The sequence below is a fragment of the Alkalicoccobacillus gibsonii genome, assembly GCF_016798245.1.
Taxonomy (GTDB): domain Bacteria; phylum Bacillota; class Bacilli; order Bacillales; family Bacillaceae_D; genus Alkalicoccobacillus; species Alkalicoccobacillus gibsonii.
Genome location: NZ_JAEUZA010000003.1, coordinates 1 through 112682, shown reverse-complemented (window position 1 = coordinate 112682; position 112682 = coordinate 1). Strand labels below are relative to the sequence as shown.

General features: G+C 40.2%; 125 protein-coding genes, 7 tRNA genes, 1 pseudogene and 3 riboswitches (1 of these 136 running past the window's edge). Of the genes and pseudogenes, 42 read left to right on the top strand and 91 right to left on the bottom strand.

Going from position 1 to position 112682, the window contains the following annotated elements:
* Both JNO66_RS12175 and JNO66_RS12170 read right to left on the bottom strand, forming a co-directional pair.
* Window positions 1-635 carry the 5' portion of a methyl-accepting chemotaxis protein gene (locus tag JNO66_RS12175; protein ID WP_203088566.1) on the bottom strand. It extends 184 nt beyond the left edge of the window, so only the first 635 of its 819 coding nucleotides appear in the window; its start codon is at window positions 633-635; the stop codon falls past the left edge of the window.
* Between the two features lie 108 nt (window positions 636-743).
* Window positions 744-1124, bottom strand: a complete 381-nt coding sequence (locus tag JNO66_RS12170; protein WP_210340864.1) for a MerR family transcriptional regulator — start codon at window positions 1122-1124, stop codon at window positions 744-746.
* A gap of 92 nt (window positions 1125-1216) precedes the next feature.
* On the opposite strand from JNO66_RS12170, the gene JNO66_RS12165 reads away from it, so the two are divergent.
* On the top strand, window positions 1217-1900 hold the full coding sequence (locus JNO66_RS12165; RefSeq protein WP_203088564.1) for a type 1 glutamine amidotransferase domain-containing protein: 684 nt from the start codon (window positions 1217-1219) through the stop codon (window positions 1898-1900).
* A 44-nt stretch (window positions 1901-1944) separates the two neighbouring features.
* Here JNO66_RS12165 and JNO66_RS12160 read toward each other — a convergent pair whose 3' ends face one another.
* From JNO66_RS12160 to JNO66_RS12100, 13 genes are all read right to left on the bottom strand, one after another.
* Complete coding sequence (locus JNO66_RS12160; RefSeq protein ID WP_203088563.1) at window positions 1945-3102, bottom strand: GNAT family N-acetyltransferase; 1158 nt, start codon at window positions 3100-3102, stop codon at window positions 1945-1947.
* 120 nt (window positions 3103-3222) lie between these two features.
* A complete protein-coding gene (locus tag JNO66_RS12155; RefSeq protein WP_369874220.1) occupies window positions 3223-4521 on the bottom strand; it encodes an LLM class flavin-dependent oxidoreductase in 1299 nt (432 codons plus the stop codon).
* A 14-nt stretch (window positions 4522-4535) separates the two neighbouring features.
* Window positions 4536-5288 (bottom strand): 3-oxoacyl-ACP reductase, encoded by a 753-nt coding sequence (locus JNO66_RS12150; protein ID WP_203088561.1) that lies wholly within the window; start codon window positions 5286-5288, stop codon window positions 4536-4538.
* Between the two features lie 113 nt (window positions 5289-5401).
* A riboswitch (TPP riboswitch) is annotated at window positions 5402-5501 on the bottom strand.
* Window positions 5502-5588: 87 nt separating this feature from the next.
* Window positions 5589-6329: an AAA family ATPase gene (locus tag JNO66_RS12145; protein WP_203088560.1), complete on the bottom strand. Its 741-nt coding sequence runs from the start codon at window positions 6327-6329 to the stop codon at window positions 5589-5591.
* Window positions 6330-6571: 242 nt separating this feature from the next.
* On the bottom strand, window positions 6572-7192 hold the full coding sequence (locus JNO66_RS12140) for a YesL family protein (RefSeq protein ID WP_203088559.1): 621 nt from the start codon (window positions 7190-7192) through the stop codon (window positions 6572-6574).
* 28 nt (window positions 7193-7220) lie between these two features.
* On the bottom strand, window positions 7221-9545 hold the full coding sequence (locus tag JNO66_RS12135; protein WP_210340863.1) for a helix-turn-helix domain-containing protein: 2325 nt from the start codon (window positions 9543-9545) through the stop codon (window positions 7221-7223).
* Window positions 9521-11536: an alpha-amylase family protein gene (locus tag JNO66_RS12130; RefSeq protein ID WP_203088557.1), complete on the bottom strand. Its 2016-nt coding sequence runs from the start codon at window positions 11534-11536 to the stop codon at window positions 9521-9523. Before JNO66_RS12130 ends, JNO66_RS12135 begins: the two co-directional genes overlap by 25 nt.
* Window positions 11537-11614: 78 nt before the next feature.
* Complete coding sequence (locus tag JNO66_RS12125; RefSeq protein WP_203088556.1) at window positions 11615-13126, bottom strand: extracellular solute-binding protein; 1512 nt, start codon at window positions 13124-13126, stop codon at window positions 11615-11617.
* Between the two features lie 140 nt (window positions 13127-13266).
* Window positions 13267-14139 (bottom strand): carbohydrate ABC transporter permease, encoded by an 873-nt coding sequence (locus JNO66_RS12120; protein ID WP_203088555.1) that lies wholly within the window; start codon window positions 14137-14139, stop codon window positions 13267-13269.
* Window positions 14140-14169: 30 nt separating this feature from the next.
* Window positions 14170-15126 (bottom strand): ABC transporter permease, encoded by a 957-nt coding sequence (locus tag JNO66_RS12115; RefSeq protein ID WP_203089336.1) that lies wholly within the window; start codon window positions 15124-15126, stop codon window positions 14170-14172.
* A 39-nt stretch (window positions 15127-15165) separates the two neighbouring features.
* Complete coding sequence (locus JNO66_RS12110; protein ID WP_203088554.1) at window positions 15166-17238, bottom strand: alpha-amylase family protein; 2073 nt, start codon at window positions 17236-17238, stop codon at window positions 15166-15168.
* Between the two features lie 11 nt (window positions 17239-17249).
* Window positions 17250-19235, bottom strand: a complete 1986-nt coding sequence (locus JNO66_RS12105; RefSeq protein ID WP_203088553.1) for a family 10 glycosylhydrolase — start codon at window positions 19233-19235, stop codon at window positions 17250-17252.
* Window positions 19236-19286: 51 nt separating this feature from the next.
* Window positions 19287-20159: an NAD(P)-dependent oxidoreductase gene (locus JNO66_RS12100; protein WP_203088552.1), complete on the bottom strand. Its 873-nt coding sequence runs from the start codon at window positions 20157-20159 to the stop codon at window positions 19287-19289.
* Window positions 20160-20509: 350 nt separating this feature from the next.
* Between JNO66_RS12100 and JNO66_RS12095 the strand changes: the two genes are divergently transcribed.
* On the top strand, window positions 20510-21097 hold the full coding sequence (locus JNO66_RS12095; RefSeq protein ID WP_203088551.1) for a TetR/AcrR family transcriptional regulator: 588 nt from the start codon (window positions 20510-20512) through the stop codon (window positions 21095-21097).
* Complete coding sequence (locus JNO66_RS12090) at window positions 21094-22206, top strand: DUF418 domain-containing protein (RefSeq protein WP_203088550.1); 1113 nt, start codon at window positions 21094-21096, stop codon at window positions 22204-22206. Before JNO66_RS12095 ends, JNO66_RS12090 begins: the two co-directional genes overlap by 4 nt.
* A gap of 59 nt (window positions 22207-22265) precedes the next feature.
* Here JNO66_RS12090 and JNO66_RS12085 read toward each other — a convergent pair whose 3' ends face one another.
* Window positions 22266-23657: a phospholipase D-like domain-containing protein gene (locus tag JNO66_RS12085; RefSeq protein ID WP_210340862.1), complete on the bottom strand. Its 1392-nt coding sequence runs from the start codon at window positions 23655-23657 to the stop codon at window positions 22266-22268.
* A 219-nt stretch (window positions 23658-23876) separates the two neighbouring features.
* On the opposite strand from JNO66_RS12085, the gene JNO66_RS12080 reads away from it, so the two are divergent.
* Both JNO66_RS12080 and JNO66_RS12075 read left to right on the top strand, forming a co-directional pair.
* Window positions 23877-24839 (top strand): helix-turn-helix transcriptional regulator, encoded by a 963-nt coding sequence (locus JNO66_RS12080; RefSeq protein WP_203088548.1) that lies wholly within the window; start codon window positions 23877-23879, stop codon window positions 24837-24839.
* 74 nt (window positions 24840-24913) lie between these two features.
* The gene (locus JNO66_RS12075; RefSeq protein ID WP_203088547.1) at window positions 24914-25543 is read left to right on the top strand and encodes a type 1 glutamine amidotransferase family protein; all 630 of its coding nucleotides are present in this window, start codon (window positions 24914-24916) and stop codon (window positions 25541-25543) included.
* Window positions 25544-25547: 4 nt separating this feature from the next.
* Here JNO66_RS12075 and JNO66_RS12070 read toward each other — a convergent pair whose 3' ends face one another.
* Together JNO66_RS12070 and JNO66_RS12065 are read right to left on the bottom strand one after the other, a co-directional pair.
* Entirely contained in the window at window positions 25548-25997 is a 450-nt protein-coding gene (locus JNO66_RS12070; protein WP_203088546.1) for a GNAT family N-acetyltransferase, read from the bottom strand.
* Window positions 25998-26091: 94 nt separating this feature from the next.
* Window positions 26092-27459, bottom strand: coding sequence for a VWA domain-containing protein (locus JNO66_RS12065; protein WP_203088545.1), 1368 nt, complete (start codon window positions 27457-27459; stop codon window positions 26092-26094).
* Between the two features lie 182 nt (window positions 27460-27641).
* Between JNO66_RS12065 and JNO66_RS12060 the strand changes: the two genes are divergently transcribed.
* Both JNO66_RS12060 and JNO66_RS12055 read left to right on the top strand, forming a co-directional pair.
* Complete coding sequence (locus JNO66_RS12060) at window positions 27642-27992, top strand: DUF3139 domain-containing protein (RefSeq protein ID WP_203088544.1); 351 nt, start codon at window positions 27642-27644, stop codon at window positions 27990-27992.
* Window positions 27993-28016: 24 nt separating this feature from the next.
* Window positions 28017-28301, top strand: a complete 285-nt coding sequence (locus JNO66_RS12055; RefSeq protein ID WP_203088543.1) for a hypothetical protein — start codon at window positions 28017-28019, stop codon at window positions 28299-28301.
* On the opposite strand, the gene JNO66_RS12050 is transcribed toward JNO66_RS12055, so the two are convergent.
* Both JNO66_RS12050 and JNO66_RS12045 read right to left on the bottom strand, forming a co-directional pair.
* Window positions 28288-28701, bottom strand: a complete 414-nt coding sequence (locus tag JNO66_RS12050) for a VOC family protein (RefSeq protein ID WP_203088542.1) — start codon at window positions 28699-28701, stop codon at window positions 28288-28290. The two genes, JNO66_RS12055 and JNO66_RS12050, sit on opposite strands and share 14 nt — an antisense overlap.
* Before the next feature lie 4 nt (window positions 28702-28705).
* Window positions 28706-29053, bottom strand: coding sequence for a DUF3888 domain-containing protein (locus JNO66_RS12045; protein ID WP_203088541.1), 348 nt, complete (start codon window positions 29051-29053; stop codon window positions 28706-28708).
* A 190-nt stretch (window positions 29054-29243) separates the two neighbouring features.
* Here JNO66_RS12045 and JNO66_RS12040 point away from each other — a divergent pair, with 190 nt between their 5' ends.
* Window positions 29244-29687: a DUF4871 domain-containing protein gene (locus JNO66_RS12040; RefSeq protein WP_203088540.1), complete on the top strand. Its 444-nt coding sequence runs from the start codon at window positions 29244-29246 to the stop codon at window positions 29685-29687.
* Between the two features lie 67 nt (window positions 29688-29754).
* Here JNO66_RS12040 and JNO66_RS12035 read toward each other — a convergent pair whose 3' ends face one another.
* Window positions 29755-30636, bottom strand: a complete 882-nt coding sequence (locus tag JNO66_RS12035; protein ID WP_203088539.1) for an oxidoreductase — start codon at window positions 30634-30636, stop codon at window positions 29755-29757.
* A 99-nt stretch (window positions 30637-30735) separates the two neighbouring features.
* The gene (locus JNO66_RS12030) at window positions 30736-31071 is read right to left on the bottom strand and encodes a winged helix-turn-helix transcriptional regulator (protein WP_203088538.1); all 336 of its coding nucleotides are present in this window, start codon (window positions 31069-31071) and stop codon (window positions 30736-30738) included.
* A gap of 105 nt (window positions 31072-31176) precedes the next feature.
* Here JNO66_RS12030 and JNO66_RS12025 point away from each other — a divergent pair, with 105 nt between their 5' ends.
* Window positions 31177-32091: an arginase family protein gene (locus tag JNO66_RS12025; RefSeq protein ID WP_203088537.1), complete on the top strand. Its 915-nt coding sequence runs from the start codon at window positions 31177-31179 to the stop codon at window positions 32089-32091.
* 54 nt (window positions 32092-32145) lie between these two features.
* On the opposite strand, the gene glmS is transcribed toward JNO66_RS12025, so the two are convergent.
* Entirely contained in the window at window positions 32146-33948 is a 1803-nt protein-coding gene (gene glmS / locus JNO66_RS12020) for a glutamine--fructose-6-phosphate transaminase (isomerizing) (RefSeq protein WP_203088536.1), read from the bottom strand.
* 500 nt (window positions 33949-34448) lie between these two features.
* On the opposite strand from glmS, the gene JNO66_RS20910 reads away from it, so the two are divergent.
* Window positions 34449-35018 (top strand): sugar O-acetyltransferase, encoded by a 570-nt coding sequence (locus JNO66_RS20910; RefSeq protein WP_373367174.1) that lies wholly within the window; start codon window positions 34449-34451, stop codon window positions 35016-35018.
* Window positions 35019-35064: 46 nt separating this feature from the next.
* On the opposite strand, the gene JNO66_RS12010 is transcribed toward JNO66_RS20910, so the two are convergent.
* The gene (locus tag JNO66_RS12010) at window positions 35065-36105 is read right to left on the bottom strand and encodes an NAD(P)-dependent alcohol dehydrogenase (RefSeq protein WP_203088534.1); all 1041 of its coding nucleotides are present in this window, start codon (window positions 36103-36105) and stop codon (window positions 35065-35067) included.
* Between the two features lie 143 nt (window positions 36106-36248).
* Here JNO66_RS12010 and JNO66_RS12005 point away from each other — a divergent pair, with 143 nt between their 5' ends.
* Window positions 36249-36641: a MerR family transcriptional regulator gene (locus tag JNO66_RS12005; protein ID WP_203089334.1), complete on the top strand. Its 393-nt coding sequence runs from the start codon at window positions 36249-36251 to the stop codon at window positions 36639-36641.
* A gap of 12 nt (window positions 36642-36653) precedes the next feature.
* Here JNO66_RS12005 and JNO66_RS12000 read toward each other — a convergent pair whose 3' ends face one another.
* From JNO66_RS12000 to sigW, 6 genes are all read right to left on the bottom strand, one after another.
* Window positions 36654-37172 carry a DinB family protein gene (locus tag JNO66_RS12000; RefSeq protein WP_203088533.1) on the bottom strand — a complete coding sequence of 173 codons (519 nt, stop codon included), beginning with the start codon at window positions 37170-37172 and terminating at the stop codon, window positions 36654-36656.
* Between the two features lie 172 nt (window positions 37173-37344).
* Window positions 37345-38697: a phosphoglucosamine mutase gene (gene glmM / locus JNO66_RS11995; RefSeq protein WP_203088532.1), complete on the bottom strand. Its 1353-nt coding sequence runs from the start codon at window positions 38695-38697 to the stop codon at window positions 37345-37347.
* Window positions 38698-38719: 22 nt separating this feature from the next.
* A complete protein-coding gene (locus JNO66_RS11990; protein ID WP_203088531.1) occupies window positions 38720-39961 on the bottom strand; it encodes a CdaR family protein in 1242 nt (413 codons plus the stop codon).
* On the bottom strand, window positions 39954-40799 hold the full coding sequence (cdaA, locus tag JNO66_RS11985) for a diadenylate cyclase CdaA (RefSeq protein ID WP_373367173.1): 846 nt from the start codon (window positions 40797-40799) through the stop codon (window positions 39954-39956). The genes JNO66_RS11990 and cdaA overlap by 8 nt, the downstream gene beginning before the upstream one ends.
* Window positions 40800-41286: 487 nt before the next feature.
* Window positions 41287-41919: an anti-sigma factor family protein gene (locus JNO66_RS11980; protein WP_203088530.1), complete on the bottom strand. Its 633-nt coding sequence runs from the start codon at window positions 41917-41919 to the stop codon at window positions 41287-41289.
* 18 nt (window positions 41920-41937) lie between these two features.
* Window positions 41938-42501, bottom strand: coding sequence for an RNA polymerase sigma factor SigW (sigW, locus tag JNO66_RS11975; protein WP_203088529.1), 564 nt, complete (start codon window positions 42499-42501; stop codon window positions 41938-41940).
* Window positions 42502-42681: 180 nt separating this feature from the next.
* Here sigW and JNO66_RS20805 point away from each other — a divergent pair, with 180 nt between their 5' ends.
* On the top strand, window positions 42682-42843 hold the full coding sequence (locus JNO66_RS20805) for an aspartyl-phosphate phosphatase Spo0E family protein (protein WP_203088528.1): 162 nt from the start codon (window positions 42682-42684) through the stop codon (window positions 42841-42843).
* A 228-nt stretch (window positions 42844-43071) separates the two neighbouring features.
* Here JNO66_RS20805 and JNO66_RS11965 read toward each other — a convergent pair.
* From JNO66_RS11965 to JNO66_RS11945, 5 genes are all read right to left on the bottom strand, one after another.
* Window positions 43072-43144 (bottom strand) — tRNA-Lys (locus tag JNO66_RS11965).
* A 21-nt stretch (window positions 43145-43165) separates the two neighbouring features.
* A tRNA-Gln gene (locus tag JNO66_RS11960) sits at window positions 43166-43240 on the bottom strand.
* 7 nt (window positions 43241-43247) lie between these two features.
* Window positions 43248-43332, bottom strand: a tRNA-Tyr gene (locus tag JNO66_RS11955).
* 22 nt (window positions 43333-43354) lie between these two features.
* Window positions 43355-43430, bottom strand: a tRNA-Val gene (locus JNO66_RS11950).
* A 193-nt stretch (window positions 43431-43623) separates the two neighbouring features.
* A tRNA-Glu gene (locus JNO66_RS11945) sits at window positions 43624-43698 on the bottom strand.
* A 156-nt stretch (window positions 43699-43854) separates the two neighbouring features.
* Here JNO66_RS11945 and JNO66_RS11940 point away from each other — a divergent pair.
* The 3 genes from JNO66_RS11940 (at window position 43855) to JNO66_RS11930 (ending at window position 44837) form a co-directional block, all read left to right on the top strand.
* Window positions 43855-44037: a hypothetical protein gene (locus JNO66_RS11940; protein WP_203088527.1), complete on the top strand. Its 183-nt coding sequence runs from the start codon at window positions 43855-43857 to the stop codon at window positions 44035-44037.
* A gap of 113 nt (window positions 44038-44150) precedes the next feature.
* Entirely contained in the window at window positions 44151-44327 is a 177-nt protein-coding gene (locus JNO66_RS11935; protein ID WP_203088526.1) for a YjcZ family sporulation protein, read from the top strand.
* 168 nt (window positions 44328-44495) lie between these two features.
* Entirely contained in the window at window positions 44496-44837 is a 342-nt protein-coding gene (locus tag JNO66_RS11930) for a hypothetical protein (protein ID WP_203088525.1), read from the top strand.
* Here JNO66_RS11930 and JNO66_RS11925 read toward each other — a convergent pair.
* Window positions 44809-45471, bottom strand: coding sequence for a DUF421 domain-containing protein (locus JNO66_RS11925; protein WP_203088524.1), 663 nt, complete (start codon window positions 45469-45471; stop codon window positions 44809-44811). The genes JNO66_RS11930 and JNO66_RS11925 overlap by 29 nt on opposite strands.
* A 75-nt stretch (window positions 45472-45546) precedes the next feature.
* Entirely contained in the window at window positions 45547-46884 is a 1338-nt protein-coding gene (locus JNO66_RS11920; protein WP_203088523.1) for a 5'-deoxyadenosine deaminase, read from the bottom strand.
* A gap of 59 nt (window positions 46885-46943) precedes the next feature.
* A riboswitch (purine riboswitch) is annotated at window positions 46944-47044 on the bottom strand.
* Window positions 47045-47254: 210 nt separating this feature from the next.
* Between JNO66_RS11920 and JNO66_RS11915 the strand changes: the two genes are divergently transcribed.
* A complete protein-coding gene (locus tag JNO66_RS11915; RefSeq protein ID WP_203088522.1) occupies window positions 47255-48877 on the top strand; it encodes a copper resistance D family protein in 1623 nt (540 codons plus the stop codon).
* Between the two features lie 49 nt (window positions 48878-48926).
* Here JNO66_RS11915 and JNO66_RS11910 read toward each other — a convergent pair whose 3' ends face one another.
* The 6 genes from JNO66_RS11910 to JNO66_RS11885 form a co-directional block, all read right to left on the bottom strand.
* The gene (locus JNO66_RS11910; RefSeq protein ID WP_203088521.1) at window positions 48927-49871 is read right to left on the bottom strand and encodes an ATP-grasp domain-containing protein; all 945 of its coding nucleotides are present in this window, start codon (window positions 49869-49871) and stop codon (window positions 48927-48929) included.
* Window position 49872: 1 nt separating this feature from the next.
* Complete coding sequence (locus JNO66_RS11905; protein ID WP_203088520.1) at window positions 49873-50928, bottom strand: LLM class flavin-dependent oxidoreductase; 1056 nt, start codon at window positions 50926-50928, stop codon at window positions 49873-49875.
* 61 nt (window positions 50929-50989) lie between these two features.
* Window positions 50990-51094, bottom strand: a riboswitch (SAM riboswitch).
* 55 nt (window positions 51095-51149) lie between these two features.
* Window positions 51150-51362 (bottom strand): hypothetical protein, encoded by a 213-nt coding sequence (locus JNO66_RS11900; RefSeq protein ID WP_203088519.1) that lies wholly within the window; start codon window positions 51360-51362, stop codon window positions 51150-51152.
* Window positions 51363-51539: 177 nt separating this feature from the next.
* Window positions 51540-51971, bottom strand: a complete 432-nt coding sequence (locus tag JNO66_RS11895; protein ID WP_203088518.1) for a VOC family protein — start codon at window positions 51969-51971, stop codon at window positions 51540-51542.
* Window positions 51961-52233 (bottom strand): hypothetical protein, encoded by a 273-nt coding sequence (locus JNO66_RS11890; RefSeq protein ID WP_203088517.1) that lies wholly within the window; start codon window positions 52231-52233, stop codon window positions 51961-51963. The genes JNO66_RS11895 and JNO66_RS11890 overlap by 11 nt, the downstream gene beginning before the upstream one ends.
* The gene (locus JNO66_RS11885) at window positions 52226-52846 is read right to left on the bottom strand and encodes a sigma-70 family RNA polymerase sigma factor (protein WP_203088516.1); all 621 of its coding nucleotides are present in this window, start codon (window positions 52844-52846) and stop codon (window positions 52226-52228) included. The genes JNO66_RS11890 and JNO66_RS11885 overlap by 8 nt, the downstream gene beginning before the upstream one ends.
* A gap of 192 nt (window positions 52847-53038) precedes the next feature.
* Between JNO66_RS11885 and JNO66_RS11880 the strand changes: the two genes are divergently transcribed.
* Together JNO66_RS11880 and JNO66_RS11875 are read left to right on the top strand one after the other, a co-directional pair.
* On the top strand, window positions 53039-53203 hold the full coding sequence (locus JNO66_RS11880; protein WP_203088515.1) for a YvrJ family protein: 165 nt from the start codon (window positions 53039-53041) through the stop codon (window positions 53201-53203).
* Window position 53204: 1 nt separating this feature from the next.
* On the top strand, window positions 53205-53882 hold the full coding sequence (locus JNO66_RS11875) for an N-acetylmuramoyl-L-alanine amidase (RefSeq protein ID WP_203088514.1): 678 nt from the start codon (window positions 53205-53207) through the stop codon (window positions 53880-53882).
* Between the two features lie 45 nt (window positions 53883-53927).
* Here the strand turns inward: JNO66_RS11875 and JNO66_RS20990 are convergent, their stop codons facing one another.
* Together JNO66_RS20990 and JNO66_RS20985 are read right to left on the bottom strand one after the other, a co-directional pair.
* Window positions 53928-54674, bottom strand: coding sequence for a DUF2264 C-terminal domain-containing protein (locus JNO66_RS20990; protein ID WP_373367177.1), 747 nt, complete (start codon window positions 54672-54674; stop codon window positions 53928-53930).
* Between the two features lie 78 nt (window positions 54675-54752).
* A pseudogene (locus JNO66_RS20985) lies at window positions 54753-55676 on the bottom strand (DUF2264 domain-containing protein); the annotation flags it as partial.
* Window positions 55677-55843: 167 nt separating this feature from the next.
* Between JNO66_RS20985 and JNO66_RS11865 the strand changes: the two are divergent.
* Window positions 55844-57622 carry a heparinase II/III domain-containing protein gene (locus tag JNO66_RS11865; protein ID WP_203088512.1) on the top strand — a complete coding sequence of 593 codons (1779 nt, stop codon included), beginning with the start codon at window positions 55844-55846 and terminating at the stop codon, window positions 57620-57622.
* A 60-nt stretch (window positions 57623-57682) separates the two neighbouring features.
* On the opposite strand, the gene JNO66_RS11860 is transcribed toward JNO66_RS11865, so the two are convergent.
* The 4 genes from JNO66_RS11860 to JNO66_RS11845 all read right to left on the bottom strand — a co-directional run bounded on the left by JNO66_RS11860 (window position 57683) and on the right by JNO66_RS11845 (window position 60793).
* On the bottom strand, window positions 57683-57820 hold the full coding sequence (locus JNO66_RS11860) for a hypothetical protein (protein ID WP_203088511.1): 138 nt from the start codon (window positions 57818-57820) through the stop codon (window positions 57683-57685).
* Window positions 57821-57881: 61 nt separating this feature from the next.
* A complete protein-coding gene (locus JNO66_RS11855; protein ID WP_203088510.1) occupies window positions 57882-58451 on the bottom strand; it encodes a LemA family protein in 570 nt (189 codons plus the stop codon).
* Between the two features lie 16 nt (window positions 58452-58467).
* Window positions 58468-59622, bottom strand: coding sequence for a DUF3137 domain-containing protein (locus JNO66_RS11850; RefSeq protein WP_203088509.1), 1155 nt, complete (start codon window positions 59620-59622; stop codon window positions 58468-58470).
* A gap of 37 nt (window positions 59623-59659) precedes the next feature.
* A complete protein-coding gene (locus JNO66_RS11845) occupies window positions 59660-60793 on the bottom strand; it encodes a DUF3137 domain-containing protein (protein WP_203088508.1) in 1134 nt (377 codons plus the stop codon).
* A gap of 250 nt (window positions 60794-61043) precedes the next feature.
* Between JNO66_RS11845 and JNO66_RS11840 the strand changes: the two genes are divergently transcribed.
* Window positions 61044-61604, top strand: coding sequence for a GNAT family N-acetyltransferase (locus tag JNO66_RS11840; RefSeq protein WP_203088507.1), 561 nt, complete (start codon window positions 61044-61046; stop codon window positions 61602-61604).
* A 224-nt stretch (window positions 61605-61828) separates the two neighbouring features.
* On the opposite strand, the gene JNO66_RS11835 is transcribed toward JNO66_RS11840, so the two are convergent.
* The 5 genes from JNO66_RS11835 to JNO66_RS11820 form a co-directional block, all read right to left on the bottom strand.
* Window positions 61829-63112, bottom strand: coding sequence for an aspartate aminotransferase family protein (locus JNO66_RS11835; protein ID WP_203088506.1), 1284 nt, complete (start codon window positions 63110-63112; stop codon window positions 61829-61831).
* A 45-nt stretch (window positions 63113-63157) separates the two neighbouring features.
* Complete coding sequence (locus tag JNO66_RS11830) at window positions 63158-64516, bottom strand: YjiH family protein (protein WP_203088505.1); 1359 nt, start codon at window positions 64514-64516, stop codon at window positions 63158-63160.
* 148 nt (window positions 64517-64664) lie between these two features.
* A complete protein-coding gene (locus JNO66_RS20800; protein ID WP_273753379.1) occupies window positions 64665-64787 on the bottom strand; it encodes a hypothetical protein in 123 nt (40 codons plus the stop codon).
* On the bottom strand, window positions 64784-65872 hold the full coding sequence (locus JNO66_RS11825) for a response regulator aspartate phosphatase (protein ID WP_203088504.1): 1089 nt from the start codon (window positions 65870-65872) through the stop codon (window positions 64784-64786). Before JNO66_RS11825 ends, JNO66_RS20800 begins: the two co-directional genes overlap by 4 nt.
* 282 nt (window positions 65873-66154) lie before the next feature.
* Window positions 66155-67153, bottom strand: a complete 999-nt coding sequence (locus JNO66_RS11820) for a LacI family DNA-binding transcriptional regulator (protein ID WP_203088503.1) — start codon at window positions 67151-67153, stop codon at window positions 66155-66157.
* A gap of 87 nt (window positions 67154-67240) precedes the next feature.
* On the opposite strand from JNO66_RS11820, the gene JNO66_RS11815 reads away from it, so the two are divergent.
* Window positions 67241-68086, top strand: a complete 846-nt coding sequence (locus tag JNO66_RS11815; RefSeq protein WP_203088502.1) for an HAD-IIB family hydrolase — start codon at window positions 67241-67243, stop codon at window positions 68084-68086.
* A 52-nt stretch (window positions 68087-68138) separates the two neighbouring features.
* Here the strand turns inward: JNO66_RS11815 and JNO66_RS11810 are convergent, their stop codons facing one another.
* Window positions 68139-68579 carry an Lrp/AsnC family transcriptional regulator gene (locus JNO66_RS11810; RefSeq protein WP_203088501.1) on the bottom strand — a complete coding sequence of 147 codons (441 nt, stop codon included), beginning with the start codon at window positions 68577-68579 and terminating at the stop codon, window positions 68139-68141.
* Window positions 68580-68699: 120 nt separating this feature from the next.
* Here JNO66_RS11810 and JNO66_RS11805 point away from each other — a divergent pair, with 120 nt between their 5' ends.
* Both JNO66_RS11805 and JNO66_RS11800 read left to right on the top strand, forming a co-directional pair.
* The gene (locus JNO66_RS11805) at window positions 68700-69101 is read left to right on the top strand and encodes a carboxymuconolactone decarboxylase family protein (RefSeq protein WP_203088500.1); all 402 of its coding nucleotides are present in this window, start codon (window positions 68700-68702) and stop codon (window positions 69099-69101) included.
* A 417-nt stretch (window positions 69102-69518) separates the two neighbouring features.
* Window positions 69519-69665 carry a lmo0937 family membrane protein gene (locus JNO66_RS11800; protein WP_203088499.1) on the top strand — a complete coding sequence of 49 codons (147 nt, stop codon included), beginning with the start codon at window positions 69519-69521 and terminating at the stop codon, window positions 69663-69665.
* 208 nt (window positions 69666-69873) lie between these two features.
* On the opposite strand, the gene fabF is transcribed toward JNO66_RS11800, so the two are convergent.
* On the bottom strand, window positions 69874-71109 hold the full coding sequence (gene fabF / locus JNO66_RS11795; RefSeq protein ID WP_203088498.1) for a beta-ketoacyl-ACP synthase II: 1236 nt from the start codon (window positions 71107-71109) through the stop codon (window positions 69874-69876).
* Window positions 71110-71233: 124 nt separating this feature from the next.
* Here fabF and JNO66_RS11790 point away from each other — a divergent pair, with 124 nt between their 5' ends.
* Together JNO66_RS11790 and JNO66_RS11785 are read left to right on the top strand one after the other, a co-directional pair.
* Complete coding sequence (locus JNO66_RS11790; RefSeq protein WP_203088497.1) at window positions 71234-72085, top strand: helix-turn-helix transcriptional regulator; 852 nt, start codon at window positions 71234-71236, stop codon at window positions 72083-72085.
* A gap of 129 nt (window positions 72086-72214) precedes the next feature.
* Window positions 72215-73069, top strand: coding sequence for an SDR family oxidoreductase (locus JNO66_RS11785; protein ID WP_203088496.1), 855 nt, complete (start codon window positions 72215-72217; stop codon window positions 73067-73069).
* 64 nt (window positions 73070-73133) lie between these two features.
* Here the strand turns inward: JNO66_RS11785 and JNO66_RS11780 are convergent, their stop codons facing one another.
* Together JNO66_RS11780 and JNO66_RS11775 are read right to left on the bottom strand one after the other, a co-directional pair.
* Window positions 73134-73838 carry a GntR family transcriptional regulator gene (locus JNO66_RS11780; protein WP_203088495.1) on the bottom strand — a complete coding sequence of 235 codons (705 nt, stop codon included), beginning with the start codon at window positions 73836-73838 and terminating at the stop codon, window positions 73134-73136.
* A gap of 69 nt (window positions 73839-73907) precedes the next feature.
* On the bottom strand, window positions 73908-74288 hold the full coding sequence (locus tag JNO66_RS11775) for a VOC family protein (RefSeq protein ID WP_203088494.1): 381 nt from the start codon (window positions 74286-74288) through the stop codon (window positions 73908-73910).
* A gap of 132 nt (window positions 74289-74420) precedes the next feature.
* Between JNO66_RS11775 and JNO66_RS11770 the strand changes: the two genes are divergently transcribed.
* A complete protein-coding gene (locus tag JNO66_RS11770) occupies window positions 74421-75617 on the top strand; it encodes an MFS transporter (RefSeq protein WP_203088493.1) in 1197 nt (398 codons plus the stop codon).
* A gap of 174 nt (window positions 75618-75791) precedes the next feature.
* Here the strand turns inward: JNO66_RS11770 and JNO66_RS11765 are convergent, their stop codons facing one another.
* Together JNO66_RS11765 and JNO66_RS11760 are read right to left on the bottom strand one after the other, a co-directional pair.
* Window positions 75792-76124: a hypothetical protein gene (locus JNO66_RS11765; RefSeq protein WP_203088492.1), complete on the bottom strand. Its 333-nt coding sequence runs from the start codon at window positions 76122-76124 to the stop codon at window positions 75792-75794.
* A gap of 110 nt (window positions 76125-76234) precedes the next feature.
* On the bottom strand, window positions 76235-76420 hold the full coding sequence (locus JNO66_RS11760) for a YqaE/Pmp3 family membrane protein (RefSeq protein WP_203088491.1): 186 nt from the start codon (window positions 76418-76420) through the stop codon (window positions 76235-76237).
* 324 nt (window positions 76421-76744) lie between these two features.
* On the opposite strand from JNO66_RS11760, the gene JNO66_RS11755 reads away from it, so the two are divergent.
* Together JNO66_RS11755 and JNO66_RS11750 are read left to right on the top strand one after the other, a co-directional pair.
* Entirely contained in the window at window positions 76745-77167 is a 423-nt protein-coding gene (locus JNO66_RS11755; RefSeq protein ID WP_203089330.1) for a DUF2243 domain-containing protein, read from the top strand.
* On the top strand, window positions 77160-77933 hold the full coding sequence (locus JNO66_RS11750; RefSeq protein WP_203088490.1) for a cytochrome c oxidase assembly protein: 774 nt from the start codon (window positions 77160-77162) through the stop codon (window positions 77931-77933). The genes JNO66_RS11755 and JNO66_RS11750 overlap by 8 nt, the downstream gene beginning before the upstream one ends.
* A 42-nt stretch (window positions 77934-77975) precedes the next feature.
* On the opposite strand, the gene JNO66_RS20795 is transcribed toward JNO66_RS11750, so the two are convergent.
* The 8 genes from JNO66_RS20795 to JNO66_RS11710 all read right to left on the bottom strand — a co-directional run bounded on the left by JNO66_RS20795 (window position 77976) and on the right by JNO66_RS11710 (window position 83648).
* The gene (locus tag JNO66_RS20795; protein WP_203088489.1) at window positions 77976-78803 is read right to left on the bottom strand and encodes a methyl-accepting chemotaxis protein; all 828 of its coding nucleotides are present in this window, start codon (window positions 78801-78803) and stop codon (window positions 77976-77978) included.
* A gap of 13 nt (window positions 78804-78816) precedes the next feature.
* Window positions 78817-79653, bottom strand: coding sequence for a methyl-accepting chemotaxis protein (locus JNO66_RS11740; protein ID WP_203088488.1), 837 nt, complete (start codon window positions 79651-79653; stop codon window positions 78817-78819).
* Between the two features lie 383 nt (window positions 79654-80036).
* The gene (locus JNO66_RS11735) at window positions 80037-80585 is read right to left on the bottom strand and encodes a GNAT family N-acetyltransferase (RefSeq protein ID WP_203088487.1); all 549 of its coding nucleotides are present in this window, start codon (window positions 80583-80585) and stop codon (window positions 80037-80039) included.
* A gap of 23 nt (window positions 80586-80608) precedes the next feature.
* Window positions 80609-81250 (bottom strand): ABC-2 transporter permease, encoded by a 642-nt coding sequence (locus JNO66_RS11730; protein ID WP_203088486.1) that lies wholly within the window; start codon window positions 81248-81250, stop codon window positions 80609-80611.
* On the bottom strand, window positions 81247-82104 hold the full coding sequence (locus tag JNO66_RS11725; RefSeq protein WP_203088485.1) for an ABC transporter ATP-binding protein: 858 nt from the start codon (window positions 82102-82104) through the stop codon (window positions 81247-81249). The genes JNO66_RS11730 and JNO66_RS11725 overlap by 4 nt, the downstream gene beginning before the upstream one ends.
* Window positions 82101-82400, bottom strand: coding sequence for a hypothetical protein (locus JNO66_RS11720; RefSeq protein WP_203088484.1), 300 nt, complete (start codon window positions 82398-82400; stop codon window positions 82101-82103). The genes JNO66_RS11725 and JNO66_RS11720 overlap by 4 nt, the downstream gene beginning before the upstream one ends.
* A gap of 13 nt (window positions 82401-82413) precedes the next feature.
* A complete protein-coding gene (locus JNO66_RS11715; RefSeq protein ID WP_203088483.1) occupies window positions 82414-83271 on the bottom strand; it encodes an ABC transporter ATP-binding protein in 858 nt (285 codons plus the stop codon).
* Entirely contained in the window at window positions 83271-83648 is a 378-nt protein-coding gene (locus JNO66_RS11710) for a GntR family transcriptional regulator (RefSeq protein ID WP_203088482.1), read from the bottom strand. Before JNO66_RS11710 ends, JNO66_RS11715 begins: the two co-directional genes overlap by 1 nt.
* 369 nt (window positions 83649-84017) lie before the next feature.
* On the opposite strand from JNO66_RS11710, the gene JNO66_RS11705 reads away from it, so the two are divergent.
* A complete protein-coding gene (locus JNO66_RS11705; RefSeq protein ID WP_203088481.1) occupies window positions 84018-84200 on the top strand; it encodes a hypothetical protein in 183 nt (60 codons plus the stop codon).
* Window positions 84201-84297: 97 nt separating this feature from the next.
* On the opposite strand, the gene JNO66_RS11700 is transcribed toward JNO66_RS11705, so the two are convergent.
* From JNO66_RS11700 to JNO66_RS20790, 3 genes are all read right to left on the bottom strand, one after another.
* On the bottom strand, window positions 84298-85119 hold the full coding sequence (locus tag JNO66_RS11700) for an STAS domain-containing protein (protein WP_203088480.1): 822 nt from the start codon (window positions 85117-85119) through the stop codon (window positions 84298-84300).
* Window positions 85120-85277: 158 nt separating this feature from the next.
* A complete protein-coding gene (locus JNO66_RS11695) occupies window positions 85278-85502 on the bottom strand; it encodes a hypothetical protein (RefSeq protein WP_203088479.1) in 225 nt (74 codons plus the stop codon).
* 71 nt (window positions 85503-85573) lie between these two features.
* The gene (locus JNO66_RS20790; protein ID WP_273753382.1) at window positions 85574-85708 is read right to left on the bottom strand and encodes a hypothetical protein; all 135 of its coding nucleotides are present in this window, start codon (window positions 85706-85708) and stop codon (window positions 85574-85576) included.
* A gap of 280 nt (window positions 85709-85988) precedes the next feature.
* Here JNO66_RS20790 and JNO66_RS11690 point away from each other — a divergent pair, with 280 nt between their 5' ends.
* The gene (locus JNO66_RS11690) at window positions 85989-87581 is read left to right on the top strand and encodes a solute:sodium symporter family transporter (RefSeq protein ID WP_203088478.1); all 1593 of its coding nucleotides are present in this window, start codon (window positions 85989-85991) and stop codon (window positions 87579-87581) included.
* A 15-nt stretch (window positions 87582-87596) separates the two neighbouring features.
* Here the strand turns inward: JNO66_RS11690 and JNO66_RS11685 are convergent, their stop codons facing one another.
* Window positions 87597-88181 (bottom strand): hypothetical protein, encoded by a 585-nt coding sequence (locus tag JNO66_RS11685; RefSeq protein ID WP_203088477.1) that lies wholly within the window; start codon window positions 88179-88181, stop codon window positions 87597-87599.
* Window positions 88182-88309: 128 nt separating this feature from the next.
* Here JNO66_RS11685 and JNO66_RS11680 point away from each other — a divergent pair, with 128 nt between their 5' ends.
* The 3 genes from JNO66_RS11680 to JNO66_RS11670 all read left to right on the top strand — a co-directional run bounded on the left by JNO66_RS11680 (window position 88310) and on the right by JNO66_RS11670 (window position 92153).
* The gene (locus tag JNO66_RS11680; protein WP_203088476.1) at window positions 88310-89746 is read left to right on the top strand and encodes a glycoside hydrolase family 1 protein; all 1437 of its coding nucleotides are present in this window, start codon (window positions 88310-88312) and stop codon (window positions 89744-89746) included.
* A 152-nt stretch (window positions 89747-89898) separates the two neighbouring features.
* Window positions 89899-91398, top strand: a complete 1500-nt coding sequence (locus tag JNO66_RS11675) for a glycosyltransferase family 2 protein (RefSeq protein ID WP_203088475.1) — start codon at window positions 89899-89901, stop codon at window positions 91396-91398.
* An 83-nt stretch (window positions 91399-91481) separates the two neighbouring features.
* Complete coding sequence (locus JNO66_RS11670; RefSeq protein ID WP_203088474.1) at window positions 91482-92153, top strand: NIF family HAD-type phosphatase; 672 nt, start codon at window positions 91482-91484, stop codon at window positions 92151-92153.
* Between the two features lie 313 nt (window positions 92154-92466).
* Here the strand turns inward: JNO66_RS11670 and JNO66_RS11665 are convergent, their stop codons facing one another.
* The 7 genes from JNO66_RS11665 to JNO66_RS11635 form a co-directional block, all read right to left on the bottom strand.
* Complete coding sequence (locus JNO66_RS11665; protein WP_203088473.1) at window positions 92467-93699, bottom strand: aminopeptidase; 1233 nt, start codon at window positions 93697-93699, stop codon at window positions 92467-92469.
* Window position 93700: 1 nt separating this feature from the next.
* Complete coding sequence (locus JNO66_RS11660) at window positions 93701-94678, bottom strand: hypothetical protein (protein ID WP_203088472.1); 978 nt, start codon at window positions 94676-94678, stop codon at window positions 93701-93703.
* Window positions 94679-94776: 98 nt separating this feature from the next.
* Window positions 94777-95670, bottom strand: coding sequence for a DUF1932 domain-containing protein (locus JNO66_RS11655; protein WP_203088471.1), 894 nt, complete (start codon window positions 95668-95670; stop codon window positions 94777-94779).
* Window positions 95671-95692: 22 nt separating this feature from the next.
* Window positions 95693-96553, bottom strand: a complete 861-nt coding sequence (locus tag JNO66_RS11650) for a MurR/RpiR family transcriptional regulator (protein WP_203088470.1) — start codon at window positions 96551-96553, stop codon at window positions 95693-95695.
* A 120-nt stretch (window positions 96554-96673) separates the two neighbouring features.
* Window positions 96674-97309: an RraA family protein gene (locus tag JNO66_RS11645; protein WP_203088469.1), complete on the bottom strand. Its 636-nt coding sequence runs from the start codon at window positions 97307-97309 to the stop codon at window positions 96674-96676.
* Window position 97310: 1 nt separating this feature from the next.
* Window positions 97311-97544: a hypothetical protein gene (locus JNO66_RS11640; RefSeq protein WP_203088468.1), complete on the bottom strand. Its 234-nt coding sequence runs from the start codon at window positions 97542-97544 to the stop codon at window positions 97311-97313.
* A 14-nt stretch (window positions 97545-97558) separates the two neighbouring features.
* A complete protein-coding gene (locus JNO66_RS11635) occupies window positions 97559-98908 on the bottom strand; it encodes a TRAP transporter large permease subunit (RefSeq protein WP_203088467.1) in 1350 nt (449 codons plus the stop codon).
* A gap of 263 nt (window positions 98909-99171) precedes the next feature.
* Between JNO66_RS11635 and JNO66_RS11630 the strand changes: the two genes are divergently transcribed.
* Genes JNO66_RS11630 through JNO66_RS11620 form a run of 3 tightly spaced genes read left to right on the top strand, consistent with a single transcriptional unit; the run spans window position 99172 to window position 100995 of the window.
* Entirely contained in the window at window positions 99172-99636 is a 465-nt protein-coding gene (locus tag JNO66_RS11630) for an RNA polymerase sigma factor (RefSeq protein WP_246483267.1), read from the top strand.
* Window positions 99637-99638: 2 nt separating this feature from the next.
* Window positions 99639-100832: a hypothetical protein gene (locus JNO66_RS11625; RefSeq protein WP_203088466.1), complete on the top strand. Its 1194-nt coding sequence runs from the start codon at window positions 99639-99641 to the stop codon at window positions 100830-100832.
* Window positions 100833-100848: 16 nt separating this feature from the next.
* Window positions 100849-100995: a hypothetical protein gene (locus JNO66_RS11620; RefSeq protein WP_203088465.1), complete on the top strand. Its 147-nt coding sequence runs from the start codon at window positions 100849-100851 to the stop codon at window positions 100993-100995.
* A gap of 40 nt (window positions 100996-101035) precedes the next feature.
* Here the strand turns inward: JNO66_RS11620 and JNO66_RS11615 are convergent, their stop codons facing one another.
* On the bottom strand, window positions 101036-101179 hold the full coding sequence (locus JNO66_RS11615; protein ID WP_203088464.1) for a hypothetical protein: 144 nt from the start codon (window positions 101177-101179) through the stop codon (window positions 101036-101038).
* A gap of 69 nt (window positions 101180-101248) precedes the next feature.
* A complete protein-coding gene (locus tag JNO66_RS11610; RefSeq protein ID WP_203088463.1) occupies window positions 101249-102235 on the bottom strand; it encodes a YeiH family protein in 987 nt (328 codons plus the stop codon).
* Between the two features lie 109 nt (window positions 102236-102344).
* On the opposite strand from JNO66_RS11610, the gene JNO66_RS11605 reads away from it, so the two are divergent.
* Both JNO66_RS11605 and JNO66_RS11600 read left to right on the top strand, forming a co-directional pair.
* Window positions 102345-103202: a LysR substrate-binding domain-containing protein gene (locus JNO66_RS11605; protein ID WP_203088462.1), complete on the top strand. Its 858-nt coding sequence runs from the start codon at window positions 102345-102347 to the stop codon at window positions 103200-103202.
* A 61-nt stretch (window positions 103203-103263) separates the two neighbouring features.
* Window positions 103264-103737, top strand: coding sequence for a DinB family protein (locus JNO66_RS11600; RefSeq protein ID WP_203088461.1), 474 nt, complete (start codon window positions 103264-103266; stop codon window positions 103735-103737).
* Here the strand turns inward: JNO66_RS11600 and JNO66_RS11595 are convergent.
* Complete coding sequence (locus JNO66_RS11595) at window positions 103734-104198, bottom strand: DUF7878 domain-containing protein (RefSeq protein ID WP_203088460.1); 465 nt, start codon at window positions 104196-104198, stop codon at window positions 103734-103736. The two genes, JNO66_RS11600 and JNO66_RS11595, sit on opposite strands and share 4 nt — an antisense overlap.
* Window positions 104199-104264: 66 nt before the next feature.
* On the opposite strand from JNO66_RS11595, the gene JNO66_RS11590 reads away from it, so the two are divergent.
* Entirely contained in the window at window positions 104265-104855 is a 591-nt protein-coding gene (locus JNO66_RS11590; protein WP_203088459.1) for a hypothetical protein, read from the top strand.
* 8 nt (window positions 104856-104863) lie between these two features.
* Here JNO66_RS11590 and JNO66_RS11585 read toward each other — a convergent pair whose 3' ends face one another.
* A complete protein-coding gene (locus tag JNO66_RS11585; RefSeq protein WP_203088458.1) occupies window positions 104864-105646 on the bottom strand; it encodes an MBL fold metallo-hydrolase in 783 nt (260 codons plus the stop codon).
* A gap of 15 nt (window positions 105647-105661) precedes the next feature.
* On the bottom strand, window positions 105662-105808 hold the full coding sequence (locus JNO66_RS11580; protein ID WP_203089396.1) for a hypothetical protein: 147 nt from the start codon (window positions 105806-105808) through the stop codon (window positions 105662-105664).
* Window positions 105809-105901: 93 nt separating this feature from the next.
* Between JNO66_RS11580 and JNO66_RS11575 the strand changes: the two genes are divergently transcribed.
* On the top strand, window positions 105902-106291 hold the full coding sequence (locus JNO66_RS11575) for a RidA family protein (RefSeq protein ID WP_203088457.1): 390 nt from the start codon (window positions 105902-105904) through the stop codon (window positions 106289-106291).
* Between the two features lie 47 nt (window positions 106292-106338).
* Here the strand turns inward: JNO66_RS11575 and JNO66_RS11570 are convergent, their stop codons facing one another.
* The 4 genes from JNO66_RS11570 to JNO66_RS11555 form a co-directional block, all read right to left on the bottom strand.
* A complete protein-coding gene (locus JNO66_RS11570) occupies window positions 106339-107745 on the bottom strand; it encodes a hypothetical protein (protein WP_203088456.1) in 1407 nt (468 codons plus the stop codon).
* Window positions 107738-108244, bottom strand: a complete 507-nt coding sequence (locus JNO66_RS11565; protein ID WP_210340861.1) for an RNA polymerase sigma factor — start codon at window positions 108242-108244, stop codon at window positions 107738-107740. Before JNO66_RS11565 ends, JNO66_RS11570 begins: the two co-directional genes overlap by 8 nt.
* A gap of 321 nt (window positions 108245-108565) precedes the next feature.
* Window positions 108566-108937, bottom strand: a complete 372-nt coding sequence (locus JNO66_RS11560) for an iron chaperone (RefSeq protein ID WP_203088454.1) — start codon at window positions 108935-108937, stop codon at window positions 108566-108568.
* 22 nt (window positions 108938-108959) lie between these two features.
* A complete protein-coding gene (locus JNO66_RS11555) occupies window positions 108960-109817 on the bottom strand; it encodes a hypothetical protein (RefSeq protein WP_203088453.1) in 858 nt (285 codons plus the stop codon).
* 92 nt (window positions 109818-109909) lie between these two features.
* On the opposite strand from JNO66_RS11555, the gene JNO66_RS11550 reads away from it, so the two are divergent.
* Window positions 109910-110299: a tautomerase family protein gene (locus JNO66_RS11550; protein WP_203088452.1), complete on the top strand. Its 390-nt coding sequence runs from the start codon at window positions 109910-109912 to the stop codon at window positions 110297-110299.
* 253 nt (window positions 110300-110552) lie between these two features.
* On the opposite strand, the gene JNO66_RS11545 is transcribed toward JNO66_RS11550, so the two are convergent.
* Window positions 110553-111902: a hypothetical protein gene (locus JNO66_RS11545; protein WP_203088451.1), complete on the bottom strand. Its 1350-nt coding sequence runs from the start codon at window positions 111900-111902 to the stop codon at window positions 110553-110555.
* Between the two features lie 240 nt (window positions 111903-112142).
* Here JNO66_RS11545 and JNO66_RS11540 point away from each other — a divergent pair, with 240 nt between their 5' ends.
* Window positions 112143-112409, top strand: a complete 267-nt coding sequence (locus JNO66_RS11540) for a DUF3986 family protein (protein WP_203088450.1) — start codon at window positions 112143-112145, stop codon at window positions 112407-112409.
* 112 nt (window positions 112410-112521) lie between these two features.
* On the opposite strand, the gene JNO66_RS11535 is transcribed toward JNO66_RS11540, so the two are convergent.
* Together JNO66_RS11535 and JNO66_RS11530 are read right to left on the bottom strand one after the other, a co-directional pair.
* Window positions 112522-112594 (bottom strand) — tRNA-Thr (locus JNO66_RS11535).
* An 11-nt stretch (window positions 112595-112605) separates the two neighbouring features.
* Window positions 112606-112680 (bottom strand) — tRNA-Asn (locus JNO66_RS11530).
* Window positions 112681-112682 lie beyond the last annotated feature (2 nt).

The following is a 112682-nucleotide window of genomic DNA, read 5'->3' as shown; positions in this document are numbered from 1 at the left end:
TGAGTGGCTGCTTTTTTTGTTTCATCTGATAGCTTTCTTACTTCTTTCGCAACAACACCAAAACCAGCACCAGCCTGACCAACGCGTGCTGCTTCAATGGCAGCGTTTAGGCCAATCAAATTCGTTTGGCGAGAAATATCCCCAATGAAATTGGTCACATTGGATACGGCATTTGATTCATCGACCGTTTTTACAGCATTTCTTAATAATTGATCTGACGTGGCAGACAGCTCTTCCGAGTGAGCAGCCACTTGTTGAATCCCGCTAAGTAGATTCTCCGTGATCTCTGAAGTCTCGCCCATTAATTTTTCAATTTTCTCTAATTCGTTACCACTATTATTTACGCTTATCACAGCTAATATCTCATCTTGTTCATCTTTTATTGGCACGTATGTAATTGTATATTCATAACCGAAAACCTCCTTAGGAACGACAGCGTGAGTGACATCGTTATTTTGTAAAAAACTATAGTTTTCATAGCCTTTTTCAAGCGGGTCACCAGCCTTTAAGCCAATAGAGTCAGTGCCTTCCCAATACAATACGTGTGTATCATCAATTAATCCAACAGCTACATCACCTTTAAACAGTTGCTTTATAAATGGCATATTTTTCTTCAAAAAATCTAATGAATCCATATATCCAACATCCTCTCGATGAAAGCAAGTATATGAAATTTATATCGGCTGAAAGGACCAGAATATGTAGATTATATGTCAAGGCAGGAAACGTTATTTGCACTATCTTTACTTAAACGCCCTCTCACTCAACCTCTGCTTTCGTCGATCAATCGTATCGTAATACTTTACCTTTTTTTGGAGCACCTTAAGACTGGCTAGCTTCTGGTCAATCTCCTGCTGTACCTTTTCTGCGTGTGCTGCCATTAACTCTTTCCTTGCAGTGATCGTATCTGCCCCCTCTTGGAACATGGCCACATATTCTTTGATCATCCGAATTGGCATATCGGTATCACGTAATGTTTTGATAAAGGTAATCCATTCTAAGTCAGTATCTGTATACCTTCTATTTCCAGATGAATCTCTTGTAATTGCTGGAATCAATTGTTCTTTTTCATAATAACGCAACGTAGAAGCTGACAGACCCAGCTTTTCTTTGATTTCGTTCATGGAGTAATCGTTCAAGTAAGCAAGTCCTTTCCTTTGACTTAAAGTGCACTTTAAGTAGTAAGATACACTCATCATAGTTAAGGAGTGATTTGATGTCTAGTAAAATTCTTGTTGTTGTGAGTAGTTTTCCAAAATACCCGGATTTAGATAGAGCGACGGGCTTATGGTTACGCGAAGCTGTCCACTTTGTGAAAAAGGTAGAAGACGCAGGGTATGAGGTGGATTTTGTGAGTCCAAAAGGCGGATATACGCCAATTGATCCTCATAGTCTGGCTTCAGCTGAAGCAATTGACTGGGAGTTCTATCTAAACCCAGCGTTTATGAAAAAGCTTGGGAATACACTAACTCCTGAGGACGTGAATCCAGCTGATTATGCGGCCATTTATTATGCAGGTGGTCACGGAACAGTCTGGGACTTCCCTGAAAATGAAGGGCTTCAGAAGATTAGCCAAACGATTTACAAAAATGGCGGGATCGTCTCTTCTGTATGTCACGGCGCGGTTGGTTTATTAAACCTAAAAACGGCAGAAGGCAATTATCTCATTGCTGATAAAGTGGTCACAGGATTCACGAACGAAGAAGAGAAGCTAGTTGAACTTGATGAGTACCTGCCATACCTCACTGAAACCGAACTGGTTAAGCGTGGCGCGAAATTCCAAAAAGCGGACAAGCCGTTTGCTCCATACGCTGTTAAAGACGGACGCCTGGTAACAGGTCAAAACCCTGCTTCTGGTGGTCCAGTTGCAGATCTTGTGTTAAAACAACTTCAAAAGTAAGACAAATAGCGACCAGTCCTACGTAGGATTGGTCGCTTCTTCTATTAAAAGAAATCAATAAGAGCTGGTTCGTCTCCTGGAATAAGTGACACAAAGCGTTTAATCGCTTCATGATCCCCTTTAATCAAGCCTTGCTGTAGATAAAAGGAAGGTCTTCTGTAGCCTAGCATTAAGCTAGTTAATGTTTGGATACTCATTGATATGGTCGGTTCCTCAGATGATACTCCACAGCTTCCTTGCCCCTCTTTAATCGAAACAGCAAATGTCTGGTTATTCCATTCAGCGTAGGTGTCCTCAATTTGAAGTGTAAAGCTCCTGTCTGAACTCTTCGCAAACGGAAACTCTTTTAGAAATGCTTCTACATCAACAATTCTTGCCATGAAGTAAGGAACACTCTCTGCTTTGGTTTTAGGATCTGGCAGAAAATAATCTAAATGCTCGGAAGCCGTAGTCGTTATTTCAGCGGTCTTAATCATGGAGTCGTGCTGTCCAATAAAGGAAAGAAGCGCCTTTAATCCATCAGCATCCTTATAGACCATTTCCTCGGTTTCAAAGTGTCTGCCTTGAACCTTGTATACGATATACGCCACTGGATCTCCAGCTTCGTTTGTATATAGAGCCGATTGAGTACCTGAATATCTATGTTCAAGTCGTTCCCACCAACTATCCTTACGTACGAGCATTCCATGACTTGCGTTCTCATTATAGACATGACGAATACGCTGATCCGTAAAAGGAACTCGTTGCATTTGCCCTTCTATGGTCGGATCGGGCTTTGGAAACTGTGAGGGCTCAAACGTGTATGTGACTTCGTTAAAAGCGATCTCCCAGCCAAATTTACGATAAAATCCAACTGCAAATGGAGCAAGATAGGAAAGGATCTGTCCTTCTTGGCGCATTTCTTTAAGCGAATGCGTAATAAGCTGTTTAATTAAACCTCTTCTCCGTTGCTCCGGATAAGAAGCCACCCCAGCAATTCCGCCCATTCTCATGGTTGTTCCAAATACATTCACATGGAAAGGAATGACCTCTAGCTTTGCTAACAGCTCACCATTGTCCGTGACCTCACCATAGGTAACAGATTGCTCCCAGCCTTTCTTTGCACGTGTCCGAAGCTCTTCTGAATCCGACATCTGAAACGCAAAACAACTTAGTAGGACTGCCTGTTCAAATTGCTTATCTGTTAATCGCTGAATCGCCATGAAAACGCCTCCATATGTAGATTTACTAACAGTTTAGCACAGATTAAAAACAGAGTGACGAAACAAATAGGACTCCACACTAATAAGGAGTCCTATTTCTAATTTTTCCTTAAAACAGGTTCACATCAGACCCAGATGTTCACGAAAGCTATGGCCATTGTACGCCTCTCTAAACAAGCCTACCCGCTGTAATTCGGGAACCACCAACTCCACAAAGTCATCTAAACTTCCAGGTAAGGTTGGGGGCATTAAATTAAACCCATCAGCCACTCCCTCATCTATCCAGACTTGCATTTGATCGACAATCTCCTTTGGCGTTCCAATGAGTGTAAGGTGTCCACCACCTGCACTTAGGTATCCTATTAATTCTCTCACCGTCGGATCAGTATCTTGTATAATTTCTAAAACGGTTTCGTAGCGACCAACGGGACCGGTAAACTCTTCAACTGGTGGCAGGAAAGGTACTTTTTCATCAAGTTCCCAATTGGAGCAGTCCTGTTGTGTAAAGAAGCTGAGTTGTTTTAAAGCCGTCTCAATTGGCAGTCGTTCATCTAGAGCAGCTTTTTTCTCTAAGGCTTCTTCATATGTACGACCAACATACGTAACGAGTCCAGGTAGAACTTTTATCTTCTTAGTTGGGTTCTCACTTTGCTGAATCTGCTGATCCAGCTTAGCTCGGAACGTTTTCGCTTGCTTCAGATTCCAAGAGACAGAATAAACAGCATCCGCGTATTTTGTCGCTAAGGCAATGCCTTCTTTTGATGCTCCTGCTTGCATCGAGACTGGTTTCCCCTGGGGACTGCGTGGAGTCGTTGAAGGTCCATGCACATTGAAGTAGGTTCCTGCATGGTGAATAGGCTCAATCTCTGATGGATCAATAATACTCCCTGCGTCCCGGTCATGTAAAAACGCCTCTTCCTCCCATGAAAGAAACAACTTATCCATAACCGCTGCAAACTCATCTGCTTTTTTGTAACGCTCCACGCGTTGAGGTAACTCACTCATCCCATGATTTCGAGCTTCTTGATCTGTCATCGAAGTCACCAGATTCCAGCCTACCCGTCCCTTTGTCAGATGATCCAAGCTTAGAAGCTGCCTGGCCGCTGTAAATGGATTGGCAAACGTACTCGAAATAGTTGATACTAACCCAACATGCTTGGTCACTTGAGAGATAGCGGTTAAATTCACGATTGGGTCAAACCAAAAGGCTGGCATTTCACTTGAATCCATTCCTTTAAATGCTTGGTTGTCCGCAAAAAAGATCGCATCAAAGTACCCCTTCTCCGCAAGCTGGGCGAGTTTCTGATAATAGGAAATTTCTCCAACCTGCTCAATACTTGAATCAGGCATCAACCAAGCCGCTTGATGATGTCCACATCCATAGAGTAAAACGCCTAGATGTATTTGTTTCTTTACCACACCACTCACCTCACTTAATTCATCGTCAGTCCGCCATCTACTGTAATGTTCTGACCCGTCATCCCAGTTGAATGCTCAGAAGCCAGATACGCAACCAGATTCGCGACATCCTGAGTCTCTGTTACCTTTTTAAGAGGTGTAGATTGCGCAATCAGATCAAAGACCTCAGGCGTTGTCACTGCACTTGCATCTGTTGTTTTTAACAAACCGCCTGATACAACATTGGCTTTTATCCCGTGTACACCAAGTTCAGCCGCAATGTTACGAGTAAACCCAATCAAGCCTGCTTTCGCCGTTGTGTATTCATGGTAAGGGACAACCGGGTTCTGAAATAGATTGGTCCCGATACTAATAATCGTTCCCTCTTGTCTATCAATAAATTGAGGGACCACACTCTGAATCACATTAAAAGCAGCTTTCAACGTTCCATCCACCTGTTTTTGATAATCCTCCCATGACAGCTCAGTAAACGACTTCTGTTTCGTAGGGTCAAATTTAAAGTCTACTAATGCATTGTTCACAACTACATCAATCTTCCCAAAATAAGCCGTAGCTTGTTCGATTAATTGATTTACTTCTGCTCGATTCGTTACATCTGCTTGGATGGCACAAGCTTTGTCTTCTCCAATTTCAGACACTAATGCTTCTGCCGCTTCCTTGCTTTTATAATAATTAACGACAACCTGAAACCCCTGTTCTGCTAGTGTCTTTACAATCGTTGCTCCGAGTCCTCTGCTTCCGCCTGTTACAACTACTGTTCTTGTCATTCTGACCACTCCCCTTTTTTTTGTTAAATAAAAAAAGCGCAGCATTCCTGTAGGAACGCTGCGCAAACTAATTAATACATACTCAATAAAAACACAAACATGCGGTAATGATGTATCAGAGCTTGGCACTTTCCTACGCTAGTCTTACCTAGTTCAGGTTCAAAGGGTTCGAGTATAAACTCATCTCAGTTAAAAACACCCCTAGTGCATATGACTATTCAATTATCGTTGGTTATTTTAGGTAACGTTTTCACGTTGGCTTTACTATACATTAGATTGATTAGTGCGTAAAGGTTTTATTCACTCATCTTCATCCTTTAAGAGCTCTGATAGCATTCTTTCACGATTCTGTAGAAAATAGTGAGTGATCTGATAGTGATCTGTCATTTCATAATCAATGAAATCAATCTTCTCCTGATCAAAGCTAAAGATCTCCGCATCTGGGTAGCCTAGTAGGATAGGAGAATGAGTGGCAATAATAAATTGTGCGTTTTCCTTTGTGGCCAAATCATGAATCACCCTTAGAAAAACGAGTTGTCTGGCAGGAGAGAGCGCAGCCTCTGGTTCATCGAGTAGATAGAGAGCCTTCCCATCAAACCGATTTTTAAACAAAGAAAGAAATGATTCTCCATGTGATTGTTCGTGTAAGGATTGTCCACCATAACGACCATAATTATAGGAAGGATCATCTTCTTTTAATTGATCCAGATGTGAGGCAAATTGATAAAAGGATTCTGCTCTTAGAAAAAAGCCATTACCAGTCTTAGGCATCCACCCTAAACGAAGATAATCGCCTAATGCTGATTGGGAAGCATGCACATCATATACATTCCCTCTGCCTCCTCCCGCTGTATTAAAATCACACTTATCAGCAATTCCTTCTAACATCGTCGACTTTCCTGAGCCGTTTTCACCAACAAAAAAAGTAACGGATTTTGTTAGATTCAGTTCATCAAAATGCTTCATACATGGTATGGAGAAAGGATACTCATTATTATTTGAGATCTTTTCACGTAATAACTTGATCTTTTTTAAATACATTGTCCACCACCCCCTAAAAGAGTTTCAAGGAAGAATGAAGAGTTCTTGTAATCCATACGAAACTTCAAACGAAACGCATTCATTCCTTTTAGTTACCTCTAATGATACATGAAAACTATTTAAAAGTGATAAACAGACAAAACGACGAACGTTCTAGGATAGAACGTTCGTCGTTGACTTAATAGTTAGGGATGGAAAAGTCTGCGATGCAACCATTACATTTTAATTAATTTTTTTAATCATCACTTCACTAATACTCCTTTTACCTCTTTAACAGTGATGAAGAACGACCAGATTAAAACAATTGTTATTAGACTAACACCAAAGAAAGGAATGATACCGGGTAAGAGTGCGAATAAATACCACAGTCCAATCGTTCCCACTAGCATAGTAACTGTTGAAATTGGATGAATGATTATTCTAATGAATGATGTTCTAATTACTTGAAATGCTTTTAATTCGTAGTGAACATAGACCGGGAATGCGTTAAGACAAACTAATATGAAAATGAAAAATAATATCAGGATTGGATAATAAAGAAGCTGTAGGAATCCCTCTGAGAAATACAAGATGCGAAGATCAACATATAGAACAAACCCTATAAATAAAAGGATAAAACCCAGCTTATTACTTTTTATGAATTCACTTTTATAAAATGTCCAAAATGTTTTTAAAATTGGCAACTCGGTTTCACCTTTTTTCCACTTTCTAATCAACGCAAACGTTGATATTGTCGCTGGAAATAATCCTAGGATGACTCCACCTGCTAATGAGAACGCAATCCATAGAATGTTTACATAGGCGAGTCTAGTAATCCATGTGGACACCTTATAGATGACTCCAAATGGGCCGTTTAACTCCATTTTATCAACCTCCTCTATTTGCGTACGATTATCGATGTTCCGCTCTAAATTGACCTGGTGACATCCCGACTGCACTCTTAAAAACTCGACTGAGATTTCGCTCTGAGTAGCCTACTCTTTGAGCAATTTGTATGATGTTCATATCTTTTTCCTTTAGTAATTTCTTTGCTTCATCTATCTTACATTGCTTTACGTAATCAACAAATGAAATACCTGTTTCACGTCTAAAAAGTCTACTTAAATAAGACGGGCTCATCCCTACCAATTCAGCACATTCCGTCAAGGAAATGTTCATGCCAATGTTCTCTTTTACATGCTGCCAAACCTTTTGAACGGCAAGCCTTCCACCAAGGTTCTGACTTTCCTCAACAATGTCATCATACAAGGGGAATAACACCTCGATAAACCAATCAACGATTTCCTCTGACGTTTTCCTGCTCTTTAATTGGTCAAACCAATTGTTTTCCATGATTTCAAGTAAGCTGATTCCTTGTTGTTCAATTGAACGAATAATTGAGGACAGTAGTACATGATAGCTTTGATAGATGAGGTTATAGGACTCAGATGCCCTTACCACATCAGCAAACTTTTTTAAGGACTGTTTCGTTTGCTCTCGTTCCCCTTTATTAAGGTAATCTACAATCTCTATTTCAAGATCCCGTGGGTAGAAAAACATCGTTTGTTTTTTAGCATTTTCATTATGATCGTAATAATTGATAGGGGACGATGTTTTATACATACGATATTGTAAGGCTAATAGTGCTTCTTGATATGATTCTGAGGTCTTTGTGACCCCAGAATATTCGCTTCCAACCCCTACAGATACATCAAGAGACAAGCATTTTTTCACTTCTTCACAGGTATGTTCCGCAAAACGGTTTAAACGTTCTCGATTGATGACTCCATTCGCTCGCTGATCATTGTTATATACTAATGCGATGGTTTCTAATCCATCTCCACTCGATACATAGCCAGAAAGTCTATATTTCTGAAGAAGCTCTTTCATAATGTTCGCTATTGCAAAAGTGGTAAGCGACCATTCCTCTGGCAGGAACTTATATGCCTTTTCTGGTGTAACAACGATAACCGTGTACATTTGGTTTTCCTCTATCTGGAGAGCCTTGCACTCCGATTGTATTCGGTCTCTATCCCATATCTCCCCTTTAATTACTTTACCAATAAATTGTTCTCGTATATTAGGCTCCATGACTTTTAAATGCTTATTGAGCGATTCAGCTTGCTCGTGCATATAATGAAGACATTCTGTAATGTATTCAAACTCATTTGAAGACCCCTCCGGAATATGTTGCTTTTCCACAAGTTTCTTACCTTGTTGAATTAATCTTTCTACCGGATTGTAGACAAACCTGGAACAGATATAAGACAAAATCAAGCCGACAATGAGGAAAATGATCACGGTATAAAAGATGACGAATTTTATCCATCCTAACTGCTCGGCAATCGTCACTTCACTTAGAGACGTGATATAAACTCGATCTAATAATGTTTTACTAAATAGATGAAGCACGGCCTTTCCATTTACATCCTCCCCATAGATAATACCTGAATTAGATTCAATCTTAGATATTTGCTCATATATTGGGTCTGATGAGACATCCATGCCATACCCATCTACCTGACGAGAATTGAACAGTTCAACACCACTTGATTCCACAATTCGATACGTAAGATAATCGCTGTTCTCATAGTGCTTTTGAAACTCCTGAGTAAGTGTCTCTTCTTTTACATGAGTGATAATTGCGCCTTGCGCTTGGGTTGAGCCAACAACCGGAAGTAGTCGGATAAATGAAATCAATCCTCGACCACTCCCATCAGGTAAGTACATCCAACTTGCTTGTTTATCCAAAGAAAAGGCATGGATTATATCATCGTTATAAGCATAATGCTCTCCTTTTACAGAGCCATAATCCGTAGAGAGAATCATCTTAAACTCATCATTATAATAGATCATTTCTTGTATTGGTGGATGGACATTCTTACGAGTAAGCATAGAATCCAATATATCTCCTTGAAATACATAGTCTTCTTTAAAGTTTTCTCTAAGAAACGAATCACGTACCATTGAGCTATTTGAAAACTGTAAGGAATCATATTCAATGGTTGCCAGTCGATCCTCTGTGCTATCCATAAATGATGTTAATGATGTCATGTATTGAGATTTTAGCTCATCCGTGAGATGTGACACAGATAATTTGTAATAAATACTCCCAATTAAAACAACAGGAACACACACACATAAGAATACTAGCCAAATAATACGTCTAAAATAAGCCGTTCTATTTTTAGAGCTTCCAGTTAATTTGTGCCTCATGATATAGACAGAACCTCCCATATTCTTAATATAGGTAACTGGATTACTAGCATATCTCCCTCCTTCCCGACATGTAATTTTTCACCAGATATGATGGATTCAGCTTTAGTAAGCGCTTTCAAATCTTGTGAATATACATTGATTTTCACATCGTGGATGGGGAGGTTTCTACTTAAGGGACGTCTTCCAGCACCGTTTACTAAATGGATCAATAGCTGCCCACTTTCTTTTTTGAAGACTGAAACTTGAAGACCAGGAGCATGAGTTACCTCCACACGTAAGTTAGGACCCACTGCTTCATGCACAAGATTGTCTAACAAAGTATAGTGCTCATTTAATCGATATTCATTTATCAGCATACTGAGTGAGAATGTGAGGAATAGAATCCTTCCTTCTCCACTTTTTTTGTGTACAATGAGGGGGATATCGGTTCTTTCAACAGCAAGTGATGCTCGTTCTGGTGGCGCTCCAACACTTTCAAGAGGCGAGAATGGCGGAACTAAAGTAGCTAAAACCTCTGAATTTCCATCTGTCCGACAATACATTGTTGTCCCACGATGGGCAATAAGCTCGGTCTCTTCTAATCCCCTTTGAAGAGTACTCCCTCTTTTTTCAAAACGAAGGTATGATGCATTCAGTTCTTCACTATACTGAATGTCTGGCTCAATGCCTATAAATTCTTCAGCATTTACACCTTTAGGTAGTCCTTCTATTATGAGGCCTCCACCATTTGATGTATACAACCTTAATGCAGCGTATAATTCTTCTGTCCATTGAAGCGTCTCTGGAACAATAACGGCTCGATATTGACTAAGATCGCGTTTTATAACCTGTTCAGGCAGTAGTACATCAAATGAAATTTGTTTTTCCAACAAACCGTCTGCCCAACCTTCACCCGACGAGGCTGCATTCCAAATTAAGGCTACTTCGTTATAGCTTTGTGCACCCTCCATAAATGGAGCAACTTTTTTTACCATATTGTTATGCTGCGTCACTACGTTTAGAATCCGTTTATCATGTATCGTATCAGGGATACCTGTTAGTGAATGCCAGATCTGACCGCCATTCGCAGGAATTTGACAGAGCCAGAATTGGTATTCGGCCGGTGGAAGCCCTGTATGTCGCCAATCCATACCAGGACTAGAATGAACTATCCCAAACGGATTTGGATAATCAGTTAAGGATTGTCCTAGCTTAATACTAAGTGCTGGTTTCCAAAACTCTGGGATGTTTTTTGATCCTAACGAAAGAATATCCTGAGGCTCAGTACAAAGCATATCTGCCGTTTTAGCTCTATCATATAAACTGTCTCTGTACAGATTATAATAAAGAATTAGTGGCAAATCGGCATCTTTCTCTTTTATTTGGGAATATAGTTGATCAATATTGTCTTTCATACATTTGGTTGCCCATTCCGGATGAAATTTAGACTTATCATCTGGAAGCTCTTCGCCATACAAGGTTCGATATTTTCGTTTGCACGTCTGACAATAACAGGCTATAGGGCCAGGGTTATTAAGAAAAATGCCATCAATTGGGTACTTGGATAGCACTTCATTTATAACTGGTATAGCAACTTCGTGTGAACGATATGAACTATTAATACACGTTGACATTAAAAGCGACCAATTACCTGGCCTTTCCGTGCCAATCACTTGCGGTTGATTGCGCTGGTCTCTTACAAACCATTGTGGATTCTTTAGATAAATGGAATCCTCTGCCTTACTAAAATCAAACCTAGCAATAAATCTCATCTTCCGTTTGTGAAGTGCATCAATCATACTCGCTAACAAATCTTGACCAGTAGGCAAATAGTCATTTAACGTATGATTCTGGACCTGGGTCGGATACCAAGCATAAATCCCTCCTACATTAAACACCACAGTATTAGCACCCATTTCGTCAAGTTGCTCTGCTAATTTCTCAGGATCAATTTTGCTGGTATCCTTCACCTGTAAATTCGGCTGAATGACTCTGACGTTTTTCCTCCACCAACTACTACCTTCATTCATGTTAAACCTCCCATGCATTTGCTATGCTTAAGTTTTATTGCGAACCGAAGCCAAATTGACTCCGGTTCCAATTGCACATCAATCGTTAAACATTCTATATTCATCGCCTAATTCTGAGAACGCTTCCATCATTGCCGGAGAATTATTAATTGATTCAATATAATCTTCGTACTCTTCAATACTAATTTGGCCTACTATAACGCGTGTGACCATCGTTTCCCACTCATTTACATGCTTCGCCCATTCATTCAGCCACGCGTCTGAGTGAAGACCTGTCATCGGATCAATGGTTCCTATCTCATCAAAGTGCTCCACCTGTTCTTTTTTGGCATCGTTGTATTCCTTACTACCTGATGCACTTTCTACTTTTCCCCACATAGCATAAGCAAGAACGCCTGCTCCTTTAGCTGTTGTATTAATTTCCTGCTCTCCTAGCTCATTTAATACCTTTTGTCCGTCTATCACTTCATGATGAACGCCTTCTATTCCGTAATAGGATAAGTCTGTAATTTCTTCTGAAGCTGTATGCTCAAGGTAATCTAAAATCTTGATTACTTTTTCTTCAGGCACCTTTTTAGAGATAAAATAACCTCCAGAAACACCTGTTGCAAGGTTAACTCCTATTCCGCCAGGTCCCTCCAGTGCAAGATTTACAATTTCCGGATCGTCCTGCGTTCGCGAAATTGCATCCTCATACTCTTTATCCCACCAAATACTCCTTGCATAGGAGACAGCTCGCCCACTTTTGTATAATTCTTCGGCTTGGGTTAACTTCATGACCGAAAATTCTTGTGCTAATAATCCATCAGCATATAATTCACTAAACCACTCCACCATATCTGTGTACATTGGAGTCAATTGCTTTGGAACCAATCCACCGTCGTCTGTAAAGTAAGGCTCCATGGCACCGAATGCAGTAGCAAAGGCATCCGTTCCGTCTGCAACAATTGTTCCATGTCCAATAAGTCCAAGTGTGTCACTGCCTGCCGGGTCCTCATCAACGATTTTCTTTAAGGCATCCTGATATTCGTCGATGGTTGTTGGAACCGGAATATCTAATTGATCCAGCCAATCCTTCCTCATCTTAACTCCAATATCAATTCTTGACCGAGAACGAGGCAAACCATATAATTTCCCATCAACAGATAAGTATTTTTGCCAATCGTCAGCGAGGTTATTTTTCAAATTAGGATAGTCGCTATAATCCCCAAGGAATTCATCAAGCTCCCAGAAAGCGCCGTTTTTTATTGCATTTACTAGTGGAGGACGGACATTTGGAGATGAGAGCACTTCTGGGAGGTCACCTGATGCCAAGACTAAATCCATCTTTGTATCAAGGTCACCGGATGGTACCCATTCAATATCTAACTCCGTGTTCGTTTGTTTCTGCCACTCAGTCCAATACGCGTTATCCATTTCAGGTAATTCATTATATAAGCCTGCAAACATTTGAATGTACAATGGTTCATCCTCTTTGTTATCACTACTGTCAACTGGATCAGAGGCATTGTTATTGCACGCAGCTAGCAACGTAACCGTCAACAGTGAGCTAAAACCTACCATTGCTTTTTTCCCAAAAATCGCTCCCATATTAAAATCCTCCTTTTTCAAAATGATTGGTTATCATTACCTGCCTTGACTTAAGTTTAGTCGAATGCTCATAAGATCAGGACAGACAATAATTGACTGGCGACCCCTTGTAAAGAAATGTCCGGTTGGTACCTTCTAGATCAGCCTTTTACCGACCCAAGCATCACTCCTTTAGCAAAATATTTCTGTAAGAACGGGTAAACTACAAGGATAGGAAGCATTGATAAGACAATAGATGCCATTCGAATCGTTTCCTGTGGAACCACGCTTTCGTCCCCTCCCGTATTTATACCGTTGGAGTCTGAATCAATAACGAGGGTTTTGACCAATACCTGCAAGGTCCACTTTGATGAATCCGTTAAGTAAACTAACGCATTAAAGTACGTGTTCCAATGAGCAACAGCAAAGAATAATGTAAAAGCTGCGATGGCTGGCATAGATAATGGAATGATAATTCTTAGGAAGACACCCATATCATTTGCCCCGTCTATTTTTGCTGCTTCCTCCAATTCAGGTGGAAGCGAATCCATAAAACTTTTAATAACGATAATACTCCAACCGTTTGTCAATGCCATTAAAATAAGTGCCCAGTAACTATTAATTAGCCCAAGTTCCCTTATTAGCAAATAGTTAGGCACAATCCCCGCATTAAAAACGAGAGTAAAAATCACGATTCCTAAAATATATTTTCGTCCAGGCATCGACTTCTTCGTCAGTGCATAAGCCATAGAAAAGGAAACAATGACATTTAATATGGTTCCTACCACCGTTACATACAAGGTACTTTTCAGTGCATTAATGAAGCTATTTGTTTGTAAAATATAAAAATAGGCATCGAGAGACCACTTTTCAGGAAACAAGTAAAAACCAAGCGGCACGTACACTTCAGGATCAGTAAACGATACACTAAAGACATAAATAAAAGGGAATATACTGATCGCTGAGATCAACACTAGGAAAACATAATTTAACCAGTCCCCAACTGTCATCCGTTTTGACGTGACAAAACTCAAATGAGACCCCTCCTTACTTTAATATTTTTATTAATAGATCCCCTCGTGACCCATCCGTTTAACGATATAGTTCGCACTCAAGACAAGCACAAGACCTACTACACCTTTAAACATTCCAACCGTTACTCCAATGCTTACTTGGCCCTGCAAAATTCCGTGTGTATAGGCATACGTATCAAACACCTCCGCAGTAGACATAACTAGCGGATTCATCATTAATAGAATTTGTTCAAATCCTACATCCGCCATATTCCCTAAGCGTAGAATGAGGAGGATAATAATCGTTGGTCGAATGGCCGGAAGAGTAATGTGCCAAATTTGACGAAATCGACTAGCTCCATCAATGACTGCAGCTTCATACCTTGAAGGATCAACTCCTGCAATAGCAGCGAGGAAGATGATCGTTCCCCAACCAAGCTCTTTCCAGATATTTTGGACCGTGATAATTCCCCAGAAGTAATTGGCGTTTGATAAAAATGAAATTCGTTCAAATCCTAATGAATGAATGAGCTTATTTAGTACACCAATATCAGTTGAAAGCATAAACGCAGTTAAGCTAGCTACAACAACCCATGAGAGAAAATGGGGTAAATAAACAATTGATTGATTGACACGTTTAAATAGATCGTGGCGCACTTCATTTAACATAATTGAGAGAACGATCGGTAATGGAAAAAAGAATATTAAGCTAAGTAAGTTAATCACAAATGTGTTACGTAGCATAATATAAAAATTTGTACTTCCGAATAACTCTCGAAAATGTTGTAGCCCTACCCAATCACTAGCCCAAAAGCCAACGTAGGCATTGTATTCTTTAAACGCAATCAGTAGCCCCCACATTGGACCGATTCTAAAGATGAGGAAATAGAGCAATCCAGGTAATAAAAGAAGGTAAATCCATTTATGCGCAAGAATGCGATTCCACAAATTCCGATTGTAGGTTGATATTCCTACACCCTTTGTCTTAAGCGTTCGCTCCAATATCATCACTCCAAACTCGTTAAGTTCTTTGTTCATTGAATACATTTACTCCACTACAATGGCCTCAAATAATTCTAAGTGATCAACTACTAAGATGGAGTATTCATCTTCACGATTGATGGGGTACATATTACCCGTTGTCAGTGATCGAGCTGACTCAAATGTCCCCTTCACCATAAGTTGAATGTTACTCACAGTAACCGTCTCGGTGAGAGGCTTGCCTTGAGTACCAACAGCATTTATTAAGTGAACGATGTATCCACCTGAATCTCTACTAGCGATTAAACATTCTACCCCACTAGGAGCAAGACATTTGATCGTTAAAGAGCCACAATATTGTTTGACTAAACCCGTTATGAGCGATTTATATTCATGAATACCCAACAAATGGTAGAGTTTATCCGGGCTCCAAGGTAGGTATGCGACAGAACCTTCTCCATAGGAATGAAGGGTTAATCCAGGAAATGTCGAAACCTCTTCCCAATAGGCAAATTCCGGCGTAGTATTACGTACACTTGGTATGCCATATAAATCTTCACCCACTTGCTTGGAAGCACCTTTTCGTTCCTTAGTATTTAGAAAATCGCCTGTACACATAAGTACATCTGTCTCTGGATACTCCTCTAATAAAAATGAATCCTCAACCTTAAGATAAGAGTAAGAATCTTGAACGACTTCTCCCATTTCCCTGCCGATGCATTCTAGCACTTGTTTTGATCTTCGTAGCCCTTCGCCATCATATAAACCTGTTTCAAAGGTTGCGATGATGTGGCCACCTGATTCAACATACTTATCAATCACGGCAGCCTCTTCATCACTAAGTGCAGCAATATTTGGTAGAAGAAGGCAGGAATAGGATTGGAGCCTCTCATTCGATAGACATCCCTCATGAAGGACTGTAAATGGAATGTGACTTTCTACCATCATTTCGTACATACCACGGTAATGGGCTTGCCATCGCTCTGAGGGATTTTCTCTTCCGTAATAATCTGCGGAACGCTGAGAATATAAAATGGCGACATCTGCCTTCGGCTTCATAGTCTGGTATTCCTGTTCGAATGTTTTTAAATAGTTGAAAATCTTTTTTATAATCGGTAAAGATTGCTTATCGTCCTGATCGAAGGCTCCACTAAGTGCGACAAATGGTGCCCCTCCATTTGCTGCAATTTGCATAAGATCATAGCCAAACTGTACCGCAGGTTGAGCAGAGCGACGACTATATATGGATTTTGAGTAACTTAAAATGATGGATGTTTGTTTTAGATGGTTGCCTATTTTTACTTCTTCTCCAGCCCAATACAACCACTTCGGATACGGACGATCCACAAAATGAAAAGCCTCACTTGTAATACATCCATTGCCCTTAGAAAATGATGAGGTGTACCAACCACTTTCTCGAATACCTTTGTATGAATCAGAGGTAATATTTGTATCGATGGTTAGTACCGTTCCAGGTGAGACTTCGTCTATGAACTCAGCAAGTCGTTCATTATAATCTGCATGGTGCTCATACCGATATTGAACATACGCTCGCCAGCTGGGGCTTTCCCAATCCTCATGCAGAGGTAGATCAAACCCTGTTTTAACCTTGAACAAACTTTGACAACGCTTACAAAAACACTTCAAATAGTTAAAGGCATTATAGAAGATACCATCTGCTTGATACTTCTTTAACAATTCCTCTACCACTCGAAAGTTATAATTCTCCCAATAAGGTCCTGTTGGGCAAGTTGTTAGCATCTCCCAATGCTTTATAACACGCCCTTCTGCATCTCTCCGGAACCAATCTGGGTATGTTTCTAATAAATGAGGGTAGCTTTTACTAACATCCATCCTCACAAGCACCTTGATTCCTGCTTGGTGAGCAGCTTCTATGGCCTCGCCTAAAAAGTCTCCTTGCATGAACTCATTCGTTTTTTGATAAGCGTTTGTAGTCGGATACCAAGCCACTATCCCTCCACCATTAATCAATAATGCATTGGCGCCATATTCTTTTACCTCATTAATTAGACTGTGGACATCAAGATGATTAGCGTCAATCTTCCTTAGGTTAGGTTGAATGAGTCTAAACCTCGTTTTCCAAAAATCAGAATCCTTTTGGTACATCTGTTGGTCCATGTGTTCACCCCTTACCTCATTTGAATGACAAAGGCTTCATATCGCTGAAGCTGATCCAATTGAAATGTTATTGTCGATTGACCTGTCTTAAAGTCAATTTCTCGCCCATCAGTCAACCGAGTCACACGATGTGGTGTTTGATCTACATCTAATTGAAAATGAACCTGATTGATAGGAATGGGTTCCATGTAGGTAACTCCATTAAATCCTGAAAGATTCAGAGCCTGCACCAGCATGTCTCCATTTCCAGTAGAATGAATAAAAACCTCTACATTGCTAGTCGCATCCGTTTTAAGAATAGAGCGAGGTGCAACCTCCTCCAAAACATCTAGAAATAACCGTTTATGTTCCTCGTACCCATGCAGGCTATACAACGTACCAGGTTGCCAAGTGATGAAAGCATTTATTCCATTATTCGTTTTGTGAACGCCAGCACCACTATATTCGCTGATCATGTGGCCATACGCTCGCTCGGGTGGCCCAAATGAAGATGGAGAAATATACGGATATTTTTTATCCACAGAATCCATAAAATGAAGCATGGTAAACGCCCCATCAATAAACACCCAATTTTCCGCTCCATCCTTCTCATCTCGAATAAGGAGGTAGGCTGCATCATTATCTAAGGTGCGATTAACATATTTAGCATTAAAAAGTGTACGAAGGAACTGTGCATGATGAGCATGTGTAAAGGATTGGCCGGTTGCAATAATCCTCACACCTTTTCTGTGTAACCTAAGTAACACGTTTAGCTGCTCACTCTCCCATTCTTGAATATCAGGGACGATGATAAGTTGAAATGAAGCTAACTTATCTTCATTGTTTATACATTCGTGTTGGCATATGACATCAAAAGGCTTATGTGATTCTTTTAGCATTTTGAAAATACCTATATATTCTTTATCACTAAACGCATTCGGTCCTGATGGTTTAATTAGCGCCGTTTCATGAACAGAGATTAATTGGCCAAAATGAGCTTCATTCTCTTTATGAAACTCAAAGATCTCTTTTACAATCGGGAAATTTTTATTATCTGAATAGCCATCAAAGACCCCTATAATGCAGAAATCTAGACCTGAGCCACTGGCTATACTTTCATAAAGTCGAATACTGACCTCTTCTTTTGAAACACCCATAAAGCGATACTGTAAATCCACCGCATTAATGCAGCAATTACTAATCAACTTATCATCCCATGTATCTTCTACTGATTTTACATTTTCTGATGAAGAGTAAAGCCAAACGGGATGAGGTCTAGTTAATTTTGTGTTTGATTCCTTTCGCACAATATCAACCTTATAATCGTTATATGTGCTAATGGCGATGTGAGGATTGATTTTCTTCACCACAGCATGAATACGATCTAGCATGTCTTGAGTTGTTTTCCATTGAAAATCCTTATATTTTTTGTATGCTTCATTGGAGAGATCCTTTGATACAGGTAGATCCATCTGATACATCTCTTTAAAACGAGTCCTGCAGTTATCACAATGACAGATCCCGTAATCATTGCTACTGTAATCACTCGTTTGGTAGCCAAACATATTAAAGAAAATGCCATCAACCTCATACCGGGTTAAAACCTCTTCTATAATCTTTAAAGAGTAGGTTTGCTGATAATAACCATTAATACACGTATGAACAATGCCATGATAATTAACCTCATGGCCTTCAATCGTTCGGTAAAACCATTCTGGCTTTTCCTTATAAATTTTTTCATGGGCCTTACTAAAATCAAAACGAGCAATAAATTTTATCCCAGCCTCATGTGTCTTTTTAATCACCTTTTCAAGAAGATCCTCTCTGAGGAAAGGAGTTTGATACTGATAGGCTAGGTCGGTCGGATAAAAAGCAAAAATGCCACCCGCATTCATCATCAACGTATTAGCAGAGAACTCTTCTAAGGTAGAAACCAACTGATCCACGTCTAATGTAGCATCTACCTCACGCAAATTGGTTTGAATCATTCGTAAGTTATTACGCTCCCACCAAAACATGATATCCTCCCTTCTAGTTTCAACAATTACCATAAGTGTCTGCGAACCTACTTACTCGTATAGCTTAAACAATGCGTGCGTTCCACGATCCTCATAGCCCTTTTCCGCTAAATCACGATAGAGCGCCTTAGCAAGTTCCAAGCCATATAGTTTTAATTCCATCTCTTCGGAAGATTGAATGGCGATGCCCATATCCTTGATAAAATGTTTTACATAAAAGCCAGGATCGAAATTTTCATCAATTATTCTTGGACCTAAATTGCTTAACGACCAGCTTCCGGCAGAACCGCTTTCAATACTTTTTAGAACAGTCGTGGGATTCAATCCAGAGCGTTCGGCATATTTGATAGCTTCACAAACACCCATCATGTTTGAAGCAATTGCTATTTGATTACTCATTTTGGTATGCTGTCCCGCTCCGGATGGACCTTGATGTACCACATTAGATCCGAGCACCGAGAAGATTGGTAGAACTTTTTCAAAGATATCCTTCTCCCCACCTACCATAATAGAAAGAGCTCCATTTCGTGCACCAACATCTCCACCTGAAACAGGCGCATCTAATGCGTGGCAGTGGTACCTTTTCGCCTCATCCTCAATGTCGTTGGCTAACTTCGGACTCGAAGTTGTCATATCTATAAAAATAGTTCCTGGCTTTGCCGCTTGAATTAAGCCATCAGCACCTAAGTAGATCTCCTCCACGTCTGCTGGATATCCAACAATGGAGATTAGCACATCACAATGTGTTACAAGCTCAGCAGGTGAGTCGTGCCAGACAGCACCCTCTTGTATGAGCTCCTCTGCTTTTAATTTTGTTCGACTAAACACTTTTACAGGATAATTGGCACGTAACAAGTTGCGGACCATGCTCTTCCCCATAACACCCGTACCGATAAATCCAATGGATTGTTTTTGTTCCTTCATAGCATCAGCTCCCTTTCTGAATTAGCCTAAGCTTACTGTCTTACCATGACGGCTTAAAACAGACAAAACTTGAGATATGCCTTTGTATAACGGCTTTAAAGGGAGAGGACAAAAATTGTCTTGGTTAGGCGCTTGTAAAATTAAAGAAGATAAAATTAACAAACGAAAAATAACCCTGATGCCCAGGGTCAAAGTATGAATAAGTTACTTTCTATTATTTCCATTTAAGTCATGCACTCGTTCCAAAATCTTTTTATATGTCAATTTCAACAAGAAATATATTTAGGTTGCATAATCCTTAGAATAGTGTATTATTTACTTACCGGTAAGTAAATAAAGGAGGAGATCATATGCGCGATAAGGAACAAACACACAAGCAGATTATCGAAACGGCCTTTTCCATGTTCTCGGAAAAAGGGTTTGATCAAACAAGCATGGCTAACATCGCAGCGGAAGTGGGAATTACAAAACCCGCTGTTTATTACTATTTCAAATCAAAGGATGACCTGATTAAAGGGCTTTTCGACATCATTGCTAAAGAGATTCAGTCGATCACGTCTATCGATTTAAAAGAAATGAACGATATGGATCTACGCACGGTTTTATATAGCTTAGGGAAAAAAGCCATTTCCCTTCAAAAACAAAATCTGCAGTTTAATCAATTGTTTAATCAATACCTCTTGCTAGCCTCTCGTGACTCTTATTACTCCGAAAAAATCACAGAAATTCAGCAGAAATTCTTTAATACCTTTTATGATCTGTTTAAGCATGCGGTTAAAATGAAAGCAATCAAGGATGAAAACATTTTAATTAAGTCGCAATTGCTTGGCCTGGTCTTTGATAACATTACAAACTTCATCTTAACTGATACGAAATTAGACTTTGAACTGGTGTGGCGTGAAGCTGTAGATAATACACTAAGAGGTATAGAGTTATGAGCAGTAATCTAAACAGTCATCGTATAGAAGGATTAGACTTTGCTCGTGCACTTGCAATGTTTGGAATGCTCGTGATGAATTTCATGGTGTCTACTGGAGCACAGGGCAACGGTGCACCTGCTTTGGTCTGGTTCACCAACCTATTTGAAGGAAGAGCTGCAGCTACTTTTGTTACGTTGGCTGGTATCGGGATCTCATTGATGACGAGGAAAGCTCGTATCACGTCAGAGCAAGAAGTGATTCAACGTGCACGAACCTCTTTACTAAAGCGGTCCCTCTTCTTATTTGTACTCGGTATGCTATTATACAGCATTGGTTGGTCAGGAGACATCTTACACTATTATGGTTTTTTTATGTGTGTTGCAGCTTTTATTATCCTAACCTCACCAACGTTTATTATCGTACTCCTTGCGACTATTTCCCTTGTGGCTCAGTTCTGCCAAATCTTCTTTAACTATATGCATGGATGGAGTCCAACTCAGCCCTTTTTAGATTATCTTGATTTCTGGACCGTGACAGGATTTCTTAGAAACTTATTCTTCAATGGATACCATCCTGTTTTCCCGTGGATTGGCTTTTTACTTATAGGCATGCTAATCGGTCGACTGAATTTAACGGATGCCAGAATAAGAAAAATTATACTCATTGTGAGCTTAAGTATGCTTACAGCAACAGAGCTTTTATCTAAAATCTTGGTCCACCTTTTTTCACCTTCCATTCTAGATATGGAACGTGCGCTTTTCATCTTTGACACAGGTCCATTCCCACCGAATCTATTCTATCTACTCTCTAATTCAGCCTCTGCGCTACTGGTAATTATGTTATCTATTTACATCGTTAACAAATGGTCAAATAATCTTCTCATTCGTTCACTTATCTACACAGGCCAATTAACATTAACCCATTATGTAAGTCACGTTGTCATTGGAATCGTTGTACTACTGATCTTTGATAAAGTCGTTCTGTTTAATGGATATGTGGCCCAACCACTTTTGCCTATTTTTATTTATGCTTGTGTGTTCTTCATCGTGAGTGTCATCTTCTCTGCTTTTTGGAGAAGAAAGTATAGTAGAGGACCAATCGAAATGTCAATGAGAAGATGGTCGTGATGCAATTGCATTTGGTTACAGTTCACCCCCCTTTGCCTCTTAGCAAAGGGGGATTCAACTTATAGGAAAATCCTCCAGAGAAATGAAACTTCAGACAAAACCTTAATGGCTACCGTTTTAAACGTGCGTTTACCCTCCTTTAAAGTAGTCTCTCTTGGCTGTTTAACACTTCTCTCCTTCTTCTCGTCCATTTTCTTCGTTAACTCTGACGCAAATTCAGAACCTTGTATTAAAACAGCTGACTCAGTATTTAAATAACTTGACCTGGCATCCAGATTAAATGAGCCAACCATGCTTAGGTAATCATCGATAACAAATGATTTAGCATGGATAGAGTAGTTGCCTCTATATTCATAGATGGAAACGCCACTATTTAGGATCTCATCTCTTGTACCTAAGTAACCAGAAAACGCCATAGGATTCGGCGTCTGTTGAATAGAGTTAGTCATCATGTCGTGTTGAACATGTGATTGCATCTCCACATGCTTGATCATTTGATTTGTTGGAATCGCATAAGGTGTTTGCATGTATACTTTAGATTCCGCATTTGTAGCTAACTCAGTAAACGTCTTCCATAGATAAGGATACTTATTAAGCCTTGTTAGAGGATTCGAGACAAACGATATGTGGTCTGCCTGTATGGCTTGATTCATCCAATCCTGAGAAAGTGGACGAACAAACGCATCATTTTCGTCACGAGCTAACTGCAGTTCACCTTTTAACTTCTCCTGAAAGTCTTTGCCTTTGGCTGAGTTTGTATCTTTTGCATGCTTTTCCTGTTTGGTAAAAGGATGCTCCCACAGTTCATTAGCATATTCCTTCATCTCTAACAGTGAACTGTTCTGTTTATTCTTGTTATAAACGAGGACATCCCGGTCAAAGACATAATCCTTTGGACGTTTTTTTGAAAGATACTTATCACCAATGTTTCTCCCACCAATGATTCCATACGTTTCATCAATAATAAGCAGCTTGTCATGTAAGCGGTTGTGCCAGGACCAAGGCTTTAACAGCTTAAAAGGCTCATAATAACGCAGCTCCATGTTCGGATGAGCGGCAATCGCTTCCCTTACATCTCCTAAGTCGCCACGAAGATTATGGAATAAACCGTCTAATAATACCCGAACGTGCACCCCTCGATCAGCAGCCTCAAACAACTCCGCCATAAAAAGGTGTGATGTTTTCCCTTTTTGAACGGAATAAGAGATAAAGTCTATACTTGACTGGGCTTCCTTTATCGCTTGCATTCGAACTTGACCAGATTCAAAACCATCTTCTAAAAGAAGCACATGATCTTTATTTTGTACGTCCTCCGATAAAAGTAACGGGGCTTTATCAGAGGTTTTGTGATAAGAAATCGGAAGAAAGAAAAGAATGTACGCACCAAGCAAAACGTAGATAGCATACAAAGTTATTATTGTCAGCAAGATATTTTTAATCAAAATAGCCACATCCATTTCATGATAAATCTCCCTTATGCTTTTCTAATTCCTCACATTCGAACTGACCCGTTTTGATAGTCCGTTAAAGGTATAGGTTTTTATATCTTTTGTTCAAACGAAGGATTTATTCTTGTAACCTTTTATTTTGGAAAATAAATGTATTTAACGTAAAGGTGTAGTATGTTGGTATATATCAATCAAATTAATTATCATATCGAGGTGAATTATATGCCTAAAATAGACAATATGTTAGCTATTCTATGGATGCTTCGTTCAGATGAAAAGATTACTGCAAAGCAAATATCAGAAAAATTAGAGATGAATATACGAACCGTCTACCGTTATATTGATACCCTTACAACAAGCGGTGTACCTATCATTTCAGAACCAGGACATAATGGCGGATACACTTTGTTAAATGATTTTATTGAAGCTCCTCTCTTTTTTGATTCTGAAGAGCAAACTTCACTTTTTCACGCTGCTGTTTTTGCAGAAGAAGCGGGATACTATGGCGGTGATGCACTAAACAGTGCCATTTCCAAGCTAAGCAACTATTCAAATCAAGAGCAGAAATTAAAAACAAACACACATTTAAGAACCCTTGAAGTGATAAATCGGTTACGTTCACATTCAATAGAGCCTTATTTAAAGAAATTGGAGATGGCCGTAGCTAATGATTATTCGGTAAAGATTCAATACCATAAAACTGGAGACTCACAATTAAACGAAAGATTAGTCGATCCGTATAAAGTGATCTATTGGAATAACAAGTGGTACATGATTGGATATTGTCATCGTAGGCAGGATATCCGTAGTTTTAGAGTAGCTCGAATGGCAAGCCTGGTGATAACTGAGGATACTTTTAATCAGCCAAAACATTTCTCAGCACGTGATCATTTTATGGAAGGTCTTCTTCCTACTTTAGATGAAAATGAAAGTGTTATTTCTTTGGTTGTTAGTGGAAATAAGCAAGTCTTAGCTGATCTTTGCCAACATTGGTTTTTGGGGAATTACTTAAAAGAACAAACCTCAGATATAGCCATTTTCGCGCTAGAAAAAGATGTCACACATACCTATGTTCCTTATTTATTATTACCATTTAATAAATCAATTAAAGTGATTGAGCCAGCAAGTCTTAAGAAAAGACTTGTTGAAGTTCTATCCGATTTAATAACATTTCATGAAAAATAAAAGCATCCCTGACGGTAACTGTCAGGGATGTTTTCTTATACTGTGTATATCAAATGAGATTGGAGTGTGAATCAATGCAAACAGAAAGAGTTTTTATCTATGTATTTAACACCATGTCGGACTGGGAATATGGATACTTAATCTCTGAACTACATTCAGGTAGATACTTCAAGAAAGAGTTGGAACCTTTTGAAGTAACGACAGTAGGAGCTACCAAGGAAATAATTACTACAATGGGAGGCCTGAGCATAAGTCCAGATATCTCCCTTTCTGAATGTACACTTGAGAAAAACGACCTTTTAATCTTACCAGGTGGAACTACCTGGAGTGAAGAGGTGCACCAACCTATATTAGAAAGATCTGCTCAAGCATTAGAGACTGGTACAATTGTTGCTGCCATTTGTGGAGCAATTGAGGGACTCGCGAATATGGGATGCTTAGATACCAGAGATCATACGAGTAACAACTTAGACTACACAAAAATGATCTGTCCCAACTATAGAGGAGAAGAACATTATAAGTTAGAATCTGTCGTCTCAGATGTGAATTTAATTACTGCATCAGGCATAGCACCCCTGGAATTTGCTAGGGACGTACTGAAGAAACTTGAGGTTATGAGACCAGATACATTACATGCGTGGTACAACCTATATAAAACTCAAAAACCTGAATACTATTTTGAATTAATAAACTCATTGAAATAACTTGCTATAGACTCTTAACCATCTTTACTATTTCTTTTTGAAAACCTAAATGTTCGTAAACATCAATTGCCTTTTTATTTTTTAAAAAGACATCTAGACTAACCTGGGTAAGCCCTTGATTGATCGCCCATTCTTCAGCATGATTCATTAGAATTTTAGCTATGCCTTTCCCCTCACTTTTTTCAGACACTGCTATCGCTGATACATATGCTTGTTTACGATTTGTGAAGTAATCATCTTGAATTCTAAGCTCAATGTACCCTAATTTGTCGCCGCCACTCTCTGCTATGAATATGTTTTCTTTATTGCTAATAACAGCTTGTACTACGAGCTCTTCTTGCTTTTTGCCCATCTCTTGCTCATTTCTAAAAGCTAAATGTTCAATATTATTAAACCGTTTGGCTAATTCGATCACAAACAATTGATCTGTTTCTTCAAATTTTCTAACGAGCATGACAAACTCCTCCTTTAAACTAAACAACTCATGTACTGATTTTAAATGCAAAAGGGACTTCCATCGATAGAAGTCCTTTTTTGTATGCTTTTAGTTAATCTTCACTTCCATTGTCTCTAATCTCTTCTTCCCTTCCGTCTAATGTTTCTCTTACTTTTTTGTCTAAGTCCTCCCTACTCGTTCGAATATGATCAGAGATCAAATCCTTCCGCTCTCTTGCTAATTCACGAACTTCTCGAACGTCAAAATCAACTTCGCCATTCACTTTATAAATGACAGAAATAATTCGATTCAATTCATCCAAACTCCTCAGAATTGCTGCGTTCTGCATTTCGAGTAAGGATAAGGTCTGGTCATTTTTAGACATCAAATTGTTTAAGATATTCGTGTTTCTCCATTGAAGCCATTCTAGCTCCAGGTTCTCTGATTCTTGACTAAATGTCTCGTCCAACATCTCTGCATTGTCTGCTCTGAAGTATTCACCTTCTCCTGCATCAGCAATCGCTTCAAGTGCTTGGCGCTCTGCATCATTTACATCAAAACCAATGATATGTACAACCGCTGATACACCTGAATGCTGAAGTGACATTGTTGCTTCAACCGGATTCCCTCCGCACGTTTCTTCTCCGTCACTCACGATATAAATGATATTCTCTCCACTCTCAGGGAATAGAGCCCCTGCCTCTTCAATCGCTAACGCAATCGGTGTATATCCTGTAGCTTGAAACGAATCTAACGACGCTTGGAAATCCACTTCATCATACTGATTAAATGAATAAAGCGTCTCCGTTTGAGAACAGGATTCTTCTTTGCCTTCCGTTTGATTACTCCCTTTATGTCCGTAAACATGCAAGGCCACATTTGCTTCCTCGGGTAAGTTGGATGCAAAAGTTTGTACCGCTTCCTTCGCAATGTCCATCTTCGGCTTTCCATCCATCTCGGCCGCCATACTACCACTTGCATCAATTAGAATCTGGACATTAAGATCCTGCTTCTCTTCTTGCTCAGTCATTTCCTGTGCCTGCTCTACTCCTGGCATCTCCGTTAATTCTTCAAACTGAACCTCGTAGTTGTCGAACAGATCCTGCTCTTCTCTAAAATCCTCCGCCATTAAATTAAGCATTCGATTAAAGGCCTGTTGATCGGTAAGACCCTCTGGGAAGTTCTTAACCTCTTCAACCACCGTATCTTCATCAAATTCATCTCCATGATAGAGTCCCGGCTCCTGCCTCATTAGTTCTTCTACAGAATCCGTTTCGTACCGAGTAAACGCCTCCTCCGCTTTAGCCTCAGATTCTAAATCATCCTCTACGTCTTCCGCTGTTTCATCTAATTCTTCCGGCTCCTCAGCTTCATCGACTGTTTGATCCTGAATGGTTTCACTCGATGGTTCTTCTTCCTCACTACAGGCCGCTAACCCTAAAAAGGCACATAACATCAGGCACGCTATTCTTTTTTTCATTCATCTCACCTTTCATCATTTACTGCTACTCTCTATCATAAAACGATTACAAGTGGAAAACTAGTCATTTATGAACAGCTTTTCCTCTCACTATACATTCACACGATTTCACGTTTTACGAACATCCATACCAGGGTATAGTCTCGGTACGTGTAGAATAACAATCAGTAAGGAGAGTTCGTATGAAAAAAAGAGGCACGATTATCACAATTGTTGCAATCATTTCCCTAACATGTGTGGGAATTCTTGTGTTTAACTTTTTTAACGGAAGCCAAGACCAGCTGGCTATTACAGAAGAAAAGGTCTATGAATACTTAACCGAAGAACAAAATTACGCAGATGAAGACATTGAATCCATCCGTACCGATTACGATTGGAGTGGCGACAAGTATGACGAGGAAGATGCGTATCAAGCCTTTGTCACCTTTTCAGATGAAGACCAGGAATATCAATACATCTATAACGATAACATCGGTGTACAGCAAATCGGAGGAACAGACGGCGAAGGCAATCACACCGAGGATAACGAATAACACTGTTTGATCGGAGGATGTAAATTGAAAACGATAACCTGGAGATCCTACACCGTCTTAACCTTAAGCATTCTACTCATTTTAAACATTCTCTTATTAGATCTAATTGCCGCGTACCTAAACACGTTTACTGGCACCCTCTATTACTTATTTGTGCCAGTTTGTTTGGTTGCGATCATCGTCTTTTTGGTGCTTAGTTTCAAATCAAAAAAAGAAAGCAACATTCTACCTGTGCTCGCGCTCATCATTACGCTTATCACACTGGCGATCATTGCTTTCTTCTTTTACCTTGGGGCTAATTTTGCTTAGATGTGTTAAAGGCGGGACTCAATTCACTCCAAACATCAAATTGATTTCCGTCTATATCCTCAAAAACAAAATTCCTGCCTGAGTGACCTCGATCCTCTATCTCTCCAACTCTCATTTTCTTAAGTGTAAACTCTTGATGTAAAGACCTTAAAGCAGCTATTCCATCTACCTCAAAGGTTAAAGAGAACCGTTCCTTTCCATGAACATCTATAAAATTAGCGAACTGACCCTCTTGAGCCTTTACTAGAAATACACTATGCTTCGCTAGTTGAAGAATAGCCTTATCCTCATCCTCGTAATTCAACTCTGCCCCCAGCTTTTCAATATACCACTGGGCAGAACGTCTTGGGTTGGAAACAGGGATATAAGTAGTGCCAACTCTAATTAATTTTTTATTCATCTTTTTACCTCCTTGGAAGTGGATATGTATGCACATGTCTGTAACGAATTAACTCCTGATTCGTGTTCACTACAACCTCGTCTATCCCATAACTGTTATGCGCATTGTAGTAAGGGTAAATTCGAAGCGTAACCTCGTACAAACCACCAACCCCGTATACTTGTTTGATCTTAAGGATCTTCGTATCATAAGCTGCCCATTGCAGTGTACCCGGTACGTGAATATCGTCTTTGTATAACTCAATCACAGCTTGATCAACTGGCGTCCTGATACTACAGATTAAGGCGTATCTTAATGAATCAGAAAGATTAGTATCTGCTTCGTTTAATGTAGCGCGGTAATGTTGTAGCATAGTCGATCTCCCCTTTGGCTTATGTTTAAGATCTTATATGCGGGAAGGGATTGCGAGATGACTGGATTCTTTTACCTGAGTGATAAATGACCTTTCAATATATATTATCAAATTAAAGGAATTCGTTCCTTATTAAAGAAATAGATAATAAAAATAAATAGCTAAAAACTCATATTTAAAAGGAGGATTTATGAAAAAGACAGTCTCTTTTATAACAATCTTCATTCTTTCACTACTCTTATTAGCCTGTTCAAATGATTCTGTTATGGAAGAATGGAGTGACAACAGCCCGTTCTTTAAACATGAACTTGGAGAGATGTTTGGAAAAGAAGGAAGTATTGGCATCATTGGTATGAAGGACATTACTGAAAACGGTCAAAAATGGATGTGGCATTTTTGGGGAAATCCAGATATCGCATATAAAGATTGGGAAGTACAGGCAAGACAAGAAGGCGATGTGGAATTTATCTCTCCAATTATCTTTAATGATGATAGCTTAGAGCCTCGAGGTGAAGAAATTAATGGGCATGCTCGCTCAACTGTATTGTTCCCCTCCTCAGGACTTTGGGAGTTGAACGTTTATATAGATGGAGAGTTTTTTGATCAGTTAACTGTTGATGTTGACCAAAAGTAGATGATTAAACGCTCATCCATATTAAAAGAAAGACCACTGACTTTTTAGAGTGACGGTGGTCTTGTTCTTATTCAAAAGGATAACTCACTTCCGTAAGCTCCTCCGAGATATTCCATAACTTATCCATTGTCGAATCGTTATAGATTCCTTTCTTAGGTTGTTCAACCGTAGGATTCCCTTTCCTACCACCTGCTCCATCTGGTCCAATCAATTCTCCACCTCGGAGAGATTCGTCTGTCGCTGCCATAATGATAGGTAGCGCCCCTTTCTCAGCTGGCTGACTAGCCAATTTCAGAAACGATTTAACGTACCAAGGCGTTTTCTTTTTACCCAAGGTGAACAAATTCGTAGACGATATCCCTGGATGCGCAGCCACACTAATAGTTTTGTAGTGATTTGCTTTTAGCCGATTGTCTAACTCCTTGGCAAACAATAAATTTGCTAGTTTACTCTGACCATAGAAGACAAAGCTCTTATACCCATTCGTTCCATGCAAGTTCTCAAATTGAATAGCCGCATTCCGATGAGCAATCGATGTCAGCGTGACAACCCGAGAAGCTTCCCCCTTTTCGAGTAACGGAAGCAATAAGCCCGTTAAAGCAAAGTGTCCTAAGTGGTTACTGGCAAACTGCAATTCAAATCCATCCTCTGTTAGTGAATAAGAAGGCATCATCACGCCTGCATTATTGATGAGTAAGTCAATGACCTCTACCTGGCTTGAGATCGTATCAGCAAATTCTCGAACGCTTTGAAGCTTTGAAAGATCGAGTGAATGTACTTGAATAATTGCCTCTGGATATATGCGTTGAATCTCTTCTTTTGCTCTCTTCCCTTTTCCAGTGTTTCTCACTGCTAGAATGACTTGGTGCCCCTGACCTGCGAAGTGCTTGGCTGTTTCAAGGCCGAGTCCGCTGTTTGCGCCGGTGATGATGATGGTTTTAGTGTTCATATATACGCTCCTACCTAACAAGATAATTTACACTCAATCATTAAACCTTTACTAGAAATAAACTCTACCTCGCTAGATGAAGGTTTACTATTATGAATTTTATTGGTTCTCTACTCCCCACTCACACAGACTTTCTAAAACGGGCAAAAGAGAATTTGCTTTTGGTGTCAAACTATAAACAACTTTAGGAGGAACTTGCGGGAATTCTTCGCGATGCACCAAACCATCCGCTTCTAACTCTTTTAATTGTGCACTTAAGGTTCGATAGGTGATTGCTCCGATCTGTCTTTTTAATTCATTAAAACGAACAGCTTCACCTTCTGCCAGAAGGTAAATGATCACCATCTTCCACTTACCTCCTATCACTGACATCGTGTACCCAAAAGGTGTATCTTGAATCTTCTTTACCTTGCCCTTGTATTCAGCCATGCTCATAGAATCACTATCCTTTCTGGTAGTATCTATCAATAAAGTGCGTACTGTTTTAGAAATTACTCCTATTGTAAGCTAGGACTAATCTAAAATAAAGGAGAGAGCATGATGACTAAAAAGACAGTAAGATTGCTTATGCCACAGTGGCAGGGAGGAAATAATCAACATTATTCATTTGGTGCAGAATTACTCGCATGGCTTGCCCCCAAAAATGATCAGCCTTTGATTGAGGTACCGGTAAAATCATTTGACGGTTCACCACTCGAGAATGAGAATGGAATGAATGGGAGAGCTCAGTTATTTGAACAAATGACAGCGACCCAACACCTTCTAGAGGCTCATAAGCCAGATCGAGTGGTCATACTCGGTGGAGATTGTCTGGTGGAGCAGGCACCTTTCTCCTATTTAAACGAAAAGTACGATGGAAACTTAGGAGTGTTGTGGATTGATGCCCATAGTGACTTGGTTCGGTTTGTTGGTTATGACAATGGACACACTTTGCCACTGGGGAATCTACTCGGTGAGGGAGATAAGCAATTTTCAAGCCTAGTTACGACACCGATTAAACCAGAGAATGTCTTTATCGCTGGTTTAGCGACACCTTCTCAAGAGGAAGAGAGTCGAATTATAAAAGAGGTTAAAAAAGCAGGTGTATACCCAGAAGAGGCTGAGGATGATGTCATTAGCCGATTAGGTCTTAGAACATCGAATGCAAATGAACTTGCAGAAAGCACCGGTTCAATTAAAAAGTGGATCAAGGAAAATGAGATTAAACACCTAGCGATTCACCTTGATTTAGATGTATTAGACCCAACATCCTTTAGATCTTTGTTATTCGCTAATCCTGATGAAGAATATCACTTCTCTGCAGCGGGCTCTATTCAACGCGAACGATTGGTTCAGATTATAAAAGAAGTATCAGAGGCAACAGAAGTAGTAGGCTTAGGCATTACCGAGCACATGCCATGGGACGCCATTAATCTTAAGAAAATGCTTGAAGCATTTCCTATCCTTAATAATTAAGATACAGAAAAGGACTCCCTAAAAATGGGGAGTCCTTTCCTTTCTTATCTTAACCTACTCAACCGTTACACTTTTCGCAAGGTTACGTGGTTTATCCACGTCACACTCTCTGTGTAGTGCTGCGTAGTATGAGATTAGTTGCAATGGAATGACTGCTGCTAGTGCAGTTAGGTGTTCGTGAACGCGTGGGATGACGATTTGATCGTCTGCTTCGTTCATGCCTTCCATGCTGATTGTGCAAACGTGGGCGCCACGTGCTTCTACTTCTTGGGCGTTTCCGCGGATGCTTAGGTTTACGTGCTCTTGTGTTGCTAGTGCAAAGACTGGAGTGCCTTCTTCAATTAAGGCAATCGTTCCGTGCTTTAATTCTCCTCCAGCAAATCCTTCTGCTTGGATGTAAGAGATTTCTTTTAACTTCAGTGCGCCTTCAACAACTACATGATAGTCAGCTGCGCGACCGATAAAGAAGGCGTTACGTGTAACGGATAGGAAGTCACGAGCGACTTTCTCCATCTCTTCCTTCTGTGCTGTTAGTACTTCCATTGCGTTTGCAACGATACCAAGCTCTTGTAATGGATCGAAGTCTAGCTCAATGCCAGCAGAACGTGCTACGTCAACGGCAAGGATGGCAAAAACAGCGATTTGAGCTGTGTATGCTTTTGTAGAAGCAACAGCAATTTCAGGTCCAGCATACGTATGAAGCGTGAAGTCAGCTTCACGAGAAAGCGTAGATCCTGGTACGTTCGTGATAGTTAAGGCTTTGTGGCCTTGTTTTTTCACTTCGACTAATACACCTCGTGAGTCAGCTGTTTCGCCACTTTGTGAGATGAAGATAAAGAGTGGGTTCTCTGATAATAACGGCATATTGTACAAGAATTCACTTGCGATATGCACTTCCACTGGACGGTTTGCAAGCTTCTCAACAAGCTGCTTTCCAACGAGACCTGCGTGATAGCTTGTTCCAGCTGCAATGATATAGATGCGGTCGCTTGCTTTTACGGCTTCACGAATGTCAGCATCGATACGTAGGCCACCGTCTTCATTTTGATACTTTTGGATGATGTTACGCATAACAAACGGCTGCTCATCAATTTCCTTCAGCATAAAGTGAGGATATGTTCCTTTTTCGATGTCACTCATATCAAGCTCAGCTGTGTAAGGCTCGCGCTCAACTTTCACACCAGCAAGTGTTTCAATTGTAATCGAATCACGTTTAACAATGACAATCTCCTGATCCATGATCTCAACAAATTGATCTGTTACAGCAAGCATAGCCATTGCATCAGACGCGATGACATTCACATCTTCACCAACTCCGATAAGAAGTGGGCTTTTATTTTTACCGACAAATACGGTTTCTTTGTTTTCTTGATCAATTAAAGCAAGAGCATATGAACCTTTAAGAAGGGATAACGTCTCGCGGAAGGCTTGTTCTGTGCTGTGACCTTGCTCTACAAAGTGCTCGATCACTTGAACAATGACTTCTGTATCCGTATCACTTGCTAGCTCTTTGTTACTTAAGTAGTTTGCTTTTAGTTCTTTGTAGTTCTCGATTACACCGTTGTGTACGAGAGTGAAACGGGCACTTGAGCTCTGATGCGGGTGTGCGTTCAATTGACTTGGTACACCGTGTGTCGCCCAACGTGTGTGTCCGATCCCAACAGTTGCGCTGGTTTCTGAATCCACAGCCTCACGAAGAGTTGCAATACGGCCTTTTTCCTTGAATACATGTACGCCCTCTGCGTTTGTTAGAGCGATACCGGCTGAGTCATAGCCACGATACTCAAGCTTTTCAAGTCCTTGAAGCAAGATTTCCTTTGCATCTTCCGTTCCTACATAACCTACGATTCCACACATAAATGGTTACCTCCCATAGTCGGGGGCAAGCAACCTGAGGGCATACTTGCCCCCACTCTTATCAATTTTAGTTTTTATGGGCATGGTACTTCTAGCTTTGTCCACCAGGTCACCCTGATGCTTTTTCTAGAAGCTTGACGGTTGTCATGCATCAACCGGAGGGCATCCGCCGAAAATATCGATAAACCCTCTCCTCGTCAACTGTCCCAATGTCCGTACGTGGGGCAGTTCAGGCGCTTTATGTTGCTCACTAACTATACACGATCCTCCTCTCATCTAATCCAAAATAATCATACTTGATTGACAACCTATCGTCAATCAAGAAAATAAAGCGGAGAGTGGGGTTTACCGTGTAGTCTATGCGGCAAAGTCATGAGTGGTGAGCAATTCGGGGAATTGTCTATTTTTGTGGTATTTGGTAGTGAAATTCTGATTGAGCCTTTACCTAGAGTTACCTCTAGGTGCTATCGTTAAAAAATAATAACTTTTTTATAGGAGTGATGATAGTGAATGATATTTTTGATCGTGACCGTGCCGGTGAGACTATATCCATCCAAGATCCCGAATTCCCCAAAATGGCTCAAGCGATTGAGCGAGCGCAAGAGCTCGTGGCTAACTTGAATACAGGCTACCATTCAACTGAAGAGGTCAGAAAACAATTCTTCGAGTTAACTACTCAGGAGATCGAACACACCTTTGAACTACTTCCTCCCTTTTACACCGACTTCGGACAAAACCTAACTGTAGGTAGTCATGTTTTTATTAATTCTGGGTGTACATTCATGGATAGAGGAGGGATTACAATCGGAGATCATGTATTAATTGCTCCGAAAGTAAATCTTGTGACGACGAATCATCCAATTTCTCCATCTGAAAGAAGAGCCACTATGTCTAAGCCAATCAACATAAAGAACAATGCTTGGATTGGCATTGCAGCAACCATCATGCCAGGTGTAACGATTGGTGAGAATTCCATTATTTCAGCTGGAGCCGTTGTTACAAAAGATGTACCTGATAACGTGATTGTTGCGGGAGTCCCTGCCAAAGTTATTAAATCAATTGAGGAATAGAAAAGGTGTCCCTGCCATTACGGTTGGGACACCTTTCACTCATTAGTTACATCGTGCTCGTATCAATCACAAAACGGTATTTCACGTCAGAGTTCAATACACGATCATACGCGTGGTCAATTTCATCTGCAGAGATGACTTCGATGTTTGGAGCGATGTTGTGCTCTGCGCAAAAGTCGAGCATATCCTGTGTTTCTTGGATGCCACCAATCATTGATCCTGCAAATGAACGACGACGACCAATTAATGACATCACATGAACAGATAATGGTTCAGGTGGTGCACCTACGTTTACCATCGTGCCATCTAGGGCAAGAAGACCAATGTACGCGCCAGCGTCAATTTTTGCGCTGACCGTGTTAATGATTAGATCAAATGTACCTGCAAGCTTTTCAAACGTTTCTGGATCCTTCGTTGCGTAATAGTCCTTTGCTCCGAATTTCATTCCATCCTCTTGCTTGTTCAACGTTTGAGATAGAACTGTCACTTCTGCTCCCATTGCATGTGCAATCTTAACTGCCATATGACCAAGTCCACCCATACCGACAACTGCTACTTTCTTGCCAGGGCCAGCCTGCCAACGGTTTAATGGAGAGAACGTCGTGATTCCTGCACATAATAATGGAGCTGCTGCATCAAGCTCTATGTTGTCAGGAATGCTAACAACAAAGCCTTCTGTTACAACGATATGAGTGGAGTATCCACCCTGAGTCGGCTCACCATATTTATCAAACCCAGCGTATGTAGGGACATTTCCTTTGTTGCAATACTGCTCATCGCCTTTTTGGCAGTTTTCACATTCTCCACATGAATCAACCATACACCCAACACCGACACGGTCGCCCACTTTAAACTTAGTTACATTTGGGCCAACTTCTGTTACGATTCCAGCGATCTCATGACCAGGAACTAAAGGATAGTTAACCTCGCCCCACTCTCCATGAGCTGTATGAATATCGGAGTGGCAGATCCCAGCGAACTTAATCTCAATTAGAACATCCTGTTGATCAAGATCACGTCTTGTAATCTCCGCTTCTCGGAATCCCTTATCTGGACCGTCCACTGCACGTGCTTTTGCTTTTACCATAAATGTATGACCTCCATATGAATTCAGATTCTAAGGGTTCTTTTCCCTTATGAGTGTAAGATTAATCCCTAAAGTTAACTCTAGGTCAAGCTTAAACTTTCTGATCATGATAGGATGGTTGAAAAACGGATTAGGAAAAGGAGATTTGTAAGACATATTCAATCGGAGAAGTTGCCGAAACATTAGATTTAACAGTTCATACCCTTCGTTACTATGACAAAGAAGGACTCATGCCTTTTGTTGAAAGGTCTCCAAGCGGCCAACGACTATTTAAAGACTCAGACATTGAAGCACTAAGAATCATTCAATGCCTAAAGCTTACCGGTATGCCACTAAAAGAAATTAAAGGCTTTATCCAATGGTGCCAGGAAGGAGACTCCTCTTTAACCCAGAGATACGAGATGTTTCTAGAAAGGAAAGCAAAGGTGGAGGCACAGATGGAAGAATTAAAAAAGACAATGGAGATCATTGATCATAAATGTCACTACTATATGACTGCGGTTGAGGCTGGGACGGAAGAGATTCATAAGAGCTGAGGTTGGGTCCCATTACTTAGAGTAGTGGGACTTATATGTTTTTATCAGGGTATTGATGTGGGCTTGATGGTATCTACTGTGATCAGCAAGGTGCCAAAGTCCCCACCGAATAGTCGCTTGTTCTGTATCATATTCTACTATGTCGGTCAAATGCTCATCATAGACGCTTAGACAGAAATCCTGTAGTTGCTCGATGACATTATGATAGTCCATTAATAAACTATCTAAAGAAATTCCATTCACATCAGGGATATTCCCTTCCCCATCAACCATTGGCCCATATTTTGTTTCAAGTTCATCCCGAATAAGCTCCCCTTTAAATCTGTAAACCCATAAAAGATCTACATAAGAAAGGTGCTTAATGAGCTGAGCAATACTATTCTCTTCTCCACCTACCCCTTTAAAATCCAGGACCTCTTGATCGATATCTTTCACTATCGAACATAACCTCTGGTAATTTTCTTCAATTGCCGCAAAAAGTAGGTTCGTAATTGGATGCATGGGATGCGTGGTTTGTAAGTCTCTGATCATTTAATTCTCCTTTTTATTTATCATTAATACTTATTGTACCTCACCCTCATTCCCGCGCATTTTCACCTCCACTCGCACACCTCACCCTCATTCCCGCGCCTCTCCCGCGCACCTCTCCCAACAAAAAACCGCCCCCTCACCCAAAAGGCAAGAGGACGGTACAATCAGTTATCTATTCATTTAATCCCATCTCAGCGCGTACCACTTCTGCGATGTCTTCTACGAATTTCGTGCATTTTTCTTCGGTTTCGGCTTCTACCATGACACGTACTAATGGTTCTGTGCCTGATGGGCGTACGAGGACGCGGCCGTTTCCGTTCATTTCTGCTTCTACCTTTTCAATCGCTTCTTTTACTAGCGCATTTTCTTCGACTGCGTGTTTATCGGTTACTCGGATGTTCACAAGCTGCTGCGGGAAGACTTGCATTGGCTCTGCTAGTTCTGAGAGCGTTTTTCCTGTCATTTTCATGATGTTCACAAGTTGTAGAGCAGAAAGGATTCCGTCCCCTGTAGTGATGTAATCAAGGAAAATGATATGCCCTGATTGCTCACCGCCTAGGTTAAAGCTGCCTTTACGCATTTCTTCCATCACGTAGCGGTCGCCAACGCCTGTTTGTTTTGTATCAATGCCTGCTTCTTCGAGTGCTTTGTAGAAACCAAGGTTACTCATAACCGTTGTCACCACTGTACTGTTGTTCAAGCGGCCTTGTTCTTTGAAATATTTCGCACAGATGTACATGATTTTATCGCCATCAACGATTTGACCTTTTTCATCAACGGCAATCAGACGGTCAGCATCTCCATCAAAAGCTAATCCGATATCAGCTTCTTTTTCTAATAAGAATTCTGCGAGTCCTTCTGGATGTGTGGAGCCACAGCCTTCATTAATGTTTACTCCATTTGGTGTGCTGCCCATCGCAGAGATATCAGCGTCAAGATCAGCAAAGACGTGGCGTGCAAGTGCAGAAGCCGCTCCGTTTGCACAGTCAAGCGCAACGTGAATGCCTGAGAAGTCATCCTCTACCGTTTGTTTTAAGAACTGGATATACTTGTGTCCGCCTTCAAAATAATCGTTTGTTTGACCAAGCGCTCCACCTGTTGGACGTGGAAGTGTATCTTCTTCAGCGTCTAATAGCGCTTCAATTTCTGCTTCCTGAGCATCCTTTAATTTAAAGCCATCCGGTCCAAAAAATTTAATTCCGTTATCTGGTACAGGGTTATGTGAAGCTGAGATCATCACACCTGCGTCCGCACTGATATTTTTTGTTAGGTAAGCCACACCGGGTGTTGAAATTACGCCCAGACGCATAACCTCTGCACCTATCGATAGAAGTCCTGCCACTAATGCACTTTCAAGCATTTCCCCTGAGATTCGTGTATCTCTTCCGATTAAAACGCGAGGCTGCCCTTCACTGTGCTGGGTTAACACGTAACCCCCTACTCTTCCAAGCTTAAACGCCAGTTCAGGTGTGAGCTCCGTATTGGCTACACCCCTGACACCGTCCGTTCCAAAATATACTCCCATTGTCATCGCTCCTTCAACTCAACTACTCAGACTGATCGGTAATTGTTAATTTTGCATTTTTAGATTCATCTGGTTCAAATCGAATATTTTGTGGTCCATTAAATTCAATCGGTAATTCCTTTTCTCCAGCCGTTTCTTCACTGATATCAACATATGCCTGAAAATCTGAGGTGCTCATACGATTCAACTGTTCCTCTGTTCCATAAGCCGTTACATTTATGTATGCCGGTTGATCCGCAGCGAGCCTGGCCGACATTTCATCAGATCTTCCCATGATATTCAGCGGTACACCTGAAAGTTCACGTTCCTCTTCTTCACCAACTGTCACATTGACGGATATCTTTTTCGGTTCTACTCGTTCTGCTCCATCAGGAACTGGCACGTCCAGCTCAATCGTTGTTGATTCTTCAATTTTGCTTAAATCTAGTTCCACTCCGCTGAGAGACTCTAGACTTTCAATATAATCGGCCGGCCCGTAAACAGTGACATCACCTGGCTCAAGCTCAATTTGCTCAATGCTTAACCCAGATTTCAGCTTACCTGTTCGTTTGATATTAACTGGTACTTGTTTATTTGGGCTTGTTACTGGAACTCGTACCGTTACGAAGTTCGGGTTTGAATCCATTTCAAGCTCAATCCCATCCGAATTATAGATGTGAACGGGATATTCGTCTTCAATAGTGGCATCCGCCTTGTCCATGTCTACAAAAACCTTTGCCGTAGCCGCATACGAGAGAAACTCTCTAGCATTTGTGACATCCACGTTAATCGGAGTCACGATTGGTGTTCCAACCGTGTATCCTTCCTCCACACTGTCTGTGTTCAATAAGTCGACTTGAACAGGGAAGGATGACGTTTGAATTTCTTGAAGCTCGATATTAGCGGTTGTTGGTGTGACCGCTACCGACAATTCGCTTGGAAATCCTCGATATTCAATCCGAGCACGATGTGACCCTTCTTCAAGCTCTGTCGCATCAACAAAAACCTCATACGTTGGTCTCATCATTTGAAAATAAGCCAATGCACTTCTCGACCCACTTAATTTTACTTGTACCGTCTCGGGGGCCTCTGTTAAAGCATACTCTTCTTCATTATAATTTACGTGAAGCTCTACTTCTTCAAGTGTGTAGGAGCTGTTACTAATGGTCGGCAAGACACTTGGCTGATTACCAAGGTTATCTTGGTTAACCATAGCAAATAGCATAAGCGCTACAAAGAACGCAATGATCCGTACAAACCAATGGCTATTAAACAGCCTATCCATTTTTCTTTCCTCCCCACTTAAAGCGTGATGGAGCTGATGCTTTATCTTCAGAGAGCATTGATTTTTCTAGAATTTCACGCAGTTCTTCCTCCGTTAAATCACGGTGTAATTCTGCGTTTTTCGTAACAGAGATGTTCCCTGTTTCTTCAGATACAATGATCGTAATACAATCTGTAACCTCACTTACTCCGAGCGCTGCACGGTGTCTAGTGCCCAACTCTTTTGAAATAAACGGATTTTCAGATAAAGGCAAGTAACAGCCTGACGCGAGAATGGACTCGTTTTTAAGAATGACCGCTCCATCATGCAAAGGCGTGTTCGGAATAAAAATATTTATGAGAAGCTCTGACGTTAGATCCGCATTCATCGAAATACCCGTTTCTGCGTAATCACTTAAGCCAGTTTCACGCTCAATTGAAATAAGCGCTCCAATTCTTCGTTTACCCATGTATGTACACGATTTAATAATGGCATCAATTGATTTTTGCACAGGTTCATTCTTAGGCGCCGTTCGACTCGCAAAAAAGCGCCCTCTCCCCAACTGCTCAAGACCTCTTCTCAGCTCAGGCTGAAAGATAATAATAATCGCAAGTAACCCATATGTAAGTGTTTGCGACATGATAAACTCAAGCGTTCGGAGCCCGAAGAACCCACTGATAAACCAAACAATTAAGATAACGGTTATTCCCTTGACCAATTGTACGGCCCGGGTTCCTCTAATAATCATAATCAACTTGTAGATCACGTACGTTACAAGTAATATATCAATAATTTGACCAAAGTAACTTAGCCAACCAACATTTTCAAATGGCAAATCAAACGGAAGCATAGCCTGCATTGCTTTTCCTCCAAACAAATCAATCTAAACTCACACAAACGAGACAGGAATAGCAGCCTGTCTACCTTCATTATTCATTCAATCGCTAACAGTCATTGAGCTATACCCTTACCTTACGACATTAGCTGCCTCATTATACCATATAAGCGTAAGAATTGAGATAGATCTTGTCTTTGAATGTATGGAAAACTATGTGGAACTAGTTGGAAAACTCAAAAAAAGAGGGCGGGACATAACATTAATAAAGCGAGTAAAACACGAATATAGCAAATAATCCGCTACACGAGAAACCCTCGCTTTCCACGGGAACGGCCTCAGCCCCTTTCGCGGGAAAAGCGCCGCTACAGTGTCTTCACCACGTTCTGTTCCGTAGGAGTCTCAGGTTCTCCCTCCGCTTGTTCAAATAAAATAACGAAAGGCGAATGATTCTGCAATCGAATCATTCGCCTTTTCAAATTGATTTTTAATTATGTCCCAGCCTCTTCTTTCATTCACTGTCATTATCAAAAATCGAAACCGTTTCATTAAACATATGCTTCATATTATACCAAACCCACTCAAGCGCCTGGTTCACTTCCTCAATTTCCCCGGCCACTTCTCCAGTTGAGGCATAATACGGCTTGCTATTTACCAGGAGGACATCTCCTTCGACATTTCCTTCTACAACAAGCTGACCATTCCGGACGACTAGATCCCCTTGGATGGTTTCTCCTTCTGGTATGGTTACGACGCCGGTTTCTTTATCAATTTGAATATTTCCCGATCCAGATACAGTAACCTTTTCAGCGTTGCCTGACCAAGAGGTTAAGAAGGAAGCGGACATTAATAAGAAAAAGATTGCAGCCGCTATAAGAATTGGATGTTTCTTTATTTTGCTTTTCCATTTTACGGTTTGTTTTTTAGGTGGTAGCTTTGCCATCACTTGATCTGTGAAGTTAGCAGGAGCTTCGATGTGAGATGCACTTTGGGTAAAGGCAATGACTTTCTTAAGCTCACGAAGATGCAAATCACATTCTTCACAGGTTTCAACATGTAGATAGAGTTCTTTCTTCTCTACTTCGGTTGCGTCTCCATCTAAATACTTATGAATTAATCCTTGCACATGTGACTCGCACGACATAGGAATATGCCTCCTTCTTTAAATCTTCCTCATTCGTTTTCTAAGGGCCTCTCTACCACGATGAATTCTCGTCTTCACTGTGGAAATCGGCATATCAAGTATTTCACTAATTTCTTTCAGCGACAAATCCTCCATATATTTTAAAATAACAGCAGATCGATACTTAAGGGGTAACTGATTAATCTCTGATTGGATCCATTCCTGCATTTCTAAGTTAACCACTTGATCTTCAGGAAGTTCCTGGTCAGCAGCAAGCTGCGATTCGTAAGTAAGTCCTTCCGTTCCTTTTACCTTATCCTCCAAGTAAAAGTCAGGCTTCTTTTTACGAAGTCGGTCAATCGCAACATTTGTTGCAATTCGGAATAACCAAGTAGAGAATTTACGATCCATATCAAATTTATCAAGGTTCGTATAGGCACGTAAAAAAGCTTCTTGTGCCACATCCTGAGCTTCCTGTGGATGACCAACCATTCGATAGGCCACTTGGTAGACCTTGTCTTTAAATAACTCGACAAGCTCACCAAAGGATTCAGTATCCCCTTTTTTCACTTCGATTATCAATTTCCTAACTAATGTGTCCATAGCAATACCCCTGACCGCTTCAATCTGTACCGTTTACGTACCGGCTTAAAAAAGGTTTCGTTTTTTATTACACTTTTTTTATTTTAACAGAAAAATGGGGTTTGAAAGAATAAAATTAGGGTAGTAATTATGTATCGATGTTAAAATCGGACTATTTTCCCAGAAAAGGGGTGACGAGTAATGCCATCAAAGAAAACAAACATACTCTTGCACAAAATCGAAAGAGTCCGCCATGATCTAAACAAAATGGCCTTAACAGTTGATCTAAGCTCCCCAGATATCATTAATAGAAGCCAAGAATTAGATCACCTACTGAATGAATACAAGACCATAACAAATTAGTAATCCTTTGTCATCTCCAAAAGAGATGCTTTTTTTATTTCATACAAAAAAAAGAAGCCTTACTCCATAATGAAGTTTCAGCTTCTTTTATATATACGATTAATTAAATTCAAGAAAAGAAGTGAGCCATGAAGGATTCCGACGCTATGCTAGTCCTGCTTCCTACTTCTTTTTATTAATGAAGCAGGGGAACCGTAGGTGAGAATCATGCTCTACTTAAAGAAAAAGTGAGCCATGAAGGATTCGAACCTTCGACCCTCTGATTAAAAGTCAGATGCTCTACCAACTGAGCTAATGGCTCATGTTTTTACTCATAAAAAAATGGCTGGGCTACCTGGGATCGAACCAGGGAATGACGGAATCAAAATCCGTTGCCTTACCGCTTGGCTATAGCCCAACAAAAATGGTGGAGGGGGGCAGATTCGAACTGCCGAACCCGTAGGGAGCGGATTTACAGTCCGCCGCGTTTAGCCACTTCGCTACCCCTCCAAGCTAAAGAAAAAAGATAATATGGTGGAGGATGACGGGCTCGAACCGCCGACCCTCTGCTTGTAAGGCAGATGCTCTCCCAGCTGAGCTAATCCTCCATTATAACTTCAGATAAGCGGCGGATTTCTTCGTCCACTGCGTTATTCTCAATCAGTCACGTACAGTTGTACGCTCCTTCTTTCGAAAACTTGTGTCCTTGAACTCCTTGCTTCTCTTTGTTATTGACTGCAGATAAGCTTCAGATTCCTCTTAGCTTCTCTATGTACATCGCTGGTTATTCATAAATAGTAATGGTGACCCGTACGGGATTCGAACCCGTGTTACCGCCGTGAAAGGGCGGTGTCTTAACCGCTTGACCAACGGGCCAGAAGTGTGTGTCTCAATCACTGACAAAAAGTATTATACCCAATCCACAAACATAAGACAAGTGTTTTTAAAAACTTTTTTCAAAAAAGATTTTTCCACTACCTTTACGAACATACATTCGGTATAATAAAAAGAAAACCGAAGAGGATGATTTTGATGGAAAAGGAACCTGACTTATCGCACATGGAGTTACTCACCATCCTTGAAAAAGTACGTTACTCCGCGCGACAAGAAACTAAATTAGAAGTGGCTGAGTGTATGCTCGATTATGGAATTGATATAACGCTTGTCGGAGCTGTAACAGGACTTAAGAAAAGCCAGCTACTATCTGGAAAGTAACGCCGTTTCCTCCATAGTCATTTAGCCCGAAGATTAAAAAAATCGCCCACTTCCGTAGCCAAACTTCCATGAGTGCATAGAGTAAAGTATTCCCTTTGAAAGGCGGTGTACGCATGGGCTTCTTCGGTGGTGGTAACTACGGTGGCGCTGACTACGGTTGTGGCGGTGGCTACGGATACGGTCAACAAGGACCAGTTGGAGGATACAGCGGCGGTTGTGGTAACGGTTTTGCTTTAATCGTTGTTCTATTCATTCTTCTTGTAATCATTGGTGCTTCTTACTGCAAATAAGTAATGAAGCTGATCCGTCAACTCTTCACTCTGTAAGTGTTGACGATCTTCACTATGCCTATTAACCAAAGAGCTGTCTCATTTTAAGGCCATTCACTTCTGAATGCACCCATTTGAGACAGCTCTTCTTTTATTGGATATACTTATAAAAACGAAGGAGGATTTCCTATGAAAGTATACTATGAAGAGATTGACGGTCACCTCTTCCCTCAGTGGTTGCTGCTCCCTGCAACAAGCCATTCATCGTCTTTATCCGTTCAGCTAGATGCTCCATTTGAACGTATGGAGGCTGAAGATTTCCATGATGAGCTCACGATTGTTACGGTGACTCAAGCAGCACTTGCTATTCGTCCTGTAGATGAGACTCATTTTGTCCTACATACCGATCAGATAAAGAATGATTTAGAAGTCCAAATGCCCGAATCGGTTGATTATTATTTGATCCGCTTGGACGATTTAGAAGAAGTGCTTCACATGAATGTTAAGCCTTACTTTTCCCGTCCTCTTTAATTCTTTTCTCTATATAAAGCTTATTTTGTTTAGTGAATCCGCAATAGAACACGTCATCAAAATTTTCGTATCCTTTTTCTTTAAGCTCGTTTCTTAACCAACTTGAGTCTTTTCCAAAGATCCCCAGGTGCTCTTCTTGTACCATGCCGTCTAAAATAAAAGGAAGAGTGAATGGCGACTGATCTCCTTTTTTATAAACAGATAATGCTCCTGATGTTTCAAGTAACGCATAGTCGACGTCACAGATGTCGAATACATCCTTTGTCCTCAGCTGAAGTAAAACGTCATCGAGATTATACGATTGCTTCTTCATGTTCTCCTGCTGAAGTTTGCCTTCACGTATGATTAGTACGGGTCGACCATCAACGATATCTCGGAATTTTTGATTCTTTAACGAGATGCGTGAAAACGTATATTGAATAGCAAACAACAAAAGAATGGGAGCAATTCCCTTCATAAATGAAATATCTGTGTCTTCAATCATAATAACGGCAATATCTACAATCAGTAATGTGATGACGATATCTAAAACACTAATTTCTCCGATATCTTTTTTTCCGGTTAAGCGAAAGAAAGTCAAAATCATAAAAAACACAATGGCTGTCCGTAGCAGCGCAACCAATACCTCATCCATCTTAAAAAGTCCCCCGATCGACAGATTTTGTTTGTAGTATCTGTCTACGACTGGGGGACTATGCATGAAATATGCTTATGATATTTTCGGAAGTCGCTTCACTAAGCGCTTCATCACTCGGTTTGATTCACTTAGTACAAGCTGTTTGTCGAGTGTTTTCATGATGCGGTTCTCCATGACGATCTTTCCATTAATGATCGTTGTTTCAACATCAGCACGTGTAGCAGAATAAACAATTCGAGAGATTGTATCTACATCAAATGATGGATAGGTGTGAAAATCATTTAAGTTTAAAATGGCAATGTCCGCTTTCTTTCCTACTTCCAAACTTCCAATTTCATGGTCTAGACCTATGGCTTTCGCTCCACCAAGTGTAGCCATGCGGAACACAGTTCTTGCGTCCATTGAAGTTGGCCCATGAACTGGTTTTTGAATCAGAGCTGCGAGTCGCATTTCATTAAACATATCTAGATTGTTGTTGCATGGTGCCCCGTCCGCACCAAGACTGACTGCAATGTCCTGACTGAGTAAGTCGGGAATTTCCGCAATACCAGAAGCTAGCTTTAAGTTTGAGCCTGGGCAGTGTGTCACTTTTACACCGCGGTCTTTGAGGATTTTCTTCTCCTGTTCGTCTAACCAGACGCAGTGCGCTAAGATCAATCGTTCATTCGCCAGTCCTAAATGATCCAAGTAAACAACATTTCTCATACCCGTTTCAGCTTGCACAATCTCAATTTCGCCACGGTTTTCAGACGCATGCGTATGCACCTTAACCTGGTAATGATCAGACAATGCTTGAACTTCTTTGAGCAGTGGCTCTGTGCATGAAACAACAAATCTTGGTGTAAAGGCGTATTGAATCCGTCCTTGATCATAATTATGCCATTTCTCTAATAAATCAACGCTTTCCTGAATGGATTGCTGCGTATTTTCCTGTAATGCTTTAGGGACTTCAGTTCCTTTATCCATCATGACCTTACCGGCTAATGCGCGGATCCCTGTTTGCGAGATCGCCTGAAAGGCCGAATCCGTGTGGTGGACCGTTTCCATATCAACAATCGAGGTGGTTCCACTTTGAATGAGTTCACCGATCCCAAGCATTGCTGAGTAATAGATTGATTCTTCATCATGAGCCGCTTCGAGTGGCCAGATCCGCTTTTGCAACCAATCCATTAACTCAAGGTCATCCCCTTTTCCACGAAAGGCCGTTTGACATAGGTGGATATGTGTTTGAACAAATCCTGGGATCACTGTTCTCCCTCTACCATCAATCACCTTGTCGGCTTTCACATCCCCAAGATTGGATCCAATGGCTTTAATCGTTGTGCCCTCAATTAGAAGGTCTCCCACAAACGATTCTTCTTCCTTGTTCATCGTAATCAATTCTGCTTGCTTAATTAAAATGCTTCCCACTTTAATCACTCCTCACATTGAAATGAAAGAAGATTTGCCCACAAAAAATAGCTACAAAAATAGGGCAAACCTATTCTCGTAGCTAGGAAGTTTAAGGCTCCTACTAGAAACCCCCAATCCATATTATCGGGGCTATACGATGACAAACGATACTATGCAACTACTGCTATAGTGTAGTGCATAAGAAGCGATCAAGCAAGATCATCGTCACATTACCTTACTACTTAAAGTTTAAACAAACGTTTGATTGATTCTGTGAACAGGTTCGTCACATTCACTGTTTGATCACATATTTCTCTTACTATGGTGCTTGTCTCTTTTTGAGTGTGATGGTTACAATAATAATGATCTTATCTGTTGGAGGCCGTTTATGGTTATGATTGTTCAATTATCAAATGTCTTTCTATATATAGCGTTTGCGATCGTGTCGGGGTATTACATTCTACAAATCTTGCCAGAGAGGCTCCGAGCAAACATTACGCTAAAGGTACAAACGGTTGAAAGTATACTTATTTCAATCCCCATTTTACTTGCTGTACCTGTTGTAAATGTAATTAATACGCTCACGAGTCAATTCGGCGCAAAGTGGTCTGATGCCTTTACAACGGTTTTACTGACGTATTCTGCCGGACAAGCACTCATTGGTTCGATCATTGTGGTCATTAGTATGTTCCTTTTGAGTCGCATGAAAAAGCCTTCTGCAAATGTGGTAAAGTATGCCCTTTTAGGAGGGGCCGTTCTTTTAATGGCTTGTGCCAGCTGGGCAAGTCACGGGACGTCTATTTCCGGTTGGTTAGGCTTTGTCTCAACCTTTATTCACTTCATTAGTGTAGCTGCATGGATAGGTCCCTTATTTGTAATGGGATGGTACGCAACCAATTTGCCCGATAGTCAAAAGCTTCATAAATGGTTTTCTCCCGTAGCAGCTGGAGCTGTGTTATTACTGTCACTTACAGGTTTCTTTCTTCTCACTCAAGTGACACAGGATTATTTTAACGGATGGCTGTTGTCCTACGGTCAGCTTTTATTTATTAAACATATTCTGTATGTGCCACTTCTCTTTTTCGGCCTGCGACATTTGGTTATGCTCAGCTTAAAGAAGCCTCGTTTAACGGAATCGCAGCTGAAACGCTCCTTTCGAGCAGAATCTGTTATTGCACTACTTATCTTCGGCGTGACCGGATTTATGTCTGAACTCGAGCCACCTCATGAGGTGTTGCGTACGTTACAAGCTGAGCCAGTGAGTTGGATTACTCAATTTTTCATCCAGGAACCACTCTCACAATATCAGTTACTAGCATTTTCGCCTGGGCCGATTGGATTTGTTCTGATTTATCTATCTCTGATTTTCTTTTTAGCTGGTTTAGCCATCTTATTGTTAACACGCGGTACCTTTTTCTCAGTGCTTATGATGGGGCTGTTGGTTATCTCTTCTTATACAGGTGTAATGATTTCGCTGTCTCCAGGAGAAATTTATGTTGATAATACCTCTTATTCTGAAATAGAAGATGCCATTGCTGCCAGCCACCCTGAACAGTCTACAATAGATGTTTTGTGGGAGGATATTGGAAGTGATATCGCCTATGCGATCTATACCGTAGACGGGACAGATCTTGGGCTTGAGAAGCTAACGGTCAATCAAGAGAAATTTACTCGCATTCCGTTGAGTGGACTTGTTTTGGAAGGAGGATTTAATCGTGCCAGCACCAATGGTACGCAAACTCAACGTTTTGAGACGGGGACGTGGCACAATCCAGACTTCAGGTTTGCGTATGTAACCTTTGGTTATACGGATTATCCAGAAGCGACGGAAGCGCGGATCATCTATACCGGTGAAACAGTCACAACTCCGATTGAAAATCAAACCTTCGTCTCTATCATAGATCGTGATGAGAGCTGGTACGAAACATACACGGTTGAGATCCTTGACGACCAAGGCGAGGTGCTCGACTCATTTGAACTGGATTCAATGAGCGGTGGCTTCCATCATTAATTAATACACAAAAAAGTTCTGCACCATGGTGGATGCAGAACTTTTTTTGTTACACAAGAGCCCCTTGCTCTTCTTTTAAACGGCTCCCAAGATATTTTGCTACCTCTAACATGCCGAACACACCAGCTTTTTCTTCGGCTTCCGAGTTGTAGTTTGTATTTGTATTAATGTCATACGTATATAGATTTCCTTCTTGATCACGGATACACTCGATTCCTGCAATTTGCACACCGTTTGCTTTTAAGACCTCCGCATATTGCACAAGGACAGGCTCGTTAAAGCTGTGATCAACTTGGAACTTCGCTTTTGGCTCCACACCTGCCGGACAGAATAAGTCTTCTATTGAGCAAGCGTCGGCAGGGCAAAGCTCAAAGCCTTCAGACGTATCCACTCTCACCGCATAGACAAATTCTCCCCCCACAAATTCACACCGGGTAATGTATGGCTCAGGTGCCTGAATGTATTGCTGGAGCAACGTAATTCCGTCAACCGGCTCTTCAAAGGCATCACTCTCTAGATATGTTTTCAGTGCCTGTTTGTCTTGGAATAACTGCACACCAAGCCCTTTTCCGGCACGATTATGCTTGGTAATAAAAGCTTGTCCATCAAATGTATCCGCAGCCTCTAGGATTTGGTCTTTACCAACGGCGGCCACTGTTTTCGGTGTACGGACGCCGAATTTTTCAAGCTCCATATATTGAACGACTTTACTCACTTCAAGCTGTAGCGCCCGGCTATTATTAATGACCGTACGCCCGTGACGTTCGAGCCATGCTAGCACCGCTGATGCAAGCTCTGGCGCATAACGGTGACCTCGCGTATGAGAAGAAGCGCTCATACGAGAATAAAATACACCTTCAGGAGGAGCCTCATTTAAATTAATGGCTCCACTTTTTAAATGCCAATCCTCATAAGGAAGACCTAACTCTTCTAACCTTTTAAATAAGTGTACTGTCCATTCCTGGTTTTCATGAATTACATAGATCTTTTTCATATTAGATTGTCTCCTTTGTTTGCTCTCTTAGCTGTTCAACAACTGGCATCACATCACGAGCGAAACGTTCCATTTCTTCATATTGAGGGGAGCATTGTAAGAGAACGAGATCAAGTCCTGCTTCTTCATACTCCAAAATCCGTTTGGCAATCATCTCTGGTGTACCAATTAATTCAGGTCTCAATCCGCGGTTGGATACGGAGTAGTCTTGAAGCTTAATTTGATGTTCAAGCTGCGATTTACTTGTAAAATCATCGTATCCGGCATAGGCATCTGATTCCTTCACATCTGTAATCCGAGCAAGCTCTGCTTGAGCCTCTTCTTCTGTATCTCGGCAAATGACGTAAGCCGCCATTCCAAAACGCGAAAAGGGAGAGTGCCCCGTTTTTTTCCGACGTTCCTTCATATCTGCAATTTTCGCACGGATTTCATCCACCGTTCCCCCGTGCATCACGTAAGCATCACATTTTTCGGCAATCGTTGTTTTGCCCTGTTCACTTTCACCACCTGCATAAAGGATAGGATTTGGGCGCTGAACAGGCTTCGGTGAAAGCTTCGTATCCTTTAACTGATAGTAGCTTCCATCGTAGGTGAAAGATTCCTCTGTCCACAATCCCTTTAACACATCAATGAACTCTTCCGTTCGTGCATAGCGCTCATCGTGCTCTGTGAACACTCCACCATATTGACGCGCCTCCTCCGCCCACCAAGCAGACACAACATTTAACGTAAACCGACCATTACTAATCTGATCGATATTTGCCGCCATCTTCGCCGTCGTCGCCGGATTATGGAACCCCGGACGAATCGCTGTCATTAATTCAATTTTTGACGTAACCGCAGCAAGTGCCGCTGCTGTGGTCCAGGCCTCCAGTACATCTTCACCAGGACCCTTTATATCATTTAAATAAAGTTCAGCAAGAAGAGTTGTATCATAACCCCATTCCTCTGCTGCTTGAACGACTTTCTTAGCATAATCAAAGGTTGGTGGCATTTCTTCATCCTGAACATTGCGTAACCACCCCCCAAAAATCGGTAGCCAAAACCCATACTTCATCTGTTACGCCCCCCACTCTATAATAAAAAAACACCTCTTCTATAAGAAGACGTGTGTGTACTCCTTATCTATCAGAATGATCATCATTCTGCTGGATTTGGCACCTGAACAAATAGTCGGTTGCCGGGCTTCATAGGGCCAGTCCCTCTGCCTCTCTTGATAAGATATATGATTGTATATTAATTTTATCAGATTACTCAGAAACTCTCAATGATAGAGATTTAAGATGCTTTTTCTCGCATTTTATGACGAACAGAACGATAGGTTAAATAAAAGATAGTGACACCTACAAGAATGACTATTGCTGATTTGATAGGAGTTGGTTCACCAATAACACCTCGCAACAAGTCACCTGGACCAAAGGGAACTCCGAGCCATCTTAAGAATCCTTGAGCTAAAAAATAGAACAGTATCCCTAGGATAAACCATCTCATAAAACCGCCCCCACCCATATTTCTGAAAATAGATTATATTCAGTGTATCAAGGATTAAAGAGTTTGAAAAGGATGAGGGTGTAACACTCTCGTTTGATTGGTTAATGCTCCTCTCTCCCCTCTAACGCTCCAATTCACCTGTCTCCAACAAAAAAAACAGCAAGCATCCGAAGATACTTACTGCTGTGTCTTGGCCTCGGCTTCTGCTGCGGCCATGTCCATGTGAAAGAACTCCCAAAGGTGTCCGTCGATGTCTGCAAAGCTCCACCCATACATAAACCCGTGGTCCTGCGGTTCATTATAAGATCCTGCCCCTGCAGCAAATGCACGGTTCACAACCTCATCGACTTCTTCGCGGCTATCAAGCGAGAGCGCGACAATGGCTTCGGAGTGGGTGTTTGTGTCAGGAATTTCTTTTTTGGTGAACGATGTGTAGCGATCTTCTTCCAGGAGCATCACATAGATCGTTTCGTTAACGACCATGCACGTTGCACTTTCATCTTCAAATTGCTCATTAAAGGTAAAGCCAACCTCTGTAAAAAAGGACTTTGATTTCTGTAAATTTCGGACAGGGAGATTCACAAATATTTGTCTCGCATTAATACTCATTATGAACCCTACTTTCTTCACATTTTTCCTTAGTATTCGCCTTCTTTTTGCTTATTCCTGCTTTCTTATCGTTCTCTTGTGCTGTGTATTCAAAAAAACTTGGAACGTCATACGTGTTTACCTTATCTATCGATTCCATCACCTTCATCTTAATTTCTTGTTCAACGTCTTCTCGGTACTGCCAAGGGATGTGCCGAATGCTTTTTTTAATTTTCGGTTCCATCTTCTGAATAAGATCTCTTTTCCTTTTTGTGTTACTCATGCTTGTCCTCCTGATCTATAGCTGTTCTCAATTTTAAAAGAGCTCTTGTGGCAATTTGAGAAACATTCTGTGGTGTACTTCCAAGCCTCTTAGCAATGACCTTGTGACTGAGTCCATCTACAAAGTAGAGGTTGAGCACTTGCTTTTGCTTATTGGAAAGTTTGAGAAACTGCTTGTATAGCGCGGGGCTCTCAATGACTTCTTCCAAATGCTGCCCTCCCTCCGTTACAAGACTCTCTACACTCGGATCCTTCGATTCTAATACATCATGAAGATAGAGTGAGTGATCGTCTGAGAGCGGTTGATCCATCACATAGGAATGTCGTGCAAAGTGTCGCCTATAGCGTTTGCTCACATCAATGGAGTAAAAGTGAATCAGCTGCGAAAGATATTTCACTAAGCGAAGCTCCATATAAAAGGTACGGAAGCTTTCATTCACAGCCTCTTTATTTTTTGTTGTGGGTTCATCAATACTCTCAATTAACAGCTTCATATGCTGTTCATCTTCAAGAAACGCACGTATAACCGGTGTGTTAAGAGCCTTTTCATAGGTTGTAACAAATTCTCTAAACTCATTTGACTCCTTATAGGCACGTTGGTTTACTAACTCCATCAAACATACCTCCTTTCTCTTTAAAGAGATGACAAGCAACGAATAATCAATGTTCTATAAAATAAATAAGAACTTATGTTCTCATTATACACATAAAATACGAATATATGTTCTTATCAATTTGGGAAAAAAGTTGATTTTTCGTTCGTGGGGATCTCTTTAGATAGTAGCTTCTCTTAAAGGGGTGAAAAGATGGGAACTATGCCTGAATGGACGATGCTGCTTGCGAACGTCGGATTTCCAAGTGCTGTTGCCTTGTATCTATTGTTTCGTTTTGAAAAGCAAATCACCGCGCAGACGCTGGCCATTGAAGACCTGAAAAGGAAGCTCGTAACTAAAAATGAGGAGGACGAGTAACATGAACATCATCCAAGATTTTATTCCAACGAGTAACTCAAACCGCCCAGGGACAAGCCTTGCTCCCACGTATATCACCGTACACGAAACAGCCAACACGAGTCCCGGAGCAGACGCAGAAACACATTCCCGCTACGTAAAAGGGGCAGATGCCCAAAGCAGGCAAGTCTCCTGGCACTATACAGTAGATGATTCCGTTATTTATCAACACCTTCCAACAAATGAAGTTGGCTGGCATGCAGGTTCAACAGGAAACAGTCAGTCTATTGGAATTGAGCTTTGCGTAAATAGCGATGGCAATTTTACCGCAACACGCCAAAGAGGTGTTGAACTGATCCAAAGTTTAATGAACCAATTGAATATCCCACTCTCACGTGTGGTTAGTCATCAGCATTGGACCGGTAAAAACTGCCCGGCTAATCTGTTAAGTGTCTGGAATAGCTTTATTCAAGAGGTTGGTGGAAGTAGTAACGACTCAATCGGAACCGTTCGGGTGCTTGCTTCCTCTCTCTGGGTATACAACCGTCCTGACTGGAATGCTCGCTATCAGACTGTTAGTCGCGATGAGGTTTTTACTGTTGTACGCGAGTTAACGGTTAACGGATCAAAGATGTACGAGCTTCGCAGCGGCTTATTCATTACTGCGAATACTCAATACGTACAATTCCAAGCTCGTTAGATGCAAGAAACTCGACACCCAAGCTTTGGCGTCGAGTTTCTTTTTTTATATCGATAGAATTGGCTCTGCGACTTCTTTTTGGTAAAAAAGGAGTGTGCCACCCTTTTCCTCAACTGAAAAATACGTATCCCAGTCCTCTTCATAACGATCATCTGTTGCTCCATACACGGCAACTGCTTGGATGTGTGTTCCCGGTTCGAATGTACTCACAACGGTTGGAATACTCGTTCTTGGATTTATGAGGTTTGTATTTATGTTTGGATACACAAGTTTCACCTCTCCTGTTCCATAAATGCGTTTCATTCCGCTTGTGCCACCACGATGCGTATAAAGCGCTTTGCCCTCTCCCACGATCGATAATCCATTTTCCCCTTCATCAAGTCCAACAGCAAACCCACCTTCCGCAGCAGTTAGCTGCCTAGCTGTTCGGATTCGATGAACCCGCAGATGACACGGGAGTCCAGGCACCAACCAGGTCTCTACAATGACATCTTGCCATGGCTTCCATTCCATTTTGATTAACGATTTTGAAAGTTGGATACTCGTAGACGAACGTTTCACTCTGAAAAGTTGATCCTGCTCGCTTAATGCAAGCATAGAGTCAAAAGCCCCCTGTTCGATCCCCCATTCTGCCCGGGGTACACTAAACCCAAAGTGGCTCGAATAGACAAACTTTTCGTACTTTGCAGAAGTATGCGTATGTTCATTTGTCCTTGGATGTCCTGCATTAAACATCGCTGCATGACCATGATGACGAGCCAGTACTTTGTTTGCTTCAGCTTGAGCGTGCACTTCCGATAAAGTTGGCATTTCCTGTTCTTCCGCACTCCAAAATGGATGATTATCAGGAAACGCCAGAAATAAGAATGTTTTAAGTGCCCAGTATGGGGAGCCCGGTGAGTTGTAGTTTTCCGACATTTCTAGGTTCGGATAGTCGTACCCAATCGTTAACACACCTCTCGCATCAAAGATTGGTCGGTCCATCCATTCACGAAGATGACGAAACAATAGACCTTTGATCTCTCCAAGTGAATAGGGGGCAACATCTACCTCCGCAAAGACAATTGCACTCCAAAACGCAGCCTGTGCAAAGCGATACGTCATGCTACGTCCATACGGAATCGCACGTCCATCGTCCGCAAACCAATAGATAAAGTCCTTCGCAAAAAGCTGGGCTCTCTCTTTATAAAGAGTTGCCCTTGCAGGATCCTCCTTCTCCATTACCTTTGCATAAAAAAGGCTATAAAAGTGAATCGCAAACGGCACATAATAATCGCGGTGGGCATCCTCCCCATCTGCATACCAGCCATTCCCCAGGTAAAAAGCCTCCATTCGTTCAAGCGAATCATCAATGGTTTGCTGACAATAAGAAGCGCCTACCTGCTTTAATCCCAGCTGAACAAGAACCGGAAAGAACAACCAGTTGCAGTCATGACACTTGTACTGACTGCTTTGCGACAGCCACGCAACTAGATGATCCTGCTCCTCGTTTGTTAACTTCCCCCATAGTTGATTCGGCATCAAACAAAGAGCATAGCCGTACACAGACATTTCTACTAGCATCTGATGGTAATCGGTTAGCTTTCCCCAATATTGCGAGTGGTTTGGATCCGTTCCATTTCTAATCCCTACTATGAGTCGATCAAGATGTGAAGTCTCACCACCACCTGCTACAAGTGGAGCTACTCCCCAGAAAAGCCTTGAGAATGCTTCCATACGAGCCGTTTTTGAGCCATAAGAAGAGCCCGTTTCCCCTAAATGAATTCCTGCATGACCTTCTTTTAACTCAGCCATCACAGGATCAATAAGTTCAAAAAGTACGTTCTCGACATCCACTTTTGTTGCACCAACTTGAAGACTTTCACGATTCATGTGAACACCCTTCCATTCAATTGATTTCTTCTATTGTAAACCCTTACAATATAGAAAAGGTACCCTTTTAGAGAAGATAGGAGGTATGTATGAAATCATCCTTATTCACTGATGGTTACGGAGAACCCATCTCATCTGATGGAATTCACTTGAAAATTAAGAACTCTTCATTCCTACAAAAATGGGTCAAGGACCTCTCAACCTACGCGCAATCTGTTCTAGATACACCCATGCCCGAACTAAATTACCGCGCATTCAATGCTTATTTCGAAGATGGAGATCGTGATCCCTATCAAAAACCTTACTTTGAAAGGCGGAAGCGTCTTACTGCCTTTTCCATTCTATCGTACCTCTATCCAGAAAATCTGGACTATCCTAAGCATCTCCACTCAACGATATGGGCTATCTGTGATGAATGGACATGGTGCTTGCCTGCCCATCTTCAAATACATTCAGCATTTGAGAAATCGAATCCCGGTTCAGAGGCTCATCAACAAATCGATTTATTCGCCGCCGAAACAGCCTTTTCTTTAGCGGAAATTTTAACAATGTTCGAAGATTCACTACCTCCTCTAATCAAGCAGAGGATAAACTATGAAACTCGCAGACGAGTGCTCAAGCCCTTTCAAGAAGTGGACCAATCGTGGGAGCAGGCTACTCATAATTGGTCGGCTGTCTGTGCCGGTTCCATCGGCGCATGCGCTATGTATTTAGTTGAATCCAAAGAAGAACTTCAACGGATTCTTGATAAATGTATAAAAAGCGTCTCTTACTTTGTGGCAGGATTGACGAATGAAGGAGTATGCCAGGAAGGCTATCATTATTGGCAATACGGATTTGGGTACTTTATTTACTTTGCAGATCTGCTGAAAAAGCATACAGAAGGCAAGGTCAATCTACTAACTCTTCCTAAAATAAAGGAAACTGCTCACTTTCAAGAAAAGGTTTTTATGGGTCGAAATACGGTCGCTAATTTTTCAGATGCAATAGAAAAGGCATCGCCACTACTTGGGCTAAGTCATTATTTGCATACTCAATTCGAGCATGTACACCTGCCCAGGACGAGTGATTGCGCACAATTTGAGTCAGATCCATGCTACCGTTTTGCTCCTGCCCTTCGTCACTTTATTTGGTACGACGAAACAAAAGAGGGCAGAGTGTGGCCCACACACACAAGCTACTTCTCCGAGGCACAGTGGTATCTTTCAACCTTTGACTATCAGAACCAAGTGGTTGGAGTTGCCCTAAAAGGTGGACATAACAATGAACCGCACAACCACAATGACCTCGGCCACTTTATGATTTATGTAAACGGCGTATCTATGTTATCTGATATCGGGGCGGGACATTATTCTAAAGCTTCTTTTAATGCTGACCGATATCAGATGCTCTCAAACGGCTCACATGGTCATTCCGTCCCTTTGATTGGAGGGTGTGTTCAAGAGCAAGGTGCTGATGCGTTTGCTAGAGTCATTTCCTTTAAACATCGAGGTAAACAAAGCGAGTATCAACTAAACCTCACACATGCGTACACTACTCCTTCTTTGCAAACTTTTACAAGGAAATGGGAGGTAGATAAAGAGCTCGGCTGTGTTTGTTTAACAGATTCATTCATGCTTGCGTCACCTGAGTCTATTACGGAACGATTTGTGAGTCTAGTTGAGAGTGTGCATGTTGAAACCGGTAAAATGATATTATCCCATGGTGACTCTTCACTTTATTTAACGTATGATCGAGAATTTACTCCAACCGTAAAAAAAGAGCATGTAATCGATCACTTTGGAGTTGGCAAGGAGATCACCTTGATCGATTTTAGTTTCGAAAACATAGTAGGAGAGTTTTCTTTTACGTGTCAGATTAATTTGTAACGCCTCAACCTTACCCTCTTCATCTATGAGAAAAACAAAAAAGAGTAAGGCACCTACGCCTCACTCTTTTTCCTGCTTCTCTTTTAGCAATTGAATAATCTGTTCATTCTGTTCTTCCGTTCGCTTAAGGCTTTTTTCAATGTTGTTTGAGCTGATAAAGAAGACAATCATAAAGATAATGAATAAGATCTCAATCATACTGGCACCTACTCAACTTTTTCGTACAGTATAATCTATTTTCTTCCACCCGAAAAGATGCCTAACGGTTAAACATTGCGCGCAGATCTACATCTTCACGTTTCTCTTGTGGTGCTTCGAACATCGGTCTTGCTCCAAAGCGGAAAATTCCAGCGAAAATGTTGCCTGGGAAGGTAGAAACTTCTGCATTAAAACGCCCGACTGATTGGTTATACGAGTGACGTGCAGCTTGAATGTTCTCTTCAATATTTGTAATGGAACGTTGTAAATGCTTATACGCTTCACTAAATTTAATATCAGGATACCGCTCCGCTTGCGCCATAAACGTAGGGATTTGGCGGTTCATGTTATTGTGCGCCTTGACCTTCTCATCTACATTTGTCGCATCAATAATTTGTTGCCTTAAACCAATGACACCTTGAAGAATTTGGTTTTCGTCCTCCACATGCTGGCGTGTGACGTCAACCAGTTTAGACAGCTCATCCACACGACGCATTAAGATCGCATCCAGATTCGCAAAGACATTGTCGACATGAATGTTATAGCGTTGAAATTTATTGTAGTATACGATGGCAACACCTATGATGGCTGCTAGCATAATACCTACAACGATTAGGATTAATGTACCCATTTTATTCTCTCCTTTTCTATTTCTTATTCCAGATTCGTAAGTTCAGATTTAATTCATCAACAAGCTCCATCGCCCGGTTGATATCCTCGTAGTATTCGATAAAGAGCTCTTTATCGATCGGCTGATGAAGATTAAATTCAAAGTGCTTTCTTCCAGTATGGAGCATGAAGTACATCTTTCCATCTAGAAAGGAAAAGTAGCTTTTTGCATGCTCTAAAGGTGCAACAAACGCTTTCTGAGTCGTTCTTCCATGACGTTTTCGGTTAACCACTATGTCCACTACTTCTTTAACTGTGTCCATCATTTCAGCACTTTGGTTCACCCGATTTTTTCGTTGCTTGGTTGAGAAATCGACTAACCGTTTCATAAAGGCAGGAGTTAAAATATAGCGCGCTTTAATTTCATCAGATGACCTGACCGTAAACGTCTCATCAAACTCCAAATCCATTGTTTCCACTGGTTGCAGGATCGCTTCATCTTCTTTTGTAAATAACTGAGCGAGAAAGCTTTTTTCCTTTTCCTTTGGTACTACGGTTGTGAGTCCTTGAAAGTCTTTATTAAAGTCAGCGACGAAAAACAACCCTTGAAACACAGAATATGCCTTTCGGTCGAGGTTGCCCTCCCGATCTCTAGAGACCATGATCTTCTCTGCCGTTACCTCAGACAATTCAACCTCCGTACCAGACTCTTCATTTCCTATACGTCCCATCATGTAGTCACTGCTAGTGTAGGTCGAGAATTCATCAGCAAAGATATGAGCATCAATAAACTTATAACGGGAGACGCCACTGTTTTGTCTATACGCAAAGGATGGATGCATAAATCGAACGGTTTTTCCTAACACTTCTTCCTTTAAACGAGAGGCAAGAGCATCTCGCTTTCTGTTGAATGTATCATATCTCTTTTTTAACATCGGAGCGAGAGCGAAGAGACCAACTGGAATGACCAGTAAAAAAGAAAAATCAATAATGGCAATGACAATCGCAACAATAAGGGCGGGGATCCAATACTTTTTTATAAGCTGTTTAAATGGATCAACCATCTTCAATCTCTCAGCTTCAAGCTCTTTGACGATCTTTTTTAATTCCTGATCGTAAAATGCCTCGAACTCCTCGGGCGACTTGGAGAATCGCTCAAGCATATAGTCGTCTTTAAACTGTGGGCTACTCATGCTCTCCTCCTTATACGAGTCATCATGTATTTTCGTTTCATTTGTTCCATATACGTAAGTTTAAGTTCAAGTCATCTACAAGCTGCATCGCACGGTTAATGTCCTGATAATATTCCTTGAACATCTTCTCATCAATTTTTTGATGAATGTTCGATTCAAAATGAGTTTGATTGGTATGTAGCATAAAGTACATCTTCCCATCAAGGAAGGTAAAGTAGCTTTTTGCGCGTTTAAATGGTTTGGGGTATTTCTTCGGTACAAGGCGACCATTCATTTGATTCATCCCTTGCCTTGCCGCTTCTTTTTTCCGGTACTTTGCATTCGACTTGTTCGAACGCTGTTGACTCGCAAACTCCATGAGCCTTTTTTTAAAAGCTGGCGTTAAAATATACCTGGCCTTTGTTTCATCTGTTGTTTTCACTGTAAATGTCTTATCAAACTCGAGATCCATCGTCTCCATCTCTTTTAAGATCTCTTCATCACGCTTTGTGAAGAACCTAGAGAACCAGCTTGGTCTTCTTTCCTTAGGAACGATGGTGGTTAGTCCCTCGAACTGTTTGTTAAAATCCGCTACAAAGAACAACCCTTGAAACGCAGCCTCTCTCCACCGTCGTACTCGTTTGCGATGTTCATATGTAACCAATTTGTCAGCAGTGACCTCTGAGAAAAAGAGCCGTGTTCGTTCTTCTCCTTCCCCAACATCGCCTTCAACAAAATCGTTTCCTCCATAATAATCAAACGCATCTGCAAAAATATGCGCGTCGACAAAGTGCTTAGAAGCGACAAAATAGGTAGGTTTATACACAAAATTCGGGTTCATAAAACGGATCGTTTTTTTGAGCAGCTCTTCTTTGATCTGGGATTTGAGCATACGTTCTTCTTTTTGAAATTTCATCTCTTTGCTGATGCCAAAGAACAGACTGTAGAAAATCCACGCTCCAGGAATGGCTAAGAAGTACGTCCATTCCAAGAAATAATAGATATAGACCGTTGCTGCAATCGTTAGCATTAATAGAATCCAATACGGACGTCGATGAGCACGTAGTAACTGCAGCCGTTTCTCCTCTAACTCCTCAGCTAAATGATGCAAATCATCTTTGTAAAAACGTTTAAAATTCTCTTCAGATTTTGAAAATCGTTCTAGATCATACGCATCCTGAAATTTCTTCATCCTTCCACTCCTTTCCACAAATCTCACTCTTTTTATTGTGAAGGCTAGAAGTGACCATTGCATGAGGAATGAGTATGATTTCACTGAATTTTTCCAACAGGACTTATTTCCTTATCCCAATTGGAGCAGAATTAAACATCTTTTTACAATTACACGCTGAAAGATCTGAAACAAACCATAAGATTAAATGCTATGATGAAAGGTTATAACGTATTAAATGAATATAATACTTGGTTAAGAGGAGCTAATAATGACAAAACAAGAAAAGCTATACCTTCTACTTCAACATTCTATTATTGAGACAGATCGATTAGTTTTACGTCCCTTCAACCTAGAGGATGCTGAGGATTTGTTTTTAATTACATCAGATAAAGAGGTAGTGAATTATGTATTCCCCCCTCATCAAGCCATGAGTGAAGTTAATATTTTATTATCAACCTTTTACATGAAAGAACCTATTGGAAAATATGCAGTGGTTTATAAAGAGAACAACAAGTTAATTGGTACTTGTGAGCTCCACCTATTGAATAATCCTCTAAATGCCGAAATAGGATATTTGCTTAATAAGACCTATTGGGGAAAAGGCCTTATCCCTGAAGCTCTAAACGCGCTATTAAACCTTGCTTTTACTGAATTAAATCTTAATAGAGTTGAGGCTAAATTTAATGAATTGAATGCTAACTCGGAGAGGGTTTTGAAGAAAATAGGCATGCAAAAAGAAGGAATCTTTAGAGATAATAGCATGATGAATAATGAATTAATAAATGATGTTCAGTATGCTATAACGAAACGTGATTATTTTAGAGCTTAACAATAAAGTTTATTGTATTTAGTTTTATGACGGACTAAAGGCTAGCAGCTATACGAATATACGATTGCTTTTAAATTAAATAATGAATCGCATCCATTTAAAAGAAAGGATTTAAGATGTGAGACACTATTTTCACAATTTATGAAGGATATTCCTTCGAAAAAATAGACAGGCATCTGTGTTGGTTCACAAGATACCTGTCTATTTGTCATTTCATCCTTCTTTTACTTCTTTTCGAACGCAATAAGAGCTCTCTCAAGACCAGCTATTCCTTCATTAATTTGTTCCTTTGTCACCGTTAGTGGCGGGATCATGCGAATGACCTCTCCGTGCTTGCCACTAAAATAAAAGAGAACTCCTTCATGTAATGCAAGATCTAGAATTTCCATCGCCGCTTCCCCATCACCCAAACCAGTAACAGGATCAACAATTTCAATGCCAATCATTAAGCCGATCGAGCGAACATTTCCAATCCGCTTATATTTCTGTTGTAATTCCTCTAGCTGCTCACGAGCATAAGCACCAACAACTTTTGTATTCTCAAGTAACTTCTCTTCTTTAATAACTTCAATTGTTGCAAGGGCTGCTGCACACCCAAGTGGTGTCCCACCAAAGGTAGTCGCATGAGAACCTAGTGGCCATTGTTGCATAAGCTTATGATTTGCCACCGTTGCACTCAAGGGTATACCTGATGCAATGCCTTTAGCTACAGCCATGATATCCGGAACGACTTCAAAGCTTTGCGAGGCAAACCACTCACCCGTACGACCGAATCCCGTTTGTACTTCATCAAATATCAGAAGAATCCCATGCTCATCGCAAATTTGACGAACACGCTGTAACCACGATTTTGGAGGAATGATATAACCACCTTCACCAAGAACAGGCTCTAAAATCACACAAGCAACTTCATTTGGCAGCACTTGGTGTGCAAATAATTGTTCAGCTGCTAGATCTAGTTTCTGAATCGCATCTTGCTCTGAGTCTCCTGGTTGATAGTATGGTAATTGATACGTTCCACTTACATGTTGGTGAGAACGATATTTGCTTTTTGACGTACTAATCGCCATGGATCCAAGCGTTCTACCATGGAATCCCCCAATAAATGAAACGACAAAGGGTTTCTTTGTCACATGACGTGCAAGCTTTAATGCACCTTCAATTGCCTCTGTCCCACTATTTCCAAAGAAAAAGCAATCAAGATCTCCAGGCATAATCTCCGCTAGCTCATCAGCTAGTTTTAGAATGGATTCATATTGAATCACACCGATTGGTCCATGAGTGAGGTAATCGGCGGCATCCTTTATCGCAGCAACAACCTTTGGATGTCTGTGTCCAACATTAGTTACTGCAATCCCTGAGGTAAAATCAAGGTACTGCTTTCCATCCACACCCCAGTAATAACATCCCTCTTCCTTCACAACAGGTAAGTTGGGATGATCTTTGGCCATACTCGGCGCTAAGCGAATCGGCATTTTTTTACTTAATTCCGTCCATTCAGTTGACATAACCATCACTTCCTTTTCTCTTTCACATCTTACTCGTTTATCTTGTTAGAATACAAATAGATGAGCAATCAGTACAACGATTGGCAACGTAATGATCGTCCGAATGATAAACATAAGGAACAACTGACCTACGTTTACAGGTATGCTTGAGCGGATCAGCATGACACCGATCTCAGACATATAAATTAACTGTGTTAGCGAAACAGCCCCTACTACAAATCGTGTTAGTTCACTTTCAATATTTGAACCAAGTATCGCTGGCAGGAACATATCGGCAAAACCTATTAACATAGCCGGTGCTGCTTGGGAGGCCTCCGGTATTTGCATCCATTCTAAGACAGGTATTAATGGATAGGAAATGATCTGAAAAACTGGCGTGAAGTTTGCAATGATTAACGCAATCGTTCCAATACCCATAACAAGTGGTAGCATACCAAACCAAATATCAGCTGCATTAAACAATCCTTTTTTCAACAGAACGGTAGTAGCTGGTACTTTTGATGCTTTGGCTACACCTTTTTGAAAAGCCCATCTTGGAATAGAGATATTATGAGGTGCTTCTTCAACAATTTGTTTCCCGGCTGCCTCGTAGTAATCATTCTTCATTCTTGATAAAGGAGGAATACGAGGACAAATGATTGCTGCTACAAATACAGCAATTAATACCGTTAAATAAAACGAAGGAAACAACGTTTCAACTTTAAGCAATCTAGCAACAATTAAACTAAAACCGATTGATGTAATGGTAAAGTTTGTCACGATGATCGCTGATTCTTTTTTTGAATAATAGCCTGACTCATATTGATTAATTGTAATTAAGATACTAACCATATTATTACCCATCCAGGAAGCCAATGAATCGACAGCTGCTCGTCCAGGCAATTTAAATAATGGTCTCATAATTTTTTGCGCTAGTGTACCTAACCACTCCATCAAGCCAAACTCAATTAATAATGGAAGCAGCATACCCATTACAAAAGACCAAATGGCCAATACAGGTAGGAGATTATACAAAACTTCCTGACCCGTTCCTACTCCAATAATCACTTCCGGCCCGACTTCAAATAACGTTAGGACTGCGAAGATCGCTCCTAAAAAGCGAATAAAGAGCCAAAAAGGATGAATGACAAACAAACCTTTCAGAAAGGGTCGCTTCATCATCCAGTCTGGTTGTACTACTCCAATTAGTGCGCCGACGCTCGATAGAACCAAGATCATAGCTAAGATCTCGGTAATTACCCCACTTACAAATAATTCTAGATTACTAGATAGAAATGCAATGAGGACGGTCCATTGCCCGTCCGTGCCTATTGGTAAAGGGATTAAGAAAAGTAATGCCCCCATTAAAGATGGAATGATAAATGCTATAACATTATTAGAATTAGAAATATTGTTGTTTTCCATATGAACTCCCTTCTTTTATAACTTATAAGGTTACATTAGAATGAATAAATACTCAATGCAAAAGAAGGATTTAAAGGAGGTTCTCTACGATTAAAGTCTCCAAACCATAGAAAAAGATGATTCCCGCAAACGAGAATCATCTTTACTCTTATCTTCCTGTGTTGGCTTGTCCATGAGGAGTTACAACATCTGTTAAGCTTCCAGCCAATGTAAATGGACCAGATACGCTAATTAAAATGGCCAATGTTAAAACATATACTTGTTTTTTCATTCTGCAACTTCACCCCCAATTGTAAATTGGAAACCTTTTAAGTGAAAAGCACGTTTCATGTAGTGCAAGGCTTTCACATGATTCTCTTGGCTTTCATAAAACCTGGAGATATCCTGGCAGACTTCGATTGCATCAAAATACAATTCCGCTTCTACCATCTGATTAATCCCTTCGTCTACTTTATCCTGATTGAATTCAACATATAGGTGACGGTTAATTAAGCAGCGCAATTGATATTCAATATCACAAACCTTATCCGCTTCAGACTCAACCTCTTCTAGTAAGGGGAGAGCTTGACCCATTTTTCCCATGCGTAGATGAATGAATGCAAGTTCACCTTTACTCTTCATCCCATTAATAGTAGATGAATGACCAGGAGAATCTAGTGCTCTCATTATATACTCTTTTGCCTGATTTTGGTTGTTTTTTCGAAGATAATGGAAGGCAAAACTTTGATAAATTAATGCTAATGGTAATGGATACCCTTCAGCCTCTTTTATTAAGTTTATATATTGTTCTTCTGCCTTGTGCTCTAGATTTCGTTCAGAATTAATAGCAGCAAGTAAGTGTCGATTATCTAACTCTTTTTCTTTATAATCCGGTTCTAACATAAAGATGTCTAGAGCCCTTTCAATATATGATTCGGCAAAGGTATATTGATATATGCGATAATATCCTTCTCCTATACGTTGAAAAAACTCGGCTTTTTCATAAGGATCTGCAACATGCTCCAACAATGACTCCGCTTGAATATAAAGCCTTATCGCAGCTTTATAATGCGCTTTATAAAATTCTCCTAGTCCCGACATAAAATAAGAGTAAAACATGAGTAAGGGATCCATCTGTCCGATCTCTTCTAACTTTTTTTCGTCTAACTGACTATCCAGGTTTTTTCTCATTAAGTTGTGACGGTATTCTACAAGCGAATAAAAAGCGATTACCTTGTCATCTGGTTGCATATTCTGAATAGACTTTTTTGCTTTTAATCGTAAAGCATCCGCTTCCACGTAATTTTGGGCCACAATGCACCTATACCAATCTACGCATTGAACTCCTACATCTTCCGCGGGTATCAAAGTCTTCATAACAAACCCTCCTTCACTCTATATTATATCGTCCAATTATTAACAAATATATATACCTTTTGTATTTCCCAATGTTATACACAACTCTTTTAACTAGATAGACCGTTCAAAAAAGACTAAATACTATCTTGTGTTTCTAATTATTTCACATTCGCATCTGAACTGCTTCCTTACTTCCAGCGGGTACGTTTCAGTCGTTGCATTGACCCTATATCTTTCCTTTTATCCAAAGAAAAATAACCTGCATTAGGGCAGGTTATTAATTAGATGTATTGGATGAAACTATGTAGTGCCTTTAACAATTAAAATTCCATTGTATTGTTTGAACATAAACGGCCTATCTTGCCCAAGTAAACGCATATCCAAGACTTCAACTAGATCCTGCGCCATGTCTTTGGTCTGATTCATAATCGTCGTAATTGGAGGAGATGTCACTTCGCTAATAGGGTGATTATCAAAACCAATAATTGAGAAGTCGAGTGGAACTTCCACTCCATAATGCTGAGCTGCCTTTAGAAATCCAGATGCTACAAAATCACTTCCAGCAAATACAGCATCTATTGTTTTAGCTCTACTATTAGAGAAGCTTAAATAATATTTTCCAAGTGAATATCCATCAGTGACAGACGATATGTTATCTACAATCAGAGCGTCATCCCACGTAAGCCCCATTTCTAGATGAGCTTGTTTAAAGCCTGAGAGTCTTGCTTGTTGCGATGGTGAAGCCAAGTCATCTGAACAGAAGGCTACTTTTTTTCTTCCTTTATTAAGGAGATGTTGAACACCCTCATAGGCTGCTTTTTTTTCGTTCAAACAAAAAACGTCAATTTTATTATTCGTATAAGCCTCATTACATATAGTGAGTACGCCGTTATCACTAAGCTCATCTAGTTCAGCTTGGGTTAATGCAGTTGAGGTTACAATAAGCGCGTCCAATTCTTTACTTTTCCACTTCTTAAATACATCCATTTCTTGTGTTCTATCTCCGAATGTTTGAAACAAAACTGGATTATAACCATGTATTCGACATTCTTCAGAGAGTGCTCCAGCTAATTCCGAGAAATAGGGGTGCGCTAAAAAAGAAACAATAATACCAATAGAATTTGTTCGTTTTGTGCGAAAGTGTCTTGCAATTTGGTTAGGTTTGAATTCTAGCTGTTTTATCGCTTCTTCAACTCGCTTCCTTTTTTCAAAAGAAACATAGGGATGATTGTTTAATACACGCGATACTGTGCTTTTTGAGACCCCACTTATTTTTGCAACATCTCGGATTGTATACATATCTTTCTCCTTATCAAAGAAATTCATTTGACATGGGACCGGTCCCATCCATTATAGTTTCTCTACCTTATGATGGAGGCGATAAATATGGTTAGTATTCAATTTCCACCACCGTTCCCTAGACCAAAAAAAGTTAATTCACTTGTCTTTTGTGATTTTGATGAAACCTATTTTGCTCATGAATGCACACTCAAACAAAAAGAAGACCTTTATCAATTAGAGGATTATTTGGAAAAGGCTACGCAACAGTATGGTTTAAAAATTGGTTGGGTAACAGGTAGCAGTATTCATAATCTAACTAAAAAAGTAAAACAAGCAAGAATACGCTTTTCACCCCACTTTATATGTTCAGATTTAGGAACTGAGGTATTTCATGTCCTCAGTGATGGAAGCATTCATCGAAACAACGTTTGGGATAAAAGATTACCAAATACAAAAGAATTTCAAAGAGTTGTTGATGAAGCAGTTAATGAGCTACAAAAGCTATATAGAATTGAACTAGTAGAGCAGAGTCCACATGGGCATTCAAAGTACAAAAAAAACTACTATTATTTTATACAGTCTAAGGTAATGGAAGAATATGATTTGAATGTTATCAAACACATATCAAACGTATATGGATTAGGTTTAAATATTAACAGATGTAATCCAAAGGCTGGAGATCCAACATTGGCTTATGACATCGATTTTATAGTGAAAGGTGTAACAGGGAAAAGAGCTGCAGCTGCTTTCATTTGCGATCAGTACAACATTCCTTATAGTCAAACGATTGCATTTGGCGACAGCGGTAACGATCTTGAATTATTAAAATTTGTTCAGAGAGGATATCTCGTTGCCAATGCAACAGACGAGGCTAAAGGAAAGCATCATCAAATTACTAAGTCACCCTACACTCAAGGGATTTTAGAAGAACTGGAGGAAATCTTTAATTGAATGAGAGATAACTAGAATTCATTCTAATCATTTTTAAGAGAGAACCTTCATTTTAAATATCTAAATTGGTCCAATCCATCGGAACTTCCGATAAGATCACATGAGTTAATGTGGTCGCTATGGAATTAAATTCTTCAATAAATTCTTCGATTCTCTCAAGTTTATCTGTGCTTATTTTAAGCATAAAGCAAGCACCTCCTGTTATACGGTAACAATAGTTAACTCCAGGATAGCGTGAGATCTTTTCTTGAAAGACGCTATATTTTCCATTTTTTATTGTAATTTCTATAAGGCATTGTATAGGCAATCCCAAGGCTTTATCGTTAATCCGTAGAGTATAACCCTCTATAATCGATGCATTTTCCATCTTTCGAATTCTTTCAGAGACAGACGGGGGTGATAAGTTCACTTTCTTCGACAATTCTCGAATAGATTGCCTTGAGTCCTTCTTTAATTCATCTAAAATCATCAGGTCAATAGAGTCTATTTTCATATGAAAACCACTTTCTGAAATTATAGTTTATGTGTTAAGTATTTATAAGAATAACATACCATTATTCATTCATTTATAGGGATCTGTTCACTATACTAAAGTTAAGAAGGAGGAGTTTCAATGAGTTTTATTCAACAATCTAATTATGGAGAGACACCATTTCAAGACGTTCTTGGCCACATCCCAGATCTCCTAATAAAATGGAATGACCTTTCTGATTTCTTAACAAAAGAAGGATCCCTCTCTGTGAATTTAAAGGAAGAAGTAAGACGAGTTCTCGCATACGGAAATAAATGTCGTTATTGTATGGCCAAAGGAAAGCCTAACATGAAGATAAAAGATGAAGAAATTCAAATCGCTACAGCGTTTGCCGATTTGTTTTTGAATTATAGATCGTCTATTAATGAAGCACACTTTAACATCCTTAGGACAGTCTTTAATGAAAGGCAGATCGTCGAGCTGTGCGTGTTTATTTGTTTTACTACAGCTTCTCAATCACTAGGTGCGATCACAAATTTATAGTTGCCGTTAGCACAGTAATTTCTAGAAACTTTATTTCGTTTCATTCGTATATTAATTGAGGTGATAAATATGAATACATACTATATTATTGCAATACTCATGATCATAATAGGAGCCTTGACTTTTGTTACAGATTCCAGTAGTAGCCTTTTTCTAATCTACCTACCGTTGTCTGCTACTTTCTTCTTCCTTGGTGCTGATGAAGCAAAAAAAAGAAGAAGGAGGACTGATACTCATAGTAGTTAATCCTACGCACGTCGTGAGAGGATTAAAATGTAGGATCTCTCATGCATGGGTTATACTCAGCTAAATGTGGACATATATATGAACTCTACACTAGAAGTGGTTTAATACCAGCAGAGATCACGTCATACAAATACAGTTGAGTGTGTAGAGACTACGTAGAGGAGCTTAGACATGCTTTGGACTGTAATGATTATCGTCATTGTTCTATGGTTACTTGGTTTTATTGGAGAGGTTGGCGGGAGTTTAATCCATCTATTGTTAGTGGTCGCACTTGTTGTGCTTATTTTTCAGCTTGTGACAGGGCGACGAAGATTATAATGCGGTACTAGACCTATTTACGTTTCAAAATTATAACGTAGTGAATGGGTAGCATAAACAAGAGCATACATTAGCTAAAGTGGGCAGTTTCTTTTGAAACTGTCCACTTGGTGTCTTCCCTTCATCTATTAAATAAAAGAGAATGGATCTATTTCATTATCTTTTTTGATGTTTCACCGCTTCTAGTCACTTAAAACCCACATAAAAATTACTCGTATTTCTTTAGAACAATAGCAGCATTATGGCCACCAAATCCAAACGAATTAGACAGTCCGTTTTTTATATCCACTTGACGAGCTTTTTCTGGAACATAATCTAGATCACATAAAGAATCAGGGCTTTCTAAGTTAATAGTTGGAGGGATAATACCTTCTTTCAAACTTAACGCCAATGCGATGGCTTCAGCTCCACCAGCTGCACCGAGCATATGACCAAGCATTGATTTATTTGCTGTTATCGGGATGTGATAAGCTTGATCGTTAAACAGTTTTTTGATAGCCATTGTTTCAGAGATGTCTCCAACCTTTGTACTTGTTGCATGAGCATTAATCACATCAATTTCTTCAGTTGATAGCTTGGCACTCCTCAGAGCCGCTCTCATTGCAAGATAGGCTCCTCTGCCTTCGGGGTGTGTAGCTACAATATGATGTGCATCTGAACTAGCACCATATCCTACAACCTCAGCATAGATCTTTGCTTTTCGCTGTAACGCATGTGAATGGGACTCTAAAATTAAGATCCCTGCTCCTTCTGACATGACAAATCCATCTCTGCTCTTATCAAATGGACGACTAGCTTTATTAGGCTCATGATTTCTTGTAGATAAAGCAGTAGCATTACCAAAACTAGCTAATGATAAATCAGTTATAGCAGCTTCTGTTCCACCAGCAAAAATGACATCAGCCTCTCCAGAGCGTATGAGCCTAAAAGCTTCGCCGATAGCTGTATTACCTATTGCACAAGCTGACACAGGCGAAAGAGAAGGTCCCATTGCATTCCATTTAATACTTATTTGGGCTGCTGCTGCGTTAGACATTATAGAAGGTACAAGAGTTGGGCTCACTCTTCTTGTCCCCTTCTGTCTAAGTATATCTACATTATTTATTAACGTCTCAAGACCCCCTATTCCAGACCCTACGTAGACACCCAAACGTTCTAAATCTAATTCTTCCGTAGATAGGTTAGAATCAGTCCAAGCTTGTTCAGCAGCTGCCAATGCGAATTGAGAAAATCGATCTAAACGCCTTGCCTCATTCTTTGCAAACATAGTGCTAACATCAAAATCTCTAACAATACCTGCTATTTTTGTTTTGTGGTTAGCTGTATCGAATGTATCAATAGATGATATCCCGGATTTCCCTTCAATTAAATTTCTCCAGAATGTATCTATATCATTTCCTAAAGGTGAAACAATACCAATGCCTGTAATCACAACTCTTTCCACTATCCATCTCTCCTGTTCAAGAATATACTTGTATTTTACAGATGAATTATCCTATTACAAGTTGTGGTTTATCCTAGTATATTTAATAACTGTTTAAAATTTAGTGATGTTTAGGAGCAAAAAAATGAATGATAAAAGTAGATTAGAGGCTTTATCAGATTTCCTGATTAATAAACGTGCAAAAATTAAACCTGAGGCTGTTGGTTTGCCTGCTGGTACAAGAAGAAGAACTCCAGGACTTAGAAGAGAAGAAGTAGCCTTATTAGCAGGAGTAAGCACCACTTGGTATACATGGCTTGAGCAAGGCAGAGATATTAAAGTATCGGCAAGTGTATTAGATAATATATCTATGGCACTTAAACTAAATAATGATGAGAAAGATTATTTGTATGATTTAGCTCTTGATACAAAAATAGAAGTCCCCCAATATAAAAGACAATATTCAGAGCCTAGTCCATCACTAAAAAAGATAGTGAATGAATTATCCTATTGTCCAAGTATTATTACTGATCGTCACTGCCACATAGTCGGATGGAATCCAGCAGCGGCCCATGTTTTTTTAGACTTTGAACAGGTACCAATAGAAGAAAGAAATTTAATTAAGCTAATCTTCTCAAGGAAAGAACTAAAAACGTTGGCTGTTAACTGGGAGCATTTTGTAAAAGGATTTCTTGCTATTTTTCGTACGTATTATGGTCGTTATTTAGGAGACGAATGGTATAACCTTTTTATTGAAGAGATGACCGAATCTTATCCAGAGTTTCAAGAGTTATGGAAGGCCAGTCAAGTAAGTAAAGCACCAGAAATGATGATTGAATTTAGACATGCTAAAGCAGGAAAAATGTTATTTAACTTAACCTCTCTTCAGGTGCAAGGTGACATGGATTTGAGATGTAGTATCTATACACCAGTTGAAGATACCGATACAGAAATGAAATTAAAGCGAATGATGAACAGATTTTCAGAGAATCATTAACATATTGATCGTTATTCCTTAACATGACGTATTTAATGAAGAGCCTTTAATCATTGCTTTTAGTATTCAATAACCATGTACCTAATGTAAGATAACAGATAATGAGAGGTTAAAAAGGATGTGGTTGTTATGAATAGAAAAGTAGCCATTGTGACCGGTGCAAATTCTGGGATGGGGCTGGCTACATCTGTGGCCATTGCGAACAAAGATATACATGTCATCATGCTCTGTAGAAATGAGGAACGTGGGAAAGAAGCATTAAAAAAAGCGGAGCAGCAACTAACAAAGGGGTCGGTTGAATTACAGTTGTGTGACCTTGCTTCTTTGGAGAATATTCGCTCATATGCAAAACGATTTCTTAAATCCGAGCAACAGCTAGATATTTTCGTAGCGAATGCAGGAGTGGTATCAACAAAACGACAGGAGACGGCAGATGGCTATGAATCAATGTTAGGTGTGAACCATCTTGGGCATTTTCTACTCATTCAATTATTGCTTGGAAAAATTAAAGATTCCTCTGATGGTCGAATTGTCATAGTGTCATCCGGTGCGCATAAATGGGGCAAGCTTGACTTTGATAACCTTCAATTGCATTCAGGGTTTAATGTGATGAAAGGATACGGACAATCTAAGCTAGCCAATGTTCTTTTTGCTAGAAAGCTAGCAAAAGAGCTAATAAGTACAAGTGTGACGGTAAACGCTCTACACCCAGGTGCAGTTGCAACAAATCTAGGAGTGAACCGTGATACAGGGTTTGGAAAAGCCATTCATCGTGTGCTTAAGCCGTTTTTCCTTACTCCCGAGCAAGGGTCAAAAACAGCTGTTTATCTTGCTACGAGTTCAGAACTAGATGGTGTAACAGGAGAGTATTTTATAAAAGAACAACAAGCACCGATCTCAAAACGAGCAGCCGATGATGAACTTGCACTCAAGCTGTGGGACTGGAGTATGGAAGAGACTGGACTCACAAAATCGAGTGTATAATTTTTCGTCCCTCTGACATAAGAAGTCAGGGGGATTTTTATAGAGTTTTTTTGGGGGTTATCCTTCAACCACTCGTTGTTTGAAAATGAAATGTAGACCTTTTATAATGATAAGTTAAATCTTTTAATCCCAGTGGATTATAATTGGGTAAATAATACATAACGTTAACATTGATTTTCGGATCGTTTTCATTTAAACCTAAAATTTTGGCTTCTAAATTAGAAAGAACATCCACATTAAGATAGGTTTCAAAATGAATACTCTGATAACCATACGCTTTCTTAATATAATCTATGATTGAACCCGTTGTGATTTCATAGTTTAAATACGTTACATGTTTCTTGTTATAGTAACTCTTTTCAATACATATTACTTCCCCATCAATAGAGTGGATACGCTCTAGATAGTAAATTTCATCGGTATCGCTTAGTTCAAGTAAATGGGCGGTTTCCCTATTAGGCTGTTGAATTGTTAGCTTAACCGTTTCTAAGACTCTATCTGTGTCGCTATTAACCTCATTCAATACATGTTGGGGGTATTTTAAATATCCAGATTGTCTCTTGGGTTTTCTAACATAGATTCCACTCCCTCTAACCTGATAGATCAGACCCTTCTCTTCTAAAATATCCAAAGACTTAATGATCGTACTTTTACTGACCTCATACGTTGCCATTAAGGTTTCTACTACAGGTAGCTTCCCCATATAATACGGTTCATTCTTCGTTATTTTCATTTCAATTGCTTCTGCAATGTGCTGGTATTTTACCATACAGACCTCATTTCAAAATGAATGCAATATATTCTAAATGGCTTAACCGATTCACATCTACTATGTCTTTTATATTGTTAGTTCAATTGTATTTCCTTCGGGATCTAAAAGGACACTTTCATAATATCCATCCCCCGTTACCCTAGGACCATCTATATGTTTGCATCCATAATCAGATAAAACCTCTGTTGTGCAATCAACTTTATTCTTACTATTTAGTGAAAAGGCTATATGAGCATATCCAATTCGTTTATTACTTTGCCCTTGATCTATATCTTGTTTTTTCATTAGTTCAAGTCTTGCCCCAGATTCAAACGTTAGAAAGTACGATTCAAATCCTTTTTTAGCATTTATATACTTTTCGTTACTTACGGCTTGAAACATTTCACAATAAAAACTACGCATCTTTTCAAGATCTTTAACCCATATAGCTACATGTTCAATTCTCATTTAGAACACCTTCTTATTATTTTTCTCAAACTTAATAAAGCTCCTTTATTAAGTTCTTTATTTAAGTTACAATACTACATATGTAAAAGTCAACTTTCATGTGTTTCAAACTTATTTTAAGGAGGAAGATGTTTGGCTACAGCATTTCTAATTATTATTTACCTTGCATTTATAAGCTTAGGATTACCTGATTCACTTCTTGGAACAGCATGGCCTGTAATCAGTAGTGATCTTTCTGTGCCACTCAGTGCAGCTGGCGTTATCTCTATGATCATTGCTGCAGGAACGATCATCTCAAGCTTAACAAGTCGTTTTTTTATTGATAAGTTTGGCACTGGATTGCTCACATTTATAAGTTGCGTTTTAACTGCAGGATCACTGCTAGGATTTGCGTTTGCTCCTTCTTTAGTATGGTTCATCTTATTAGCAATCCCTCTTGGTCTAGGTGGAGGGGCCGTGGATGTTGCCTTAAATAATTTCGTAGCTGACAATTATAAAGCGCATCATATGAACTGGCTACATTGTTTTTGGGGTTTAGGTGCAACTGCCGGGCCATTTATCATGGCCATGACACTATCTGAATCTAATTCATGGAGAAATGGCTATGTGATTGTTTCGATCATGCAATTTGTACTCGTTATCATACTGTTATTTTCTATCCCGTTATGGAAAAGGGTCGCATCTCATAAAGGAAATCAAACGTCTAGTAGTACTGATGAAGGATATGATCAGCCATTTGAAAAAAAGTTGTTTCGTCTAAAAGGGATTAAACCATCGTTAGCATCTTTTATGTTTTGTGCAGGAACAGAAGCAACAGTGGGGCTTTGGGGAGCGAGTTATTTAGTCTTTTCTAAGGGTGTATCTGTAGAGCATGCAGCTTTATTGATCTCTCTTTATTATGGAGGAATTACTATAGGGAGATTTATTACAGGGTTTATTTCTTTTAAGCTTAGCAATAGGACATTAATCTTATCAGGTCAAATCTGTGGAATCATTGGAGTTACTCTGCTTTTCATTCCTTTATCAACGAGTGTTTCGATCTTGGGGTTCTTAATGATTGGGTTAGGTTTGGCCCCTATCTATCCAGCCTTACTTCATGAAACACCTAGACGATTTGGCAAGGAAAATTCGATTCGACTAATGGGTTATCAGATGGCCGTTGCTTATACTGGTAGTACATTCTTCCCTCCAATTTTTGGATTACTAGCTGATAAAACAACACTATCATTACTTCCATTTGTAATACTCTTCTTTTTAGTTAGTATGTTAATCTGTTCAGAAATTGTCATTAAACAATTGCGTAAACGATCGATGACAGTTAAGACCTAAGCTTGGCTTATATGAAAGAAAACGATTAATTATCAAACATTGAATGGATTATTTATCCATTCCCAAACTTACTTTAAACATAGGAGACCCGTTTACTATCTTCATTAGAGCATTTTCTCATGCGCGTTGGGAACCAATGGTTGTACCGACCTCCAATCGGTTAAATACTGTAGCTCAACGTTTGGAGACAGTCTTCACCTTCAATTCCTCTAACAGTTCCTCTACTTCTCGCTGAATAATGGCTTTTAAAACTTGATGTTCTGATCGCCAGCCTTTGTGATAGAGAGTGTATCCATAAAAGTCAGAGCTTGACGGAGGGACCTTTGCCAGTTTCACTTGCTGCTTATGCATCTCTTTTTTGAGCTCATGTAGTTCCTTCCCAAGCTCATAAGACATCATTCGTAAACGCTCCGTTGGCAGTTTCCTCAAATGTCGCTCAATAACATTCCGTGCGGTTGCACACACAATATACCGATTGACCAATGGATACATGTCTTCTCTAATCATTCGTTATCCCACCTTATAGTAGGTAGTATAACCGAACACACGTTCTTTATACAACTGGAAATTAAACTATAAAAAAGCAATGATCCATTTTGATCATTGCTTCTTACCCTTTATCTATTGCTTCCATACTTCTTCGCCCTCTGATCTGCTTTCTTATCTGCGACAAGCAAACATGCGTGAATGACACCAGGCACCCAGAAGATAAGTGTTAAAATTAAATTGATAATTGCCTGAAACGGCCTGCCTACAAATAATACCGCCACAGGTGGCAAGATGATCGCTAGTAGGTATAACATGATGCATCCATCCTTCGCTTTTAGTCAAACAAACGTTTATTTAATATTCCCCTTTTATCAGAGGTTAAACCGTTAAGGAGGGTTATTCCTTCTCTTATTTAGACGTACCCTCTCATAATTGTTCCCCTTCCACCATCGTATTATATTTATTGAGAAAATCCTTACGACTTAGGATTGATTTCCTCTCCGACTTTAGATTGAGATTGATTGCAATAAAGGTTTGACCCCATTTCCACATGGGGATACTCACTAGTAAGACTTAATTCGTGGAGGGGTATTTTGGCTACGAACTTACATAATCAAATCAACTATTCAAAACGCAATATGCTATCTGGGATTTTGTTTGGAGTGGGGCTGGTTGCTTTTATGGATGAGGTAGTGTTCCATCAGTTGTTACGTTGGCATCATATTTATGATTTAGCGACAACGGATATTGGACTCATTTCGGATGGATTGTTTCATGCATTTAGTTGGTTTGCTACGATCGCTTCTTTATTTTTATTGGCTGATTTAAAGCGAAGACAGGCATATATTCCTCTACTGTGGTGGGGTGGCTCACTTCTTGGATCAGGAGGCTTTCAATTGTATGATGGGCTCATTCAGCATAAGTGGATGCGAATCCATCAAATTCGTTACGTCGAGAATGTGTGGGTCTATGACCTGGTTTGGAACGGCGTAGCTGTCATCATGATCGTTGCCGGTCTATTCTTTTTACTACGCCACAAAATGAGAGTGGCTCATGTCTAACCCGCTCATCAGCTCATTCCTTTTGTTCCTATTCTTCGTTGTCGTAGTAAGCGGCTATTTAATTGCTGTCGTTGTTTCAAATCAATCGTATCGGAAATGGCCAATCTACCGAATCATTTTCTTACTTTTAGGTGCAGCCTCTGGTATCGTCTCGGTAATTGGTCCCCTTGCTGATCTGTCTCATTCGTGGTTCCCAGCACATATGATCACCCACCTTTTGCTCGGTATGCTGGCACCTCTTTTCTTAGTTTTATCTGCGCCCATCACTCTGCTGCTGCGTACAATACCAATCTCGGCTGCAAGAGGGGTCACACAATTGTTTAGAAGCTGGTTTGGACGACTTGTGACTCATCCTATTTTCGCATCGCTTTTGAATGTGGGAGGCCTTTGGATCTTATATCGGACTAATCTGTATCAAGCGATGCATCAAGATCTCTTACTCTTTCTGTTCATTCACTTTCATGTCTTTATCGCAGGATATTTCTTTACAGCATCCATTCTCTATATTGATCCCGTGTATCATCGTTTATCGTACGTGTACCGATCGATTGTACTCGTACTTGCAATAGCTGCTCATGGCATACTCTCAAAGTCACTTTATGTTAGCCCGCCAGATGGGATTCCAATGGATCAAGCACAGATTGGCAGTCAGATCATGTATTATGGTGGAGACCTTGTTGATTTGGTCATCATTTTTCTATTATGCCGCCAGTGGTATCGATCAACCAGGCCAAGATTTTCTTTTACAACTGCCGTAACAGAATAAAAAGACATAAATGAACCTTCCTGATTCATTTATGTCTTTCTTTTAATTTGTAATGGATTTAATATATTGCCCGATATCATTACTTTGTTTATCTAGGCTTTGAATATCTTCCATAAACTCTGTCATCACACTTGATTGATCATTTGATGCTGCGGTGATTTCAGCGATACTTAGCGTAAGATGTTCCATGTTCTTTTGGATTTCCTGAAGGGATTGGCCGATTGTGCCAACGGCTTCCTTCGTTCCATTAGAAAGCTTACGGACTTCATCAGCTACTACACCAAATCCACGACCGGCATCACCTGAACGCGCAGCTTCGATGGCTGCGTTTAATCCAAGGAGATTGGTTTGAGCAGAGATGTCTTCAATCAAGCGAACCACTTTACCGATCTCTTCAGAATTAGCGTTTGCTCGTTCGGCTTGGCCATGAATATCCATGCTTGCCGCTGATAACTCTTCTGCTTGAGCAGCCACTTGTTGAATTTTCTCTTGCAAACTACCGACAATTTCACGTAAATCATCTAACTCCGTATCCAGGATTTCTTCATCCTTCAGTGTTTTGGTTACTTGAAACACACCGATGATTTTTTGAGTCTCATCAAAGATGGGGCTTGCAGAGTACAGAATTCCTACACCATAGCGTTCTTTTGGAATATGCATCTGCACTTTATCTCCTGCAAGCGCCTTACGAAGAATATCGTTCTCCTCTGTGAAGGCATCATCTCCAACATTTGCACTATAATCTAAGTCTTTTGATTGTGACGAGAAAATGAATTTCTCTCTATCTGTCACAACGACCGCACTACTGTCCCCAAGATTTCTTTTAATCTCAGGAGCTAAACTAACTAAAGCCTTTAATGTCAAATGCATGATTCATAATCTCCTATTCTTGGTTGATTGCTGTTTTCATGGTTTTAATAATTCGTTTGCTCTTCACATCTAAAGCTTGTGTATCATTCATGAATTCAACCATCGTAGCAGATTGCTCTTCAGATGATGCGGAGATCTCATTTATATTTGTAGATAACTTTTCAATACTAGATTGAATTTCAGTAAGTGACTTTCCAATCGTCTGCACAGCTTCCTTAGTGTTAATAGATAACTTACGAATTTCATTAGCTACTACTCCAAACCCTCGACCGGCATCACCTGAACGCGCGGCCTCAATGGCTGCATTTAATCCAAGTAGATTGGTTTGGGTAGAGATCTGTTCAATTAATTGAACCACTTCACCGATTTGGTGCGAATTCTTACTCGCTTTGTCCGCCTGTTGACTGATGTCATTACTTGTTGCTGAAAGTTGTTCAGCTTGAGCTGCTACATGCTGAACCTTCCCTTGTAATGCATCGATTACCTCATTCAGCTTACTAAGCTCTGTATCTAACTTATCTTGGTGTTCCAAGGTTCTAGATAAAGAAAGCAATCCAACTACTTCATTTGTTTCCAGATCTCGAATGGGTGTAACAGATGTCACAACAGCCACTCCAAATATTGAGGGATCCATCGTTTTAGAAATTATATGTTCTCCTTTAATGGCACGAACATAAACATCGTGTCGATCGAGTCTAGTCTTACCTGCTTCAACATCTAATTTTAATATAGTAGATGGTGCAAAGTAGACAAATTTTTCTGTATCAAGCACACCCAATGCGGCTGTTGGGCCAAGTGTGTCTTTTATAATCGGGGCAAAATTAATCACTGCCTGTAACGTAGCATTCATTAAAACAAACTCCTCTGTGCGTCTTTTTTCATAGTATCGGCAAGATGAGCTATAAAGTAAAGTGTTTGATTTTTTCAATTAGAGAACCTAGAGTAGGATCGGATTAAATTGTAGTTGCAGGGATGTGCAGGGCGGGACTTCCATACACCTGCGTCACTCAAACTCGTGCGGTTCCGTGGTCGCTCGCGCACCGACCCCTCTTTCCCGCGCATTTTCTCAGTCGCTCGCGCACCGACTCCTCTTTCCCCGCAGTTCCTCAGTCACTCGCGCACCTGCTCCCCGTTCCCGCGCAGTTCCTCAGTCACTCGCGCACCTGCTCCTCATTCCCGCGCAATTCCTCAGTCACTCGAGCACCGATCCCTCATTCCCGCGCATTTCCTCAGTCACTCGCGCACCGCCCCCTTGTTCTCGCGCATTTTTTCATAATCCTCTCGCAGGACAGCCATGATGATCTCATCTGAATAGGTTCCATTCATATAGAGGGACTGCCTAAGCCGACCCTCTTCCACAAAGCCTGCTTTCTTATAAGCATAATAGCCTCTAAGATTATGCGAGTAGACCTCAAGCTGCAAGCGATTTAACTTCAATTCATTAAAAGCAAACGCGAGTGCCTGTTTCACAGCTTCAGTCCCATACCCTTTGCCTAAGGTAGTCGTTTGATGTAAAGAGATGCGAAACCCTGCCTTTCGGTTATCCTCCTCAATCTCAACGATAGCGAGGTCACCTATCATTTCATCATTCTCCGTTAAACAAATGGCAAGATCATGCCGCGTCTCATCTTTTTGACACGCCTCGTAGTGGTTTATCACTTGTTCAAATGTGAATGTTTTTTTCGTTCCAGTCATATTGAGAATCTCTTTGTTATCAAGTGATTGATAGATCTTTTCTAGATCCTTTCGTTTTAAATCTCGTAAGTACACAGGCTTGGCCATCCACTCTCATCCTCCTTTCATCATTAAAATTCTTTTCGTTTATATACTTGAATAGATACGATGTATGAGATGATGAACAAGATCAAGGTCATGAGCATGAAACTTAAAGAAAATAAGAGATCTACGTTCCCCTGTACTCCTGAAAAAAGTAAATTGTAAAGGAAGGCACTTAGAAAGTATAAACCAATTCCTGCTCCTACTCCGATCATCAAAATGGTCTCGGCCTTTTCCGTTCCTAAAATATAGGTTAAAGGATACGTGATAAAACCAAGAGTAAAAACAATCCCTAGTCCATTCATAATATTATAGACATGCCCCGGCCCTAAGGTTATTCCGAGCAAATATTCAGAGATGATAAATTGAATGCCAAGTATGACTAAACCCACACTAGAAATTAATATGAAGAATAGGTAATGACTCTGAACAACCCGATCCCGCTTAACAGGTAATGTTAGGACGAACTTACTCCATCCAGATTTCGCTTCGTGTTTCAGTACTTCTATTGCAACAGATGCCATAAATGCTAGCGGAAACAATACAGCCGCCCATTGAAACACTCGATTTTCAAAATATACAAACACAAGAGCTGCGACAAGTGAAAGCGGCATGTACCACCAAAACGACTTCTCCACCGCATAATATTGGTTCAACAATAACCCCTTCATCCTCTTTCCCCCCTCATTAACAGTAATGTCACGTCATCTATAGTAAAAGGTTTTGACTGCAGCGCTTGAGGTAGCTTTTCTTTGTCTGATACGAGAACGTCAAAGAACGAGCTGCTCCCTCGTTTTGCTACTCTGATTTCATTTGGAATGGTTTCATAGTGGATTGGATCACACTGGGTGATTCCATACGTATGAAGGATCTTGTCTTTAGATGCTTGGAGGAGAATCCTTCCTCCTTTAATGAAGATAAGTTGATCGGCGATTTGCTCGATATCACTTGAGATATGAGAGGACATAAGGATGCTGCGATCTTGATCCTTAACGAACTTTGTTAACACATTTAACACATCCTCGCGTCCGCCTGCATCGAGTCCGGCCGTTGCTTCGTCCAAGATTAATAGCTTTGCACCATGTGACAGTGCCACAGCGATTGAAAGCTTCATAGACATGCCCCGTGAAAAGCCGCTGACTTTTTTGTTTTTTGGCAAGGAGAATAGCTGGATCAACTGGAAGTATGTTTCTTTGCTCCAATTGGAATAGATTTCTCGAAACACACGCTCAAGCTTGGCTACGGTAAGACCACCTAATAGTTTCATCGTATCAAAGACGACCCCAATGTCGTCCTTCAGATGCACATCACCAGCATTCATTTCCTCTCCAAACATCTTAATGGTGCCGCTGTCTTTTTGCAGCGTGCCCAGAATGGAACCCATGGTTGTTGACTTGCCTGCTCCGTTTTCTCCTATGAATCCAACAATCGAACCATACGGAATCGAAAATGTAATGTCTTGCAAGCCAAATGTTGAATCCTCGTATGTCTTGTTGAGCTCTTGAACCTCGAGTATGTTTGTCATTGCTCTACGCTCCCTTCTCTTTTTAAGACAACCGTATATAGAAAATCACTTACCATACCAATGATCATCCCCAGCCCGATTGTAGTGATTAACACGTTGAATTCATACGTAGTAAAGAAAGTAAGCTGATCGACAAACCACGTGCCGGGCACCGCATCCTGGATCCAGCCCATTGTCTTATCATTCCAACCGCCTGGATTCCATGAGGATTGGTCAATTAAATGGATAACAACGTAAATGACCCCAAACAAGCAAGCGAGACCAAGACATCTTTTTAACCAAGTTATCAATCGCACGATGTAACCCCCTTTAAGGATTTCCTATTGTGTACACCATAATGTCTTCAAGTGATGCTCTTTCAATAACAACATGATCACCCATCAATCTTCTGATAAGAGCGGCTTGATTCGTTAAACCTTCAAAACCAATCGCTGTTTCACGTACATTGACAAAAAGAGTGCGAATATCGTCATCGAGGAGGTCTACAGGTCCACGAACAAGTCCATATTGTTCAGTAATCGATTCTTTGTTGTCACTAAGTAACAGCTTTCCCTCGTGAATAAATGTAATATAATCAGCGATTTGCTCTAGGTCTGATGTAATATGTGTGGAAAAGAAAATGGTCTTCTCTTCGTCCTGCATCACCTCTGCTAAAAGATCCAAGATCTCTCTTCTGCTAATTGGATCAAGGCCAGAAGTTGGTTCATCTAAGATGAGCAGCTCCGCATGGTGGGAAAGAGCAATCGCAATCGACAGCTTTGTTCCCATTCCTTTTGAGAGATTCACAATCTTTTTGTCCCACGGTAACTGAAGCCGATTTACGTAAGAGTCAAACAGCGTATCATCCCATTTCTTATAGAACTGAGCGATGACCTTCTTCATTTTCTTAATGGTTAAATGTTGATAGAGATGATGATCGGCATAGATAAAGCCAATTCGCTGCTTTTTTTCATTGATGTTTGTTGTATAGTCCTCACCGAATACTTGAATGATTCCAGAGTCTTGATTAATGAGATTCAACATTAATTTGATAATGGTTGTCTTTCCTGCTCCGTTCGGACCGATAAAACCGGTAACAAACCCTTTTTTCACTGAAAAAGAAAGGTCTGAGATAGCAAAGTCCCTATACGTTTTGTTCACGTGTTGAAGTCTAACGGCGTCCTCCACTACTCTTCCCCCTCATAAAGCATCTTCAAGAGTTCTTCTAGCTGTTGATATGGTATGTTCAGGTTTTTACTTTCCTTAACAATGGCTGCTAATTCTTCCTCAACCATCTTCAGGCGTTTTTCATGAATCATCGCCGTACTTTGACCTGCCACAAAGGAACCCTTTCCAACAACCGATGTGATATATCCATCCCGCTCCAGTTCTTCATATGCCCTTTTTGTTGTGATGACACTGATTCGAAGATCCTTTGCCAATGACCTCATAGATGGAAGCGAATCTCCCTCTTTTAATTCATCTCGTAAAATACTTTGCTTCACCTGGTTCTTAATCTGAAGATAAATTGGTTCTTGAGATGTGTTTGATAAGTGTATGTTCATACTAACCTCGCTCTTATAACTTTGTAACTATTGTATATAATGTATATATACAATGTCAAATCATATATAGCCTATATCTATTTCACCTAATGTATGAGACAATTGATAAGAAGACAGAAAGCCACTATTTAAAGGGGTTGATCCGTTGTACAAAATTATTCGTACATGTAACGGTGAAACGAAAACTTTAAAGGCTTCAAACAGTCATTTGGATAAATCCTTTTTGGAATTCGTCGATGCAGAACTGCTTGTAAAAAAGCTTAACAATAATGCTCGTCCTGGTTATTGCTGGACGGTCAAAGAAACGAACTGAGTGAATAGGTGACTGCCTGTTTACTCTTTTTTTAAAATAGTGAAAAGGGGTGTCTCATGTATCGAATCGTATGTACAACAATTAAACACACTAAGTCACTACACAGAAAACACAATAATTTAACAGAAAAAACCTTTCCTACTATTCAAGAAGCAAAGGCCTTTACCAATGAACTTAACCAACAGAATGGTTCCACTCATATTTGGACTGTGGAACAGGTATGGTCTATTTCAAAATAATACTCCAAATAGAAAAACCCCCTTTGAAGGTTTAGATACAGACATTCAAAGGGGGTTTTCTTATTAAAGATTATATTGGGTAACATCTAAGAGTAGATTATTTATCTTTTAAAGCTTGTTGTATAGAGGAGTATACATTAATTCCATCTAATTTAATGCCTAGTTTAATCGTCGTTTGCGCAATTTCCGGTCTAATCCCTGATAAACAGGATTCTACCCCAATAATTGATAAGCTTTTTATGAGCATCAGTAATTGTTTCGCAACTGCCGTATCTACATTTGAAACTCCAGATAGATCCACAACCAGTCGCTCTACTCCTTTTTCATTACAAGATGCCAAAACATTATTTATAATGACTCTTGCACGATATGTATCAATTTCACCTACAAGTGGGAGTAAGCCTAATGTTGGTGAGAGTAGAATAATAGGAGCACTCAACTCTGTGATCATCTCTCGCTGTTCACGAAAAAGCGTTTCCTGATTTTTCTCAAACTCATTTGTAACTTTTAAAATGACTTCTTGCATCGTTTGTAAAATGACCTGACGATAGTGAGGTGCCTCTTTTAAAAAGTCAGGGTGGCTCTCGACATATTCGTCCAATAATTCTGTATACTGTTGTTGCGTTTGGAGAAATTCATAAATTTTTGCGGAGTTCAGCGTATTTAAATGCGCCTCATCAAATGAAATCTCTCTTATCCAGTTATCCATATCCGCTCTAAATGTTTGCTCATCAGTAATAAAAACCTTAAAAAACTGTTCGTGAAAACTCATGGCTTGTCTTTTCAGCCGCTCCACATCTTCTGTTGATGTAGAAGAATAAACCCCGTTATTCACTCGGTTAAGTGAGTCATACCATTGCTCTGTAATGTGTTGGAGCTTGCTTACATAGAAATCATGGAGAAGAATTTGGTTGGACATTGACTGATTTCCCTTCTTAACAGATCATATTCTTTTAGTAAGTGAGACAGACAAAAGAAAAACCCATTCACTTTTGTAAACGGGCCTTAGCGAAATAAGGTGGATACACATACCTATACCCAGTATTCAGTAATATTAACCTTTGTTTTTCGTTTTGTTTAATCAATCTTTATTTCATCAATTTTTACTTCATCAATCTCTTCAGCAGATATTTCCTCCACCGCTTCGGTTTGCTCACTTAAAAATCCCAATGCCAGCGCAAAGAAAGCGAGCCCCATAACCAGGCTTCCAATAAATGCAGATAAGCTAAAGCCCGAAATAAGAAGCAAACTTACAAACGCAATAAGAGCTGGAGAAACCATTAATAATAATCTTCGCTTCATGTTAATCACACCTTATAAAAAATAGGAAAAGAGCCTACGCTCGGCTCTTTTTTGATGATTGTTACGACTCTTTAGTTTGAGTGGTTGTTATCATTTTTTCCTATTTCACTAAAATGTTTTTTACCATGTTTGTTCTTTGTTTTTTCTCCACCTTTTCTTCCTGCCTCTTCATAGCTCATCTTTCTACCCTGGTTATTCTCCGCCATGCTAAACGCCTCCTTTATAAGTATAGTTTCTGTGTAACCGATTCATATAAATTAAAACCACTTTTTTCAAAAACTTTTTTTAATTAAAAGCAATCAATTCTGTCTTTGCATAGTAAGTGAGGATATTATATTTCTTTTATTCTTTAAATCCTTTTGTATCAACGCTCGCAAGCAACTCTCATTATTTTCCACAAATTAAAAACAATAAATAGGTTTGAGTTAAATAGGAAAAGGAAATTCACTAGATAGCGTTCAACAATTCACAAAGGAGAGAAGTACATTGGGGTTAATATCAATCATTTCATTTGTAGCCATTGTTCTTGCGATATGGCTTTATGCATTTAAAAGAAGTCGTGGCGTTAACATGGATTCATCGGAGGGTTTATTCCTAGGAGGACGTAGCTTAACTGGCATTACCATTGCCGGATCCGTTGTCATGACCAACCTTTCCACAGAACAGATTGTCGGACAAAACGGGCAAAGCTATGAAACAGGAATGGAAGTAATGGGCTGGGAAGTAACCTCTGCCATTGCAATTGTCGCTCTAGCACTAATCTTTTTACCGAAGTATCTAAAATATGGTGTCAGCACAGTAACTGATTTTATTGAACTACGCTTTGATACAACCACAAAACGCATTGCCTCGCTATTATTTATTTTTACGTACGTGGTATCGTTCCTACCTGTTGTTCTTTATTCTGGTTCACTTGTGTTTAATCAGATCTTTGCGGTGGATGAATTATTAAATGTATCCCCCTTAGTCGCAATCTCCATTATATCTGGAATCATTGGTATTGTTGGTTTGTTTTATTTGTTAATTGGCGGTTTGCGTTTAAGTGCCTACAGTGACACTGTCTATGGGATTGGACTATTAATTATTGGACTAGCCATTCCTGTTATAGGTTTATATGTACTCGGCAATAACAGCTTCATCGGTGGATTTGAAACAATTCAACAGAACACACCTGAGAAGCTTAACTCATTCGGTGCCCTTGATTCAGAGATGGTTCCATGGCCAACACTTTTTCTAGGACTCTTCTTTAATAACTTATTCTTCTGGTGTACCAATCAGATGATTGTACAGAAGGTGTTAGCTGGTCGGGATTTAAAAGAAGGGCAAAAAGGGGCTCTTTATGTAGGGTTCTTCAAAATATTTGGAGCTCTTTTCTTAGTATTCCCAGGAATTATTGCTTTTAATATGTTTGGAGATGGTGTCAACCCATCAGATAATGCATATCCGATGCTTGTTACAGCCGTTTTACCAGAATGGGCATTCGGAATCTTTGCGGCCATTATCTTTGGTGCGATTCTAAGCTCGTTTGTCGGCGCATTGAATGCAACAACAACATTACTTACGTTAGACTTTTATAAGCCTTTAAAAAAGAACGTGTCCGATCGTCAAGTCGCACGAGCAGGAAAAACGTTTACAGTTGTGCTTGGTTTAATGACGGTTGTGATTGCTCCGCTCATTTCTTTTGCACCAGCTGGCTTGTTCCATGTAGTTCAGCAGTTTAATGGACTATACAGCATGCCGCTTCTAGCAATCATTCTACTCGGATTCTATTCGCGTTATGCTACACCATTTGCAGCTAAGTTCACATTTGTTTTCCATATTGTTGTTTACGGCTCGATTGTCTTATTCACTGATATCCATTACTTATATGTGCTCAGCGTCATATTCTTTGTAGATCTACTCCTTATTTGGGGAATTAGTCGTCTACAGAACAAAAAAGAATTTACGTTCCCTGAGGTTGAAGTAAAGGTAGATATGACTCCTTGGAAGCATAGTAAATGGGTAAGTGTCTTAATCGTATTAGTTGTTATATTCACCTATTGGTTGTTCTCCCCTTGGGGTATTGCCAATGCGATGTAATATGAAAAACACCGCTTAATCGCGGTGTTTTTTTTCATTTAACGTTAATTGATAGCGAATCCTTTCACAAAGCTCGCAGTATCTTAATGCTTCTGATGGCGTTACTTGTATATAGGCTTCTGCTGCTACATGTTCATATAATTTCTTTAAGTCGACAAACATCTTCAGCAATGGCGCATCGAGCACATGATGTTTCTTTAATGAGTCTAATTTTTGTGACTCATCTGTATGAATAGACTTACTTATGACCTGTAATAGGTCTTCTGTTTCCTTTTCGACAATCGACCAAACATAGAGTACAGCTGCACGTGGAGAAACATGGGCAATTTGTTCAACCGGTAGTGGAGTTGGTCGTGGACTCTCTACTTCGTCATCCTCCTCGCTTTGAATTAATACTGTCTGCATGGTGTTAGCTTGGGTTGATTGTTCAATTAGTTGTAGCTGCTCCCCCACATCTATACGTACATCTCGGTATGAAATACTACGAATGGACTGAACTAACTGTGTGATCGGTGCCTTTAGCATCAAAAGGATCATTAATAATGTAAGAGGCCAAACACTTGAACGGACAATGGATGAAATGAATTCGAGAACACTCAAACCTCCTCACCTCCATACTCGTCTCATTTAGACCAGTTTTCTAAAATAATGAAAGGTATGATTAATGTATGAATCCATTAAGATGGATATTCGAATACTAAACCAATCACTAAGCAATGGAGGCTATTATGACTACGTATTCTTTTCCAGAGAATTTTATGTGGGGTGGCGCAACGGCCGCTAACCAATTAGAAGGTGCCTATGATGAAGGCGGTAAAGGAATGAACTTGGCAGATGTTATGCCTGGTGGAAAAGTACGCCTAGGTGTGATCGGAAATCCTGGCTTTGATTTTAAAATTGATCATGAAAAATATGTATACCCAAACCACACAGGAATTGATTTCTACCATCGTTACAAAGAAGACATTGCTCTTTTCGCAGAGATGGGATTCAAAACATACCGTATGAGTATTGCTTGGAGCCGTATCTTCCCGAAAGGAACGGAAACAGAGCCGAATGAAGAAGGTCTTGCATTCTATGACCGCGTATTTGATGAGTTAAAGAAATATGACATTGAACCAGTTGTGACGCTTTCCCATTACGAAATTCCACTTTACCTGATTACAGAATACGGTGGATGGCGCAGTCGTGAAGTGATCGGATTCTTCGAGCGTTATGCAACAACATTGTTCAATCGTTACAAGAACAAAGTAAAATACTGGTTAACATTTAACGAAATCAATGGTGCCACTCATATCCCATTACTTGGTCTTGGCTTCTCACCTGAATCAGAAGAAACAAGACTACAGGACAGCTTCCAGGGTCTACATCATCAGTTTGTGGCAAGTGCGCTAGCTGTTAAAGCAGCTCACGAAATTATTCCTGAGAGCCAAGTAGGTTGCATGCTTGTCTATGCTCCAACCTACTCGTTTGATAGTAACCCACAAAACATCATGCATGCCTTGCAAGAACAACGTGTATTCAATAACTATTGCGGGGATGTACATGTACGCGGAGCATATCCTGCATTCGCTACTCGTTACTTCAAAGAAAATGGAATCTCTCTTGATATTCAAGAAGGTGACCTTGAAACCATTAAAGAAGGCACAGTAGACTTTATCTCATTAAGCTACTACATGTCTCGTACGGAGAAAAAAGAAAAAACTCCAGAAGAAGTAGGACAAGGAAATCTGATTGGTGGAGTGAAAAACCCATTCCTTGAAGCAAGTGATTGGGGCTGGGAGATTGATCCTGAAGGTCTACGTATTGCATTAAACCAGCTGTATGATCGCTACCAGGTTCCTCTATTCGTTGTTGAAAATGGACTTGGTGCATACGATAAAGTAGAAGAAGACGGATCAATCAACGACGACTACCGCATTGATTACCTACGCAGTCATATTGCTGCAATGGGTGAAGCGATTGAAGATGGCGTTGAACTAATGGGTTATACACCTTGGGGTTGTATCGACCTTGTCAGCGCATCTACTGGAGAAATGTCCAAGCGTTACGGCTTCATCTATGTAGACAAGCATGATGATGGCTCTGGTTCATTTGAAAGAAGTAAGAAAAAGTCCTTCCATTGGTATAAAAACGTAATCGACACAAATGGTAAAGAACTATAAGGTTTCTGGCACATCTCTTTTAGAGTTGTGCCTTTTTTATTTCCAGACTTTTAGCACCCCAAAACACCATCTCTTTTTTCCTATTTGAGTTCTTTTGTCCCAATTCCTGAATAGACTAGAAAAAAATTCGAATGTCTATTCGGAGGGAAACGATGAATCCAGCGATTGATATCTCAGCATTAAAGCGTGTCTATGTAAAACCGAGAATTGTTGCCTTTATCCCCGCTCACAACGAAGAACTCTCCATCCGTGATTGCTTAGAAGGATTAGCCGATCAAGAATTACCTCCCAATGTAGAATTAGATGTCTTCGTTATTGCTGATAATTGTACAGACCGTACCGAGGAAGAAGCCCTAAAGGCCGGTCAGGAATTGGACCTGCGAATTATTGTGTTAAAAACAGAAGGAAACAAGCAGCGGAAGGTTGGCGCACTTAATACAGCATGGAAAAGCATCTACGGAGATGTAATGGAGTTATATGAGAATAAATTAACGCCTTTTCAGGAAAAGTACAAGCCTGCGGTAAAAGCGATTCTTGGTATGGATGCAGATAGCCGTCTCGCTCCTAAAGCTTTGATTCATTTGTGGAACGGTCTAATGAGTGCTCGTAACATCGGGGGAGTCATGGCAAAATATACAATGAGAATGCCGCTGAAAAAAAGCTCTATTACACGGGATGACCCATATTATGAGCAGAAGATTCAAAGTGGATTATACGGAGGTGCCATCCAACGCTGGTGGACCCATCAGCAGAAACAAGATATGGCAAGCTGGATTCTTAACCTCCAATATCACGGAGGTAGTACGTATGTGCTCGGCGGACAAGCAACACTGTTTCGTCCAGAAGCACTACAAAAAATCGTTGATGAAAATAATCTGGACGGGCCATGGCAAAACGATAGTGACGTCGAAGATATGCTCCTCACCTGGCAGCTCCAAAAATTAAAATGGAAAACGTTAATCAGTCCAGACGCGCGTTGCTTTGTGGACGCGATGAGATCTTACCACACCTACCGCCAACAGCGAAACAAATGGCGCGGTGGCACAGTTGATCTTTTAACGAATAAAGATATTAAAATCAAAACGAGGCATTACGGGATGCTTTGGCGGTCACAGATGAAGACGTTTATTGACCTTTTTATTCGTATCTTATTTTTCTTACTCTTAACCGTATCTATCTCAACTGATCAATTTGTCTGGTCATGGGTTTGGATCATTCCCGTCGCCCTCGCCTCGATCTTGAACTTGATCTTGGCCTTAAAAACACCCATGAGTCGACCCATAGATGTATTCCTCGGTGGCCTGGTCATTAGTACAGAAATTTACTTATGGGTAAACTTCCTAACCTTTATCCAGGTTTGGCTTGATAAGCTATCTCCTTACAAGAAGGACGGCTGGGCACAGCAATATCAAGCAGAAAACGGTACAACCAGAAGCAAGCTTTGGCAGGGTCTTGGTCTCTTCGCTCTGATGATTGCAGGTATTGTGCTCGCTTCAATCCATTACAGAGAATTCTTAACGAGCACAGAGATTCAAGAACTAACAGAACCCTATCTTCGCTTCGGCTGGCTTGTCCTTACCTACCTGACCATTTTTGCATCATCGGTCATGATCTACAAAATCTGGACATTACGCAGTCGCCATAAGGCATAAATCGCAGACCACGCACTTTTTCACTAATGCGTGGTCTTATTCGTTATAATGAAAAAGAACTGTCAAAAGAAGGAGCGATGAATATGAACCTAGCAGTCATATTTGATATGGATGGTACCCTGTTTCAAACCGACAAAATACTCGAATGCTCGTTAGATGATACATTTGATCATTTGCGCTCGATTAACGAATGGGACGGGCCAACTCCCATTGATACCTATCGTGAGATTATGGGCGTTCCCCTCCCAAAAGTATGGGAAACCTTACTGCCCACTCACTCTGAGGATATCCGCAAGCAAACAGATGCATACTTTCTGACCACACTCATCACAAACATACATAACGGCCAAGGTGCCCTCTATCCTAATGTACAAGAGCTTTTCCAATACCTTAAGGACCAAAACTATTCTATTTACATTGCTAGCAACGGATTAATTGATTACCTCGCTGCTATTGTTCAGTACTACCAACTAGATGAGTGGATCGAAGAAACCTTCAGCATTCAACAGATTGAAACACTGAACAAAGGAGATCTTGTCAAAAAAATCCTCACAACTCATCACATCAACCAAGCTGTAGTCGTAGGTGATCGTCTCTCAGACATCAACGCAGCCAAAGACAACGGATTACGATCCATTGGATGTCAATTTGAATTTGCCCAAGCAGACGAATTAGCACAAGCTGACTTTGTCATTAATGACCTAATGGAGATAAAAGAGCTATTAGAAATTCATTTACCGAGACAAAAAGCGTAATCACCAAGATCACGCAGTTATTAACTAAGGAAAAGAGGGGACACGAACCAAGAACCCTCCCACCCCCTAGAGCCATGCTCTTTTACCAAGAGCATGGCTCTATTTAACAAGGAATTCACCTGTTACCAAGATAAATATCTTCCATACCAAGAACAAACGCTTCTTTACTAAGGGAAATCAAGAAAATACCAAGCTAAACGTCATCTCCATCAAGGCCAACCCTCTCTTACCAAGATGAGAGAATAGCTACTCAAGAGGTATGAGCAATTTACCAAGGAATACCCGTACTCCTTACTTAAAGCTTTGCTCCGCCTTAATTACTTAAAGCCCATTTTCCATGTTCCATGATTAATTCTCGTTGTCCATCATAAGTAACACCGAACACGTTCATATCTTTACTACCAATCATAAAATCAACGTGAATAGCGGATTCATTCATACCTCTTTGGACTCTCTCTTCTTTACTTAGCTGGTCACACCCTACCAGATTATCTGAATACGCTTGACCAAATGCTAAATGACTAGCTGCATTCTCATCGAAAAGAGTTTCGTGAAAATACAAGCCAGTCTGCTCAATTGGAGAATCTATTGAAACGAGAGCCACTTCACCTAACCTACTTGCACCAATATCTGTACGTAAAAGTTGATTCACAATCTCTTCTTCATCGCATACAACCTTCGTCACATCTCCATCTTTGAAATGAATTTTCAGGTTCGAAACAAGGTGCCCCTCTATCCAAAACGGCTTGGTCAGTTTAACGTGTCCGCTCACTCGATGAGCGTGTGGCATCGTCCATACCTCTTCAACAGGGAGATTAGAAATAAACGATTCACCTGAAGTTGTTTTTTCTAATCCGCCAATCCAGTTATGGCCTTCAACTAGCCCCACATATAGATCTGTTTCTTCTCCAAGAAAGTGTAACTCCTTAAACTGCCTTTCATTGAGGATCATTTGATAGGTTTCAAGCAACTTAATATGTTCTTCCCATTTGAGGACAGGGTTCCTTTCCAGTACTCTCGTTGCTTTAAAAATCTGTTCCCAAAGCTGATGTATCGCATGATCATTTTCTTCATCAGGAAATACTAATTTAGCCCATTTACTCGTAGCTACAGCTGCTACGACCCACTTACAATGATTCTCCATACCATAGGTCATGACATCACGCATGGCTAGAGATTTCGCTTTATTTATTCGATGCATCCGCACACTATCAAGATCTCTACCTATTGTAGAGTGGGGTGCAATAAGTGTAATTTGTAAAAATTTCTCTTTGTATAGAGCTAATTTTTGATCAGCAAGAATATCAGGAAATGTATCTATGAAAGAACTATGAAGAGAATCATACCGTGCTGAATCAATCTCATCATCCTGTAAGTCCAACATAACGTAGGCAGCACCGAGCTCATATGCGCGCCGAACTAAAAGTCGAGCGATATGAATATGGTCAGTGTTACATTTAAGTTGAATGAAGTCTCCATGTTTAATGTTTAAACCAACTCTTAGAATTAAATCCACGTACTTATTTAATTTATCATTAAACTCCATCTCATTCCCCCATCTTCTCCTTCACCATCTCCACAATTTCATGCAACCGGACATCGTAAAGATACTGTCGAGATTGAAAAACCATTCGATCCCCTCTAACATCAAAGGATGTATTCGCGACGCCCATCTTCTTTTCATTCTCGTTGACTAAATGAAGCCTCGCTATCTTCTTTAATCCATCCTTTTCAATCTCATAAAGGTAAAAATCAGCATCCACCCGCAACATTAGATGTGTTTCATTTACGACAAGATCGCTAGCAAATTCGAGAAAAGGATCATACCCTTTATACTCTCCGTCTTTTAAATGAACAATTTTGAATGAATCATAATAATAAAACCAAACTTCGTGATTAGACACAACATTCATTGAATAGCACTCTGCAATGTACACCTGTTCGTTCGGAAATAATTGGTCCCCTTTTGAATTCCACTGGATCACGCCTGCTTCTCCAATTGGAGTCGGAGAGCCTTTTAACCATGGATCACCCCACCCATGACTCCCAAAGATCCCTTCATCAAAATATCCTGTCCAAATGGTCCCTATTTCCGTTGTATAAAGATGACTGATTCCATCACCTATTAAAAACTCTCGTAAAGGTTGTAGTTCATTTCCTACACGTTTAAATACACTCGCATTCTGGTCAAACACGCCATTACCATAGTAAGATACTCTAGCATCCACCATAATTAAACGCCCCTTTGGTAGAGGCTGCACAAAATGATAAGCCTTCGTTTGATTTTTTACTGTAAATACTTCTACCTGGTGATTAGTCAAAATGGCAACTTCAAAGTCAAAGGGAGTGTCGGTCGAGTTGTTTAGGATCACCTCGTTATAAGCTTCCTCATTTAAAATACGTAAAAAATACAACGAACCATCAAACCCAATCGCCGGTTCTCCCCAGTGCTCCCCCTCGTTAAAGATCGTCTCCAGGTCCAGAGTGGGACCGATATAACATTCAAGTGGATACTGCTTCAACATGCCTTTTCAACCCCAATCCATAAAAAAACTTCTATGCAGACATAAACGATTCATTCTCGTTCTTTTAGTCTACATAGAAGTTATTAGAAGTTAAACATTTATTTTCCTTCATTGCTCTTTGAGAGCTCGTACCTCGTCAATACCTGTTTCCACGTATCCGGCTTCTCTTCGCCTTGATATGGAACGGAAACCTCGGCAAGCTCTACCAGTCGATCTTTGGCAGCCTGAGTCAGGTTTGCATTGATACCTGCTTCCTGCATCATTTCAATTGACCCGCTAAGCTCAAATGCTCTTCTTTCTGCATGGACTGCGCTTCCTGTTACGAGACGATTTAATGTATCGATAAAGGAATGACTATCCATCGTATTCTCTAAGGACGATAGTACTTCTTCAGATACATTAAAAGCTTCCGAGGCTTCTAATGTTTCCAAATAAAGACCCACAAGCCCTTTCATGAATACACTTCGGATTAATTTAACAGCGGAAGCATCACCTGCTCGCTTCCCGACAGAAGTAATATTCATATGATATGGTTCCATCTTAGCAATCAGCTCATCCGTCCCGTTTCCACTTACTGAGATGGGTACCTTGTGTTTGTATACAGGTAGTGGCCCGAGCATAGCAGCATCAACAAAAGCAATACCATCCTCTGTTAAGCCAGCTTCAATATCTTGCTTTACCTTAGGTGTCGAAGCAGACACATCTACATATAAAAATGTGTTTCCGTTGCGTTGGTCGCGAACATTTTTACTTACTTCGAGCGCTTTACTTGCAGGGACAGCAACGAACAATACCTCTATGTCTGTTACTAATTCAGTTAAGGTCGTCTTTAGCTCAATTCCAACACGTTGCGCCCGGTCCTTAATCTTCAGACCAAACGTCTCGTCATCTGCCATGATATCAAAGGCTTGAATTGCCTGTAAGCCTTCTTCTTTTAATCCTGTAGACAATTCATATGCTGCTTCGCCAAATCCTAGAAATCCGATCTTCATCAAAAAACACCCTTTACAATTATCATTCTCTTTTTTTGTAGACATGGTATTCCATGTCCTTGAGGATACGATCAACCTCCGTAAGCCTCTTTGAAATAGTTTCTGATTTCTCGACTGAAAGAGCACTGATCAGATAATCAACAACAAAAATAGAAGAAACAATAGAATTGTGTGATGCCAAGCTATCAGCTGGACACGTAATCATTACATCCGAGTACGGAGTAAGAGGAGAAGACAGCTTATCTGTTATCGTGATAATTTTTGTGCCTTTTTTCTTAGCCTGATTAACGTAATCCATTAAACGTGAGCCGTATCTTGAGTAGCTTACTGCAATGAGTACATCCTGATCTGAAAATGAAATTACATCATCCGCCCAGTCACTTGAGTCAGCAAGTGTTAGTTTCGTTTGACCGATCATTCGATTCAAGTTGTGTGTTAAGTACTGTGCAACGGGCAACCCACTTCTGACACTTGTACAATATCTATTTCTTGCGTTGGTGACCAATTTAACTGCTTCAGCCAAGTTTTCCTCTGTATTTAACTCAGTGACCCTCTGAATCTGATCTAACTGAAGTTCATAGTGACGTCTCCATCCTTCACTATGGGTACGATTCCTCAAGTTCTCTTCTAATCTTATTTGTGGAGCTGATTCTTCTCTTAGGACTATTTGTAGGTTCTTTTGAAAGTCACTATAACCTGAGTAGCCAACGTTTGCCATCAGTCTCATAACTGTTGTTGTACTTGTCCCAACCTTTGTTGCTAGTTGCTCGACAGTCATAAAACCAACTTCTGTATAATGACCAATGATATAATCAACGACTAGCTTTTGTGATCGTGGTAAGGAGCCTACGTGTTCTTTTAACTTCTCCAAGGGGTTGTTCAATTGCTTCCTCTCCTTAAAGGATAATATGATCTAAAAGAATCATATCGAACTTAGAATACAGTGTCTAATATCCTTTAAAGAGATTGATAGCGATTTAACGTATGCGTAGAACCCTCTCCGTTACAACCAACTCGGTTTGATTTGACCTTCAGAGATGTCTTTAAGCCTTTTTTGCTCGTACGCGCCTTTTTCTTCAGCTCGGGTTAACGCATCTTCTACCTTGTGTCTTGGTAGGACGATAACTCCGTCCGCATCTCCCATAATGAAATCACCTGGCACAACTTCTTTTCCACCACAGAACACAGAAGCATTAATCATTCCTGGTCCGTTCTTTGTTGGTCCACCTGGTATTGCTCCACGACTGAACACAGGGATCGATGATTGAGCAAGCGTGTGATAATCACGAATTAACCCATCTATAATAAATCCGCTTAGGTTCAGTGCCTCTGCAGCACTTGCCATCAATTCTCCTATAACAGCTCTTTTTTCATATCCACCCGCCGAAACAACAAGAACGTGTCCAGGCTGTGCTTGATACATGGCATGGTGAACAGCTAGATTATCTCCATCGTTTACATCTACCGTAACGGCTGAACCAACAATTACACTATCGATATTACATGGCTTGATTCGATAGTCCATTTCTGGTGGAGTATCAACAACATCACTAAGTAATGTTGTACTTAATTTCTTTGCTCTTTGAACCCACTCCTCTGGTAACACATCTGGGACTGGTTTGAATTCTACATTTGTCATGTTACTTCCCCTCTTCCTCTACCTTTGGTTGTTTAAAATAAGATAATAAATATCCGCTAAAGGCAGCAATTGATGTCATAAAGTAAACAGTACTCGCTAAATTCTCATTAAGCCCGATAACCCAATTTGCTTGGAAGGTGAACAAGCCTAGCATTTGTCCAAAAACTAAAACCGTTCCTAAGACTGTAAAAAGGATGACAGACAGAATAAAAATTCCTAAGATAATTTTCCTCATTGAAGCCTCTCCTCCTAAAATGTGATTGGAATGATGCCCATCCCAATTAACCAGCTAATAATCATTAAAGGTAAGGTATAGAAAAGAAGTAATGGCACGTATGTTTTTTCAGGTCCAACCTTCGCCATTCCCGTAGCTACATAAATAGGTCCTGAAGTTGGTGTACTTCCTTCCGTTGCCCCAAACATCATAATCGTTACAACCGCTACCAGAGGATCCACTCCAACAGCTGTTAGTGCACCAAATGAAGCAAGACCAATGGTGGCAATGGTTGCAGACGTTGCAAGTGGTGTTGCGACGAGTGTAATGACAATCCCTACGATAGCGACCATTAACCACTTTGGTAATGCGAACGATGTCATTAATGCTTGCAGCTGTTCTGTTAATCCAATTTCATTTAAAACAGCGCTTGTAGCAAAGGTGAAAATTAAGACAGGTCCAATGACATAATAGGATGGAGCTGTTTTTTCGAAGAAAGCCGTCCATTGTTTTTTTCCTTTTGGTAAATGGTTACGTCCAACAAGTAAGGTGAAGAAAATCATAAAGACTGGCACCCAAACAATGAATGAGATTGAGCTCATTACAGCCTCACCCAAGCTTTCATGGGACAAGAACCATCTAGATAACGGACCAAAGTTTATAATGAGCGGAATAATAATTCCTAGGAAAATAAGAAGTGAGGTCCATCCTTCACTAAATGATTTTGATAAGGGCTGAATCAAATCAGGATGAACTGGTTGAATGTTGTATTTCTTCGTCATCACATACACAACCACAACACGATGAATCAACGCATACAAACCAGCAATGTATAAGGCTAAAAATAAATCACTCTCAGTCACACTAGCTGCTACTGGAGCAAATCCAAGCATGATAAACATTGTAGAATTTGGAGGAATAATACTTCCAAAGCCAGAGTTACCTGCTACAACGGATGCTGCATGTTCCTTCCTCCATCCGGATTTCTCCATCCAAGGAATGGTGATCGAACCTGTTGTTGCTGCAATTCCAGATCCTGACCCGGCCACAAGTGCAAAAAGCGCCGAGCCAAACGTATTCACATACGCTGCCCCTCCAGGCAAGCGACCAATTAGTGAATTTAAAATTTGAATAATCCTACCGATAAGTCCCGTATAATTAATGAGTTGTGCCATAAAAATAAACGCTAACGAAGCAAACACAACAGAATGTGTAAGCCCTGTCATCAAACTAGGTAAAAAAAGTTCAAACGCTCGGCTTCCAGAGAAAACGAGAGTAATAATGAAACCTAAGATCATGGCTTCACCAATATTTCGCTTTGTAAAGATAGCCCAAATTAAGACGATAACGATAAAGGCTGCTAAAGCCCACACAGCGATACCCATAAGACATGCTCCTTACCTATAGTATATTTTATTACATATAAGTTTAAAAAGTAATATTTATTACTTAAAAGCAGTCTATCACCGTTCTACGAGTTTGTAAACGTATTCATTTATAAAAATGATAAGATTCTTGCTACAAGCACTGACAAAAGCTGATAAAATCCTACAAATTCTTTTTTTAGATTTCACCAACACTTTCTCTTCTTCAACCGTTATCTAGATGAATCGGCTACACTAAAACAAATACATCAAGGAGATTAGGAATGATGCTTGTGCAGGAGCTGTACATCGACCTTGAATCAGATCTTAAGCGTTTCGCCAGATCGATTGCGAGACACAACTTGGAAGCCGATGATCTGATTAGTCACGCAGTTGAAAAAGCCTTAAGCCAACGAGAGATTCAGACGTGGCCACGTCATAAGCAAAAGGCTTGGTTTTACCGGGTGATGAAAAACAATCTGATTGATCATCGCCGTAAGCATCAACGAGAAGACGAATGGGAGGATGAATACGAACCAGTATTCTCAGCAGTTGGCATCTCATCGATTGAGATGGTCGAATTACTAAGCAAGCTTCCGAAACAACAGAGCGACATTGTCTTTAAACGGTATTGGATTGGATTAACCAGCAAAGAAATTGCACAACAAACCGGGCTGAGTGCACCAACTATACGTTATCATCTAGCTCAGGCGCTAAAAACATTAAGAGAGTATTTAGAGGAGGAATAATGATGGGAAGAAAAATCGGAAATATTGGTACGTTAAACATTGTCCGAGCAACAGAAGAAAGCATTAAAGAAATTGAACAGATTAACAATGTAGGACTTGTATTGTACTCAAGAGAAACAGCGCATCTGCTTCCTTTGCTAAATGCGAATAACATTGGTAAAACGTTTGAGATTGATCATGATACACGATCCGTTAGTGGATCTTTAACAATTGATTCAGACTACCTCATGGCTTTTGATGAAACGATTTTGGTTATGGTTAGCGGTGTTTGTATCATCGATAAGAATGTAACGGTTGAACAGCTAAAACAAACAAAATGTCAGTTATATGTAAGTGGCGTTGTTTATACCCCACCCCACTTACATGGAGCGACGGGTCTGATCCTGCGAAGTACAAGTGGAACAATTGAAACATACGAAGAAGAGCTTCCTCACTATACTGTTGGAAATGTAACACTTTCAAATGGATATCTAGAAGGTCTAAACAATCAAACTCCCCTTCTTGTTAGTGGTAAGTTATCAATCGAACCAGATTTGGATCTAGAATTATTCAAGCAAAAGATTGCACGAGTGATCTTAACTGGCAAAGCGACACTGTACAAACATCAAGAACACATTTTCCATAAAAAAGCGACTGTACTAGGAAAAGTGGAAGTGATTCCAACGGATTACCTTGAGTTAAAAAAGACACTATCACTAACAAAACAATCGATCAAACGCTTTAAACAACGTTCCATCTATACGAATAAACCTATTTTAATTGATGCTTCTGTTTCACGGGAAGTCTTTGAAAAAGCCTTTTCTTCTATTCACTCTACTTCCTATGTTATATGCCCTGAGGACTTGGAGGACTTAGTATATGAAGCGTTAGACCAAATTGAAACAGAGGTCCTTTCCTTCACTACCCATGTTCGTATGGTCGAGAAGGAAGAATGGCATGGAGACGATGCTGAGATCTTGAATGAGGATACAGCTTTAGTAGTAGAAAAAAGTTTAACCCTTTCAGATTCTGTGACGCCAGAGCTACTTGGACAGCGCCTTCAAGAGATCCATCTATTCGGAACCATTTATACTGTGTCGTCCAGTCAAAAAGCGCTCATTCAACGTTTACTTCAAACGAATCATGGCGAGGTCATTGATTTGTCTAAGCAGGAATTAAAAGAAGGGCTGGATAACATCGGAGAACTGACTCTTTAAAAGGAGGTTTTACCCTATGCTTGAGCTTGAATGTATTAAAGCTCGGATAAGAGATCTACAACAGCAAGCGGAGATGGAAGCTTTTATTCGAAAACGCCCATTCTTATTTAAAAAACAACTTGGACCTTTCTTCATTCTCATTAAACAAGTGAGTCCCACTTAATAAAAAGAGGTGAAACAGAATGATCCGTTTCACCTCTTTTCTATTTATTTTTTTTGCTGATTGGAGCAAGTTGGTTAGCTGCACTCTCTTTGATCAGCTTAGCTTTCGCTTCATTCGTTTCGGCGTAGGCAGCTAACAGGACACTTAGGCTCGTTACCCCCATAAGCACTTGAAACGTTTCCATGATGATGACCTCCATTGGTTCTCTTCTCTTTTTACCTATCTATACCCGCTTAGGGACGGGGCAAACACACTAGATAGGTAACCAATTAAGAAACAGATAGCCTACTAATACAAGAATAACCGAACCAATTAAAGCAGCCAGTAAGACAATACCTCCTTGTTTCCTTAGAATTCCTACATCCATTTTTAAGCCTAAACCAGCCATCGCCATGGCAAGTAATAAATAGGAAATCACAATACATCCATCAATAATCATTTGTGGTATGATACCTATTGTGTTCAACACACTCATCGCCACAAAACCAAAAAGAAACCATGGAATGGGTGGCGCTTTATTTACTCGCGCTTGCTTATTACCTTTGTCCAACCAAACCATCACACTAAAAGCCACCGGTACTAACAACGCTACTCTTGTTAATTTTACAACGATCCCCATGTTCTCTGCCTGCTCCCCCCCAACAGAAGAAGCCGCAACCACATGTGCTACTTCATGCAACGTACCTCCTGCAAAAACCCCAAACTGATAGTCTGATAAAGGCAGCCAGGTATACAAAACGGTATAGACGATGGTGAAACTTGTTCCTAGTAACGCAATAACAGCTACGGCTACGCCAATACTTTGTTCCTTTGCTTTAACAATAGGCGCAATCGCTAATATAGCAGCCGCTCCACATATTGCCGTTCCACATGCAGTTAACAGACTTACTGTTTGATTTACTCGAAATGCACGACATAGACCATACACAATCGCAATCGTAGTCACCAATAACACAAACGCATAAAAAAAGACTGGTAGTCCAGCATGATAAATATCCATCAAGTTTAATCGTAAGCCTAATAAGACAATGCCCACTCTAAGCAGCCTCGAGCTCGCATACTCGATACCTGATCGAAATGGTTGCTTGACTCCAATCGTTCCATTCCATACTAAGCCAAGTATTATCGCAATGACTAATTGACCCACAATCTCCAAGTAAGGAACCCTTGCCACAAAGTAAGCGATACCAGCAATAATAAAGGTTAATCCTAATCCTGCCCAAAAGTTTCCACTGCACATACAATCTCCCCCTGATGTCTATCTCAAGCTTACTCTCCTTCTTTTTATTTGTGAAATAAATATATATAATGATATTAATTAAAAATCATAATAATAAAGGATGAAGTGCATGCACATGGATGAGCTTGAGACATTCATCACACTTGTTCAAGAACGCAATTTCACAAAAACAGCCGTCAGACGTTCGCTCTCCCAACCAACAATTAGCGTTCATATTCGCAATTTGGAGCGAGAGTTCTCCTCAACCTTGTTTCATCGAACCACTAAATCTCTTCATGTTACAGCAGAAGGTGCTTTTTTCTATGAGCAAGCCTTAAAGATGAAAGCTTTGTATGAGCAAACGAAAGAATCACTCTATCAAAAACAGCAACAAGCAGAAGGACACATCAGAATTGGGACAAGCTTCACGATAGGGGAATATATCCTTCCTCAGCTCATTGCTCGCTTACGTAAGGATCATCCACTCATTGAGATTAGCATTACCATGGGTAACTCTCATTCTGTTATAGACGCCGTCAGGTCCTTTGAAGTGGACATTGGCTTTGTAGAGAGTGAAACGACCTTAAAAGAAGTGATCCTTACTCCATTTCAGCAGGATCGATTACGCATTGTATGCTCTGGCCTAGTAGACAAGCCGATTGGAATAGGAGAATTACAAAATCGAACATGGGTCATACGAGAATCCGGGTCTGGTACGCGCTCCTCCTTCGACCACTTAGTAGATACAAATCACATTGAGCTTGGGTCTACCATTGTCTTTAGTTCTACTCATGGTATTAAAGAAAGCGTAAAAAATAACCTAGGCTATGCGTTTTTATCAGAGGCAACCATTCAAAACGAATTGAAAGATCAGACGTTACAGACCGTAGACATCGCTGGACTACAGGAAGAAAGATCCTTCTCTTATGTTTTAACCAAGGGTACGATCCCAGGGAGAAATTTGGAGTTATTGTTGGGGTATTTATAAGCAAGAAGGAATACAGACATTACTAGCGAATGTAAAAAGAAAACATGGAAAAGGTGATCACATGAATTCAACACAATCAAATCTTCTTTTTCAATTAAAAACCTATAGAGAATGGCTCCTCACCACAGTAGAAGACATTACAGAGGAGGAAGCAGACATTATTCCCCCTGCCTTCAACAATAATATACGATGGAATCTTGGGCACATCTATTTGGATCAGTACAATTGGATCAGAGCTCTAACAAAAGAACCTACCGGTGTACCTGATGCATATGAGCAATGGTTTGGGTTTGGTACGTCCCCAGCTAATTTTCAAGCCAATACGCCAGGCTTACCCGAACTAAAGCAACTGCTAAGCAACCAACCCGAACATTTACGTAAAACCTACGGTAATAGACTTACCGAAATCTTTCCTCCGACGGAAATGGGAATGGAAACCATTGAGCAAGTACTAATTCGCACGATTTACCATGAAGGTATGCACCTCCAAGCGATTCTTGACTTAAAGAAGTGTATTTCAAGCCAATCGGTTTAATCGCTTGTAGACTCGTAAATTCGATATTGAATATGCTTTATAAAAAGTTCAAGATCAATCGTAAAGGTTCGCTCAATCTCTTTCTGTAAGTCTTGCTCTAATGAAATAAATGCCTCTAGCACTTCTTTTTGTTCAAGTATAAGAGGTTGTTCTTGCTCACTCCAGATTGATTGCATTGAAACCTTGTCATAATAAGGAACAAGAGAAAGAATCGGACCCTCACTTTCATCATGGTCAATAGAGAAATAGGTAAATGCTTGAAGTTTATCTTTATGATCTAACTTTATCCATTCAATTAAGCTTTTATAAAATTCTAGTATGGTGAGTCCTTCAATTCTTACAAACAACTGTTGATCATGCCATATGGTAAGAGTCGCTTCTACACATAAGATCGCAGAGACATCGCTACGATTTTTATTTGATAATACATGTGATGGACTAGTTATTGTAAAATGAAACATAATAGCCTTTGATCCATTCCTTTTTTACTCCTTACATTAACTTAAAGATATTGGGGGAAAACCTACATGCATCAAGTTTCACTTAAACCACCTGCAGATTATTATGATGAATCAATAAAGAATATAGATAAAGAAATCCTAAAGCTGCTCTCTGAACGAAAGCAACGCACGCAGAATAACCCAGGCTTCCCTCATCAGTCTCTTCTCTCAAGGTGGGCAAAAGACCTTCAATTTGAAGAAGCCTTCTTACATAGCTTATTCTCCACCCTCTTTTATGAGGATGAGCATAAGCCAATTATTGAACCAAAAGGCTTTATAAAAAATATCCCTGTCTTAAAAGGCATGGATAGTGGAGACGCGTTTCATTCAATTACTCTTATAAAACAGTATAAGAATGCGAGTGTGCTTAATCTAGCATCTGATTACCATTCAGACGTTCAAGAGCACCCCTTTTATGAGCTTATCATTAAAGGGAGTAATACGGATTATGAATGTCAGTGGCGAGGTGGAGGTGGCTCAGGTGAACACATGAATACAAGCTTTGTCATTAGCCCTGCTCTGCCTAATCAGGAAACGGGACTTACGCTTGTCTTCAAGGAATATCAGGATATGCCAAAGCGATCCAAGCCTGACAACACATTTGAACTAATGTATTAATAGAAAATTTAGAACTGAACACTAAACCCATTAAACTGGTGTATCCCCGTCCCAAAACGGAGTAAGTTATGTTCTCTCAAAAAGGGAACTGCAACACGTACTTCATTTAGGATCGTAGGAGAAAGCCCTAATGTATTATGAGCTCCATACACCTTAGTGACGCCTTCAAGTGCAGCAATTTTCTCTAAGGAGTGCGCGAGATCAACAGGACTGGTTGAAGGATAGTGAGCATAAACAGGTGTGGTGTCGTATAACAAATCTCCGGTAAACAAATAGCCAGTATCTCTTTCAAAAAACGAGAGGTGCCCCGGCGAATGACCTGGCGTATGTAAGACCATTAGTTTTCGGCTACCACCATCAAAAACGGCCCCATCAACTAGCAAACCAGCTGGCTCACCTTGAAACGGTTGATACGTTTTAGGATCAAAGGTGTCAGGGGGTGGAATCGTAATATCTCGACTCATGTCCTTTCGAATGTGTTCTATTGAGAGTCCTTGTATTCCGTTAACTAACCAATCTTGATCTGCCTCATGTACAAAGATCCGCTCATATCGATCATGGCTTCCGATATGGTCTGCATGTACATGTGTAGTCAATACATCAATAGGTAGCGTTGTTAACTGCGAGGTCACTCTAGACAGATCATCAATTCCAAGGCCTGTGTCTATTAGTGTAGCTCTCGTTTCTCCAATGAGGAGAAACGAATGCACCTTCTCCCAATGACCATATTCGCTAATCGCAAATGTGGACGGGTCAATCTCTTGAACGGTAAACCACGGATCCTTAAGCATTGTTTCTCTCCTTTTTTATGTTATATGAAGCTGATCTTTCAGTTTCTTTTTATACCGTTCTAGCTTTTTCATTTTCTTAAACGTAAGGAATGAACAGATTGTGATAAAGAGTAGAAGGTGTTCATACTCCTCCCGGTTGTCATTTAAAATACGGTCCTGCACAGAGAACACTCCCCTTTAAACAGATATACAGTACCATTCAAGATACATAAGGTAATTCCTGCAAGGAAAATAAAGTAGAAATGGAGACAATCTATGAAAACATCAAGAAACCCTAAAACGATCCATCAACCAGTAGCCCCCTATGTTCATCAACTGGAAGTAACAGGCCCTAACCGGTGGCTTACCCTGTCAGGTCAGCTTGGGATGAGCGTAAACAATGAGATTCCTGAAGATCCCATTGAACAACTAAAACTAGCACTTCACAACATTAAACTGAACCTCGATGAAGCAGAGATGGAAATAAAAGACTTAACAAAGCTAGTTTTCTATTTAGTCGGAGAATTTGATACAGATAAACAGAGACAGGTTGTTCATGACTTTCTAGATGGCCACCTCCCATGTACCACGTTGATATACGTAGTAGCACTCGCCGCTCCATCGTTTAAAGTGGAGATTGATGCTTGGGCATGTAAGGAGCTCTAGTAAAGACTAAAGGACGCTCTGCATGAGGCAGAACGTCCTTTTGTTGTTTAGTGGAACATGATTTCTTGTTGGAATTTGGTTGCTAATCCGCCGATTTTGGGAGAGTAGAATCCCTCACGATTATCCGCTTGCGTGAAGATGTAGTACCAGTTTCCTTGTTTTTGCACCAGTTCAAACGTCCTCAGCATCTCATTAGCCTGACCTTGTCGCAATATGTGATAGAAGCTTACGTGACTTGCCCCTTCAACATATTGAGGATCAAACTCATACCCATTAATTAACGTTTCCTTCGCATCTTCAATTGAAACTGATGGATCTAATTTTCCAAACGAATAGTAACTATTGTTTCCATTCTTCTCATGAACAAATTTCCACTCTGTGAATCCATTCCGCTCAATTTTTTGTACTTCTGTTCCCTCTTCTAGATAACTTGTAAACCCTAGTTCATGCTCATAAAGGAGCAATTCTGTGAAGTCATACGTAGGCATTCCTGTTAAGATGGTGATCGATGAGCGCCTGCCATACTTATTCTCGTAAGGTCCATAAGCCGCCACCATATCGTTAAGGTCACTTGGAGTAATAGCACTCAATGTAACATACGTTGAAGCAAGTTTACTAGAATGAGTCGAATTGATATCCGTTAATAGAATGAGTTTCTTCCCAAATAAATCGGCTTCAACATAATCGTACAACCGTTTATCATTCTCATTTAGTAATGTATACATTTTAGTCGTATCATCTAACTCAATTGCAAACCGATTATTATATCTACTATAAAAATGGAACTCAATTCCTAGCCGGTGTTCTTCTTCAAATAAGTATCTTAACCAATCCATCGGAACTTCTGTCGCCTTTGTATACACAATATCTGACAACAACTCTGCCCTCGCATGATTAACCTCTTCTTGGGAAGCTTCATTATCAAAAATTAATATCGTTTGTTGAACTCCACCAAATCCCGTTAAAATCGTTTTGGTTCCATTAGCAAAAGCATCATTACTTCTGCTCAGCTCCCAACCATCCGGTACCAACACTTGAAGTTCATCATGATGAAACGGTCGATCTCCCCCTCCACTACTCTCACTAAGCTCATACTGATCGTTCTGGACTACATCAGAAAACGTATACTGATCTCTCTCCACTACCTCCGAAAGCAACTCCTCATTCACATCAATCTCATCAAAATCTACAGCTTTCTCTTCCATCACGTCTTCCACTTTTTCCACTTGATTTTCTTCATCCGCCGGCTGTTCTTGGTTGTCATTTACTGGTAAAAAAGTGAAAATAATAAATCCGAGTAACGCAGCGGCTCCAAGACTTGAGGCGATATATGCACCTCTGCTTTTAGGCTTTGGCTCTGCTCCGTCCTGCATACCTTGTTTGAAAGCATTTAAGCTTTTTGTGTAGGCACTATGGGGTAAGACAATGTATTTCTTCTCTTTGGGATTATCCATTACACGCTACCCCCTCATCTCGCTGTGTCTTCAGCAACTTTTTCGCACGCTTTTGCGTAGACTTAACCGACATGACAGAAACCCCTGTGATCCTTGCTGTATCAATTAATGAGAATTCCTCAATATACCTCAAATGCATAATTCGTCTGTATTTTAATGGTAGCTGGTTAATAAGATGTTGAAGCTCTGATAGCTGCTCTCCTTGACCCACTCCTCCATGGTAGTCAATGAACTCTTCTTGCAATGGAACAGTCTTCGGTTGAGTTTCCTGTTTACGATAATAATCAATAATGGCGTGTCTTGTAATAACATAGATCCATGTCTTAAACGATGAGCGTTGTTTAAAGTGACGGATTTTAGTCGCTACCTTGTAAAAGACCTCTTGAAGAATCTCCTCCGCTGCATCATAACTACTCGTCTCAGTGAAGATATAATGATAGATTTGACGAGCATACCGTTTATGTAAAGCCTCTAAGGCCAATTCATCTCCATTTAACATCCTATGTACCAGTTCTTTATCCTCCAAAAACGTCTCACTCTCCCTTCACTTATATAGACGTAAGCAAATCACAAAAAGTGGCACAAATTTTAACATTTGATCATTTTTTTAATGCATACCAAGTGATATCTATCCGTTAGTAAAAACAGTCTGCCTTTTGATAAGAAAAAGATCAATTTTATCAAGCTGACCGTCAATCCCACCAAGCTCTAGCCCCTTAAACCAAATCACGCTCTACTGTTACCACGGAGAAGGCCAATATAAGTAAGAAATCATGCCAAAAAAAGCGAAACAAGCACTATCCGCTTGTTTCGCCCTTCACTACTTACGCCAAAATGTTGTCACTTCAGCCTTATCTTGAATATTAAAATCAATCAGCTTACCGATGAGAGAAAAGTCAGTCGGCATCTTCCACTTCATTCGAACTAATTGAGCCGTATGATCATATCCAGCTTCTTTAATCTCATTAGAAAAACGGTCAATGACAACCTTTTCCGGTGCTACAGCTAAATGCTGCTTTGCAACACTAAATCCAATAATGAATGTTTCATGATGAGTAAACATCGGTTGGTTCCATGCGATCTTTGGCTTGAGCTCTGGATAGGTTTTAAGCACCCATGCTAATACCTCTTCTGTTCTCGCTCGATGATCGGGATTATCAATACCCTCTAAAAACTCTGCAAATACGTCCATATAAACGCTCCTTTTTCATTGATTAAGCTAATGGCAAATCTTTATGTAATTCAGTCATTTGATCATGTAGGTCTATTACATCTTGTACCTTAGGATGGATTGTCGGATTCCCAAACGTGGCAACATGCTCACACGTTCGCCACTCAGAAGAAACGTTTTTGTAGTTCTTCTCCCATTGATCGAGCTGCTGTTTGTCCTCTTTATCTAAGTATGGAAAACGCACTGGGGGTTGATGCATACCAATTCGTTTCGGTTTAGGTGTTAACCGCGCTCGAAAGCTTTCCTGAGCGGTACAAAGCATTCGGTACTGCGGATCACTGTTAAACTGCTCTAATAACTGATCTGACTCCGCATCACCCGGTGTGTAGACTTTATGCGTAAGTAGGTAACGCAACCCACCCCGTGTTCGATACACACGCACGCCTCTATCCGAATGCTCTTCTACCCAGCCTCTTATATGCTTAATAGCTGCTTCCTCAGGCGTTTCAGGTTCTACATCTGGCTTAAAGAAGATACCAACAATTCGACTGAATAACGTCTGAGTAGGTTCTTCAATATCCACATCCACAAACATCGCATGTGCTGAATTCAATACCAGACACCCCTGCGCATTTCTTGTGATGACCAGTTCAACCGAGCCTTGCTCATCTTTCTGTTCAAAGATCACTTCTTCTCGAACCGGACGATCGCCATAATATTCATTAGACAAATACTCACCAGAACGAATGCGATTTTGCAAATGTGCAGCTGCTTGGTTTGCCTGTTGCTGTGCATCATCCAAGCTATGGTCGGACCACCGCCACACAGGAATGGAGAATTGAGTCCCAGAAGCTTCTCTTTCATCTACTACTGATTTTGCCCAGTATTTTGGAAAATACATGATAGAACCCTCCTTTAGTTTATGAAGGAATCAGGATATGTTTATAGAAGGGAGTGTGTAGTTAATTATCTTGGAAAAAGGTGTGATTCATTATGGGCCAAGTTAAGATCTATGGATTAAAAGAAAAGCTAAACCCTATAAAAGCTACACTTTCTGACGTGATTCACACTTGTTTGGTCGATGCATTTGACTACCCGACGAATAAAAGATTTCATCGATTCTTCCCCATGGAAAAAGACGACTTTTACTATGACTTAAGTCGATCGACAGCCTATACGATCATTGAAATTAGTATTTTTGAAGGCAGAAGTATAGACACGAAAAAGAAACTGATTCATCTTCTATTCAACCGGCTTGAAGAGCAGCTACAACTGTCCCCTCACGATGTCGAGATAACGATCTCTGAAACACCAAAACACAACTGGGGTATTCGTGGTCTCCCGGGAGATGAATTATCATTAGACTATAAAGTGGATCTCTAAGTAGACCTTCTCAAGCTTTTCAGGCTCTTAAAACCCACCATAATCACACCAGCTAAAAGAACAATCGGTAACAGTTCAAACCCGAGATCAGTCCATCTAAACTCGCTTATAGTTACACTAACTACTGACATCACCGCATCCATCCTTTTTTATTAATAGTATCATAGAACATCTAAAGAACGTGCACTTGAATATCAATCGTGCACGTTTATACAAAAAATGGAATTCCGTCCTGAGTATAGAAGAAATTCACTCATTCCCGCTCTTCAACCTCGCCTGTCTCCTTATCAACTTGATACCAAGCATACGTGGTGAACTTCTCTTCACTTGAAGAACCGACAGCTACAGCATAGTGGTCCTCTCCCTCTCGCTCTTCTACCATCATACCGATCTCTTCTGTATCAAACGCATCATTTTCTCTAATATAATCATAGACCAAATCGGAAACATCTTCCTTTTCAATCTTTGACTGATTCTCTGATTCATCATTTTCAACACTTAGGTCAGCCAATTCATTTAAAGGATAGGTTGAGATCACCCGATCGGTTTCATTGATCAGTTGTAATTCGTTTACTTGAAAATCAAGAGCAGCCAGTTGAACCACATGTTCAAATTGAATTCGCTCTTCTTCAGGAGCTTGTTCGTCTCGCGTGACTTCATAACGAACCGTTGCTAGACCGTCTTCTATCTCCGCCTCTTGAATGGTTAGCTCTTCATATATCCCTGTTTGATATAGCCCGTCATTCTCGTTTACCGTTGCCATGGCTTCAAGCGTTTGTTCAAATGTAAATGCTTCACCATTCGAATCACTCATCTCCTCCCCAGCTACGGCACCACTAATATAAAGAGGCTCGCCATCATCTGAGGTCTCTTCGGTGAGAACATAATAACCACGATTTAGCTCATTTTCTACCTCGATCGGTTCATTCCACTCGTTCTCAGCAAACTGTATTCCTCTTTCTCCATCTTGATTAAATAGATTTGCTTCCTCTACACCAAACCTAAAACCAATTTCATCAAGCATACTCCAAAATATCGACGACTCTGAAGACGCCATACTTAATGTCTCATTCTCATCGTAATAAAAGTTAGCTGTTGTTCCATCTAATTCAAAGTCATACACATTTGAAAACAGTTCTTGTTGAGATTGATCGCTATTCATTAAAGATTGATGAAACCGCTCCTCTACATTTAAATCTTCTGGAGTACGAACAAATGAATAGACTAAATCTTGACCTTCAAGAACCTCTGTATAAATAAGGTACCCACCGCTTACCTGTTCTTCGGTGTATTCTTCGTCGTCATTGTTCTCTTCCTCTGAAACTGCAAGATCTTCTGTTTCCACTGGCTCTTCGTTACTCGTCTCTACTTCATCGTCTTCATTTGACTCAACGTTTTCTTCATTATCGTTTTCAGATTCAGCATCGCTCTCTAGCCCTTCTTCGTCGTCCTCATCGCTCTCAGTTGTTTCAGTCTCTGCTTGCTGTGATTCATCCGATGTCGGTTCGTTTTGCGCAGGAGTATTTGTGTCAGTCGAAGTGTTACACGCCACAGCTAAAGCACATACAGAAATGAATACACCTATCTTCATATATCTCCTCAAAGATCTTCCCTCCCTTGTTTTTGAGTTATTTAGGAACCCATTCCCTTATGTTGGGATTAGAAACATGATTTGTGGAAGAGAATTAGAGGTGATTTTCTATAATAGTTGAATAGATCCTTATGAACGCTTGTATTTATAAACCTCTATGACTTCTGATATGATTATCATATCTGCTACTGTCATCTTCGTTGCGTTCTTGATAAGGCTAGCTTTAAAATAACACTTTGGAGGGGTTTTGCTGTGCTTTTTGATGAAACCATTCATATGCATGTTGGGTATTATGAAAACAACCATGATATTGAAGGAATTTTTTTTAAAGTTGTAAATGAAGATATTTGGTGCCTTTTTTATAACGAGGAGGAATATGAGTTCAAAATTCCTAATACGAAACTATATCCGTTCTTAGAGGGCTTTGGTTGCTTGGTGGGGATGTATTCAATAACAGAAAGAGAGCTTACACAAGAAAGAGGAAATGAGTTTCTAAAACAGTTCATAGTTAGATTGTAATCATCATTTATGTAATAGTTTATTTTGTAGCAAATGCTCTATTTAGCAATAAAACCAAAAAAATAAGCTTCTCCATCCTCGGAGAAACCTTTTTGCGGAATACTTCTATATAAGCTTCCAAGCGGATTCGAACCGCTGACCCCCACCTTACCATGGTGGTGCTCTACCTGCTGAGCTATGGAAGCAAAGCAAATATTGGCTCCACAGGTAGGACTCGAACCTACGACCGATCGGTTAACAGCCGATTGCTCTACCACTGAGCTACTGTGGAAT

What these genes read in the sequence shown, in the direction of transcription:
- JNO66_RS12170 (WP_210340864.1), bottom strand. Translation starts at nt 1,124, where the DNA reads ATGAACGAAATCAAAGAAAAGCTGGGTCTGTCAGCTTCTACGTTGCGT.
- JNO66_RS12165 (WP_203088564.1), top strand. Translation starts at nt 1,217, where the DNA reads ATGTCTAGTAAAATTCTTGTTGTTGTGAGTAGTTTTCCAAAATACCCG.
- JNO66_RS12160 (WP_203088563.1), bottom strand. Translation starts at nt 3,102, where the DNA reads ATGGCGATTCAGCGATTAACAGATAAGCAATTTGAACAGGCAGTCCTA.
- JNO66_RS12150 (WP_203088561.1), bottom strand. Translation starts at nt 5,288, where the DNA reads ATGACAAGAACAGTAGTTGTAACAGGCGGAAGCAGAGGACTCGGAGCA.
- JNO66_RS12145 (WP_203088560.1), bottom strand. Translation starts at nt 6,329, where the DNA reads ATGTATTTAAAAAAGATCAAGTTATTACGTGAAAAGATCTCAAATAAT.
- JNO66_RS12140 (WP_203088559.1), bottom strand. Translation starts at nt 7,192, where the DNA reads ATGGAGTTAAACGGCCCATTTGGAGTCATCTATAAGGTGTCCACATGG.
- JNO66_RS12135 (WP_210340863.1), bottom strand. Translation starts at nt 9,545, where the DNA reads ATGGGAGGTTCTGTCTATATCATGAGGCACAAATTAACTGGAAGCTCT.
- JNO66_RS12130 (WP_203088557.1), bottom strand. Translation starts at nt 11,536, where the DNA reads ATGAATGAAGGTAGTAGTTGGTGGAGGAAAAACGTCAGAGTCATTCAG.
- JNO66_RS12125 (WP_203088556.1), bottom strand. Translation starts at nt 13,126, where the DNA reads ATGGGAGCGATTTTTGGGAAAAAAGCAATGGTAGGTTTTAGCTCACTG.
- JNO66_RS12115 (WP_203089336.1), bottom strand. Translation starts at nt 15,126, where the DNA reads ATGATATTGGAGCGAACGCTTAAGACAAAGGGTGTAGGAATATCAACC.
- JNO66_RS12110 (WP_203088554.1), bottom strand. Translation starts at nt 17,238, where the DNA reads ATGGACCAACAGATGTACCAAAAGGATTCTGATTTTTGGAAAACGAGG.
- JNO66_RS12105 (WP_203088553.1), bottom strand. Translation starts at nt 19,235, where the DNA reads ATGTTTTGGTGGGAGCGTAATAACTTACGAATGATTCAAACCAATTTG.
- JNO66_RS12100 (WP_203088552.1), bottom strand. Translation starts at nt 20,159, where the DNA reads ATGAAGGAACAAAAACAATCCATTGGATTTATCGGTACGGGTGTTATG.
- JNO66_RS12095 (WP_203088551.1), top strand. Translation starts at nt 20,510, where the DNA reads ATGCGCGATAAGGAACAAACACACAAGCAGATTATCGAAACGGCCTTT.
- JNO66_RS12090 (WP_203088550.1), top strand. Translation starts at nt 21,094, where the DNA reads ATGAGCAGTAATCTAAACAGTCATCGTATAGAAGGATTAGACTTTGCT.
- JNO66_RS12080 (WP_203088548.1), top strand. Translation starts at nt 23,877, where the DNA reads ATGCCTAAAATAGACAATATGTTAGCTATTCTATGGATGCTTCGTTCA.
- JNO66_RS12075 (WP_203088547.1), top strand. Translation starts at nt 24,914, where the DNA reads ATGCAAACAGAAAGAGTTTTTATCTATGTATTTAACACCATGTCGGAC.
- JNO66_RS12070 (WP_203088546.1), bottom strand. Translation starts at nt 25,997, where the DNA reads ATGCTCGTTAGAAAATTTGAAGAAACAGATCAATTGTTTGTGATCGAA.
- JNO66_RS12065 (WP_203088545.1), bottom strand. Translation starts at nt 27,459, where the DNA reads ATGAAAAAAAGAATAGCGTGCCTGATGTTATGTGCCTTTTTAGGGTTA.
- JNO66_RS12060 (WP_203088544.1), top strand. Translation starts at nt 27,642, where the DNA reads ATGAAAAAAAGAGGCACGATTATCACAATTGTTGCAATCATTTCCCTA.
- JNO66_RS12050 (WP_203088542.1), bottom strand. Translation starts at nt 28,701, where the DNA reads ATGAATAAAAAATTAATTAGAGTTGGCACTACTTATATCCCTGTTTCC.
- JNO66_RS12045 (WP_203088541.1), bottom strand. Translation starts at nt 29,053, where the DNA reads ATGCTACAACATTACCGCGCTACATTAAACGAAGCAGATACTAATCTT.
- JNO66_RS12040 (WP_203088540.1), top strand. Translation starts at nt 29,244, where the DNA reads ATGAAAAAGACAGTCTCTTTTATAACAATCTTCATTCTTTCACTACTC.
- JNO66_RS12035 (WP_203088539.1), bottom strand. Translation starts at nt 30,636, where the DNA reads ATGAACACTAAAACCATCATCATCACCGGCGCAAACAGCGGACTCGGC.
- JNO66_RS12030 (WP_203088538.1), bottom strand. Translation starts at nt 31,071, where the DNA reads ATGAGCATGGCTGAATACAAGGGCAAGGTAAAGAAGATTCAAGATACA.
- JNO66_RS12025 (WP_203088537.1), top strand. Translation starts at nt 31,177, where the DNA reads ATGACTAAAAAGACAGTAAGATTGCTTATGCCACAGTGGCAGGGAGGA.
- glmS (WP_203088536.1), bottom strand. Translation starts at nt 33,948, where the DNA reads ATGTGTGGAATCGTAGGTTATGTAGGAACGGAAGATGCAAAGGAAATC.
- JNO66_RS20910 (WP_373367174.1), top strand. Translation starts at nt 34,449, where the DNA reads ATGATAGTGAATGATATTTTTGATCGTGACCGTGCCGGTGAGACTATA.
- JNO66_RS12010 (WP_203088534.1), bottom strand. Translation starts at nt 36,105, where the DNA reads ATGGTAAAAGCAAAAGCACGTGCAGTGGACGGTCCAGATAAGGGATTC.
- JNO66_RS12000 (WP_203088533.1), bottom strand. Translation starts at nt 37,172, where the DNA reads ATGATCAGAGACTTACAAACCACGCATCCCATGCATCCAATTACGAAC.
- glmM (WP_203088532.1), bottom strand. Translation starts at nt 38,697, where the DNA reads ATGGGAGTATATTTTGGAACGGACGGTGTCAGGGGTGTAGCCAATACG.
- JNO66_RS11990 (WP_203088531.1), bottom strand. Translation starts at nt 39,961, where the DNA reads ATGGATAGGCTGTTTAATAGCCATTGGTTTGTACGGATCATTGCGTTC.
- cdaA (WP_373367173.1), bottom strand. Translation starts at nt 40,799, where the DNA reads ATGCAGGCTATGCTTCCGTTTGATTTGCCATTTGAAAATGTTGGTTGG.
- JNO66_RS11980 (WP_203088530.1), bottom strand. Translation starts at nt 41,919, where the DNA reads ATGTCGTGCGAGTCACATGTGCAAGGATTAATTCATAAGTATTTAGAT.
- sigW (WP_203088529.1), bottom strand. Translation starts at nt 42,501, where the DNA reads ATGGACACATTAGTTAGGAAATTGATAATCGAAGTGAAAAAAGGGGAT.
- JNO66_RS20805 (WP_203088528.1), top strand. Translation starts at nt 42,682, where the DNA reads ATGCCATCAAAGAAAACAAACATACTCTTGCACAAAATCGAAAGAGTC.
- JNO66_RS11940 (WP_203088527.1), top strand. Translation starts at nt 43,855, where the DNA reads ATGGAAAAGGAACCTGACTTATCGCACATGGAGTTACTCACCATCCTT.
- JNO66_RS11935 (WP_203088526.1), top strand. Translation starts at nt 44,151, where the DNA reads ATGGGCTTCTTCGGTGGTGGTAACTACGGTGGCGCTGACTACGGTTGT.
- JNO66_RS11930 (WP_203088525.1), top strand. Translation starts at nt 44,496, where the DNA reads ATGAAAGTATACTATGAAGAGATTGACGGTCACCTCTTCCCTCAGTGG.
- JNO66_RS11925 (WP_203088524.1), bottom strand. Translation starts at nt 45,471, where the DNA reads ATGGATGAGGTATTGGTTGCGCTGCTACGGACAGCCATTGTGTTTTTT.
- JNO66_RS11915 (WP_203088522.1), top strand. Translation starts at nt 47,255, where the DNA reads ATGGTTATGATTGTTCAATTATCAAATGTCTTTCTATATATAGCGTTT.
- JNO66_RS11910 (WP_203088521.1), bottom strand. Translation starts at nt 49,871, where the DNA reads ATGAAAAAGATCTATGTAATTCATGAAAACCAGGAATGGACAGTACAC.
- JNO66_RS11905 (WP_203088520.1), bottom strand. Translation starts at nt 50,928, where the DNA reads ATGAAGTATGGGTTTTGGCTACCGATTTTTGGGGGGTGGTTACGCAAT.
- JNO66_RS11900 (WP_203088519.1), bottom strand. Translation starts at nt 51,362, where the DNA reads ATGAGATGGTTTATCCTAGGGATACTGTTCTATTTTTTAGCTCAAGGA.
- JNO66_RS11895 (WP_203088518.1), bottom strand. Translation starts at nt 51,971, where the DNA reads ATGAGTATTAATGCGAGACAAATATTTGTGAATCTCCCTGTCCGAAAT.
- JNO66_RS11890 (WP_203088517.1), bottom strand. Translation starts at nt 52,233, where the DNA reads ATGAGTAACACAAAAAGGAAAAGAGATCTTATTCAGAAGATGGAACCG.
- JNO66_RS11885 (WP_203088516.1), bottom strand. Translation starts at nt 52,846, where the DNA reads ATGGAGTTAGTAAACCAACGTGCCTATAAGGAGTCAAATGAGTTTAGA.
- JNO66_RS11880 (WP_203088515.1), top strand. Translation starts at nt 53,039, where the DNA reads ATGGGAACTATGCCTGAATGGACGATGCTGCTTGCGAACGTCGGATTT.
- JNO66_RS11875 (WP_203088514.1), top strand. Translation starts at nt 53,205, where the DNA reads ATGAACATCATCCAAGATTTTATTCCAACGAGTAACTCAAACCGCCCA.
- JNO66_RS11865 (WP_203088512.1), top strand. Translation starts at nt 55,844, where the DNA reads ATGAAATCATCCTTATTCACTGATGGTTACGGAGAACCCATCTCATCT.
- JNO66_RS11860 (WP_203088511.1), bottom strand. Translation starts at nt 57,820, where the DNA reads ATGATTGAGATCTTATTCATTATCTTTATGATTGTCTTCTTTATCAGC.
- JNO66_RS11855 (WP_203088510.1), bottom strand. Translation starts at nt 58,451, where the DNA reads ATGGGTACATTAATCCTAATCGTTGTAGGTATTATGCTAGCAGCCATC.
- JNO66_RS11850 (WP_203088509.1), bottom strand. Translation starts at nt 59,622, where the DNA reads ATGAGTAGCCCACAGTTTAAAGACGACTATATGCTTGAGCGATTCTCC.
- JNO66_RS11845 (WP_203088508.1), bottom strand. Translation starts at nt 60,793, where the DNA reads ATGAAGAAATTTCAGGATGCGTATGATCTAGAACGATTTTCAAAATCT.
- JNO66_RS11840 (WP_203088507.1), top strand. Translation starts at nt 61,044, where the DNA reads ATGACAAAACAAGAAAAGCTATACCTTCTACTTCAACATTCTATTATT.
- JNO66_RS11835 (WP_203088506.1), bottom strand. Translation starts at nt 63,112, where the DNA reads ATGTCAACTGAATGGACGGAATTAAGTAAAAAAATGCCGATTCGCTTA.
- JNO66_RS11830 (WP_203088505.1), bottom strand. Translation starts at nt 64,516, where the DNA reads ATGGAAAACAACAATATTTCTAATTCTAATAATGTTATAGCATTTATC.
- JNO66_RS20800 (WP_273753379.1), bottom strand. Translation starts at nt 64,787, where the DNA reads ATGAAAAAACAAGTATATGTTTTAACATTGGCCATTTTAATTAGCGTA.
- JNO66_RS11825 (WP_203088504.1), bottom strand. Translation starts at nt 65,872, where the DNA reads ATGAAGACTTTGATACCCGCGGAAGATGTAGGAGTTCAATGCGTAGAT.
- JNO66_RS11820 (WP_203088503.1), bottom strand. Translation starts at nt 67,153, where the DNA reads ATGTATACAATCCGAGATGTTGCAAAAATAAGTGGGGTCTCAAAAAGC.
- JNO66_RS11815 (WP_203088502.1), top strand. Translation starts at nt 67,241, where the DNA reads ATGGTTAGTATTCAATTTCCACCACCGTTCCCTAGACCAAAAAAAGTT.
- JNO66_RS11810 (WP_203088501.1), bottom strand. Translation starts at nt 68,579, where the DNA reads ATGAAAATAGACTCTATTGACCTGATGATTTTAGATGAATTAAAGAAG.
- JNO66_RS11805 (WP_203088500.1), top strand. Translation starts at nt 68,700, where the DNA reads ATGAGTTTTATTCAACAATCTAATTATGGAGAGACACCATTTCAAGAC.
- JNO66_RS11800 (WP_203088499.1), top strand. Translation starts at nt 69,519, where the DNA reads ATGCTTTGGACTGTAATGATTATCGTCATTGTTCTATGGTTACTTGGT.
- JNO66_RS11790 (WP_203088497.1), top strand. Translation starts at nt 71,234, where the DNA reads ATGAATGATAAAAGTAGATTAGAGGCTTTATCAGATTTCCTGATTAAT.
- JNO66_RS11785 (WP_203088496.1), top strand. Translation starts at nt 72,215, where the DNA reads ATGAATAGAAAAGTAGCCATTGTGACCGGTGCAAATTCTGGGATGGGG.
- JNO66_RS11780 (WP_203088495.1), bottom strand. Translation starts at nt 73,838, where the DNA reads ATGGTAAAATACCAGCACATTGCAGAAGCAATTGAAATGAAAATAACG.
- JNO66_RS11775 (WP_203088494.1), bottom strand. Translation starts at nt 74,288, where the DNA reads ATGAGAATTGAACATGTAGCTATATGGGTTAAAGATCTTGAAAAGATG.
- JNO66_RS11765 (WP_203088492.1), bottom strand. Translation starts at nt 76,124, where the DNA reads ATGATTAGAGAAGACATGTATCCATTGGTCAATCGGTATATTGTGTGT.
- JNO66_RS11760 (WP_203088491.1), bottom strand. Translation starts at nt 76,420, where the DNA reads ATGTTATACCTACTAGCGATCATCTTGCCACCTGTGGCGGTATTATTT.
- JNO66_RS11755 (WP_203089330.1), top strand. Translation starts at nt 76,745, where the DNA reads ATGCTATCTGGGATTTTGTTTGGAGTGGGGCTGGTTGCTTTTATGGAT.
- JNO66_RS11750 (WP_203088490.1), top strand. Translation starts at nt 77,160, where the DNA reads ATGTCTAACCCGCTCATCAGCTCATTCCTTTTGTTCCTATTCTTCGTT.
- JNO66_RS20795 (WP_203088489.1), bottom strand. Translation starts at nt 78,803, where the DNA reads ATGCATTTGACATTAAAGGCTTTAGTTAGTTTAGCTCCTGAGATTAAA.
- JNO66_RS11740 (WP_203088488.1), bottom strand. Translation starts at nt 79,653, where the DNA reads ATGAATGCTACGTTACAGGCAGTGATTAATTTTGCCCCGATTATAAAA.
- JNO66_RS11735 (WP_203088487.1), bottom strand. Translation starts at nt 80,585, where the DNA reads ATGGCCAAGCCTGTGTACTTACGAGATTTAAAACGAAAGGATCTAGAA.
- JNO66_RS11730 (WP_203088486.1), bottom strand. Translation starts at nt 81,250, where the DNA reads ATGAAGGGGTTATTGTTGAACCAATATTATGCGGTGGAGAAGTCGTTT.
- JNO66_RS11725 (WP_203088485.1), bottom strand. Translation starts at nt 82,104, where the DNA reads ATGACAAACATACTCGAGGTTCAAGAGCTCAACAAGACATACGAGGAT.
- JNO66_RS11710 (WP_203088482.1), bottom strand. Translation starts at nt 83,648, where the DNA reads ATGAACATACACTTATCAAACACATCTCAAGAACCAATTTATCTTCAG.
- JNO66_RS11705 (WP_203088481.1), top strand. Translation starts at nt 84,018, where the DNA reads ATGTATCGAATCGTATGTACAACAATTAAACACACTAAGTCACTACAC.
- JNO66_RS11700 (WP_203088480.1), bottom strand. Translation starts at nt 85,119, where the DNA reads ATGTCCAACCAAATTCTTCTCCATGATTTCTATGTAAGCAAGCTCCAA.
- JNO66_RS11695 (WP_203088479.1), bottom strand. Translation starts at nt 85,502, where the DNA reads ATGAAGCGAAGATTATTATTAATGGTTTCTCCAGCTCTTATTGCGTTT.
- JNO66_RS20790 (WP_273753382.1), bottom strand. Translation starts at nt 85,708, where the DNA reads ATGGCGGAGAATAACCAGGGTAGAAAGATGAGCTATGAAGAGGCAGGA.
- JNO66_RS11680 (WP_203088476.1), top strand. Translation starts at nt 88,310, where the DNA reads ATGACTACGTATTCTTTTCCAGAGAATTTTATGTGGGGTGGCGCAACG.
- JNO66_RS11675 (WP_203088475.1), top strand. Translation starts at nt 89,899, where the DNA reads ATGAATCCAGCGATTGATATCTCAGCATTAAAGCGTGTCTATGTAAAA.
- JNO66_RS11670 (WP_203088474.1), top strand. Translation starts at nt 91,482, where the DNA reads ATGAACCTAGCAGTCATATTTGATATGGATGGTACCCTGTTTCAAACC.
- JNO66_RS11665 (WP_203088473.1), bottom strand. Translation starts at nt 93,699, where the DNA reads ATGGAGTTTAATGATAAATTAAATAAGTACGTGGATTTAATTCTAAGA.
- JNO66_RS11660 (WP_203088472.1), bottom strand. Translation starts at nt 94,678, where the DNA reads ATGTTGAAGCAGTATCCACTTGAATGTTATATCGGTCCCACTCTGGAC.
- JNO66_RS11655 (WP_203088471.1), bottom strand. Translation starts at nt 95,670, where the DNA reads ATGAAGATCGGATTTCTAGGATTTGGCGAAGCAGCATATGAATTGTCT.
- JNO66_RS11645 (WP_203088469.1), bottom strand. Translation starts at nt 97,309, where the DNA reads ATGACAAATGTAGAATTCAAACCAGTCCCAGATGTGTTACCAGAGGAG.
- JNO66_RS11640 (WP_203088468.1), bottom strand. Translation starts at nt 97,544, where the DNA reads ATGAGGAAAATTATCTTAGGAATTTTTATTCTGTCTGTCATCCTTTTT.
- JNO66_RS11635 (WP_203088467.1), bottom strand. Translation starts at nt 98,908, where the DNA reads ATGGGTATCGCTGTGTGGGCTTTAGCAGCCTTTATCGTTATCGTCTTA.
- JNO66_RS11630 (WP_246483267.1), top strand. Translation starts at nt 99,172, where the DNA reads ATGATGCTTGTGCAGGAGCTGTACATCGACCTTGAATCAGATCTTAAG.
- JNO66_RS11625 (WP_203088466.1), top strand. Translation starts at nt 99,639, where the DNA reads ATGGGAAGAAAAATCGGAAATATTGGTACGTTAAACATTGTCCGAGCA.
- JNO66_RS11620 (WP_203088465.1), top strand. Translation starts at nt 100,849, where the DNA reads ATGCTTGAGCTTGAATGTATTAAAGCTCGGATAAGAGATCTACAACAG.
- JNO66_RS11615 (WP_203088464.1), bottom strand. Translation starts at nt 101,179, where the DNA reads ATGGAAACGTTTCAAGTGCTTATGGGGGTAACGAGCCTAAGTGTCCTG.
- JNO66_RS11610 (WP_203088463.1), bottom strand. Translation starts at nt 102,235, where the DNA reads ATGTGCAGTGGAAACTTTTGGGCAGGATTAGGATTAACCTTTATTATT.
- JNO66_RS11605 (WP_203088462.1), top strand. Translation starts at nt 102,345, where the DNA reads ATGCACATGGATGAGCTTGAGACATTCATCACACTTGTTCAAGAACGC.
- JNO66_RS11600 (WP_203088461.1), top strand. Translation starts at nt 103,264, where the DNA reads ATGAATTCAACACAATCAAATCTTCTTTTTCAATTAAAAACCTATAGA.
- JNO66_RS11595 (WP_203088460.1), bottom strand. Translation starts at nt 104,198, where the DNA reads ATGTTTCATTTTACAATAACTAGTCCATCACATGTATTATCAAATAAA.
- JNO66_RS11590 (WP_203088459.1), top strand. Translation starts at nt 104,265, where the DNA reads ATGCATCAAGTTTCACTTAAACCACCTGCAGATTATTATGATGAATCA.
- JNO66_RS11585 (WP_203088458.1), bottom strand. Translation starts at nt 105,646, where the DNA reads ATGCTTAAGGATCCGTGGTTTACCGTTCAAGAGATTGACCCGTCCACA.
- JNO66_RS11575 (WP_203088457.1), top strand. Translation starts at nt 105,902, where the DNA reads ATGAAAACATCAAGAAACCCTAAAACGATCCATCAACCAGTAGCCCCC.
- JNO66_RS11570 (WP_203088456.1), bottom strand. Translation starts at nt 107,745, where the DNA reads ATGGATAATCCCAAAGAGAAGAAATACATTGTCTTACCCCATAGTGCC.
- JNO66_RS11565 (WP_210340861.1), bottom strand. Translation starts at nt 108,244, where the DNA reads ATGTTAAATGGAGATGAATTGGCCTTAGAGGCTTTACATAAACGGTAT.
- JNO66_RS11560 (WP_203088454.1), bottom strand. Translation starts at nt 108,937, where the DNA reads ATGGACGTATTTGCAGAGTTTTTAGAGGGTATTGATAATCCCGATCAT.
- JNO66_RS11555 (WP_203088453.1), bottom strand. Translation starts at nt 109,817, where the DNA reads ATGTATTTTCCAAAATACTGGGCAAAATCAGTAGTAGATGAAAGAGAA.
- JNO66_RS11550 (WP_203088452.1), top strand. Translation starts at nt 109,910, where the DNA reads ATGGGCCAAGTTAAGATCTATGGATTAAAAGAAAAGCTAAACCCTATA.